Below are 115343 nucleotides of genomic sequence, written 5' to 3' on the forward strand. Positions count from 1 at the left end.
CCCTGGCCCGGCACGGCGTGCTGCCGGAAGTGAGCCGGCACCTGCCCTGGCCGGAGTGTCTGCGGCGGTTCCGGGCGACCGCGGGGCGCGTGAGCGAACGCCAGTTCTCCCTGCTGGCCCGCGACCACTGGTACCGCAGCGACGAGGTCTGGCGGATCGCCGACTGCCCGCCGGGCCCCGGACCGCTGGCCCGTCTGCCCCGGGCCGCGCCCTTCTACCGCGCGCTGCTCACCCCGTAACAGGGCACCCCGTAGCGGGTCACCCGGTGGAGCCGGAAGCGTCCTCCGGCGGCGTGCGCTGTCCGCGTCCCGGCGAGGAGATCCCCGCGAGGGCCAGCCGCCAGACGCGTTCGAGCTGTGCCGTCGCGCTCTCGAACTCCGCGCCGGTGCCCAGCCGGGTCCGCAGATACGCCTCGGCCCCGGCGGTGAGGTGCTCCGCCAGGACCGCGACATCCGCGGGCTCCGCATCGCCCCGCAACTGCCCTTGCGCGTACGCGTGATCGAGCAGGCGGCGTACGGCGGGGACCCACAGGTCCGACCAGAGATCGCTGTCCGGCCGCTCCCGTACGAGCCGCACCGCGGACCGGACGATGGCCTCCTCCTCCACCAGCCGGGTGAGTTCGAGCGTGATGTTCACCGCGGCCTGCAACGCCGGTGCCGGCTGCGCGGTCACCCGCTCAAGGGCGGCCCGGGTCAGCGCGCGCCCCTCGTTCTGCACCGTCTCGGCCAGCTCGTTCTTGGAGGAGAAGTGGAAGGTCAGCGCGCCCATCGAGATGCCCGCCGACTTGCTGATCTTCGCCAGGGACGTGCCGTCGTATCCGTCGCGGTCGAACTCCGTGGCCGCCGCCCGTACCAGGGCCGCCCGTGTGCGCAGTGCTCTCTCCTGCCTGATCATGCAGGCCCCGATCGCGGCCGAGCGGTCCGTTCATTTTTGATCATCTGTGTCTCCGACGTTGTGGGCGTGTGCGGGCTCGCGGTTCGGGCGATATCAAACCGTTGACAAAGCCTTAAAACATGCCTCGGAGTCTGTAAGGGGTCATGTCGGTTCCGCAACGCGGAGTTGGCGAAGATGCGACGACTCTTTCGCCGCGGGAGCCGGGGATCCGCCCGGTGGACGCCGACTTGGCGAAGTCGGCCGGGATCGGGGAGATGCCCTCCAAAAAAAGCGGGTGTTCGTTATTCTTTTCTCGTCCTCGCCGGCTGCCGGCCGGCTTCGAGGGGGAGGAGACACCACATGACGAGGCACGCCACGGCACCGGCCGCATCGGTCGACCAGTTCGCGGAGGAGCTTTTTTCCGCGCTGCCCCGTGCTGACCAGCGCCGTTGGGCCCGTATCTATCTGCGGGGCCTGCTGGCCACACCGGGAAAGAAGTCCCTGCGGCGCATCGCGTCGGCCGTGGCCGCCTCGCCGACCGCCTCGCAGGCCATGCATCAGTTCATCAATGTGAGCCCCTGGGACTGGGAGCCCGTCCGTGACGAACTCGCCCGCTGGATCACCGGCCGTCTGGCGCCGGAGGCGTATGTGATCGACGCCGCGTACATCCCCAAGCGGGGTGACCGCAGTTGTGGTGTGCACACGCGTTTCGTGCCGCAGCTGGGCCGGCACGCGAGCTGTCAGGTCGGTCTCGGTGTCTTCCTCGCCTCGGGGCGGGAGGTGCTGCCGACCCACTGGCGGCTCCATCTGCCCACCCACTGGCTGACCGAGACGGAGCGCCGGCGCACCAGGATCCAGGGCCGGGACCACGCGCGGACCATGGAGCAGGAGGCGACGGACCTCGCCATGTCCCGGGGCCACCGGGTGGGCGGCCGACCGCTGCCGGTGGTCGCCGATCTCACGTCCCACACGGACCCACTGCATCTGGTGCGCGCGCTCTCCCGCCGCGGTCAGCCCTTCGTCGTCCGTGTGCCGCCCCACGCACGGGTCACGACCGCCGACGGGGTGCGGCGCGAGGTACGGTCCGTGACGGACTGTCCGGGACGCTCGGTGACCTTCACCGCGGGCGGCGCCGACCAGCAGGTCGCCTCCTCGGCCCCGGTGTGGATGCCCGGTGGCGCATCGGCGTCCGGCCTCAGCCGCGGCCGGCTGTTCGTCACCGGCCGCGGCGGGGACCGCGCACGCGGCTGGTGGCTGACCAGCCTGGTCGACGAGCGGGTGGACCAACTGCTCGCGCTCACCGAGCTGCTGGACCGGTCCACCCGGTCCGTCGCCGAGATGCGGGAAGGGCTCGGACTCGCCGACTTCGAGGGCCGCTCCTTCCCCGGCTGGCATCACCACATGACCATCAGCTCCGCGGCGTACGCCTGGCGCCGCCTCCAGGGCGGGACGGCACCCGGCCCGGCCCGGGTGTAACCCGCCGCACCGCCCGTGCCGGAACGAAATCCGAGTGGTCACACGGTGAGAGGGTACCTCCGAATGAGCGTTATGACCGATCAGCTGAGCTTCACCCTCACGCAGTTACAGTATTTCGTGGTATCCGCCGAGCTGGGAAACATATCCGAGGCGGCGGAGAGGTTATGCACCTCGCAGTCAACGGTTTCCTCGGCCGTACGGCGGCTGGAACACCATCTCGGCGTACAGCTCCTTCTCCGCCATCACGCACGCGGGGTGAGCCTCACCCCGAGCGGCCGGCAGCTGCTGCAAGAGGCGCACATGCTGCTGGGGCAGGCGAGAAGCCTCAAGGCGCAGAGCGATTCACTGGTGAGTGAGATCTCCGGCACCATCGACGTCGGATTCTTCTTCCCGATCGCCCCGTTCCTCGTTCCGCTGACCTGCCGGCTGGCCAAAAGGCGCCACGCGGCACTTCAGGTGAATGTGCACGAGGAGTCCGCCGACAGAATCCTGGAGTTCCTCCGGACCGGCAGATGCGAACTGGTCGTCACCTACGACTTCCTGTCGGGAGAAGCGGAGTTCCATCCGCTGGTCCGGCTCCCCCTTTACGCCCTTCTGGCCAAGGACGATCCGAGAGCCGTGGAAGGCCGTATTTCGCTGGGGGAACTGGTGGCGCAACCACTTGTCACCCTGAGTTCCCCCTCTGTTGTCCGTCACTTCGAGCAGCTCTGTGTCAGCGCGGGTGCCCCGGTGCCCGAAGTGATCAAGACCACCACCCTGGAGACCATGCGCGGGCTGGTCGCCGCCGGCCTCGGGTTCGCGCTGATGTACCAACGCGCTTCGAGCGTGACCACGCTGGACGGCCGCGAGGTGCGCGCGGTCGAGATCATCGACGACATGAAGCCGTCGTCGATCGGGGTGGCCATTGTGCCCGGAGTCCCGGTGAGCGGCCGGGGCGAAGCCTTTCTGAAAGTGCTGCGGTCAGCGATCTCGATCAGTTACGGCATGACGGCACGTGGCTGATCCGACCGGCGGCCACGGACGTCCTCAACGCTCTGGGAGGCATCATGACCTTCGCCGTTCTCTTCCCCGGACAAGGGGCACAGGCCCGAGGGATGGGAGGGGACGTGTTCGGGAGCTACCCCGGACTCACACGGTTCGCCTGCGATCTCCTGGGCTACGATCTCGTCGCGCTCTGCCGGGACGACCCGGACGGCAGGCTGGCGCGGACGGAGTACACCCAGCCGGCGCTCTTCGTCGTGAACGCCCTGCGCACGTTCGAGAGGGAGCGCCGGGAGGCGCGCCGTGCCGACTACTACCTCGGGCACAGCCTCGGCGAGTACAACGCGCTGCTGGCCGCCGGGGTCTTCGACTTCGAGACCGGCCTCCGGCTGGTCAAGAGGCGCGGTGAACTCATGGCGGCGGCCTCCGCCGGAGGGATGACGGCGGTGCTGGACCTGCCGCCGGAGAGCCTTCTCGGCCTCCTCCAGCAGGACGGGGTCGACGGAATCGACCTGGCGGTCCTCAACACCGGCACCCAGTCCGTCGTCGCCGGCCCCGCCGAAGCCCTGAGCGCCGCGCACGAGGCACTCAAGCGGCGAGGCGTGCGCCATGTCCCCCTGCGGGTCGGCGGGCCGTTCCACTCGCGTTACATGCACCCGGCGCGCACCGAGTTCGAGACATATCTGAGGGAATTCACCTTCGCGGAACCGCATACTCCGGTGGTGGCCAACGCGACCGGACTTCCCTATGTGACGAGCGAGACCGTACGGACACTCTGCGACCAGATTGTCCGGCCCGTACGGTGGTCCGACAGTATCCGCCATCTGCTCGGGCAGGGATCCCCGCTGGAATACGAGGAGTTGGGGGGACGATTCCTCTCGAAAATGGTGAAGGAGATCGCTCTTCCACTCCAGGGCCGGGAAATATCTCATGCGTAACGATCGGACGGAAACGGTGATCTCATTGACAGAACCGCAGAGCGGTCCCATACTTTTCGCCTGCCTCCCGCACTCCGGTCAGCTCAATGCGGTGATCAGCGTCGCCGCCGAGCTGTCCCGGCGCGGGGTTCCCGATCTGTGGTTCGCCTGCGACCCCAGCCGGCGGGACGAAATCGAAGCCGCCGCGACCGGCACTCCCCTCCGGTTCATTCCGTTCGCGTGCGGGCCCACCCGCTCCGAGGTGGACGACTTCATTCTGGAGGAGAAGAAAGTCGGCCCGCGGGATCTGAGCGGACTCGCTCACTGGATATCGCAATTGCGTCACTTCGAGCACAGATACGCCGAGTACCGGGACTTTCTCGGCATCATCGACCGGATCCGTCCCGCTCTCATGGTCGTGGACACCATGACACTGGCCCCCCTCGACGCCGCGATGACCCGGGGGATCCCCTTCGCGGTCACACTCCCGGCCATGCCGAGTTTCGGCTTCACACTGCCATGGCTCTACCCCAGCCCCATCGCCTATCTGCCGAGGCGGATGAACGCCCGTCAGCACCTCTCGAACGCGGTCTTCAAGATGCGGTCGTCGCTCACCCTGCTCACCCGCACGCCCACGGTCGCCTTCGCCGTCAAGCGGAGGATCCTGGGCATCAAGAACGCGTCCGGCAGCCATGATGCCTACTACCGGGCAGCACAGTTGGTGCTCACCTCCTCCGTCTTCGGCCTGGAGTACGCCTTCCCCGTGCCACCCCATACCCATCTGGTCGGGGCGTTCCTGCCGGAAAACCCTCCTGACCGCATCGAGGATCCCGACCTGCTGGAGTGGCTGGACCGCGCCGCATCCGTGGTCTACCTCGGCTTCGGCACACTGAGCCGTCTCTCCCGCGACCAGATCCGCGCGCTGCTGACGGCCGTTCAGCGCCTTGGCCCGGCACACCAGTTCCTGTGGAAGCTGTCGAAGGAGCAGCAGGATCTGCTTCCGCCGCCCGAATCCCGGCCGGGCAACCTGCGCGTCGAAAGCTGGATTCCCTCACAGCTGAGCGTGCTCGCCCATCCCCATGTGCGGGTGTTCGTCACCCACGGCGGCTCCAACGGGTTCCACGAGTCGGTCCATTACGGCAAGCCCGTGCTCGTCCTGCCCGCGTGGCTCGACTGCTACGCCATCGCCCACCGCGCCGTCGACAGCGGCGTCGGGCTGGCCGTCGGCCGGCCCGCCGAGGTCACGGGCGACGAACTGACGGCCAAGCTCACCCGGCTGCTCACCGAGGACAGCTTCCACCGGAGCGCCGGCCACTGGTCCCAGCGCCTGCGCGCGGCGGGCGGGGTGACCCGCGCCGCCGACCTGCTGCTGGAACTGCGCGCCGGGCTGCCCGGCGCGGCATCGGACACCGCGCCGGACAGCCCCTGACCGCGTGCTCCCCGCCGAACGCCTCAGCGGCAGCCCGCCAGGGTGTTTGCGGCGGGCCCGGCCACCGGCGTCAGCCCGTAGAAGATACGCGGCGCGCCGTCCAGGGTGAGGGTCACCCGGCCCCGCACCGGTGCCAGGTCACGGCCGCGGCCGATCGAGTCCAGCTCGTGTACGGCGCTGCCCGCGCTGACCGTGAGCGAGGTCTTGGTCGGCCAGGGGTCGGCCCAGACCTCGGGAGCGGGGAAGTGCCCGACGGTCCGCGTGCCGGAGGTGTTCAGCAGATAGCCGTCGGCCCGGTTCCACAGGACGACCGCGGGTCCTTCGGGGGTGTCGAACCACAGACCGAAGGTCTTCGGGTCGGGGAAGGCCAAGTGGCCCCGGAACGTGGCCCGGTCGAGGGCGCGGGCGGCGGTCGCGTACGCCAGGAGCGACGGCTTCGGGCTGAGGTCGCGGTTCATCAGCCCGTAGTGGTACTCGACGTTGTCCGGGTCGGCGATCTGCGGCATGCCCAGCACACCGTCGTGGAACTGGTACCAGCACACACAGGTGACCCCTTCGGCCTTCGCCAGGGCCAGGGTCAGCAGGACGTTCTCGGCGGCGTGCCGGTAGGTGTCGTGCCACCAGCTGTTCGGCTTGGTCGGCGCGTATGCCTCGGTCAGCCAGATCTCCTTCTCGCCGTGCTGGGCCATCAGCGCCTTGAGCTGCTTCAGGCCGCCGTAGAAGTTCCAGTACGTGCCCTCGGAGCCGGTGCCCCAGCCGCTGCCCGGCGGGATGTAGTCAGGGGTGAAGTTCCCCCGGCCCGGGTGGTAGGCGAACGCGTCGATCAGATCCCAGCCGCCGGCGGCGATGAAGTTCTCCACCCAGGGCTTGTCCATCCCGGCGAGCCCGTTGTTCATCAGTTTGACGGCGGCGCCGGTCGCGGCCCGGCGGTCGAAGACCGGGCGCAGCGCCTTGTCCAGGTATGCCTGGGCGGCCACTCCGGTGTTGAACGGCCGGTTGAGTTCATTGCCGACCTCGAAGTACTCGGCTCCGGCGCCCTGCGCCACGGCCAGTTTGTCGGCCGCCCAGGCCGCGGCCTCCGTGTCGGTCACATCGAGGGACGGTTGCAGCTCGATGTTGTGGCGCATGCCCCGCGCGTCGAACGCCGAGGGCGGCAGGCCCGGCCCGCCGTCGTAGGCGATACGGACCAGGGAGACCCCGGCCCGCTGCCAGAGGTCGAGCACGGCATCGGCGCTGGGCCGTTGCAGCCAGGGGTAGTTGGCGACACCGAACATGCTGTCCGCGCCGGCCCGGTAGGTGAACTCCGGCAGGGTCGCGAGGTTGGTCCGCGCGAACGCCTCGTCGCCCGCGGACCGTACGACGACCTCGGCGAACACGACGCCGGCGGCCGGCGCGGGCACGGTGAAGGTGTGCTGCCAGGTGCCGGCCGCGGCGATACTGCCGCTCACGGTGGTGGCCGCGACCGTCGCACCGTCGAAGTCCCTTACGGACAGCTCCAGTTCCGCCGTACGCGCGGCACCGCCATTGGCCACCAGCGCGGTGAGCCGCATCGGCTCGCCGGGGGCGTCGTAGAGGTTGAAGTCGCTGTCGGTGGTCAGCTCGATGCCGAGTTCCTGTCCGCGGCCGATGGTGGCCGTGGCCGACGGCCTGGTCCCGGTGAAGAAGAAGTCGGCCCGGCTGGTCCACCCGCCGGCCGGGTCGGCCGTTCCCGGGGCGTGGATCCAGGTCGAGTTCGTCCACGCCTGGCGTGAGCGGTTCAGCAGGTACAGCCCGTGCAGAGTGCCCCAGGTCGAGGTGTGGGCGACACCGGCGGCTTCCTCGTACGGGATACCGCCCCCGCTGTCACGCACCCACTCGGCGATCGCGAGGTAGTCGTCGGGCGCGGTCGGGGCCTGGATCGCCCGGCTGAACAGGAAGCCGTCCGGCACCAGGGTGTCCGCGCCGGTGATCCGCCACTCCAGCCGGGCACGGCCGGTGGTCACACTGAACCAGCCGGTGACGGTGACCGCGCCGGCGGCGGCGTCGAAGGCGTAGTCCATCCGGATCGCCGGTGTCCCGTCCGGCAGGGCGGCCAGTACGGGAGTGCCGCCGGTCGACAGATGGATCCCGGTGAGCCGGTCCTTGATCTGGAACTTCGATCCGGCGCTGCGGGTGACCCCGGCCGCGTCACGGATGGCGAGCCGGCCGCCGGCGCTCGCCAGCAGGCTGATCCCGCCGGCGGCCAGGGTGACATCACCGGCCGCCGCGTGGGCCGTCACGGCGGTGGGTTCGGTGATCAGTACGACGCCGGCCGCGAGCACCGCGCCGAGCAGCCCGCGACGGCTGAGACGGGTGGGGTGGGCATCAGAGGGATTCATCGTCTGCTCCTGTCTGGCTGAAAGTCATCGTGATAATGCGTATCTTCAGCGACGTGGCATGGATGGTCTCCAGCGCGTGGGCCGTTGGTCAAGGGGTATTGCGTTTTTGTTTCGGGCGGTTTAACGTCACCGACGTCCGCTGAAGTTACGCATTATCAACGGAGGATCGATGCCAACGAAGCCGCGCCGGGTCACCCAGCGCGAGGTCGCCGAGATCGCAGGGGTCAGTCAGACCACCGTCTCGCTGGTGCTCAACGACCGTGACGGTACGAACGTGCGTATCCCGGAGGAGACCCGGGCCCGGGTCAAGCAGGCGCTGGAGGAGGCGACCTATGTCGCCGACCCGGCGGCCCGCCGGCTGGCCGGTCTGGACAACCAGATCATCGGCGTCTTCACCTACGAGGAAGCCCTCTCGCCCGAGAGCCTCGACTTCTACGGCCCGCTGCTCAACGGCATCGAGCGCACGGCCGAGGAGATCGGCTGGGACCTGCTGCTCTTCACCTCCTCGCCGGTGGAGAACGGCACCCGCAGCCTGTTCCACCGCAAGACACGGCTGCGGCTCACCGACGGCTGTGTCCTGCTCGGCCAGCAGATGGTCGGCTCCGAGCTGGAGCGCCTGGTCGCCGAGCAGTTCCCGTTCGTCGCGGTCGGCCGCCGGGACGAGACGGCCGCGGCCGTACCGTACGTCGGCATCGACTACGTCACCCCCGCGAACGCCCTGATCGACGAGGCAGCCCGGAGCGGACACCGGCAGGCCCTCTATGTGCACCGCGGCCGGGACACCGCCACCGCGCGGGACCGGCGCGGCGCGGTCGAGGCCGCCTCGGCGGCGTCCCGGATGGCGTTCATGCTGGTGGGCGAGGAGCGTGTGGCCGAGCTGCCCCGGCTCGCCCGGGCCACGGACGCCACACTGATCATCGCCGAGGACGCCTTCCTCACCGAGGACGTCATCCTCTCGCTCGTCGCCGCCGGGGTGGACGTGCCCGGCGAGATCTCGGTCGCCGCGTTCGGCGAGGTCCGCGGTCATCGCACCGGCGGCCGGGCGCTGACGGGCTTCCGCGTACCCCGCAGACAGGTCGCCGCCGAAGCGCTCGAACTGCTCCAGCAACTGATCACCACGGAGCCGCGGGAGTGGGCCGGTCTGGACACCCAGCGGCTCCTGGTGGCCGAGGTCGAAGAGGGCGACACCATCGCCGCCCCGGCAGGGGGACTCTCATGAACAGGATCACCACAGAGGTGGCGGTCATCGGCGGCGGACTCGGATCCGTGGCGGCCGCTCTCGCACTGCTCCAGCGCGGCCACCGCGTGGTCATGACCGAGGAGTACCCCTGGCTGGGCGGCCAGCTGACCTCACAGGCGGTGCCACCGGACGAACACATCTGGGTGGAGCAGTTCGGTGTGACCGCCCGCTACCGCACACTGCGCGAGAACATCCGCCGCTACTACCGGGACCACTACCCGCTGTCGGCCGAGGCCCGCGCCGACCGTGAACTCAACCCGGGGCGCGGCCGGGTGAGCCGGCTGTGCCACGAGCCGCGGGTGGCACTCGCGGTCATCGAGGCCCTCCTCGCACCGTACCGGTCGAGCGGCCGGCTGACCGTCCTGCAACCGGCGGTCCCGGTCGCGGCCGAGACCGTGGACGGAGTGGTCCGTACGGTCACGGTCGCCGATCCGCGCACCGGCGCGGAGCATGTGATCACGGCCCGGTTCGTCCTGGACGGCACCGAGACCGGTGACCTGCTGCCGCTGACCGGCACCGAGTACGCCGTCGGAGCCGAGGCGCGGTCCGACACCGGCGAGCCGAGCGCTCCCGACGCCGCCGACCCGGCCAATGTGCAGTCGATCGCGTGGTGCTTCGTCTTCGACCACGTACCCGGGGACCACACCATCGCCCGGCCCGACGACTACGACCACTGGCGCTCGTTCGAACTGCCCTACTGGGGCGCGCCGATGCTGTCGTTCACCGCGCCCAACCCGCGCACCCTGGTGCCGGAGCGGCGCACCATGCTCGTCAACCCGGAGCAGGACGTCTCCGGCGACCCGCGGTTCGACGCCGGGGACCAGGACCTGTGGCAGTTCCGGCGGATCGCCGCCCGGGGGACCTTCACCGAGGGGCTGTACGACAGCGACATCGTGCTGGCCAACTGGCCCCAGCTGGACTACGTCGGCGGCTCGATCATCGACACCGACGACCGCGCGTCCCATCTGGCCGCGGCGAAGGCGCAGTCCCGGGCCTACGTCTACTGGCTCCAGACCGAGGCACCCCGGCCCGACGGCGGCCGGGGCTGGCCGGGACTGCGGCTGCGCGGGGACCTGGTGGGAACGGACGACGGCTTCGCGCAGGCCCCGTACATCCGGGAATCGCGCCGGATCAAGGCGCTCACCACCGTCCGGGAGCAGGACATCTCGGTCGAGTCCCGGGGATCGCGCGGGCCGGCCCGGTTCGACGCGTCCGTCGGGGTGGGGATGTACCGGATCGACCTGCACCCCTCGACCGGCGGCGACAACTACATCGACGTCGAGTGCGCGCCGTTCGAGATCCCGCTGGGCGCCCTGGTCCCGGTCCGTACCCAGAACCTGATCCCCGCCGCCAAGAACATCGGCACCACCCACATCACCAACGGCGCCTACCGGCTCCACCCGGTCGAATGGAACATCGGCGAGTCCGCGGGCGAACTCGCCGCGTTCTGCCTCGACCGCGGAGCGAGCCCGCAGCAGGTCGCCGCCGACCCCGCACTCGTCGAGCGGCTCCAGCACCGGCTCACCGAAGCCGGCGTCGAACTCCACTGGCCCGAGGTCGTCGGCTACTGAGCCGGACCGGACAACCCCGCACGCCGCGAAGGGAACCACCATGATCAGAACCAGCAGGACGCTCAGTGCCGTCGCCCTGACGACGGTCCTCGCACTCGGTGCCGCCGCCTGTGGCGGACCGGCCACCGGCACCTCGGACAAGGCCGTAGAACTGCGGATGACGGTCTGGACCTCGGACAAGGACCAGCTGAAGCTGTTCGACAGCATCGCGGCCGCTTACCGGGCCGACCACCCCGACATCGCCAAGATCACCTTCGAGAGCCTCCCGTTCGCCGACTACAACGCGACACTCACCACCCAGATCGCGGGCGGCAACGCGCCGGACCTCGCCTGGATGGGGGACCTGTCGAAGGACCTCATCGCCTCCGACGCGCTCGTCGGGCTGACCGACACGTTCAAGGCGACCCCCGATTGGAAGTACGACGATCTGCTCGACAGTGTGACCGCGGAGTTCAGCCGTGACGGCACGCTGTACGCCTACCCGTTCTCCAACTCCCCGTACGCCCTCTACGTGAACACCGACCTGCTGGCCAAGGCCGGGCAGAAGATCGATCCGGCCGGCCTGACCTGGGACAAGGTCGCGGCAGCCGCGGCGACCGTCCACACCAAGACCGGCAAGGCCGGCCTCGTCATCCGCGACTTCGACTACAAGGCGTGGAACACACTGGCCACGGTGTGGACCGGCTGGGGCGCCTCCGCGTGGAGCGAGGACGGCAAGACCTGCACCTTCGACAGCCCCGAGATGCAGCAGGCGTTCACCTTCCTGCACGACGCGGCGTTCAAGACCGGGGCGATGCCCGGCCCCGGCACCACCGCCGACTTCTTCGCCGGTGACGCCGCCTTCACAGTCGCGCAGGTCTCCCGCGCCTCGCTGCTCACCGGCTCGTTCGACTTCGGGCTGTACCCGCTGCCCGCCGGCCCCAAGGGCGAGTACTCCGTCCTCGGCCAGGCCGGGATGGGTGTCCTGGCCTCCAGCAAGCACCGGAAGCAGGCGGCCGGCTTCCTCGCCTACCTGACCGACCCGGAGAACGCCGCCAAGCTGGCCCAGTACTTCCCGCCGCCGCGCAAGTCCCTGCTGACCGGCGACAAGCTCGCCGCGAACAACAAGGTCCTCAAGGCCGCCCAGCTCAAGGACGTGGTGGTCGACCAGCTGCCGGGCGCCGTCACCCTGCCCAATCACACCAGCCCGGCGGAGATCGCCCGGAAGGGCAAGACGGCGCTCGACGCGATGTGGCACGCCGACGCCGACATCCCGGCCGTACTGAAGTCGGTGTGCGCCGCGATCAAGCCGATTCTGGCCAAGTGAACGGGACACGGGCCGCCGAGCGGGCGGCCGCGAAGTCCACCGCCGGGTCCGCGGCCCCCTCGGGGACCGGGGGCCCGGCGGGTCCCGCGGTCCCCGCGCGTCCGTCCTTCTGGACGACCCGCCGCCGGGACTTCCTCACCGGCTATCTGTTCATCCTGCCCCAGCTCGTCGGGGTGCTGGTCTTCGTCGTGCTGCCGGTCGGCATGGCGGTCTGGTACAGCCTGAACGACTGGAACGTCCTCTCCGGCAAGCAGACCTTCGTCGGCGGTGACAACTACGCGGCCCTGGCCGACGATCCGCAGCTGCCCCGCGTGCTGCTGGCGACCGTGCTGTTCTCCGGCGGAGTGGTGGTCGTCAACATCGCCCTCGGGCTGCTGATCGCCATCCTTCTCAACCGCAAGTTCCGCGGCGCCACCCTGTTCCGGACGCTGTTCTTCTCGCCGGTGGTGGTCTCCGTGGTCGCCTGGACCCTGGTCTGGGGCTTTCTGCTCCAGGACAACGGCGGCATCAACGGCATGCTGGCCACGGTCGGGATCGACGGGCCGAACTGGCTCCAGGAAGGCGACACCGCGATGGTCTCGGTGGTCATCTCCCAGGTGGTGCGCAGCGTCGGTGTCAACATGGTGCTCTTCCTGGCGGCCCTCCAGGGCGTGCCGCGGGAGCTGTACGAGGCCGCCCGTATGGACGGTGCCAACAGCCGTACGGTCTTCACCCGGATCACCCTGCCGATGATCTCCCCGACGGTGCTGCTGACCGTCATCGTCACGGTGGTCGGAGCGTTGCAGTCCTTCGCCCAGATCGCCGTCCTGACCGGCGGCGGACCGGGGCTGTCCACCACGGTCCTCGTGTACTACGTGTTCCAGCAGGCTTTCGAGTTCAACAACATCGGCTACGGCTCGACGCTGGCCCTGATGCTGCTGTCCTTCGTCATGCTGCTCACCATGCTGCAATGGCAGCTGCGCCGTAAGTGGGTGTTCTATGAGGACTGACAGAGTCCGGCCGGTGCTGCTGGTGATCGCGCTGAGTGTGATGGCGATCCCGTTCGTGGTGCCGACGGTCTGGATGGTCGCCGCGTCGGTGAAACCACTCGCGGAGATTTTCGAGGCCCCGCCGTCGCTGTGGACCGACTCGCCGACCCTGGCCGCGTACCGCGAGGCGTTCACCTTCCAGCCCTTCGCCCGGCAGTACTTCAACAGTGTCTATATCGCCGTACTGGTCACACTGATCACGCTGCTGGTGTCCAGCCTGGCCGGGTACGCCTTCGCCCGGATCCGGTTCCCCGGTGCCAACGCGCTGTTCCTGGTGGTGCTGACCGGGATGCTGGTGCCGAGCGAAGTGACGATCGTGCCGCTGTTCCAGCTGTTCAAGTCCGTCGGCCTGATCAACACCCACTGGCCGCTGATCCTGGTGACCGCGCTGGCCGGGCCGTGTGTGCTGGCCACGTTCATCATGCGGCAGTTCTTCATCGCGCTCCCCGTCGAACTGGAGGAGGCCGGCCGTCTCGACGGTCTCGGCCGTCCCGCGATCTGGTGGCGGATCTGTCTGCCGCTGGCCCGGCCGGCCCTGTCGGCGGTGGCGATCCTGACGTTCCTCGCCTCCTGGAACCTCTATCTGGAACCCACGGTGTACCTCACATCACCGGAACTGTTCACCCTGCCCCAGGCCCTGACCCGGTTCGCCGACTCCTACGGCGGCCCGATGTGGAACACCCAGCTCGCCGCCGCCACGATGACCGTCCTGCCGATGCTGACCGTCTTCGTGCTGGCCCAGCGCCACTTCATCGAAGGACTCTCCCACTCCGGCCTCAAATGAACCTTCTGGTGCCGCTGTGGTGCGGGGTGTGGGGGGTGGTGGCGCTGGCCGGGTTCGGTATGTCCGTGGCCGGGGTGACCAGGGAGCAGCGGACGGTGCGGCTGGTGGGCCGGATTGTGCGGGTGCGGGTGCCTGTGCACGGTGGTTCGCGGGCGGGTGGGGTGTCGGTGGTGGTCTCCTACCGTGATCCGGTCTCGGGCCGGGAGGTGACGGTGACGAACGACGGTGAGCGGGGGGATACGGTCGCGGTGGCGTGGGTGGGCCGGGAGATCGGGGTCGCCCATCTGCGGGGCAGGCCGCACGCGTACCGGTTCACCGGTGTGCCGCTGGAGCCCGGTCGGGGACTGTTCCTGCCGGGGGTCGCGGTCTTCCTCGTCTATGCCGGGCTGGTGGTCCTCGCCGCGGTCGAGTGGGGGTGGCCGTGGGCGCTGGTCGGCCTCGGCGGGCCGTGGGCGGTCTTCGGCACCGCGCATCTGCCCGGGGCGGTCCGCGCGAAGGACCGCCGTGTCGAGCGGCTGGCCGCGATGGACACCGTCCCGGGCAGGGTCGTCGCGGTCCTGAAGGACGTCACCGTCGACCAGGACGACGGCCACACCGCGACCACCCTCACCCCCGTCATCGAATTCACCACCCGCGAGGGCACGGCCGTCACGGCCTACTGCACCACCCACCTGCCGGACCCCGCCCACGCACACGGCCGGGACCTCACCGTCCACTACACCCCCACCGACCCGGCCGACTTCACACTGAACCCCACCGCCGACCAGCACGCGGCACAACGCGAAATGATCTTCGACCTCACCGTATCCGCCACACTCGTGACGGCACTCATCACCGGGGTCACACTGCTGCTCTGAGGCAGTGCCGTTCCGAGGCACTGCTGATCCGGGGCGGCCGGGGCGCTTACCAGCGCCCCGGCCGCCCCCTCGGCGTTCCGGCGCGCTTTCCGTGCGCCGACGTCGTCCGAAACGCCCGCCGTAGTTCATCTCGACGACACCTCTTGACTAGGGACATCCCTGTACCTACGCTCCAGGTTGTTTATAGTTGTCCCCATACAAGGGTGCGGTGTGTCGATGAAGATCGCTGTTGTCGGAAGTTACGGGGCCGGCCTCACCATGCGAGTGCCCAGGGCGCCCGAGGCGGGGGAGACCGTCTCGGGCGGTGTGTTCGATCCCGGCCCGGGCGGCAAGGGCAGCAACCAGGCCATCGGCGCCGCCCGGCTGGGCGCCGAGGTCTCCCTGCTGACCGCCGTGGGCGACGACGACTTCGGGCGGGCCGCCCGCGCGCTCTGGCGGGCCGAGGGGGTCGACGCCACGCACGTACTGACGGCGCGCGCCCCCACCATGGTCGGTTTCATCCTGGTCGAGCCGTCCGGGGAGAACCGGATCGCCATCGCGCCCGGCGCCCTGGACGAGCTGGACGCCGCCGCCGTCGCCCCGTACCGGGCGGAGATCGCCGCGGCCGACATCCTGGTGGTCTCCATGGAGATCCCCGAGGAGGCCGTCGCCGCCGCCCTGCGCGCGGGCCGGCTGGCCGGGACCACGACCCTGCTCAACCCCGCGCCCGCCCGGCCGCTGCCGCCGGACCTCTGGCCGCTCATCGACGTGATCACCCCGAACCAGACCGAGGCCCCCGTCCTGCTCGGCCTCGGCGCGGGACACGGGCTCACGGACGAGGAGCTGGTCCAGGCGCTGCGGGAGCGTACGGGAGGCGCCGCCGTCCTGACCCGGGGCGGCGGGGGAGCACTGGTCGCGCGGCCGGCCGGGGTGACGGCCGTCCCTCCGTACCCCGCCGAGGCCGTCGTCGACACCACCGGCGCCGGGGACTCCTTCACCGCCGCGCTCGCCGTCGCCCTCGCCGAGGGCCACGACCTGGACCGCGCGGTCGGGTTCGCCGCTGCGGCGGGCTCCCACACCGTGACCATCGCCGGGGTCGTTCCCGCCCTGCCCACCAGAGACCAGCTGAACGCCCGGATTGGAAGCACCCGATGACCTCGATCACCACACCGGCGAGGGAACTCCCCCTCCCGCTGCGCAGACTGCTGCACGCCCGCGAGTCCGGGGTCTTCGCGGCCCTCGTCGCGCTCTTCGTCCTGGGTGTGGTGCTCTCCCCGAGCTTCGCCCAGTCCGACAACCTGCTCTCGGTCGGCCAGCAGATCGCCCAGATCGGCATCATGGCCGCCGGTGTGACCTTCGTGATCCTCAACGGCGAGATCGACCTGTCCGTCGGCTCCATCTACGCGCTGTCGGCGATCTCCACCGGGATGCTGATCTCGGACGGCTGGAGCTGGCCCCTGGCGATGCTCGCGGGGCTCGTGGTGGGGGTGCTGGCCGGGCTGCTCAACGGGCTGGCCGTCGTCGTCCTCGGTGTGCCGTCGTTCATCGTCACCCTCGGCACCCTCAGTGTGTTCCGCGGCCTCGCCCTGCTCATCTCCGACGGCGCCCCCATTTCCCTCAGCTCCTCCCAGCCCGGCGTCGCCGAGTTCAACCTGCTGGGGCAGGGCGAGCTGTTCGGCCTGATACCGATGCAGTTCGTCATCTTCGCCGTCGTCGCCGCCATCGGCGTGGTGCTCCTGTCCCGCTCGCGCTTCGGCTTCAACACGTACGCCGTCGGCGGCAATCAGGAAGCCGCCCGTCTCGTCGGTGTCAACGTCAAGCGGGTCAAGCTGACCGCCTTCGTCCTCTCCGGCTTCACCGCCGCCCTCGCGGGAGTGCTCGGCCTCTCCTTCCTCTCCTACGTCCAGGGCGTCACCGGACAGGGCATGGAACTCACCGTGATCTCCGCGGTCATCATCGGCGGCGCGGCCCTCTTCGGCGGCTCCGGCACGATGTGGGGCACCGTCATCGGTGTCGCCTTCATCGGACTGCTCCAGAACATCCTCAACATCAAGGGGATCTCCTCCTTCTGGCAGACCGTCGTCACCGGCCTGGTGATCGTCGCCGCCGTCGCGGCCGACACCTGGCAGCGCCGGCGCAAGACCCGGGCCTGACCGGGCCCGCGCCGCCGCCTCTCCCGCCCCGGCAGCCCTTTCCCCTCAGCCTCGCATCCACGACAAAGGAGTCACGATGTCCCCTCGCACCCTCCTCAGAAGCCTCGTCGCCGCGACCGCCGCGACGGCCGCCCTCGGCCTCACCGCCTGCGGCGCCGTCACCTCCGCCAACGGCGGCGGCGCCTCCGACGACGGATCCTTCAAGCTCGCCTCCTACATCCAGCAGCGGATCGACGACGGCAAGCCGATGCGCATCAAGCTCAGCTACCACGACCCCTCCCTGGCCTTCGCCACCCCGATCGGCGCCGGCATGAAGAAGGCCGGCAAGGAGCTGGGCGCCGAGACCGCCCTCATCGGCCCCACCGGCGGTGACGCCGCCAAGCAGGTGTCGGAGATACAGACACTCATCCAGCAGAAGGCCGTGGACGGGCTCGCCGTCTCCTCCGCGTCCAGCGACGCGCTGAAGCCGGTCATCGCCCAGGCCCACAAGGCGGGCATCCCCCTCATCTCCTTCAACACCGACAACCCCGACTCCCAGCAGATGGGCTTCGTCGGCCAGGACCTCAAGGCATCCGGCGAGGCCCAGGCCACCCGGCTCGTGAAGGAGCTGGGCGCGACCAAGAAGGGCAAGGTCGTCGTCTTCTCCGTGGACACCGGCGCCGGCTGGTCCCACGACCGGTTCGGCGGCTTCAAGAAGGGCCTGGACGGCAGCGGCCTGGAGATCGTCGGCCCGGTGAACGTCGGCAACGAGCCCAGCGCCGCGTACAACACCGTCGAGTCCACCATGTCCGGACAGTCCGGTGTGGTGGCCGTCGCCGGACTCGACTGCTGCTCCACGACCGCCGCGGCCAAGTGGGTCTCCCGCTCCGGCGACAAGGACGCCCTCGTGACGGTCGGCTTCGATCTGCTTCCCCAGACCGCCGAGTACCTGCGCAGCGGCGTCATCGACTTCACGATCAGCCAGAACCCGGCCAAGCAGGGCTACGAGGCGGTCAAGGTGCTCAACGACTTCCTCACCAAGGGCACCGAGATCACCGGTGTGAACACCGGAGCCCAGTTCGTCACCCGCGCCAACCTCGACGAAGCGACGGTGGAGAAGTGACGGCCCCCGCCACGCCCGGAGGCCCCGCGGACACCACCGCGCCGGACGGCACCGCGGCGCGGGCGGACACCACCGCGCCGGCCATCAGCGTCCGCGGTCTGTCCCGCAGCTTCGGCGCGGTGCGCGCCCTCACCGACGTCTCCTTCGACGTACCCGCCGGAGAGGTCACGGCGCTGCTCGGTGAGAACGGCGCCGGCAAGTCGACCCTCCTCAAGATCCTGGCCGGTCTCCAGCCGCCCAGCGCGGGCGGTGTGACCGTCTTCGGCGAGGAGGTCACCTCCTTCGACCCCAGTACGATGCTCGACCGGCACGGCGTCGCGATCGTCCCGCAGGAACTCTCCCTGCTGCCCGACCGCAGTGTGGCGGAGAACGTCCTCAGCGGGGTCGAACCGGGACACCGCTGGTTCCCCTCCCGGCGGCAGATGCTGGAGCGTACCGCCGCGCTCCTCGCCGAACTGGACCTCCGGCTGGACCCGGCGACCCCCGTACGCTCGCTCGACCTCGCCACCCAGCAGCTCGTCGTGGTGGCCCGGTCCGTCGCCCGTGGCTGCCGCGTCCTGATCCTGGACGAGCCGACGGCGATGCTCACCCCGGCCGAGGCCGAGCGGCTGTTCACCCTGATGGGCAGCCTCAAGGCGGCCGGCACGACCATGCTCTACGTCTCGCACCGTATGCCCGAGGTCTTCCAACTGGCCGACCGTATCGAAGTGTTGCGCGACGGTGCGCATGTCGCCTCGTGGCGCAACACGGAGACGACCCCCGAGCGGGCGGTCGCCGCCATGGTCGGCCGCGAGCTGGGACAGTTCACCCGCCGCGCGGCACACCGCGGCGACCCGGCGGTCCGGCCGGCCCTGAGCGTCCGCGAGCTGAGCGGACGCCGGCACCGCGCCATCTCCTTCGACCTCCGGCCCGGTGAGATCCTCGGCGTCGCCGGGCTGCCCGACTCCGGCCGGGTGGAGCTGCTCCACAACATCTTCGGCGGCGAGCGGGGCACCGGCGGCACCGTGGAACTGCTCGGCGAGCCCTACGAACGGCGCGACCCCATCGCCAGTGTCGGGCGCCGGCTGGCGTTCGTCCCCGGCGAGCGCCGCGCCCAGGGGCTGCTGACCACCATGAGCGTCGGCGAGAACGTCGGCGCCCTGACCACCAAGGCGTTCAGCCGCTTCGGACTGCTCCGCCGCGGCGCCTTCGACCGGCGGGCGGCCGAACAGGCGAAGCGGATGCGGGTCAAGACCGCCACCATGGGCCAGCCCATCACCAGCCTCTCCGGCGGCAACCAGCAGAAGGCCGTCCTGGGCCGCTGGCTGGCGATCAACCCCGGTGTGCTGATCCTCGACGAACCCACCCGGGGCGTGGACGTCGGCGCCAAGGCCGAGATCTACGAGCAGCTGTTCGCGCTGGCGGAGAAGGGCCTCGCCATCCTCTGCTCCTCCTCCGACCTCCCCGAACTCCTCACCCTGACCGACCGGATCGCGGTGCTGAGCGAGGGCCGGCTGGCGGGCACGGTCGAGACCGCGGACGCCACCGAGGAATCCGTGATGACCCTGGCGACCGGGGCGGCCCCGGCCGCCTGAGCCCCGCCCGTACCGCCCCCGCGCCCCACCGAAAGGAACCCACCATGAAGCGAACCGGCATCCTCAACGCCGAACTGAGCGGGGCCCTGGCCACACTCGGCCACACCGATCTGCTGCTCGTCGTGGACGCGGGCTTCCCCGTCCCGCGCGACGCCCACCGGATCGATCTGGCCCTCGCCGAGAACCTCCCGGACCTGCGCACCGTGCTCGGTCTGATCGCCGACGAGCTGGTCGTCGAGGGGGTGGTACGCGCCGAGGACGTGCCCACCCACAACCCGAGGCTCGACGCATGGCTGCGCGACCGCTTCGCCGGCGCCGAGTTCACCACCCGCCCGCACGCCGAGGTGCTCGGCGAACTGGCCCGTACGGCCAAGGTCGTTGTCCGCACCGGCGCCTTCGAGCCCTGGGGCAACATCGGTCTGTTCTGCGGGGTGGACGCCCCCCGCTGGTTCGGCGGAGAGGGCGTCGTCGTCCCCGAGCAGTACGCGTCCAAGGTCTGACCGCGCCCCGCCCTCACCCCCATGCGCACCCCCACTTCCCACTCTTCCGTCTCACCCGCTTCCACCACAGGAGATGCTCCCGTGTTCGACACCACCCCCACCGCCACCGAACCGACCCTCAGCCCCGCCGAGTTGGCGCCCTACATTCAGCACACGAGAATCGAACCGAACGCGTCCCGGGACGATATGGTGGCCCACGCCCAGGAAACGATCACTCACGGCTTCAACGCCGCGATGGTCCCGGCCTCCTGGGTGCCCCTCGTGGCGGCCGAGCTGCGCGGGACCGGGATCGGTGTCGCCTCGGCCCTCGACTTCCCCACCGTCGGTGTCATGACCAGCGCCGGCAAGGCGGCCGAGGCCGCCGAGATCGCCCGGCTCGGCGCCACCCAGATCGACATCGGCGTACAGATCGGCTGGCTCAAGAGTGGTATGTACGACGAGTTCCGGGAGGACATCGCCGGGGTGGTCCGCGCCTCGGGCCTGCCCGTCAAGGTCATGCTGGAGCTGCCGCTGCTCACCGACGCGGAGAAGGAGGCGGCCGTCGAACTCGCGATGGAGGCCGGCGCCGCCTACCTGAAGAACGCCAGCAGCGGGCAGATCGAGACGGCGAACCCGACCAGTGTTCGCTACCTTGTTGACCGGGCCCGGGACGGCGTCCTGGTGAAGGCGTCCGGGTCCATCAAGAGCTACGGTCAGGCTCTGGAGCTTCTGCGCGCCGGTGCCGTCCTGCTCGGCACCAGCGCCGGGATATCGATCATCACCGACACCGGCGACGCCTCCACCACCAGTTACTGACCAGTGGACGCCGTGCCCCGGGCACCCTCGCCCCGGGGTACGGCGCGACCGCTTCCCGAGAGGAGCAGCATGACCGCGACGGCCGACGAAGGTGGTCCTGCGGACATCAAACGTGACGTCCCCACGGCGATCCACGTCCAGATCTCGGAGCACATCCGGCTGCGTATCGCGGGCGGTGAGTGGCCGGCCCACTACCGCCTCAAGAGCGAGCCCGAGCTGGCCCAGGAGTTCGGCGTCAGCCGCGGCACGGTACGGCGCGCCCTGGCGACCCTCATCGAGGAAGGGCTGCTGCGGCAGGTACGGGGGCGCGGCACCTACGTCACCTCCACGGTGATCGAGCCCGCCATCGCCCAGAAGCTGAGCACCCTCTCGGAGGACTTCGCCAGCCAGGGCATCGTCACCTCCACCGCCGTACGGGAGTGCTCCCTGATAGCCCCGCCCCGCCCGGTCGCGGCCCTGCTGGACCTGGCCCCCGGCAGCACCCCCGTGCTGCGTCTGGTACGGGTGCGCAGCACGGTGGAGGGACCGGTCGCCCTGCTGTTCAACTTCGTGCGCACCGATCTCGCGCCGGGCATCGAGGACGTCGACTTCAGCACGACGAGCCTCTTCGGAGTCCTGGAGGGCACCTACGGTCTGAAGATCGCCACGGCCCGCCGTACCTTCAGCGCCGAGGCCGCCTCACCCGAGGTCGCGGACGCCCTGACACTGGCGACGGGCCGGCCGGTGCAGTACCTCCAGCAGGTCACCTATCTCGCCGACGGCCGTCCGGTGGAGTACTCCGACGTATGGATCCACAGCGGCCGGCTGCGGATGACCTCGCTTCTGCTGCGCAGATGACCCGTCCGTCTCCCCGGCGTCGCCCGGGGAGACGAGAGGCGCCGCCAACGCGCCCGTACCGGACCGCCGTTGACCGCGCGGTCCGGTACGGGCGCGTTGTGATGCGTCGGGGTGCGTTGCGACGCGTTGAGGGCCGCGCGTGCGGACGGGCCGCGCCCCCCACGTGACCCAGGTCACTCCGGGGTCTTCTTGGCGCAGGCCCCTCTCCCGTGTCACTCTTTCCGCACACCCTCCCTGCCCGGAAACATCCGCGCGGCAGTGGACGGTACGCCGCCCGCCGAAGTCCACAGGCGAGGCCGAGCCCCCTGTGACGTACTCCGGTCGGCCGTGCCGTCCGGGCGACCGACGTTTCTTCCCCTTGACGGACCGGTGCGACTCAGCGCCCTGCCGCAACTCCCTTGCAGTCGCGATTCAGAGGATGTGGATCCCCGCCATGCCGAGGCTATGCAAGCCGGCGATGAATGCGCCTGAACACGTCATCACAGCGGAAGAGACCCTGGAATTCGCCGCCAGAGCCCATGCCGGCAAGCCGCAACTCCCTCTGGCGCTGCGTCTGATCCGCAACACCGGTGTGCAGAAGCGGCACATCGTCCAGCCCATCGAGATGACGCTCCGCCACCCGGGCCTGGAGGAGCGCAACCGTGTCTACGAGGCCGAGTCCAAGAAGCGGACGCCCCGGGTCATCGAAGAGGCCCTGGCCAACGCCGAACTGAGGGCCCGTGACATCGACGCCCTCATCTATGTGTCGTGCACCGGCTTCCTGATGCCGTCGCTGACGGCCTGGCTGATCAACAACCTGGGCTTCCGCTTCGACACCCGGCAGATCCCCATCGCCCAACTCGGCTGCGCCGCCGGGGGAGCGGCGATCAACCGGGCCCACGACTTCTGCACGGCCCACCCCGGCAGCAACGTCCTGATCGTGTCCTGCGAACTGTGCTCGCTCTGCTACCAGCCCGACGCGGACGACATCGGCTCACTGCTCTCGGACGGTCTGTTCGGGGACGCGGTCGCCGCCGCCGTCGTACGGGGCGAGGGAGGCGTCGGCATCGACCTGGAACGCAACGCCTCCTACCTCATCCCGGGCACCGAGGACTGGATCTCCTACGCCGTCAAGGACACCGGATTCCACTTCCGGCTGGACCGCCGGGTGCCCGGAACCATGGAGCCGCTCGCGCCGGTCCTGCGCGAGCTGGCCAAGGACCACAGCTGGGACGTCGGCAAACTCGACTTCTACCTCGTCCACGCCGGCGGTCCACGCATCCTCGACGACCTCGCGAAGTTCCTCGACGTCGACCGCACCGTGTTCCGGCACAGCTGGTCGACCCTGCGCGAGTACGGCAACATCGCCAGCGCCGTCGTACTGGAGGCGGCCCGCAGGCTGTTCGAGGAGCCCCCGGCCCCCGGTGCGACCGGTCTGATCGCGGGCTTCGGCCCCGGAATCACCGCCGAGATGGCGCTCGGCACCTGGGCGGCCGACGACGTTCCCGGGACCTTCGCCTGAACACCCGCGCGAGCAAAGGAAGCGGAGCCATGAGCGACCTCATCATCCCGGCGGGCGCCGGGAGAAAGCTGGTCACCCCGGCACAGCAGGTCACCTTCAAGGCCACCGGGGAGATGGGATCCTCCATCTCGGTCTTCGAGGTGGTCGTCCCGCCCGGATTCGATGTGGGGGCGCATGTCCACACCCGTTCGCAGGAGTTCTTCTACGTCCTGGAAGGGGAGCTGGACCTGTTGTGCTTCGAGCCGGCCGAGCGAACGGCGGACACCTGGCACCACTGGGAGTCCGCCAAGGGCGACCGGGTCGTGCGCGCCGGTGAGGGCAGCTGCATGTTCGTACCCCCCGGCACCCCGCACGCGTTCCGCAACGCCACGGACCAGCCCGTGAAGATGCTCTTCCAGAGCTATCCCTCGCCCGAACACGAGTCGTACTTCGAGGAGATCGCCGAGATCTGGTCGCGCGGCACCGCCGTGGACCCCGCGGCCGTGGCGGCGATGCGCCGACGGTACGACGTCTCCCAGATCACACCACTGCGCTTCGCACCGCCGCCGGACACCGCCACCGCGTCCCCCGGCCCGGACACGAACGCGCCGAGGAGCGGAAGGTGACCGCCGTGGAACCCGTACCCCTGGTCCACGCGAGCCTCGGACAGCGGGAACTGGCCGCCGTCGCCGAGGTGTTCGCGTCCGGCTGGCCCGCCGGGCAGGGCCCGAGGGGCAAGGCCCTGGAGGCGCTGCTGCGGAAGCGGTACGGAGCCGGTGACGCCGTCGCGATGTGCAACGCCGGCGCCGCCCTCCATGTGTCCCTGCTCGCGCTCGGCGTCCGGCCGGGGGACGAGGTGATCGTCGCCGACTACGGCTTCCCCGCCCCCGCACACGCCGTGCGGTACCTGGACGCGGTCCCCGTCTGCGCCGATGTGCGCGCCGACACCGGAACCGTCGACCCACGGGCGGTGGCCGACCTGATAACCCCGCGTACCGTCGGTGTGATCGCCGTGGACACGGTCGGTATGCCCGCCGACTACACGGAACTCCGGGCGATCACCGACCGCCACGGCCTGTTCCTCGTCGAGGACGCCGCCTGCGCCGTCGGCGCGACCTACCGGGGGCGCGAGGCGGGCACGCTCGCCGAGGTGGCCGTCCTCTCCTTCCACGGGCGCAAGGGAGCCACCAGCGGCGAGGGCGGCGCGCTGCTCGCCACCGATCCCAGGATCGGCGCCGACGCGCGGCTGTACAGCTCCTTCGGCATCGGCAGCATCTTCGACATGGGCGAGGTCGTCGGCCTGCCCATCCCCGAGTTCACCCGGATCGGCCACAACTACAAGCTGTCCGACATCGCCGCGGCGATCCTCCAGGTACAGCTGGACCGTACGGAGGAGCTGCTCGCGCGCCGCACCGCCGTCGCCGGGCAGTACGCCGGACTCCTCGGCGACGAGGAACTGCTGACGGTGCCGTACGTGCCGGACGACCGTACCCACGCCTGGCAGACGTACATGGTGACACTCGGTCCCGGGGTGGACCGCGCGGCCGTCGCGACCGAACTGCGCGCCCAGGGCATCGGCTGCGGACACGGCACCTTCGCGACCCACCTCCAGCCCGTGTTCGAGTCGAAGCACCCCTGCCCGGTCTCGGCGGAGCTGTTCCGGCGCCATCTCGCCCTGCCGATGCACGCGGAGCTGACCACCGGCCAGGTCGAACGGGTCGTGGACGCGCTGCGCCGCGCGGTCCGCGCCCACGCGGGAACCACCCGGAGCCCAGGAGGGCCGGCATGACGAGCGACCAGCCTTCCCCGGACCACGTACTGCGGCTGATCAACGGCTACTGGGCCACCGGTGTCGTCGGCGCCGCGGCCGGGCACGCGCTCTTCACCCACCTGGAGAACGGCGCGGAGACGGCCGCGGAGCTGGCCGAGCGCGCGCGGATCGCGCCGCGGGGCGCACAGACCCTGCTCGACGGCCTCGTCAGTGTGGGTCTGGTCGAGCTGCGCGAGGGCCGGTACCACAACACCCCCGAGGCATCCCTCTACCTCGTCGACGGCAAGGCCACCTGCCTGAGCGGCTTCGCCCGGCTGAAGCTGAAGCACATGGGCGGCCTGGCCGCCCTGCCCGACGTCGTACGGGCCGGGGGACCGGTCCGGGACGCGACGACCGAAGTGGCGGAGAACCCGCACTGGGAGGAGATCGTTCCGGCCATCGCCGCCCAGTCCGTTCCCGCCGCCCGGATCGCCGCGGAGGTGCTCGGGCTGGCCGATGCCGGCGCGGTCTCCATCCTCGACGTGGGCGGTGGTTCGGGCATCTACTCGGCCATCTGGCTGGCCGCCAATCCACGGGCCCGCGCCACCCAGCTCGACTGGGAGCCCATCAACGCGATCGCCCGCCGGCTGCTGGCGGAACGCGGGCTGGCCGACCGGTTCACCACCGTCCCCGGGGACTTCCACACCACCGACTTCGGCGTCGACCGGTACGACATCGCGCTGTACTCCCACATCGCCCACCAGGAGGCACCGGAGGACAACATCGCCGTCCTCTCCCGGCTGCGCGAGGCGCTCAGGCCCGGCGGCTCCGTGGTGATCTGCGACTACGTCGTCGACGACGACCGCGGCGGACCCGCGCTCCCGCTCATCTTCGCCGCGGAAATGCTGCTCAAGAGCAAACGCGGCGGCACCTGGCGGCGGTCCGACTACCACGACTGGCTCGTCAAGGCCGGCTTCACCACTGTCTCGTTCCACTCCGCGCCGCCCGCGACCCTGGTCATCGCCCGGTGAGCGGGCGTCCTCCCCCGCAAAGGAGAGCCGAATGAACGGCTCAGTGGCTTATCGGACGATACAGAAGCGCGGTCTGCACATCGGTCTGCTGCCGGCCATGGCCGCCGCCGTCAACGGGACCACGACGATCACTCTCGATCACGATCTGGACGTCCTCCCCGAGGCGGGCAGACAGCTGACGGTCTCCCGGCTCGCCGACCTGGTCGACGACCTGGCGGCCCGGCTGTGGGCCGCCGGTGTGCGGCCCGACGCACACGTCGTCGTCTACAAGAAGGCGAACGCCGACGTGTGGATGCTGGCCTGCGCGGCGTCCCGGATCGGCGCGGTGCCCGTACTGCTCTCGCCCAGCCTCGACGCGGGGACGGTCGCCGCGCTGCTCCGCCGGCTCGACCGGCCGGACCTGCTCATCGACCGGCACAAGCTCGGCGTACTGGCCGAACTGCCCTTGCCGGAACTCACCCGCCGGCTGATCACCGTGTCCGGCGGAGCGCCCCGGGCCGTGGCACTGGACACACTCGCCGGGGCGCCGCGCGTCGAACCCGTCGTACGGCCCATGGACGAGGCCGCCGTGATCACCCATACCTCCGGCACCACCGGGGTGCCCAAACTGGTCGTGCACACGCCCCGCACCCAGGGACTGCGGCTCAAGCCGCAGTGGCGGCTGCTCTCCCTCCCGCGGAAACGGGAGAAGGCCGCGATCCACATCCCCTTCGTGCACTCGCGGAACGTCGCGGCGATGGCCCTGGCCCTCCTCAAGGAGATGCCGCTGCTCCTGATGAACGAGTCGGCCCCGGACACGGTCGCCGAGCTGCTTCTCACCCACCGGCCCGGCCTCATCGAGGCGCTGCCCAACTCGCTGATGGCGTGGGAGGGCCTGGCCGACGACCCGCGTGCGCCCTTCGCGTCGGTGAAGTACTTCAGCAGCACCTTCGACGCGATCCACCCCGGGACGATGAGCCGGCTCCTGAAGTCGTCCCGGCGCCGGGGCGCCCTGTTCTTCCAGATCTACGGGCAGAGCGAGGTCGGACCCGCCGTCGGCCGCGCCTACCTCCGCCGCTCCGCCCACCGGGCCAACGGCCGCTGCGTCGGCTGGCGGATGCCGTGGGGCGCGGCGAGGGTCCGCGTGGTCAGCCGCGACGGACGGCGGCCCACGGCCCAGAACCCCGGCCGTATCCAGGTCGCCTGGCCGGCGCTGGCCAAGACGTACTTCGGCGAGCAGGAGCGTTACGACAGCAACCGGGACGGCGCCTGGTGGGGCACCGGGGACGTCGGCTACTTCACCGCGCTCGGCTGCCTGCACATGCTCGACCGCGAGGTCGACATGATCCACGGCGTACGCAGCTCCCTGGAGATCGAGGACACGGTCCTCGCCCGGCTGCCGGAGCTGAGCGAGCTGGCCGTGGTGCACGGTGCCGGCTCCGAGGCCGTTCCGGTGGTGTGTGCCCACGGCGACCGTCCGCTGGACCTGGCGCGCTGGCGCGCCGCCGTCGCCGACTTCCCGCAGCTGGCGGCCCCGGTCCAGATCCCCGAGGCCGAACTGCCGCGCACCGGCACCCTCAAGGTGCAGCGCCTCGCGCTCGCCGACCGGCTCCGGGACGAGCGCGAGGACCGCCGATGACCTCTGACCGGCCGGCCGCCACGGCGGTGGGAAACCCTCTATCCGAAAGAGACGAGCCCATGACGTCGGACGCCACGCTGGCCCGGTTCCGTGAGTACATGGTGGGCCCCTCGCGGTTCATGACCCTGCTGTCCTGCTTCGAACTCGGTCTCGTCGACCGGATCCGGGAGCACCCGGGCCTGACCGCCGCCGAGCTGGGCGAGGCGGTCGGCGCCACGCCGGACGCCGTGGAGCAGCTGCTTCTTCTGCTGGTCAAGGAGCGGTTCGTGACGTACGACGAGGAGTCGGGCGGCTACGCTCCCGACGCTCTCGCCGCCGTCGACGAGAAGGACCTCAAGCGCGCGCTGGCCTATATGAACATGATCAAGGTGGTGGCGCTGCGGCAGCTCTTCCATCTCACCGAGAGCGCCCGGACCGGCACACTCGTCGGGCTGCGGGAGCTGTACGGGGTGACCGGAGGCACCCTGTACGGCGCGGTGGCTGAGCACCCGGACCTGCGTGACGCCTGGGCGAACCTGATGAACACGGTCACCGCCCACATCGATCCCTGGTTCTTCGGCAACGTGGGCATCCCCGCCGGCGCCCGGGTGCTCGACCTGGCAGGCAACACCGGTCTCGGCGCGATCCACACCGTCACGCACAAGGCGTCCCCCGGGCTGCGGGTCACCACCTTCGACCTGCCGGAGAAGGAGGCGGAGGCCCTGGCGAACTTCCGGTCCCACGGGGTGGCCGAGCAGTGCTCCTTCCTCGGCGGGGATGTCTTCGACGGAGTGCCGCGGGGCTTCGACACCGTCCTGATCAAGCACTTCCTGGACATGTTCGACAAGGGCGACGTGGTGCGGATCCTCCGGGGCGTCAACGAGGCCCTGGAGACAGGCGGTCAGGTCCACATCATGGTGCCGGTGTACCCCGAGGACATCACGGACACCGACAACTACAACGTCGACTTCTTCCCGGCCTTCTTCATCGGCTGCACCATGGGCCAGGGCGGCCCGCAGAAGCTGTCGGTCTATCAGAGCTGGCTGGAGGAGTGCGGGTTCAAGGTGACGAAGACGCTCACCAAGAGCGCCGCCGAGGTTCCGCCGGACGTCATCCCGGTCCAGGCCATCCTGTCCGCGACCAAGGTCGCCCGACCCGGACCTCTGGGGAGTCATTGATGCCGGACACAGCCGAAGTCCCTGTCGATGTGGAAAGTGTCTGCTCAGCGATCGAGAAGTCGGCCGGCCTACTGGACGTGACCGCCTCGCGCGAGGTCGTCCGGCCCGTCCTGGCCGCTTTCGAGGACGCGCTGCCGCGGGCCGTGATCGCCTTCAGGGTCGCCACGAACGCGCGGTACGAAGGAGATTTCGACGCCCGTTTCACCCTTCCCAAGGACATCGATCCGTACGCCGTGGCCCTGGCCGAGGGACTGATCGCGCAGACGGACCATCCCGTCGGCGGTCTCCTTCCCGACCTCCGGCGGCTCTGTCCCATCGACAGCTACGGCGTCGATCTCGGAGTCGTCTCCGGATTCAAGAAGATCTGGGTGTACTTTCCGGCGGGGGAGCACGAGACACTGGACCGGCTGACCGGTCTGCCGTCGATGCCGCGGAGTCTGGCGGGGAACGCCGGCTTCTTCCACCGGTACGGTCTGGCCGACAAGGCCGATGTCATCGGGATCGACTATCGCAGCCGGACGATGAACGTCTACTTCTCGGCGCCCGCGGAATGCTTCGAGAGGGACACCGTCCTGGCGATGCACCGGGATATCGGGCTGCCGACCCCGAGCGAGCGCATGTTCACCTTCTGCGCGCGTTCGTTCGGCCTCTACACCACGCTGAACTGGGATTCCATGGAGATCGAGCGGATCTCCTACGGGGTGAAGACGGACGATCCGATGGACTTCTTCGCCCGGCTGGGAACGAAGGTCGCGCACTTCGTGAAGAACGTTCCGTACGGAGTCGGCGACCCGAAAATGGTCTATGCCGCCGTGACATCCGGCGGCGAGGAGTACTACAAACTCCAGTCGTACTACCGCTGGCGTCCCGTCAGCCGCTTGAACGCCGCTTATATCGCAGCTCGCGACAAGGAGCCGGTAGAATGAGTCGGGCCAGCTCGGCCAGTTTACATCCGGGTGTTCCTGGTGATTCCGGTGTTTCCGGCACTCCGGATATTCCTGAGTTCCGGTTCAGTCGGATGGAGAGCCTCCTGCGCGGACGCGCACTCCGTCCCCTGACGGTGGACGGCGTCGACGCGGTGTTCGTCAGGGATCCGGTCCTCGTCCGCGACATACTGGTGGGCGAGAGCAAGAACTACGGAAAAGGCGAACTGTTCCGCAAGGCCAGAAATCTCAGCCGGGTGGGCATGCTCTCGGAGGACGAGACCATGCACCGCCACTATCGGCGCCTGGCGAATCCCTATGTACGGTCGGCGAAAGTCGAGGAATACGTTCCCGACATGCACGGGATCGCGCACAGATTCGTGTCCTCGTGGCGCGACGGTGAAACGGTCGACATCCAGTCCGAGATGTGCCGCATCACCTGCGCGATCGTGGTGGGAACGATCATCACCGGATTACCGCCCGGGACGACGGACACGGTGAGCGAGCGCCTTTCCCGGCTGGCCTGGGAAATGATCAGGAAACCGCTGTACGGGAAGGCCGCGGCCCGAGCGGCCCGGCCGGGTGCCGCGAAGCGCCTGTCCCGGGCCCGCGCGGAACTGCGGGACATCCTCGATGTCTGTATCGCCGACCTTCTCAATTCCCCCGGTACGACGGCCGGTTATCTCTCGGAACTCCTGGCGGACTCCGACGGGCAGGGAAACCGTCTCCTGACGGCGGAGCAGGTGTGCGAGGAGGCGGTCATGATGCTGACCGCCGCCACGGTCACCACGGCCTCCGTCATGTCATGGGCGCTGTACGCGCTCTCCGAGAACCCCTCGATGGAGGAGCCGCTCCGCAAGGAACTGGCGCGCGGAGGCGGCGGATTCGACGCCCAGGAACAGGAACAGGAGCGGGAGCAGGAGCCGGGCCAGGGCTCCTCCGGATACACCCGGCGCTTTCTGATGGAGGTGCTGCGGCTCTATCCACCGGTCTGGATCTCGTGCCGCAAAGCCCTCACGGACGTCATGCTCGGTGACCACCCGCTCCCCGCGGGCACGAATGTGGTGTTCAGCTCGTATCTGCTGCACCGCGACCCCGAACGCTATCCGGATCCGGGCAGATTCGATCCCGACCGGTGGCTCTCCCTGCGCCCCGGCCAGGCCGACGCCTCCTACATTCCCTTCGGGATCGGATCGAAGGGATGCGTCGGAGAGCCGTTCGCCTGGCGGCAGCTCGAAGTCATCCTCGACGTGGTGACACGGGAATGGACGCTGAACACCGGCCCCGGCCACCGCGTCCGTACCGCGCCGGAGACCACCCTTCACCCCCGCCGGCTGCTCATGACCCCCCGGCCGAGGTGACCGGTGCGCCCGACGACGAAGCCCCGTGCCGCCGCGACCGGTCACGCCCACGCCAAAGTCATCCTGCTCGGGGAACACGCCGTCGTGTACGGGGCGCCGGCGCTCGTCTTCCCCGTACCGCGGCTGACGGTCACGGCCGGCGCCCGCTGGTCCCGCCGCGGGACCGGCGCACCCGACGAGGTGTCCTTCACGGCCCCCCATGCCCCCCTGCCATCGATGACGGGGCAGGCGTCCGACGGACTGCGCCGGCTGACCACCGAGTTCAGGGCGGCCTTCGGTGTGGACGACGGCCGGCCCGTCGACGTGCGTATCGACGCCGCGATCCCGTCCGCGCGCGGGCTCGGCTCCAGCGCCGCCTGCGCGCGGGCGGTCGTCCACGCCCTCGCCGGACTGTACGGCCATGACCTCACGGAGAGCGAGACGTTCGACCTGGTGCAGACGGCCGAGAACGTGGCGCACGGCCGCTCCAGCGGGGTCGACGCTCGGGGCGTCGGCGCGTCCTCCCCGCTGCTGTTCCTCCGGGGCGGCACCCGGGAGCTGACCATCGGCTGCCACGGCCTGCTCGTCATCGCGGACAGCGGCGTCGTGGGCCGCACCAAGGACGCGGTCGACCTGCTGCGCGAGGGATTCCAGCACCACGAAGGCGCGCGGGAGAGATTCGTGGACCGCGCGACCCGGCTGACCGAAGAGGCCCGGTCCGCCCTCGCCGAGGGGGGACCGGAGGCGCTCGGCGAGCGGCTGACGGACTACCACGACCTGCTGAGGGCGGCCGGGCTCAGCACCAAGCGCGTCGACGCCCTCGTCGAGGCGGCCCTCACCGCCGGCGCCCTCGGCGCCAAGATCACCGGCGGCGGCCTCGGCGGCTGCGTCGTCGCCCTGACCCGGCCGGAGCGGGCCGGCGAGGTCATCCGGCAGCTGCGCGCGAGCGGCGCCACGCGGACCTGGACCGTACCGCTGAGAGGGTGTGCCGGCCATGCGTGAACACCCGGCCGCCCAGCTGCGGGAGCGGGGCACCGGCCCGGTCGCCACCGCCGTCGCGCACCCGAACATCGCACTGATCAAGTACTGGGGCAAGCGCGACGAACACCTGGTCCTGCCCCGTACCGACAGCCTGTCGATGACCCTGGACATCCTTCCGACGACCACCCGTGTCCACCGCGACCCCGAGGCCGCGCACGACACGGTGACCCTCAACGGCCGGCCCGCCGAGGGCGAGGCACTGCGCCGGGTCATCGCCTTCCTCGACCTCGTGCGGGACCGGTCCGGACTCCCGCACGGTTCCGTCGTGGCCAGCGAGAACACCGTCGCCACCGGCGCCGGCCTCGCCTCGTCCGCGAGCGGGTTCGCCGCCCTCGCCGTCGCCGCGGCGGCCTCGTACGGGCTCGCCCTCGATGCCACCGCCCTGTCGCGGCTGGCCCGGCGCGGCTCCGGGTCGGCCTGCCGCTCGGTCTTCGGCGGGTTCGCGGTGTGGCACGCGGGCCCGGACTCCGGCACCGGAGCGGAAGCCGACCTCCACTCCTACGCCGAGCCCGTACCCGTGGGAGACCTCGATCCGGCGCTGGTCGTCGCCGTCGTCGACGCGGGCCCCAAAGCCGTCTCCAGCCGGGCGGCCATGCGCCGGACCGTCCACACCTCCCCGCTGTACGAGCCGTGGGCCGTCTCCAGCCGGGGCGATCTGACCGAGATGCGCGCGGCGCTGCTCGCCGGTGACATCGAGACGGTCGGGGACATCGCGGAGCGCAACGCCCTCGGCATGCACGCGACCATGCTCGCGGCCCGCCCGGCCGTACGCTATCTCGCCCCGGCCACCCTCACCGTCCTCGACCGGGTGCTCGGCCTCCGGCGGGACGGCACACCGGCCTACGCCACCATGGACGCCGGTCCCAACGTCAAGGTGCTGTGCCGCCGGACGGACGCCGACCGGGTCGCCGAGGCGGTGCGGGACGCCGTCCCGGGCTGCACCACCCGCGTCGCCGTACCGGGCCCGGGCGCCCGCCTGGTGGACGGGGCCGGCCGATGACCCGCCGGCGGACCGTCGTCCGCCGCGCGCCGGGCAAGCTGTTCGTCGTGGGGGAGTACGCGGTGATCGAGCCCGGTCACCCGGCGATCCTCGTCGCGGTCGACCGCCATGTCACCGTCACCGTGACCGGCACCGCCGGGACGGACGTCGAGATCACCTCCGACCTGGCTCCGCACGGCGCGCGCCTGCGCCGGCGGCACGGCCGGCTCGTCCCGTACGGCGAGGACGGGGCAGGAGACGTCCGTACGGGACTCGCCCATGTGCTGTCCGCGATCGAGACGGTGGCCGGGCTGATGGCCGAACGCGGCTCACCCGTACCGGGGTTGAGCCTGACGGTCGAGAGCGGTCTGCACGACAACGGCGTCAAGTACGGGCTGGGTTCCAGCGGCGCGGTGACCGTGGCGACCGTCTCGGCCGTCGCCGCGTTCTGCGGCCTCGCGCTCCGCGACGAGGAGCGCTTCCGGCTGGCCCTGCTCGCCTCCGCCGAGATCGACCCCAAGGGCTCGGGCGGGGACCTCGCCGCCGCCACCTGGGGCGGCTGGCTCGCCTACCGGGCGCCCGACCGGACCGCCGTACGGGACCTCGCCCGCGACCGCGGCGCGGAGAAGGCGCTGCGCGCGCCCTGGCCCGGCTTCGGGGTACGCCGGCTGCCGCCGCCCGAGGGGCTCTCGCTCCAGGTCGGCTGGACCGGCGAACCCGCCTCGACCACCGCCCTGGTCGCCGGCCTGCACCGGCGGCCCTGGCGGGGCACCGCCGCCCACCACAGATTCGTCCGTACCACCACCGACTGTGTCCGTACGGCCGCCGCCGCGCTGGAGCGGAGGGACGGCCCGGCGCTGCTGGACCAGATCCGGCGGGCCCGCCGGGAGTTGCTCCGGCTCGACGACGAGGCCGCCCTGGGGGTTTTCACCCCCCGGCTGACAGCGCTGTGCGACATCGCGGAATCCGTCGGAGGCGCGGCCAAGCCCTCCGGGGCGGGCGGCGGCGACTGCGGTATCGCGCTGCTGGACGCCGAAGTCCCGCGCGACATCGCCCGATTGCGCGAACGCTGGGCCGCGGCCGGGGTCGTCCCCCTGCCCGTCCGTCCCACCGCCGCCGAAGGGAACGAGGAATGACCGCCCAACGCAAGGACGACCACGTCCGGCTCGCCGTCGAGCAGCAGCGCCGGCCCGGCGGACACAACCAGTTCGACGACGTGCGGTTCGTCCACCACGCCCTGGCCGGACTCGACCGGGCGGACGTCTCCCTGGCCACCGCCTTCGCCGGACTCTCCTGGCCGGTACCGCTCTACATCAACGCGATGACCGGCGGCAGCGAGATGACCGGCGCCATCAACCGGGACCTGGCCATCGCGGCCCGCGAGACCGGGGTGCCCCTCGCGTCCGGGTCCATGAGCGCCTACTTCAAGGATCCGGGCTGCGCCGGTACGTTCAGTGTGCTGCGCACGGAGAACCCGGCCGGGTTCGTCCTCGCCAACGTCAACGCGACGGCCTCCGTCGACCAGGCGCGCAGAGCCGTCGACCTGATCCGGGCCGATGCCCTCCAGATCCATGTCAACACCGTGCAGGAGACGGTGATGCCGGAGGGCGACCGGTCGTTCTCGTCCTGGGTTCCGGGGATCGGGAAGATCGCGGCCGGTGTCGAGGTCCCCGTCATCGTCAAGGAGGTCGGCTTCGGGCTGAGCCGCGAGACCGTCCTCCTGCTGGAGAGCCTGGGGGTGCGGGCGGCCGACCTCGGCGGCCGGGGCGGCACCGACTTCGGCCGGATCGAGAACGGCCGGCGCGAACACGCCGACTACGGCTACCTCACCGGCTGGGGACAGTCCACCGCCGCCTGTCTCCTCGACACCCAGGACGCGCCGATTCCCGTCCTCGCCTCCGGCGGTGTGCGCACCCCGCTCGACGTGGCCCGCGCACTGGCGCTCGGCGCGTCCGGTGCCGGTGTCTCCGGCACCTTCCTGCGCACCCTGCTCGACGACGGGGTGACCGCGCTGATCGCGCGGATCACGACCTGGCTCGACCAGCTGGCCGCACTCCTCACCCTGCTCGGCGCGCGCACCCCCGCCGCCCTGACGCACCGCGATCTGCTGATCCACGGCGAGCTGCGGGACTTCTGCGTCGACCGGGGGATCGACACCCGGCCGTTCGCCCGCCGCTCCGCCGGCCCCCAACACAGGACGGGACACACACGATGAGCGACGACACGAGCGCCGGGGTTCCGATGAGATGGGTGGGCCCCCTGCGTATCTCGGGAAACGTGGCCGTCACCGAGACCCCGGTCCCGCTCGCCACCTACGAGTCGCCGCTGTGGCCCTCCGTCGGCCGGGGCGCGAAGGTCTCCATGCTCGCCGAGCGGGGCATCGTCGCCACCCTCGTGGACGAGCGGATGACCCGGTCGGTGCTCGTGGAGGCGGCCGACGCGCAGACCGCGCTGACGGCCGCGCGGACCATCGACGCCCGCGCCGGCGAACTGCGCGAGGTGGTCCGCACCTGTAGCCGGTACGCCGAACTGATCGGCATCCGCCACGAGATCAACGCCCATCTGCTGTTCGTCCGCTTCGAGTTCAGCACCGGCGACGCCTCCGGACACAACATGGCCACACTCGCCTCCGACGTCCTGCTCGGACATCTCCTGAAGACGATCCCGGGCATCTCCTACGGATCGATCTCCGGCAACTACTGCACGGACAAGAAGGCGACCGCGATCAACGGCATCCTCGGCCGGGGCAAGAACGTGGTCACCGAACTGACCGTGCCGCGTGATGTGGTCGAAGGCGTCCTGCACACCACGGCCGCCCGGATCGTCCAGCTGAACCTCCGCAAGAACATGCTCGGGACCCTCCTCGCCGGCGGAATCCGCTCGGCCAACGCCCACTTCGCCAATATGCTGCTCGGCTTCTACCTGGCCACCGGCCAGGACGCGGCCAACATCGTCGAGGGCTCCCAGGGCATCGTCATGGCCGAGGACCGGGACGGCGAACTCTACTTCGCGTGCACCCTGCCCAATCTGATCGTGGGCACCGTAGGCAACGGCAAGGGACTCGGCTTCGTCGAGTCGAACCTGACCAGGCTCGGCTGCCGCGCCGAGCGCGCTCCCGGCGAGAACGCCCGCCGGCTCGCCGTGATCGCGGCGGCGACCGTGCTCTGCGGTGAACTCTCCCTCCTCGCCGCCCAGACCAACCCGGGGGAACTCATGCGGGCCCACGTCCAGTTGGAACGCGACCACACCACAGCGAAGGCCGGTGTCTGAGGAAATGGCCCACGATCCCGCCATCGGCATTCATGACCTGTCGTTCGCGACCACCGAGCTGGTCCTGCCGCACACGGTCCTCGCCGCACACAACGGCACCGACATCGGCAAGTACCACCGGGGCATCGGCCAGCGGTCGATGAGTGTGCCCGCCGCCGACGAGGACATCGTGACCATGGGCGCGACCGCCGCCGCGCCCGTCGTCGCACGGCACGGCACCGACGGGATCCGTACGGTCATCCTCGCCACGGAGTCCTCCGTCGACCAGGCGAAATCCGCCGGAGTCTACGTCCACTCGCTGCTCGGACTGCCCTCGGCCACCCGGGTCGTCGAACTCAAACAGGCGTGTTACGGAGGGACCGCGGCCCTCCAGTTCGCCATCGGCCTGGTCCGCCGCGACCCGGCACAACGCGTCCTCGTGGTGGCCTCCGACATCTCCAAGTACGAACTGGACAGCCCGGGCGAGGCCACCCAGGGCGCCGCCGCCGTGGCCATGCTGGTCGGCGCCGATCCCGCGCTGGTGCGGATCGAGGAACCGTCGGGCGTGTTCACCGCCGACGTCATGGACTTCTGGCGGCCCAACTACCGTGACACCGCGCTGGTGGACGGACAGGAGTCCATCGGCGCGTATCTGCTGGCGGTGGAGGGAAGCTGGAAGGACTACACGGAGCGGGGCGGCCGGACGCTCGACGAGTTCGCCGCGTTCTGCTACCACCAGCCGTTCACGAGAATGGCCCACAAGGCCCACCGCCACCTGCTGAACCACTGCGGCTACGACGTGGACGAGGACCGGATCACCCGGGACCTCGCACTGACCACCGCCTACAACAACGTCATCGGCAACAGCTACACCGCCTCGGTGTACCTGGCCCTCGCCGCGCTGCTCGACCAGGCCGACGACCTGACCGGCCGGGCCATCGGCTTCCTCAGCTACGGCTCCGGCAGCGTCGCCGAGTTCTTCGCGGGCGGCGTCGTCCCCGGCTACCGGGAACACCTGCGCACCAAGGCACACCGCGAGGCCATCGACCGGCGCCGGCCCGTCGGCCACGCCCGCTACCGGGAGCTGCACGGACACTCCTTCCCGGCCGACGGCGGGGACCACCGCACCCCGGCCGAGACCACGGGCCCCTACCGGCTGGCGGCCCTGCGCGGACACCAGCGCGTCTACGAGTCACTCCAGTGCCGCGGTTGACCGACCGGATCGGCAGAAACAGGAAGCATGACAACGAGACAATGCACCGTGGGCCTCATCGGCAGCGGCCCGCGCGGGCTCTCGGTGCTGGAACGGCTCTGCGCCAACGCCCGCACGCGGCCCGGCGACGGCACGGTCCACGTCCATGTGATCGACCCCTACCCGCCCGGCGCCGGCCAGGTGTGGCGCACCGACCAGCCCCGCCACCTGCTCATGAACACCGTGGCCGGGCAGATCTCGGTGTTCACCGACGCCACCGTGACCCTGCGGGGCCCGCTGGAACCCGGGCCGAGCCTGTACGAGTGGGCCGCGGCACTCGTCAACGGCCGGACCGGTGACGACCGTACGGCAGACAGCCGGCCGGCCCATGTCATCGAGGAGGCCCGCGCGCTGGGACCGGACACCTACCCGACCCGCGCCTTCTACGGCCACTACCTGCGGTGGGCGTACCGCCGTGTGGTCGAGGGCGCGCCCGGGTGGCTGACGGTCACCGCGCACGCCTGCCGCGCGGTCGCCCTCGACGACGACCCGGACACCGGGGACGGATCCCTCCAGCGGGTGATGCTCGACAACGGGACCGTACTGACGGGCCTGCACGCCGTGATCCTGTGCCAAGGACACCTGCCCGCCCGCGCCCCCGCCCCCGAGCGGGCCTTCGCCGCCAGGGCCCGGGACGCCGGCGCCGTACGGATCGCACCGGCCAACCCGGCGGACGTCGACCTGGACGTGCTGGCTCCGGGCACCAGGGTGCTGCTGCGCGGACTCGGACTGAACTTCTTCGACTACATGGCGGGACTCACCGCCGGCCGCGGCGGCACCTACTCACGCGCCGCCGGCCGGCTCGTCTACCACCCCTGCGGCCGGGAACCACGCCTCTACGCGGGGTCCCGGCGGGGCGTCCCGTACCAGGCCCGGGGAGACAACGAGAAGGGCCCGCACGGCCGCCACGAGCCGCTGCTGCTCACCGCCGGCCGCGTCGCGGAGCTGCGCCGTACCCACGAGCGCACGGGCCTCGACTTCAGGACGGACCTGTGGCCGCTGATCTCCCGGGAGGTCGAGACCGTCTACTACCGGACGCTGCTCACCTCACGGGGGCACGGCGCCGGCGCGGAGCGGTTCCAGGGCGACTACCTGGCGGCCGGACCGGCCCGGCGGGACACGGACACCGTCCTCGCGGCGTACGGCATCAGCGAGAAGCACCGCTGGGACTGGGAGCTGATCGCACGCCCTTACGGAGACCGGGAGTTCACCGGCCCGGGGGACTTCACCGAGTGGCTCCTCGACCACTTGCGCACGGATGTCTCGGAAGCCCGGCGCGGCAATGTCGGCGGCCCGCTCAAGGCCGCCCTCGACGTCCTGCGGGACCTGCGCAACGAGGTCCGGCTCGCCGTCGACCACGGGGGGCTGCACGGCGATTCGTACCGTACGGACCTGGACGGCTGGTACACCCCGCTCAACGCGTTCCTGTCGATCGGGCCGCCCGCACAACGCGTCGAGGAGATGACCGCCCTGATCGACGCCGGTGTGCTGACGGTGATCGGACCGGGCCTGCGGGTGGCGGTCGACGGCGGTGGCTACACCGCCCGGTCGCCGCTCGTGCCCGGCTCCGAGATCCACGCGGACGCGCTGGTCGAGGCGCGTCTGCCCGACATCACACTGAGGCGCACGGACGATCCGCTGCTGCGCCGTCTGCTGGCCGGCGGGCAGTGTGCCCCCTACCGCGTCCGCACCCGCTCAGGAGGCACGTACGAGAGCGACGGACTGGCCGTCACCGGGTCACCGTTCCATCTGATCGACGCGGCGGGGCGGGCGCGCCGTAACCGCTTCGCGTTCGGTGTGCCCACGGAGACCGTGCACTGGGTGACGGCCGCGGGCATCCGCCCCGGCGTCAACTCGCTCACGCTCACCCACGCGGACGCCCTCGCCCGCGCGGCCCTCGCCTGTGGCGGTGGCGGCGGGCGGGCCGGGAGCGGACAGCGGGCTCACGAAGGACGAGGAGTCACCTATGCCCACTGACACCGGCTTCACGACGGCAGACCCGGCTACGGATACGGGCGCGGGCGCGGTGGCGCGTACGGACGAGGGAGCCGGCCCGGGGTCGGCGGACGGGGACCTGGGCCTGCTGTCCCCGGTCTGGGCGGCCACTCCCGTCGCCGCCGCGGTCTCCGACCGGGCATGGCTCCAGGCGATGCTGGACGCCGAGGCGGCGCTGAGCCGGGCGCAGGCCCGGCTGGGCACGGTGCCCGCGAGCGCCGCGCGGGTCATCACCGAGGCCGCGCGGGCCGACCGGATCGACCTGGCCGCCCTGGCCCGGCAGGCGCGCGAGTCCGCCAACCCGGTGGTGCCGCTGGTACGGGAGTTCACCGCGCTGGTGGCGGCCCGGGACCCGGCCGCGGCCCCGTACGTGCACCGGGGTTCGACCAGCCAGGACATCCTCGACACGGCGACCGTCCTGGTCGTCGGCCGGGCCCTGCGGCTGATCCGCGCCGACCTCGAACGGGTCGAGGAGGCGCTCGCCGCACTCGCCCGGGAACACCGGGACACCCTGATCGCGGGCCGGACCCTGGCCCTGCACGCGGTGCCCACGACCTTCGGTCTCAAAGCGGCGGGCTGGCGCCATCTCGTCCTGGACGCGGTGGGAAGACTCGACGCGCTGAGCGCCGACGGGCTTCCCGTCCAACTCGGCGGCGCGGCGGGCACCTTGGCCGGATATCTGGTCAACGCGCCGGACGCCGACCCGGCGGGCTACGCGGTGGAGCTGACGGACGCGTTCGCGGAGGAACTGGGGCTGTCGGCGCCCCTCGTGCCGTGGCACACGCTCCGTACGCCCGTGGTGGACGCGGCCACGGCCGCCGCCTTCCTGTGCGGAGCCCTCGGCAAGATCGCCGTCGATGTGCTCTCCCTGACCCGTACCGAGGTCGCGGAGGTCCACGAGCCGGCGACCGGCGCGCGGGGTGTGTCCTCGGCGATGCCGCACAAGCGCAATCCGGTGCTGGCGACGGCGATCCGGTCCGCCGCGCTCCAGGCGCCGCAGCTCGCCGCGACGGTGCTGGGCTGTCTGCTGAGCGAGGACGAACGGTCCGCCGGGGCGTGGCACGCCGAATGGGAGCCGCTGCGCGCCCTGCTGCGGCTGGCCGGAGGCGCGGCGCACCAGGCGGGTCCGCTCGTCTCCCAGCTGTCGCTGGATCCGGGGCGGATGCGCGCCAACGCCCGGATCACCGGAGGGCGGATCGTCTCGGAGCGGATCGCCGCGGTGCTCGCCCCGCTGCTGGGCAAGGCCCGGGCGCGCGACCTGCTGAACGAGGCGTCCGCCCGATCCGCGCGTACCGGCGAACCGCTGGCCGATGTCCTGCGACAGGACAGCCGGGTGGCCGGACTCCTCGCCGCCGGGCCGGCCGACCTGTTCGAGCCGGCGGCCTACACCGGGGCCGCGGGGCCACTCACGGACCGCGCGCTGACCCGGCGGCTGCCTGCCGCCGGCGGGAGGTGAGCGCTCAGCTCCGTCGGCGCATCACGATCTCGGTGAGTTCGTCCAAGTCGAACTCGGCCCGGCCGGGGGTCCCGTAGCGGGTGATCTTCCCGCGGCTCACCCACTTGCGGATCGTCGCCTCGGACACTCCCGCGGCGAGTGCGGCCACACGGGTGGGCAGCAGCCGGTGGCGTGGCGGCCTGCTCATACGTCAGCCCCCTTCCCACGGCGCTCGATGAGGGGGCGCAGCGTGATCCATTCGCGCACGTCCCAGGTGTGTCCCGACGAGCACCGGATGCTGTTTGCGGTTCCGGTTCCGGTCCCGGTGGTGATTTCTCCGGTGCAGCCGGCCACCACGCAGTCCCGGGTGAGTGCGGGGGATTCGCCGGGTTCCGGGTCGATGGTGCGCAGGAGTTCCCGCCGGAGGGCGCTGATCTCGTCGGCGAATTCAGCCGCGGGCGGCTGTTCGGCGAGCCATTCCAGATGGCGCAGCAGAAAACCGACCAGATGCGGAACCGAGCGTGTGGGGGCTTTTCCGCCGGCCTTTTCGGCGACGAGGCCGGCCCATGACTCAAGAATGGTGAGGATGTTGTGCCGGGCGTCGAGCGCGGTCATGCTCAGATGATCCGTGCTCCGGCTCCCGGACACTCGGGTGAGGTGCATACGTCCGGAGGTGCGCGCGACGTGGTGCAGGCTGTCCCGGTAGAGATCGGGCAGCGCGAGCAGATCGCCCCGTACTTCCCGGAGGCGCGAGGCGCTGAGCACGGATGCGGTCGCCCCGCCGGTCTCCCGTGGAGGAGCTTCGGGGCAGGTGGGTAATTCCATGCGGTCTCCTGGGTCCGAGGGGGAATTCAGGGCGCCCGTCATCGACGGCGTGATCCGTCGAGGTGAATGCGCTGTCGCCGTCGATTCGATTCGACGCGATGCGGTGATCGGCCATCGACGGGAAGGAAAGAGGGTGGGGGAGGGGGTGGGGGATGGCGAGGGGGGACACCGAGGGGGGACACCGAGGGCGCGGTGTGTACGTTCCGTACCTCCGGCGCCGGTCGTGTGCTTCCGCCCCGCGCACAAGGAGGCTTCCACGGGGTGGTTCGGGGTGTCAACGCTCACTGTTCGCTGTCGATCGTCCCTAGAGGAGAACTCCAGACCGCCTCGGGCGGATCCGCCCGCACGACGTCGCGGCTCTCCCGCGCACCTGCCCCTCCCGTACGTACCCGAGGAGACTCCCGTCGTCCCCGCCCTCAGGGAGTACGGCGAGGCGGTGGGGGAGGCGTGCCAGCTCCGGGACGACCTGCTGGACGCCTTCGCCGACGCCCCCGTCGACGACGTGTGGCGTGGCGAACTGGCGGACATGGCCGGGCGGGTCGCCTACCGCGACGCCCGATCCGTACCCCCCTTCACATCTCCCCAGCCGCGCCGGAGTCACACTCCACCGGCGCTCCAGTGGCGCCGTCGATACTGGGCGCGGGGAGCACCGGTCCGCGTCCGGAACGTCGATCCGAGAGGATATCCGTGTCCAATTCCGAAGCCGTACTCGCCCGGATGCGCGAGTACATGGTGGGGCCCACGAGATTCATGAACCTGTACGCCTGCTTCGAACTCGGCATCGTCGACGCGCTGCGCAAGGAGGCCGGTCTGACCGCGGCCGAACTCGGCGCGCTCGTGGGCGCGAAGCCCGACGCCGTGGAGCAGCTGCTGTATCTGCTGGAGAAGGAGCGCTTCGTCGCCCGGGACGCGGCCACCGGCGGCTACACCCTCGACCGGCTCGCGGAGGTCCCCGAGGCGGACCTCCAGCGCGCCCTGACCTTCATGGGCATGATCAAGACGGGCATGCTGCGGCAGCTGTACTACCTCGCCGACAGTGTGACGACCGGCAGTGTGGTGGGTCTGAAGGAGTTCTACGGTTTCGACGGCACGATGTTCGAGGCGGCGGCCCAGGTCGCGGAGGTGCGCGCCGCGTGGGGGCCGCTGGCGCGGAACGAGACCGCGAGTGTGTATCCCTGGTTCTTCCGCAGCTTCGACATCCCGGCCGGGGCGCGGGTGCTCGATGTGCTGGGCGGTACCGGGCTCGGGGCGGTCATGACCTGTCAGCTCAAGGGGTCGCCCGGTCTGCGGGTGACCACCTTCGACCGGCCCGCGCTGGAGGCCGAGTGTCTGCGGACCTTCGAGGCACACGGTCTGACGGACGACTGCTCCTTCGTGGGCGGCCAGGTCCTGGAGTCCCTCCCGGAGGGCTACGACGTACTGCTGCTCAAACACTTCGTGGACATGTACGACAAGGACGACGTCCTCACCATCCTCAGGAACGCGCACCGGGCGTTGCTGCCCGGCGGTCGGATCGTCGTCCTCGCCGCCGTGTATCCGGAGGACATCGGGGACGCCGGTGACTACCAGGCCGACTTCTTCCCGGCCTACATCCTCGGCTGTGTCATGGGGCGCGGCGGGCTTCAGACGGTGTCCACGTACCGGAGCTGGCTGGAGGAGTGCGGGTTCGAGGTCACGGAGGTGAGCGCGAAGGAGCCGGCCGAGATTCCGGCGGACGCCATCATCAACCGTGTTGTCATCAGCGCGACAAGGCGGAGCTGAGCCGTCCGGCACACCACGCGGCACACCACGCGGCACACTGCCCGGCACACCGCGCGGCCGGCTCCGCGATTCCCGGCGGCGGCGTCGTACGGCACCGGTGCGGTGCCCCGGCCGACGCCGCCGGCGGTCGGGACCGTCTCAGGCGGCGTAGAGGTCGAACGTCGAGACGGGCCGCGGTCCGGCGATGACGCCCAGCCGGGGGTCGACGACCAGCATCGCCTGATGCAGCCGCTGCATCTGCGGCGAGGGCTCGACGCCCAGCTCCTCGATCAGCCGGACGCGCAGACCGCGGTAGACATCGAGGGCCGACGCCTGCCGCCCCGACCGGTACAGCGCCACCATGGCCTGCGAGTGCAGCCCCTCGTGCTGCGGGTGCCGCGCGGTCAGCTCCGTCAGCTCCGGAATGAGTTCGGTGTGCCGGCCCAGCCGCAGATCGGCGTCGATCCGCCGCTCGACGGTGCCCAGACGGCTCTCCTCCAGGCGCATCACCTCGATCCGCAGGACCGGACCGACCCGTACGTCGACCAGCGCGGGCCCCCGCCACAGCGCGAGCGCCTGCTGAAAACGGTCGGCCGCGACGGTGTCGTCACCGGCCTCGAAGGCCGAGCGGCCCTCCGCGACCTTGAGGTCGTAGGTGTGCAGGTCGACACAGTCGGCCGGCACCTCCATCACATAGCCGTTGTGCCGGGTGGCGAGCACCTCCTTGGCCGTGCGGGCGGCCCCGGGCCCCATGGCGCCGCCGAGGTGCCGGCGCAGCTGGAGGATGTAGGTCTGGAGGGTGGCGAGCCCGCTCTGCGGCGGTTTGGCGGCCCACAGCTCCTCCATGAGCGTGGTGACGGGCACCACCTGCCCGGGACGGAGGGCGAGCAGGGCCAGGATCTGCCGCGGTTTGCCGGCCGTCGGTACGATCGACCGCCCGTTGACCGCCGCTCCGAATGTGCCCAGAACCTGAATCTTCACTTTTCCCCCGTACGGTGGCCAGTCCCTCTCCGCTGCTGACAGCGCTGACACGCGCGTCACGCTCCCCCATGCTGTACGTGGCGTCGGCCCGGCCGGCCGGGCCGTGTGGTGAGGCGTAGGTCCATCAGTGTGGCGCACGGGACTTGAGCGGGACTGTTCACCGGCTTGGCGTCGGCTTGGTGCCGGCCCGCCGGCCTCCCGCGGCCGGGCTCACCAGCGCGGACGGTGCGGGTCCGCGGCACGGACCCGCCGCAGCAGATGGACCCGGCGCAGCCGCCCCATGGTCTGGAACAGCACCTCGGCGGTCAGGGCATGGGTGAAGGAGTACCAGCCCAGCCGCTGCGGCTCCTCCTCTATCAGCCCCGCCGCGACGACGGTGTCGACGACCTTCAGCGCCTCACCGATCTCGATCGAGCACGCCTCGGCGACCACATCGATGGCGAAGGTGAGACCGACGGTGGAGGCAACCGACAACAACTCGACCGCCGTCGGGCCGAGTTGTCCGACACGTAGCAGCACCACCTCACGTACGGGCGGCGGCAGCGGTGCCGCGCGCGCCGGGCTCGGGCGTCCTTCGCAGTCCAGGATCTTGATCAGTTCGCGCAGATAGAACGGATTGCCCCCGGTACGGAGGCGCAGTTCGTCGGCGGCGGCCCCGCTCACCTCCCGGCGGAGCATCGCGCCCGCCAGCGCGCGGGTCTCCGCCACGTTCAGACCGCTCAGCTCCACCCGGGTCATCTCCGCCCGGGCCAGCGCGGCCCTTGTCTCGGCCAGGGGGGTCGCCCGGTCGGAGCGGTAGGAGACCGCCACCAGCAGACGGCTCGTCCGTACCGACTCGGCCAGATGGGCCAGCAGCCGCAGCGAGCCCGGGTCCGCCTGGTGCAGATGATCGAGGACGATCACCAGCGGCGCGGTCCGGGACACACCGGTCAGGTAGTGAACGATCGCGTCGAACCGCCGCAAGGTGGTGGCGTCCGGGTCCGTACCGTCCGGCGGGTGTCCCGTGTCCCCGTGGATCACCTCGGACACGGCCTCCGGAACAGGACGCCCCGGGGCGTGGACGCCCGCCATGCCCAGCACCTGCCGCCAGGGCCACAACGGCGGTGTGGCCACATGGCTGGGACACACTCCCCACAACACCGGCACCCCCTCGGTCAGTTCGGCGAACCGCCGCAGCAGACCGGTCTTGCCGATGCCCGGTTCACCGGACACCGCCACCACCCGCCCCCGGCCGGCCGCCGCCGCGGCGGAGACCGTGGCCAGCTGCCGGAGCGCCGCCTCGCGGCCGACGAAGTGCTCCTCACCCGCGGTCGGTCCGGACCGCGCGGGGGTGGGCGCCCGGACCTGTGGTGCGACCTCGCCGCCGCCCCGCGCCGGCACGATCGGGTCGGCGCGGGGCGGCCGCCAGTCCAGGGCGGGGGCGTGGCGCAGGATCTCGCGTTCGAGGTGTTGCAGGGCCGGCCGGGGGTCGATGCCCAGCTCCTCGCCCAGCCGCCTCTGGTTGGTCCGCAGTACGGCCAGGGCGTCGGCCTGCCGCCCGGCCCGGTACAGCGCCAGGCTCAGCAGCTCACAGCCGTACTCGCGCAACGGGTGCGCCCGTACGAAGACTTCCAGCTCGGCGACCGCCACCTCGTGGGCCCCCACGGCCAGCAGCGCCGCGCAGCGCCCCTCGACGACCGACAGCCGCAGCCCCTCCAGCCGGGCCGCCTCGGCCGCCACATGAACCGAGTGGGACACCTCCGTGTACGCCTCGCCGCGCCACAGGGCCAGTCCCGCCTCGAACTCGACCAGCGCCTCGTGGGGCTGGTGCCGGTTCCATGCCGTCCACCCCGCCTTGGCGCGTACCTCGAACGCGTGGACGTCCACCTCGACGAAGCCGATGTCGAGCAGATAGCGCCGGTCGTTGGTGTGCAGCACCTTCGTCGGTGTGCGCGGGGCCCGGCCCGGCTCCAGCGCCCTGCGGAGGTTGGCCACATAGGCGTGGAGCGAGGTCACCGCCGAGGGCGGTGGGGACTCTCCCCACAGGGTCTCCAGCATCACGTCCACCGGCACCGGCCGGCCGACCCGGCTGACGAGGAGGGTGAGCAGCTTGCGCTGTTTGGGCGCGCCCAGCTCCACCGGCCGTCCGGCGGCCAGCGCCTCCAGCGGGCCCAGCGCCCGGAGTTCCACCGGGGGAGGCGCGGGACTCTGTTTTATGGGTAACCGTTCTTCTCTCCATTGCAAGAGTTCCGGAGATTCCTGGAATATCTTTGTGGCGAATTTCGCGTTACCCATATCGGTTGTCCTTCCGGAGCGCGGGGGGAGAAGGCGGTGACGATGCGCGCCGATAATGCTGATGTACGGGCGCTGTTCGCCATCACCGTGCAAGGCGCGGCCCCGATATGTGGTCCGCGATATCCTGGGGCGGGAGAAAGGGGGGCGCGATGACAACTCCGGTCCGGTCACCTGTCATTGCCCGTACCCCCATCAAGTTTGAATACTCACCGGATGCGGAACACCATGAAGTGCTGCCGTACCCCACGCGCTTGATTACGTGAGTATGTTTATTGAGTTGATCGCTGTCAAGGACACGCTTCCGCACGCCGGGATCGCATACATTTCCTGGCGGAATGGTGTCGGAGAGAGGTTCGCGGGCGTCGAACCACCCGGGGGCAGATCCGGGAAAGCGCTGGGGGGAAGGGCCGGGGAGGGCCCCGGGGACGGTCCCCCAAAGGGCCGGGGCGCCGGCCGGCGGTCCGGAAGCGGAGTCGGCCGGCGCCCGTCGGTCGTCAGCCGGTAGTGCCGTCGGCCGCGCGGTCGGTCGTGCCGTGGATGGTGCCGTCGGTTGTGCTGTCGGTCGTGCCGTCGGGCAGTGCGGGCGTGGACCGGCCGGTCCGCCAGGGCCGGAGCTTGTCCGGGTTGAGCACCGCCCAGATCCGCTCGATCCGGCTGCCCTTGACCTCGAAGGCCAGCACCGACACGGAGACGCCGTCCAGTTGGGCGACCAGACCGGGCTGGCCGTTGACCGTACGCTCCAGGAGTGTCACACCGGCCACCGCGTCCATGCGGCCGGCGAAGAAGCGCGCGACGTGCTCGGCGCCTTCGACCGGGTGGAGCGCGGCCGGTACGAGCCCGCCGCCGTCGCCGGTCGCGGTGGCGTCGGGGGCCAGCAGGGTGAGGAGGGCGTCGATGTCCTTGGCCTCCCACGCCTGCTTGAAGGCCCGGACGACATCGGCGGGCGGGGCCGCCGGGGCGGTCGCCGGCCGCGAGGTGCGGATCCGGCGCCGGGCCGACGACGCCAGCTGCCGGCAGGCCGTCGGCGTGCGGCCGACGATCGAGGCCACTTCGCTGAAGGAGTAGCGGAAGACGTCGTGCAGGATGAACGCGACGCGCTCGGCCGGGGTCATCAGATCGAGCACGACGAGGAAGGCCATGTTGATCGACTCGTCGAGGGTTACCCGGTCGGCGGGGTCGGCCGGGTCGGCGGAGGCGCCGCCGCCCTCTCGTCCGCCGATCCACTCCATGCCCCCGGGCAGCGGCTCCGGGACCCATGAGCCCACGTACCGCTCCCGCCTGGCCCGTGCCGAGCCCAGCAGGTCGAGACAGATACGGCTGGCGACGGTCGTCAGCCAGCCACCGGGGGACTCGACGGCCTCGCGCTGCTTCGCGGACATGGCGTACCAGCGGGTGTAGGTCTCCTGCACGACGTCCTCGGCCTCGGTCAGGGAGCCGAGGAGCCGGTACGAGAGGTTGATCAGCTGGCTCCGCTCGCTGATGATCGCGCTCAGGCCCGGATCGGGCCGGTCGTGCTCGGGGCCGGATGCGTTGCTCATGGTCCTGCGGACTCCCTCGGTCGCTGTGTCCCCGCTCGTACGACGAGACACCGCGGTGAAGTGTGAGGCGGACGCGGCACCTCACATCTCGGAGGGCTGCTTCGTCGTACCCGATGAAGCGACACTATCCACGTGCTGAAGGAAGACTCCGATGTCGGAATCCGTGAACGTCACGATCATTTACTACAGCTCGACGGGCACCGTGCACGCCCTGGCGCAGGCCGCCGCCGAGGCGGCGGAGAAGGCCGGGGCGCAGGTGCGGCTGCGCAAGGTGGCGGAGACGGTGCCGCCGGAGGTGATCAACACCAGGCCGGAGTGGGCCCAGCACGTGGCGGACACCGCCGACATCCCCCAGGCGGTCCTGGACGATGTGGAGTGGGCCGACGCGGTGCTCCTCGGCACCCCCACCCGCTTCGGCAACCCGGCCAGCCAGCTGCGGGCGTTCGTGGAGACCACCGGTCCGCTGTGGTTCCAGGGCAAGCTCGCGGGCAAGGTGTACTCGGCCTTCACCGCCTCCAGCACCCCGCACGGGGGCCAGGAATCCACCATCCTGGCGCTGGCGAACACCTTCTACCACTGGGGTGGCGTCATCGTGCCCCCCGGCTACACCAACCCCGTCCAGGCCCAGCAGGGCAATCCGTACGGCACTTCCCACGTGGCCGGTACCGGCGCACCCGGTGAGGAGTCCCTCGGGGCGGCCCGCCACCAGGCCACCCGCGTCGTCGAGATCGCGACCGCCCTCAAGGCCGGTCGCGTCGCCTGACCCGGCAGCGGCACGCCGCATTCCCGTACGGCAAGGCTGACGGACGCTGACAGTCCGCTGACCGCTGAGGAGTTCGCCACCGCCGGCCGCCACCGCCGGCGGTGGCCACGCGTGGGAATGCCCGGAGCCGCCACCACCCGGAAGAAAAGGCCCGCGACGCGGTCGGCACGACTGCCGGGCATATTCGCCATGGATGGCGGCGGCATCACGGGCCGCTTCCGTATGCCTCCTTCGCCCACGCGCCGTCAACTGCGCTTTCCTTTACGGCCATTCGCCGGCGAGGACAGAAAGGCGACGGCCGGAAAGGGAGGGGGAATGGCCTCACCGTTCTCCGTGAAATCCCCTGACGGAACGGCGCCGTACGCGAGGTCGTCAGATCAGGGAATCCGGTGCTGCCCCGTCCCCGCCGGGCCTCAGGCCGCGGAAGGTACGGCGCAGATCGCCCACCCATGCCTCCGGGTTCTCCCAGGGGATGAAGTGGCCGCCGTGGTCATGGGCGTTGACATTGACATGGTTGAACCAGGCGGCCTGCGGGCCGGACGTGAACGCCCGGACGCGCTCCTCGGCGCTGTGGATGCCGGGCGGGTTCTCGTAGGTGACGAAGGTGAGGCCGACCGGGGCCTGGACGACCGGGGTGCGGTCGTGGGCGGGCGCCCAGGGGTAGCGGTTGGCGTTGGCGTAGTAACGGATCGACGTGGCGATGGAGTTGTTCACCCAGTAGATCGTGGCGTGGGTGAGCAGGTCGTCCTTGCTGAAGACGGACTCGACGTCGCCCCCGTTGTCGCTCCAGGCGTTCCAGCGCTCCAGCAGCCACGCGAGCAGTCCGGCGGGCGAGTCGCTCAGCCCGTGGGCCAGGGTGGCGCCGTCGAGCATATGGACGTTGAGGTGGGACGCCGAGCGGTGGTCCAGCTCGATGACACGGGCGCGGACATCGGCGGGCTGCTCGTCGGTGAGGGGCCGGTTCCGGGCGAAGTCCCAGGCGCGGGGGCCGGAGAAGAAGTCGAGCGGCAGCCCGGAGCCGATGTGGATGCCGTACAGCTCGTCGGCGTACTTGTGGCCGAGCTGGCTGGAGACGATCCCGCCGATGTCGCAGCCCCCGGCGGCGTACTTCTCATACCCCAGGGTCTCGGTCATCAGGGTGTGCCAGAGGTCGGAGACCTTCCAGAAGTTGACGTCCGGAAAGCCGGTGAGCGGGCCGGGGAAGCCGAAGCCGGGCAGGGACGGCACGATGACGTCGAACGCGTCGGCGGGGTCACCGCCGAACGCGGCCGGGTCGGCGAGCGGGCCGATCACCTTCGACCAGTGCCAGAACGTCCACGGCCAGCCGTGGGTGAGGATCAGCGGGATCGGGCGGGGGCCGCGGCCCGGTTTGCGCAGGAAGTGCACCGGAACACCCGAGACGTCCACCCGGTAGTGCTCGTACGCGTTGATGGCGGCCTCGGCCGCGCGCCAGTCGTAGCCGTCCCGCCAGTAGGCAACCAGCTCACCGAGGTAGTCGGCCGGGACGCCGTAGGACCAGTCCCCGTTCCCCTCGTCCAGCGGCGGACGGGTCTGCGCGAGACGGGCGCGCAGATCGTCGAGGACCTCGTCGGACACATGGATGGGGGTGGGCTCCAGGGGAAAGGGGTGCGAGGCGGTCAAGGGGGTGGCTCCTTAACTGGGCGGGCTTCCCGTCTCCGGGCCCGGAGCGCCGGCGGAGAACTGACTGATCGCGGTCGCACGACGCCGTGCGCGTCCGAGGAGGTGACGGTCGCAGGACATGGCGCATCGTATGCCTCCCCGCCGGACGAAGGCGACCAAGGGGGAGCGAACCCCGTGGCGGGACGCTTTTCCGCAGGCCAGGTACTTGCGGTAGAAGTTAGGTAAGCCTTACCGTTGCGACCTGCACCACTCAGGGCCTCGGCCGTCACACCGGTCCGCCCGCGGCGAGCGCTTCACCGACGCAGCCTGGCCGTCCGCTGCCGGAACCCGCTCACAGGACCCGCACTTGAATCAGCTTCCTTTCGGTCTGTACGACCCTGCCCTCGACCACAGCGACTGCGGCGTCGGCTTCCTCACCCGCCTCGACGGGACGCCGAGCCACGACGTCATCCGCCGGGGTGACGAAGCGCTCCGCGCCATCCCGCACCGCGGCGGAAAATCCGCCGAGGGGGTCGGTGACGGCGCCGGCGTGAGCGTCGACCTGTCGGTCGAGTTCTTCGCCGCGCTCACCGGCGAGGAGCTGCGCGCCGGGCACTTCGGTGTCGCGAACTGCTTCGTGCCGGCCGGCGCCGGGCGCCGTGACGCGGCGGTGGACCTCGTCCGCCGGAGCATCGCCGAACAGGGCTTCGAGGTGCTGCTCGTACGCGACGTACCCGTGGACCACTCCGTCGCCAGGCCCGCCGCCGAGCAGTACCAGCTGCCCATCGTGCAGTGGGTGTTCCGGGCCCCGGAGGAGTGGGCACGCCCCGCCGTCGACGCCGCCGCGAACCGCGCCCTGCTCGCCGTCGAGGCCGTCGCCTACGCCGACGACACCTACGCCGGGCTGTATCCGCTCTCGCTCGGCGCGCGGACCCAGGTGCTCAAGGGGCGGCTCAACTCCGGTGAGATCGTCGGGTACTTCCGTGACCTCCGCGATCCGCGGCACTCCGTCCGGTCGCTGTACTTCCACACCCGCTTCTCCACGAACACCGAGCCGCACCCGACCATGGCGCAGCCGTTCCGCCTCATGGCGCACAACGGCGAGCTGAACACCGACCGCAAGAACCGGCTCTCCGACGACGCCCTCGCCCGCGCCCGCACCCGCAGCATCGTGCGCCCGCCCGGGCAGTCCGACTCCAGCCGGCTCGACCAGACCCTCCAGAGCCGGGTGTTCGACGACGGCCTGGACATCGTCGAGGCCGTCGTGTCGCTGATGCCGCCCGCCTGGGAGAACGACCGCACCCTGCCCGCCGCCGTCCGGGACATGCTGGAGTACTTCTCGCTGTACGAGGAGAAGAACGACGGCCCGGCCGCCGTGATCTTCAGCGACGGGGATGTCATCGGCGCCCGGCTCGACCGGCTCGGCCTGCGCCCGCTGCGCACCGTCGAGACCGCCGAGTACCTCATGGTGTCCTCGGAGGCCGGACAGGTCGCGTTCCCCGACGCCGAGGTCGTGCACCGGGGCCGGATCGAGGCCGGCGGCATGCTCGTGGTCGACCACCGCACCGGCCGCCGGATGCGGACCCGCGAGGTGCTCGACTCCCTCGCCGCGCGCCGCCCGTACAGCGAACTGCTCGACGCGACACGGGTACGGCTCGACGACCTGCCCGCGCCCGACTACTACCGCGGCACGACGACACTCGGCTACGACGGCGACCTCACCCTCGCCGGCCGGTACGTGGCGTACGCGCTGAACCAGGAGAGCTTCCGGTTCCTGCTCGACCCGATGCTCGACAACGGGTCGGAGCGGATCTCGGCGATGGGGTACGGCAACGCCATCAACGCGCTCAGCGACACCGAGGGCGGCATGGCGAAATACTTCTCGCAGCGCTTCGCCCAGGTGACGAACCCGCCGCTCGACAGCATCCGCGAGGCCGACGGCATGAGCATGCGGGTCGCCCTGGGCCCGAAGCCCGACGGCACCGGCAGCATCGGCGGCCGGCAGCTCGTCGTCTCCTCGCCCGTGCTCGGCCATCTCGACATGGTCCGGCTGCGCGACCAGCGGATCGTGCCGCTGGAGCGCTTCCCCATGCTGTACGAACCGGTACCGGGCGACGAGACCGCCAACGCCGACGCGCTGCGCGCCGCGCTGGAGCGGCTCTGCGACGGCGTCGAGCGCTTCGCCGCGCGGAGCGGCGGCATCGCGGTCCTCACCGACCGGGCCATCTCGTCGGCACGCGCCCCGCTGCCGGTGATCCTCGCCGTCGCCGCCGTGAACCAGCGCCTCATCGAGGCCGGACTGCGGCTGCGCGTCTCGGTCGTCGTGGAGAGCGGCCAGCTGCCCTCCTCCCACCATGTCGCGACCGCGCTCGGCTTCGGCGCCTCGGCGGTCTACAGCCTCAGCGCACGGCTGCGGGCCGAGGAGCGGCACCCGAGCGCACCGGCGCCCGCGGGCGAGGTCACCGGGACCGACCGGGCGCTGGCGCGATTCCGCAAGGCGGCCGAGAAGTCCCTCGCGAAGACCATGGGCCGCGTCGGACTGTGCACCGCCGAGAGCTACATCGGCGGCGAGTTCTTCGAGCCGAACTACCTCGACACCCGCGACGACGTGTTCGCCCGGGCCTTCCCGCACATGGAGGCCCCGGTCGGCGGTGTCGGGTTCGCCCGGATCGCGCAGGCCGCCACCGACTGGCACGAGCGCGCCCGTACGGTGGAGACCGAGGAGCAGATCCCGCTGCTCGGCCTGTTCAAGGAGCGGTCGGACGGCGCCGGGCACTCGTTCGGCATCACGGCCGTACGCGGCTTCGGCGGGATGACCGAGGAGCGGCCGGACCTCGGCCGACAGAGCGCGAGCGGCGACCCGGACGCGCTGCGCCTGCTCACCCTCGGCCAGCTCGACGACGCCTTCGGCATCACCGACGCCGCGTACCGGAACACCGGGTACGACGCGCTCAGCGACGCCGAGATCGACGCCTTCCGGATCACCCCCGGCTACCGCGCCTTCCTCCGGACCACGCACGAGGAGCGCTCGCGCCGCCCCTCCGCGCTCCGCGACGTGCTCGCGCTGCCCGCGGACGTCACGGAGCTGCGCACCGCCGAGGACTTCGCCCGCGAACTGGGCCGGTTCTCGACGAGCGGCAACGCGAGCGTCACCGTCCGGGGAGTGACCGCGTCCGTCGTGGACCGGTCCACCGACGCGGTGACCGTACGGCTGCGCCTCGGCGCACCGGGGCCCGACGGCGTCGAGCGCCACACCGCCCTCGCCGAGGGCCTCGCGCTCGCGCACCCCGGCGAGGTCGGCACACTCGACGTGGCCGCCGACGGCGTCCTGGTCACCGCCACCGGCACCGCCGCCGGCCTGCTCACCCTCCTGCGCGCCGCCCCCGGCAGCGTCCCGCTCTCCGAGGTACAGCCCGCGCACGGGATCACCCCCGCGCTCGCCTCCGGAGCGATGAGCCACGGCGCGCTGGTGGCGACCGCGCACGAGGCCGTCGCCCACGGCACCAACATGGTCGGCGCCCTGTCGAACAGCGGCGAGGGCGGCGAACACCACACCCGCTACGGCACCCTGCGCGGCTCCCGCATCAAGCAGTTCGCGTCCGGCCGCTTCGGCATCTGGGCGGGCTACCTCGCCGACCCGATGCTCCAGGAGCTGGAGATCAAGATCGGCCAGGGCGCGAAGCCGGGCGAGGGCGGCCAGCTGCCCGCGCGGAAGGTCACCGTCGACATCGCCGCCGCCCGCGGCGGGACCCCCGGCATCGAGCTGATCTCACCGCCGCCGCACCACGACACGTACTCGATCGAGGACCTCGCGCAGCTCATCCACGACTGCAAGGCCGCCCGCGTACGGGTCGTCGTGAAGCTCGTGTCCTCGGAGGGCATCGGCACCATCGCGGTCGGCGTCGCGAAGGCCGGCGCGGATGTGATCAACGTCGCCGGGAACACCGGCGGCACCGGCGCCGCGGCCGTCACCAGCCTCAAGTACGCCGGACGGTCGGCGGAGATCGGCGTCGCCGAGGTGCACCAGGCGCTCGTCGCCAACGGGCTCCGGCAGAAGGTCGTCCTGCGCTGCTCCGGCGCCCACCAGACCGGCGGCGACGTCGTCACCTCGGCGCTGCTCGGCGGCGACAGCTTCGAGTTCGGCACGACCGCGCTCATGATGCTCGGCTGTGTCATGGCGAAGAACTGCAACGTGAAGTGTCCCGCCGGACTCACCACCAACGCCGAGACCTTCGAGGGCGACCCGCGCGCCCTGGCGCAGTACCTGCTCAACATCGCGCACGACGTCCGGCAGATCCTCGCCCGCCTCGGTCTGCGGTCCCTGCGCGAGGCCCGGGGCCGCACCGACCTGCTGCAACTCCTCGACCACCCCGCGAGCGTCGGGCGCCTGGACGTCCGGCGCCTGCTCGCGCGCGTACCCGAGAAGACCGTGGCGGACCCCGAGTACCTGGAGAAGGACTTCACCACCGACGACGCCCTCATCGAGCGCGTCCGCGCCGCACTCGTCGAGCGGCGCGAGCCGGCCCTGCTGGTCGAGGGCATCCGCCTCGGCAACAGCGACAAGTCGGTCGGCGGCCAGCTCGGCATCGACGTCGAGCGGCTGCTCAACCACGAGCTGACCGCCGGGGACACCGCCGGCGCCCCCGCGGTCACCACCGACGACCGGGGCCGCCGCCGCCTCGTGGACGGCGCGGTCCGTATCCGTACCACCGGCTCCGCCGGACAGTCGTACGGCGTCTTCTGCAACGACGGCATCACCCTGGAACACACCGGCACCGCGAACGACGGCGTCGGCAAGAGCCAGAGCGGCGGCCGGATCGTCGTCCGCGCCCCGGGCGGCGGCAGCGCCGAGCCCGGCGGCAACGTACTCATCGGGAACTTCGCGCTGTTCGGCGCGACCGGCGGCCGGACCTTCGTCCAGGGCGAGGCCGGTGACCGGTTCGCCGTGCGGAACTCCGGCGCGACCGCGGTGGTCGAGGGCCTCGGCGACTTCGGCTGCGAATACATGACCGGCGGTACGGTCCTCAACCTCGGCGGCTTCGGCAAGGGCCTCGGCAACGGCATGAGCGGCGGGTTCCTCTACCAGTACGACCCGTCGGGCGAACTGAACGGCCGGGTGAGCGCCGACTCGCTGCTGGTGTTCCCGGTGACCGACACCGCGCACGGCGCCTTCCACGAGGAGGCCGTACGGCTGCTCCTGACCTGGCACCTGGAGGCCACCGGATCCGCGCTCGCCGCCCGGCTGCTCCACGACTGGGAGGCCGAACGGAAGCACGTGTACTGCGGGATGCCCCGGGCGCTGCTGCTCTACCAGGACGCCGGCGACATCCTCGCCGCCGCCACCCGCGCCGAACTCCTCGACGAACTGGCCACCTCCATCGCGACGGACAAACTCCGCGCGTTCAAGGTCGACTACCGCGACCGCCGCACCGTGCTCGGCGGCCGTGCCCCGGCCTTCGGCGACCAGGGCGGCGACGACATGTTCTCGCTGCTGTCGTCCTACACGGTGCTCGGCGTCGCGCAGGAACTCGCGCTCAAGCGGGTGCCCGGCGCGAGCGGCCCGGACGACCCCCGGGTCGCCGAGGCCGTACGGAACCTCGTGCTCACCGAGGACTTCTTCGTCAAGCAGCGCGTCGTGAAGTATCTGCGCGGCACACTGGAGCGGTTCGGCGACGACGAACTGGCCACACTGATCGCCATCCAGCGCCTCGACACCTACAAGCGCGCGCTGAAGCAGCGCAACAACCTCAGTGTGGACGCCCCCGGCACCTACGGCTGGATCATCCACCAGACCACGAAGAACGCCGGACGTGTCCGGGCCGCCCGGTTCGACGAGCTGCTCGCCAACGCGGCGCTGGACGATCTCGCCGGCCTCGCCGCCCGCCACCACCGGATCCCGCAGCCCCCTACCGAGACGGTGACCGCGTGACCCCCCTGCCCCCGACCGGGTCCCTCATCCCCGTCGACGCGCCGTTCTCCGCGAGCCAGGAAGCCTGGCTCGCCGGATTCATCGCCGGAATCGCCGCCGCGGGACGCCGGGACACCGCCGCGGCCGACGCGCCCGCGGCGACGGTCGACGTCCTGTTCGGCACCCAGACCGGGAACGCCGGCTTCCTCGCCGACCAGGCCGTCGCCGGGGCCCGCGCCCACGGCCTCGGCGGGAGCGCCACCGCGCTCGACGCCGTCACGCCCGAGCGCCTCGCCACGATGTCCCACCTGCTCGTCGTCGTCTCGACGTACGGCGAGGGCGAGATGCCCGACAACGCCGGACTGTTCTGGGAGGCGCTCCAGGCCGGCACCGCGCCACGCCTCGACGGTCTGCGGTACGCGGTCCTCGGGCTCGGCGACAAGGGGTACGACGACTTCTGCCAGGCCGCGAAGCTCCTCGACACCCGGCTTGAGCAGCTCGGCGCCACCCGGCTGCACGACCGCGTCGACTGCGACATCGACTTCGAGGAGCCCGCGGCGGTGTGGACGGCGGCGGTCCTGGAGCGGATCGCCGCCGAGACCGGCGCCTCCGCGGCAGCCGGTCAGGGTGGTCCCGACGGTCAAAGTGGTCCGGGCGGTCCGGGCGCTGCCGCCCCGGCCCCCCGTACCCTCTCGCCCTGGAACAAGCGCACCCCCTACCGCTCCCGGCTCGCCGTGAACCGGCTGCTGTCCGCGCCGCACGGCGCGAAGGAGATCCGGCACTACGAGTTCGACCTCGGCGACAGCGGCATCACGTACGAGGCCGGTGACGCCCTCGCCGTCGTACCGCGGAACGACGACGCGCTCGTCGGCGCGCTCCTGACCCACCTCGGCGCGCGCGGTGACGAGGAGGCGGACGGACGCCCGCTCGCCGAAGTACTGCGCGCGGAACGCGAGATCCGCACCCCGTCGAAGGAGCTGATCGCCGAACTGGCGGAGCGCGCGCCGTCGAGCGGCCTCGCCTCCGTCGTCGCCCACGGCGACCGCTCCGACCTCGCCTCCTGGCTCTGGGGCCGGGATGTGCTCGACCTGCTCCGCGACGCCGGGGCCGCCGCACCGGGTCTCGCCGAACTGCTGCCGCTCCTGCGGCCGTTGCAGGCGCGCCAGTACTCGATCTCGTCGAGTCCGCTGGCCCACCCGGACCGTATCCACCTCACCGTCGCCTCCGTCCGCCACGGCACCGGGCAGCGGACGTACGGCGGCGTCGCGTCGACCTATCTGGCCGACCGGACGGGCGAGGACCCGCACGCGGGCGTCTACCTCCAGCCGAACGCCTCCTTCGGCGTCCCGGCGGACGACGACGCCCCCATGATCATGATCGGCCCCGGTACGGGCATCGCGCCGTTCCGCGGCTTCCTCCACGAGCGCGCCGCGAAGGGCGCCGCCGGGCGGAACTGGCTCTTCTTCGGCGACCGGAACCGCGCGACCGACTTCGTGTACGAGGACGAGCTGATCCAGCTGCGGGAGAGCGGCGTGCTCACCGAACTGGACCTCGCGTTCTCGCGCGACCAGGCCGAGAAGATCTATGTGCAGACGCGGATGCGCGAGCGCTCCCGCGAGCTGTACGGCTGGCTGGAGGACGGCGCGCACCTCTATGTGTGCGGCGACGCCTCCCGCATGGCGAAGGACGTCGAGGCGGCGCTGCTGGGCGTCATCGCGGAGCAGCGCGGACGCGGCGACGACGACGCGGCGGAGTACCTCGCGAGCCTGCGCCGGACGAAGCGCTACGTACGGGACGTGTACTGAGCATGACGGATCATGACCCCGGACCATATGGGGCCTGCGCGTTCGACTGCTGCGGCCGGCGGCACAGCAGCACCCGGCTGATCGACCCGCGGATGCCGGAACTGGCACGCTGCCTGACGCTCTTCCAGTACGTCCAGGCGGTCACCGGAGGACCGGTCGCCCGGATCGACCAGGCCGGGAACTACGCCTTCCCGAGCCTGCGCGGCGACGCGTTCGCCGTCCACCCCGGCTCGATCGCGCTGCGTCTCGACAGCGGCGGTGTCGCCTCGGCCGTGGTCGCGCGGGACGAGAGCAGCGGCACGGTCGCCCTCCATCTGTACGACGCGGCCGGCCGGACCGTGCACCAGGGGCGCCTGCTCTCCGAGGGCGACCGGCTGCTGGCCGGACTCGCCGGCACGGTCGACGCCGGGGCCCCGGCCGCCGGACCGGCCGCGGCCCCCGAGGTGCCGGCCTGGGAGAACGGCGACCAGCTCGCGCAGCTCGACACCGTCCTCGTGGACGGCGGTATCGCCCGGCGGGCCGCTTTCGACCGGTACCGGGGCGAGCACCGGGCGATCGACGCCGGTGTCGTGCCCGACGTTCTCGACCATGTCTGCTCCGTCGGGCTGCCGATCGGCGTCGCGGTGTTCGCCCCGGCGGCCATGCAGGCGTGCGGCGGGCGGGTGCATGTCACCGACAGGACCATCGGTGGCCGGGTGTTCGCGGCCGTCGCGGAGAGTTCCGTGGAGATCGACCTCAAGGGCGTCCGCGCCTGCCACCTCGTCCGGTCCCCGGCGGCGCACGGCCCGACCTCGGCGATCGAACTCGACGACGAGGACGGACGCTGTGTCGCGGTCATCACGCAGTTCGGGATGGTCGGGGAGGAGGTGCACGCCGCGTGGGAGCACCTCGCGGCGTCACTGCCCGACGCCTGAGAAGTGTGGCGCGGGGCCGCTGCGGTACGCGAAAAAATAATTGATCGCACGGAGAACCGACCGGGGTCGCTGACCGTCTTATCGCCCGAAGTTCACCAAGAACCGGGATCCACGCCAACTGCGCTTGCTGGCAAGAGAGTTGCTTGCGCCGTGCGCTGCGCGGGTCCCGGTGGTGGGCGCAATCCGAGGTGTGTCCGAGGGGGACGCACAGCGCCTCGGGAGTCTTGTTCGGGTCAGTGCTTCAACAGTTGGGGAAGTGTTGCGTACTCACAGAAGAAGAGCGGGCGCGGCCATGGTGGCCGCCCTGCTCACCGCCGGGCTGGTATCGGGTGCCACCGCGCACACCGCCACCGCGTCCGTCACCGACGACGGCGGGGCGGCCGGAGTGGCGGGACCGCGGGCCGGGGCCGGCGGTACCGTCACCCTGATCACCGGTGACCAGGTCCATCTGGACACCCAGGGCCGGGTGACACGGGTGGAGCCCGGCCAGGGCCGCGAGGGCACGCGGATGAACATCAGGACCGTCGGGGACGAGGTGCATGTCCTGCCGGCCGACGCCGCCCGGCTGGTGGCCGAGGGCAAGCTGGACCAGCGGCTGTTCAATGTGACGGCGCTGCGGAAGGCCGGGTACGGCGACGAGCGGCGGGCCTCGCTCCCGCTGATCGTCTCGTACGGGAAGAACGCGGCCCGCAAGGCGGAGGCCAGGACAGCCATCGCGGAGGCGGATGTCGCGGTACGCCGTTCGCTCCCGGCGATCGACGGCGAGGCGCTCACCGCGCCGAAGGAGGAGGCGGCCGAGGTCTGGGACGCGCTGACCGAGCCCATCGACGTGCCGAACGAGGACCGCGAGACCGCCCCCGGTATCGAGCGGGTGTGGCTGGACGGGAAGCGCACGGCGCTGCTGGACAAGAGCGGCGCGCAGATCGGCACAGGGAGCGCCTATCAGGCCGGCTACACCGGTGTGGGCGTGAAGGTCGCCGTCCTGGACACCGGTGTCGACCAGACGCACCCCGATCTCGCGGGTGTCTCGATCGCCCGCAAGGACTTCTCGGGCTCGGGCAACACCGTCGACCACCACGGCCACGGTACGCATGTCGCGTCGACCATCGCCGGTTCGGGTGCCAAGTCCGGCTGGAAGTACTTCGGGGTCGCGCCCGGCGCGAAGATCATCGACGCCAAGGTCATCGACGACAGCGGCGAAGGCTCCGAGTCCGGCATCATCGCGGGCATGCAGTGGGCCGTCGACCAGGGCGCCAAGATAGCCAACATGAGCATCGGCGGTGTGGACACCCCGGGGACCGACCCGCTGGAGGCGGCGGTCAAGAAGCTGTCCGCCGAGCACGACATCCTCTTCGTCGTCGCCGCCGGCAACGAGGGTCCGGACGCGAACACGATTTCCTCTCCCGGCAGTTCCACCTCCGCGCTCACGGTGGGCGCGGTGGACGGCAAGGACCGGATCGCCGGCTTCTCCAGTGTGGGCCCGACGAGCAACGGCTCGCTGAAGCCGGACATCACCGCGCCGGGCGTGGACATCGTCGCCGCGAAGGCCGCGAAGGGTATGGACGGCAGCCCGGCCGCCGACGGTTACGTGGCCATGTCCGGTACGTCGATGGCGACCCCGCATGTCGCGGGCGCCGCGGCGCTCCTCGCGCAGCAGCACCCGGACTGGAGCGGCCAGCGCATCAAGAAGGCGCTGGTCTCCTCGGCCAGGCCCGGCGCGGGACAGAGTGTGTTCCAGCAGGGCGCGGGCCGTGCCGACCTGACGAAGGCGATCACGCAGACCGTCCTGAGCGAGCAGGTCGGACTGAACTTCGGCATCGCGCCGTGGCCGCACACCTACGACCTGCCCGTCACGAAGCAGATCACGTACAACAACACCGGGACGGCGCCCGTCACGCTCGATGTGTCGCTGGAGACGACCGGTCCCGGCGGCAAGCCGGTCGCGGACGGCTTCTTCGTCCTCAGCGCCACCAAGGTCACCGTCCCCGCGGGCGGCAGGACGAGCATCGACCTCCGGGCGAACACCAACATCGGCGGCACGGACGGTGTCTTCACCGGTACGGTCGTCGCCAGGTCCACCGACGGCAGCCAGAACGTCCGCACGACCTTCGCGGTCGAGCGTGAGGCCGAGTCGTACGACGTCACGCTGAAGTTCATCGACAACAACGGCAAGCCCTCCAAGTCGTCGGCCTGGGTGTTCAGCCACGACGGCCCTTACTCGGAGGACGTGACGGCCGGCAGCGACGGCTCTGTCAGGATCAGGCTTCCGAAGGGCCCGTACACGCTCAGCTCCATGGTGGAGACCGGCAGAGACTGGGCCTGGCTGGTCCAGCCGAAGCTGAACCTCGTCGAGGAGTCCACCGTCACCTTCGACGCCCGCACGGCGAAGCCGGTCAGCATCACCGCGCCGGACTCCGCCAAGCTTGTCCTGGGATATGTGGGCTTCGGTGTGAAGGCGGGTGGCGAGGTTCGGTCCAGTCACTGGAACCTGTTCAGTATGGGCGACATACGCGTCGGCCATGTCGGCCCGCAGGTCCCGACGGCGCTGATGAACGCGCAGGTGGGTGGGCTCTGGCAGAAGGGCAGCACCAGCTACAACCTGCTCTACAACCGCACCGGTTCGTTCTACACGGGGTTCACCCACACGGCCGACATGAGCGAACTGGCCCTGATGAACGCGAGGTTCGGCTCCTCGACCAAGAACCGTATAGGCTCTCTCGCGCCGGGCTGGACCGATACGACAGGGCCGTCGCGGTACGGCTTCGGCCTGCTGACCGAGCCGCTCGCCCTGCCCACCACGGCCAAGACCTACTTCACCATGCCCAAGTACCTGACCTGGGAACTCGGCGCCGTTCAGTACGGCGTGGAGAACGGTATCGAGCTGCTGTCCGCGGAACCCAGGACCTTCGAGGCGGGGAAGACGTACTCGGAGACCTTCAACGTCGGTGTGTTCAGCCCGAAGGAGGGGGCAGGGGGCAGCGAGCGGTCCCGCGACGGCATGGACGTCTGCGTGAACGAGTTCACCGACGGGGTCGGCCACCGCGGCAACTCCGAGGTCACCACCCAGCGCACCACGGTCACGGTCGACGGCAAGACCGTCCCCAGCTACCAGCTCGGGCCGTGCAGGCTCGTAGACGACCTTCCCGACGGGTCCGCCACGTACAAGGTGAGCACGGAGGCGACGCGCCCCACAGAGATCGCGAGTGTCACGAGCCGGCTGGTGGCGGCCTGGACGTTCACCTCGAAGGCCCCCGAGGGCGACACGGTCGAGAGCCTGCCCATCAACATCGTCCGCTTCACGCCGAGTCTGGATCTGACCAGCACGGCGAAGGCCGGCGAGACGGTCACGTTCCCGCTCCATGTACGGGGACCGGCGCAGCACAACCTCGGGTCGCTCACCGTCCAGGTCTCCTACGACGGCGGCAAGGCGTGGACCAACACGCCCGTCACCTACGGCACGGGCACCGACGGCAGGCACCACATCACCCTGACCCACCCGACGGCCGCCACCTCGGTCTCCCTCAAGGCGAAAGTCACCGACACCAGCGGCAACGCCTACGAGGTCACGATCGAGAAGGCGTACCTGCTCAGCCAGTGATCCCGTAGTAATCCAGAGATGGAAGGGAGTGTTCCGCCGCCCCGGCGAGACCGGAGCGGCGGAACACTCCCCTATACGCTTATTGAGATATTTACCGGACGCGTCGAGGGTGGTCGTTCCGCCGTCCGGGGCGGTCGCCAGCGGCCGTAGAACCCTTGTTCGTCACCCGCTTTGTTCTTCTGCACTGCCCTGCGGCTAGTTTGTGTCCAGGACAGATACGCAAGGCCCGTGGTGACAGAGGTGCACGGGGGACGAAAGGTCGGGAAAAGTGTCGCTGCGGGGAGGTGATCCAGCCGAGATCGGCGGTTATCCGCTGGAGGCGCGGCTCGGCTCGGGGGGCATGGGCACGGTCTTCCTGGCCCGTACCAGCTCGGGGCGGCCTGTCGCGATCAAGCTGATCCATCAGCATTTCGCGGGGGACGAGGAGTTCCGTATCCGCTTCCGGCAGGAGGTGGCGGCGGCGCGGCGGGTGAGCGGCGCGTTCACGGCCGCCGTGGTCGACGCCGCCCCCGAGGCCGAGCAGCCCTGGATGGCGACGACCTATATCGAGGGGCCCACGCTCGCCCAGCTCATCGCGGCGAAGGGCCCGTTGAACGGGGTGGAGCTGAGGAAGCTCGGCATCGGGCTGGCGGAGGCGTTGCGCGACATCCACCGGGTGGGCGTCGTCCACCGTGATCTGAAGCCCTCGAACGTGGTGCTCTCGCCCGAGGGCCCGCGCGTCATCGACTTCGGCATCTCGCGCGCCGCGGACCAGCAGACACTGACGATGACGGGACGGGTCATCGGTACGCCGCCCTTCATGTCGCCGGAGCAGTTGCAGGCGCCGCGTGGGGTGGGGCCCCGGTCCGATGTCTTCTCGCTGGGCACCCTGCTGGTGTATGCGGCGACGGGGCGCGGGCCCTTCGACGCGGACAGCCCGTATCTGACGGCCTATCAGGTGGTGCACGAGGAGCCGTCGCTGGGTCCGGTGCCCGAGGTGCTGCGCGCGGTCGTCGAGTCGTGTCTCGCCAAGGAGCCCGAGGGGCGCCCCTCGGCGGACGAACTTCTCGTGCTGCTAAGGGACTTGCCGGCCGACCTCGGGGTGACCGGCGCGAACGGGCTGGGCGCCGGACACACCCGCGACATCGCCACCCAGCATCACCTGGCGGCGCGGGACACCCCGGCGCCGACCTCCACCGCGGAGACCGCCCCCGGCACCGCCCGCGACGCCACCCCCGCGGCTGCCCAGGACACCGCGGTGACCGCCGCCCCGGACACCGCGTCGGACACCGCCCCGGCCGGTGCCGATGCGGGAAGCTCCGGCACCCCCATCGGCCGCAGGCTGCGGCGCCGTTGGCGTCCCGTCCTCGCGGCCGCGGTCGCGGTGGCCGCGATCGGCGGGGGAGCGGCCGTGTTGCAGGCGGGCGGGGCCGACGGGGACAGCGTCGGCAAGGCCAACGGCGCCCGCGACAAGGGCAACAGCGTCGCGGCGCCGGGGGGCGTGCTGCCGGACGGCTTCCGGTCGTGGAACAGGACGGTGCTGGGAGGCCGCGAGGACATACCCGACGAGCTGCGCTGCGTCGTGAGCGGCGAGGCGCTGTTCTGCGGGGGCGGCGGAGTCGTCGCCACCCGTATCCGGCTCGTGGACGGCTCGCAGGTGTGGACGGTCAAGAGTCCGGGCGTACCCGCCCAGGGCATGCACCTGGTGGGGGCCACCCACGACACGGTGCTCGGTTACCGCTTCGCCGCCGAGGGCGCCGCGCAGGACTTCGCCGCCGAGGTGGTGGCCGTCGACGCGGACAGCGGCCGGGAGCTGTGGTCCGCGGCGTCCGGCGCCCAGTCGACGGCCGTCACGGGCCGGACCCAGGACGCCGTCGTGGTCGGCTCCCTCGTGGTGACGGTCGACGCCGCCAACTCCCGCTTCGAGGCCAGGGACGCGCACAGCGGCAAGCTCGCCTGGGAGTCGCCGTTCCCCGTGGGCACCCAGTGCGCTCCCGTCCTGGCGGGCTCGCGGCTCGTCGCGATGTGCGCGACCGTCGCGGAGCTGAACGCCTTCGAGGTGCGCCACCCCACCCTGCGTACCGTGGACCGCGCCTCGGGGACCCTGGGCCGGCCCATCGCGGTGGACGGCCCCGCCGTGCCGATGGGCGCCGCCGACGGCGCGCTCGTGCTCCTCCAGGAGCACAGGGAGGGAGTGGAACCGACCGGCTACGACGGGGTGGCGCGGGTCCACCTGGTCTCGCGGAAGGTCACGTACTCCCGGCTGGCCAAGACCTACCCCGGGACGCCCGGTATGACGGACGGCACCCTCTACGTGAGCCGGCAGAGCGGTCTCGTCACCGCGCTCGAACCCGCCACCGGCAGGGAGAAGTGGTCCCGGCAGACGGGCGTGGAGGGCGCGTCGGGTCCCGCGGCGGAGGCCGACGCCCGGTACTTCAGCTCGGCCACCGGCCGGGTGGTCGCGCTGGCGCCGGACGACGGCAGGATCCTGTGGACCACGGATCCGCGGACCGACGGCCTGACGGGCGAACAGGGCGCGAGCCCGCGGGTGGCCGTCGCGGGGCGCGCGGTGGTCGTCGTCGCGTCCAGCAACACCCTCTTCGCCTTCGACGCGCGGAAGCCCCCGAAGTCGGACTGACAGAGCGCCGTGCCAGGCGCGGCTATGCGGGTTTGACGGAGGCGAGCTGTACGAGCAGCACGATCAGCCGGTAGGCGTCGGCGAAGCCGTCGGTGGTGAAGGCGACCGTACGGCCGTTCCCGGCGCGTGACACGCCGGGAACGAGGGTCGCCAGATCCACCATGTGCGGCCCGGCGAGGTCGACTTCGACATCGACCGGCCCGGCCAGCTCCAGCGGCGCGACCCGGCCCCGCCCCGAGACCGCCCCGGCCGCCGCACGGCGCAGACGCTCCCGCGCCCAGCTCCCGCACCTCCTCGCAGGCGGCGTCGTCCCCGCCCGCGGCTTGCCGCGGACCAGCCGGGCACGCCGGTCGAGCGCCTCCGGCAGGAGGTTCCGGTACGTTCCGTGCGCGTCCGCGACCCACACCACGTTCATGGCCCGGAGTGTACGCGCGCGTACGACATGCGGTACCGCGACTTATTCGAGCCTTAATAAAAACTATGTAGCACACTGCTCCGGTGTTGCTAGTTTTTACTTAGTTATCGAGGAGGAGGAGTGCGGTAATGCGCCCAGTGTCAACGACGGCTGTGACCATGTCCGCGACGGAACTCGACGCCGCTCTGCGGGCCGGTGCGAAGGTCGTCGTCCTTGAGGTCGGCCGGGAGACAGGAGAGCACACCGAGGCACGGCGCTCCTATCTGGCGGGGCATCTGCCCGGCGCCTACTTCGTGCCGTTCGAAGAGGACCTGATCGGCCCGCCGGAGGCGGGGGCCGGTGCCGGTCCGCTGCCCCGGGCCGAGGATCTGCGGGAGCGGCTGCGGGTGTGGGGTGTGGACGACGACAGCACGGTCGTCGTCCACACGCGGCAGAGCCCCGCCGTCGCCACCCGCGCCTGGTGGGTCCTGCGCTGGGCCGGGGTGGCGGATGTGCGCTATCTGAACGGGGGTCTGTCCGCCTGGCGGCGGATCGGCGGCGCGCTCGACACCGGGGTGCCCCCGCCGGGCGCGGGCACGGCCGTCGTACGGACCGGGTCGCTGCCGCTGCTGACCGCCGAGGAGGCCGGCCGGCTCGCCGCCGCCGGGCATCTCCTCGACGCGCGCGCCACGGAGGCATACGTGGGCGACCCGCACCGTACGGGAACCGGCCACATCCCCGGCGCGCACACCGTCCCCGGCTCGCACAACTTCGCCGACGGCGAGCTGGCCGGCCCCGCCACACTGAGCGCCCTGTACGCCGCGCACCTGGACGGACGCGCGGTGGGCGCGTACTGCGGCAGCGGGGTGTCCGCGACGACGACCGTGCTGGCACTCGCCTCCCTGGGCATCGAGGCGGCGCTGTACCCCGGCTCGTGGTCCGCCTGGATCACCGATCCCGCGCGGCCGGCCGCGACCGGGGCCCGGCCGGGCGGCGCCCACCCACCGCCGGCACGGTGACCCCGGGAGGAGCCGGGGCGCCGTGCCCCCGGCAACGCCCCGGGGGCACCGCGCCCCAGCTCCTCAGCCCCGGTCGACCACACCGGGGCCGCCCGACAGATCGCCGGTGAACAGGCCCCGCAGCTCCGCCTCCTCCTCGGCCGTCGGGGTCCACCGGGAGGCCAGGACGTTCTCGTCGAGCTGCGCCGGACCGGTCACCCCCGCGATCACACTGGTGACCGTGGGCTGGGCCAGCAGCCAGCCCAGCGCCGCCGTCCCGGGGCTGATGTCCCGGTCACGGGCGAACTGTTCGAACTTCGCCAGCGCCTCCCAGGGCGCCGATCCCAGCAGATAGCGCTTGAGATTGGTGATCTTGGCGTCGTCCGGCGCGTGCCCCGCCGAGTACTTGCCGGTGAGCAGCCCGTTCTGCAACGGGAAGTACGGGATGAAGCCCAGCCCGTGGTGGCGCAGCGCCGGGATCAGCTCCTCCTCCGGCTTGCGCCACAGCAGGCTGTACTCGTCGGTCGTCGACACGAACCGGCTGAACCCCCGCGCCCGCGCGATGTGTTCCGCGTCGACGAGCTGCCACGCCCTGAAGTTCGACGCGCCGATGTACCGCACCTTCCCCGCCCGCACCAGCGAGTCGAGCGCCGACAGGGTCTCCTCGACCGGGGTGAACGGGTCGGGGAAGTGGATCTGGTACAGGTCGATGTAGTCGGTACGCAGCCGCCGCAGCGACTCCTCGACCGCGGCGACGATGTACTTGCGGGACCCGGGCCGCGCATAGGCGGCGCCGCGTTCGCGGTAGAGGTTCAGCCCGAACTTGGTGCCGATGACGACCTGTTCGCGGCGGGCACCGAGCGCGGCGGCGAACAGCTCCTCGCTCAGGCCCGGCCGGTCGCCGTACCCCTCCGCGAGGTCGAAGTAGGTGACACCGAGCCCGATCGCCCGGTCGACGATCGCGGTGACCGCCTCCTGGCCGCTCGCGCGCATGCCCGACCGGCCGAAGGTGCTGGCACCGATACCGATCTCGGACAGAACGAGGCCCGAGGTGCCGAGTTGGCGATGGCCTTCGGGGAGTCGGTAAATGGGGGACACTGCTCTCCTTCCTCAGAAATCGTCGGTGTCCAGCAGACCTTGCAGGGTCGAGGACTCGTACGCGGTCCGGAAGATGCCGCGGCGCCGCAGCTCCGGGACGACGAGGTCGACGAAGAGATCGGCCGGACCGCGGTGGTACGGGGGGAACAGCTGGACCCCGTCGAGGACTTCCTCCTCCAGGTTCTCCTCCAGCCAGTCGGCGATGGCCTTCGCGTCACCGACCACGGCCGGCTGCTGTTCGTGCCGGGACCGCTGCACGTAGTGGTACAGCTCGCGCAGGCTCGCGTCCTCACCGATCTGGGTGGTGAGGATCTGCCGCAGCAGCTCCCGGTCGTTGGCCGTGTCCCGGGCGCGGTCGCTGATCAGCGGCCGCAGCGCGTCGTCCGCGATCGCCTCGATGTCGACCACGTCGAGGACGCGCTCGCTGTCGCGGACCCGCGACAGATCGATACCGAGAGCCCGGGAGAACGCGGCCGGCAGCGCCTGTTCCAGCTGAAAGGCGTTGATCTCGTTGAACTTCGCACGCGCCTCCCGGGCGGTGCCGGCGAGATGGAAGGTGATCCCCGGGATGATCTTGAACTTGTCGGGGTCGCGCCCGTTGGCCGCGACCCGCTCCTTGAGCCTGCGGTACTCCTCCTTGCCCCGGCTGATCCCGAAGTACGGCGAGAACCGCACCTGCGCGAAGTCGGCGCCGTACCGCAGGGACTCCTCGGAGAGCCCCACCTGGACGACCGGGATGTGGCGCTGCACCGGCGGCGGGACGTTCAGCGGGCCCCGGACGTCGAAGTGCTCGCCGTGAAAGTCCGTTTGATGCCAGGACCCGGGCCTGATCAGGGTGCCGCCGGCCCGGTCGTCCAGAAGGAAGTCGTCGTCCCAGCTCTCGTACAGCAACCGGTTGACGACGGTGGTGAACTCCCGGGCGCGCGCGTACTTCGTCTCCTCCGTCGGCACCGGGTTCTTGCCGTAGTTGCCGGCCGGGTCGCCGTCGCGGTCGATGCCGAAGACGACGTTCAGCGCGGTGCGTCCCCGGTTGAAGTGGTCCAGGGTCGCCAACTGCCGTGCCACGGCGTACGGATGCTCGAAGGAGGAGTTCACCGACATGACGAACCCGAGGTTCCGCGTGATCGCCGCGGCGTGACCGGCGTAGACGAAGTTGTCCCAGCGGTAGATCCGGTTGAGCCGGTCCGGCTCGCTGCCCAGGGCGCTGCCGGCGAAGACATAGTCCAGTGTGCCGCGCTCGGCGGTCCGGGCGATGTCCAGGATCACACCGGGGTCGCGCAGACCGGAGTTGGTCGCCTCCGGCAGCCGCCAGGCGTCCAGGTCCCAGCCCGTACCGTACGCCGCCAGACCGAGGCGGAGCTTGCGACGGCCGCTCATACCGGTCGTTCCTCCTGATCCGTCGTGGTGAAGCTGTTCGGGGGGATGTCCAGCCCGAAGTGGCCCCGGAAGGTGTCGCTCGTGTACTCCGTGCGGTACACACCGCGCTCCTGGAGGATCGGGACCACCTCGCCCGTGAAGCGCTCCAACTGCTCCCACAGGAAAGGCGTGCTCACGTTGAACCCCTCGGCGGCGCCCTGGTCGAACCAGTAGATCAGGGTGTCCGCGACCTGCCCGGCCGTACCGATCACCAGGGGGAAGTTCCCGGCGATCGACGCCGCCAGCACATCCCTGACCCGGACGCCCCCGTTGTCCACGGTGCGGCCGGTACGCTCCGCCACGAGCGTCAGCAGCCTGCGGCCGTAGGCGTTGAGGTCCGCGGCGGTGTCCGGCTTGACGGCGCCGTCGATGCCGGCCGGCCGCAGATCGGCGCCGACCCGCTCCGACAGGGAACGCACACTGCGGAACCCCTTGGGCAGCGGGAACGGGGACGCGCTGATCCGGGCCCCCTCGGGACCCGACCAGAACGCCTCGTCCTGGTCGCCCTCGACGATGTCGTCGTCGTACGGCAGCAGCGCGTTCAGCTCCTCGTACAGCTCGACCGCCGCCGCCCGGGTGTCACCGATCAGCGGGGTGATCCCCGGCAGGAAGAAGATCGGGTCCACGCGTCCCCGCAGGCGCTCGGCCCGCTGCCGTACATCGGTGTTGAACGCGAGCGACTCCGCCGGTGTGGCGGGTCCGGTGAAGTTGATGTCGGCCCACTTCGCGGTCAGTTCGCGGGACTGCTCGGAGGCCCCCGCGTACAGCAGCGGGACATGGCCCTGCGGCGGACGCTCCAGCGGCAGTGTGCCGGCCACCTGGAAGTGGGTGCCCTGCCAGTCGAGCCGGTGGATCCTGCTCTCGTCGACGTAGCGCCCGGTCCGCTTGTCCTGGAGATAGGCGCCGTTCTCGACGCTGTCCCACAGCCGCCGGACGACATGGATGAACTCGTCCGCCCGCTCGTACCGGGCCGTGCCGCCCAGGTCCGGCAGGCTGAAGTTGCGCGCGGCGAGGTCGGAGGCGCCCAGCACCACGTTCCACGCGAGCCGTCCGCCGCTGAGGTGATCGAGGGAGGCCGTCAGCCGCGCCAGGATGTACGGCTCGTAGAACGTCGGGTGCGCCGTCACGACGAGCCCGATCCTCGATGACTGGAGGGCGAGTTGGGAGGCCAGGGTGAAGGGTTCCAGACGTCCGGTGTTGTGTGTGGTGATCCACTGTTCCGCGGCGAGGTCACCGGGCAGTGTGTCCCCGAGGAAGAAGAAGTCGAACTTCGCGTCCTCGGTGAGCCGCAGCGCCTTCGTCGCGTACTCCAGCTCGAAGGCGTGCGCGGTGGGCGCGTCCGGATGCCGCCAGCCGCCCCAGTGTGTGCCGTTGAGCCAGTGCATATAGCCCAGATGGAGCTGTCGCTCGGGCATGGTGCGTGTTCCTTCCAGTTGCGGTTCTCTACGAGGACAGCGCCGCGCCGGCCGTGGCGGCACCGGGGATCGATGCCAGCAGCCGCTTGACGTAGTCGGTCCGTGGCGCGGTGAGGACGTCCAGGGCGGTGCCGTGCTCGACGACATGTCCGTGGCGCAGGACGAGGATCTCGTCGGAGACCTCGGCGATCACCCCGAGGTCGTGCGAGACAAAGACGTAGGTCAGCGCCAGTTCGCGCTGGAGTGTGCCGAGCAGGTCGAGGATCTGGCGCCGTACGGTCACATCGAGGGCGGAGACCGGCTCGTCCAGGATGACGACGTCCGGCCGGGGCGCCAGCGCGCGGGCGATGGCCACCCGCTGCCGCTGGCCGCCGGAGAGTTCGGCCGTGTACCGGTCGGCGACGGACGCGGGCAGACCGGTGACGTCCAGCAGCTCGGTGATTCTGCCGGCACGTTCCCGCGCCGTCCCGTACCGGTGGCCGGTGAGCGGTTCGCCGAGGATCGCGCGGACCGTGGACCTCGGATTCAGGGAGGCGTACGGGTCCTGGTAGACCATCTGCACCGTGCGGTAGAGACCGGCCTGGCCGGCTCCCCGCCGGTGGTGGACGACCGGTTCGCCGTCGATCTCGGCCGAGCCCGTGTCCGCCGGGGTCAGACCGGCGAGGATCCGTACCAAGGTCGTCTTGCCGGAACCCGATTCACCGACGATCCCCAGGGTGGTCCCCTTGCGCACCCGGAACGAGGCACCGGCCAGCGCGGTGACCGGCTCCGCGCCCCGGCGGGCGGTGAAGGTCCTGCCGATCTCCTTCGCCTCGACGGTGACCGGGGCGTCCGCGGGCACGGTACGTGAGTACTCCAGCCGGGCCTCCGCGGTCCGGGAACCGGAGAACCCGAGGGAGGACGAGCGCAGGAGACGCTCCGTGTACGGGTCGCCCGGCGCGGCGACGACCTCGTCGGTCGGCCCGCCGCGCACGATCCGCCCGTCCTTCACCACGGCGATACCGTCGGCCCGTTCGGCTGCGACCCCCAGATCGTGGGTGATCAGCAGGATCCCGAGCCCCTCGGTCTCCACCAGGCTCGACAGCAGATCGAGGATGGTCCTCTGCACCGTGACATCGAGCGCGGTCGTCGGTTCGTCGGCGATCAGCAGCCGGGGCCGGGTGCTCATCGCGGCGGCGATCAGTACCCGCTGGCACATTCCGCCCGACAGCTCGTGCGGACGGCGGTCGTACAGCCGGGCGGGATCGCGGAGTCCCACCTTCGCGAAGAGGTCGATGACCCGCTCGCGGCGCTCCGCGCGGGACGCCAGTTTGTGGGCGCGCAGCGGCTCCCCGGCCTGGACGCCGACGGGCAGCAGGGGGTTCAGGCCGAGCAGCGCGTCCTGGGGGATGTAGCCGATCTCCTTGCCGCGTACGGCCCGGTACTGCCGTTCGGACAGGCCGGTGAGCGCCCGGCCGCCGAGGACGACCTCGCCCGCGGTGATCCGCCCGTTCCCGGCGAGGGTCCCGGTGATGACCCGGCCGAGGGTCGACTTGCCCGACCCGGACTCGCCGACGACGGCCCGGATTGACCCCTCGGGGACGTCCAGACTCACCTTGTCGAGCACGGGGGTGGCGGCGCGGCCGGGCAGCGCGAACTCGACACTCACCCCGCGCAGCCGCAGCAGCGGTGTGCTCTCGCGGTCAGGCGACGGCACTGGTCCTCCCTCGGTTGAACGATCTGCCGACGCGGTAGACGGCGAGTACGGTCAGCACGATCACCAGGCCGGGCAGCAGGCTCAGCCACCACTGGACGCCGATGAAGGTGCGGCCCTCGGCCACCAGCAGGCCCCACTCGGGGGTCGGCGGGGGCGCGCCCAGTCCCAGGAAGCTCAGCGCGGCGACGGTCAGGACCGCCGTGCCGATGTCCATCGTCGCCGCGGCCAGCACCGAGCGGGACGCGTTGGGCACCACATGCGAGAACAGCCTGCGCACATAGCCGTGTCCGGCGAAGACCGAAGCCTCGACGTACGTGGCGTTGCTGACCCTGAGCACCTCGGACCGCATCAGCCGGGCGAATCCCGCCGTGCTGTTGATGCCGATGGCGATGGCGATGTTGAGGGTCCCGCGGCCCAGGGCGGAGATGATCGCGAGGGAGACGATCAGGCTGGGCACCGCGAGCATGATGTCGATGATCCGCATCAGCACGCTGTCGGTCCTGCCGCGCAGCGCGCCGGCCACGAGACCGATCAGCGAGCCGCTCACCAGCCCGATGGCGACGGCGATCAGGGCCGCCTGGAGCGACAGCCTCGTGCCCCACACGGTGCGGGTGAACTGGTCACGGCCGAAGTCGTCGGTGCCGAAGAGGTGGTCGAGGCTCGGCGCGAGCAGCATCCGCGCCCCGTCCTGCCGCAGCGGGTCGTCCGGCGCGAACAGGCCCGGGTGGATCGCGGCGGCGAGGATCACGGCGATCCACACGTACGCCAGGAGGAGTCCGGGCGAGCGGAGCAGCCGGGCCGGCCGTCCGCCGAGCACCGACGAGCGCCGGGCCGGCTGTCCGGACGGCTGCCCGGCCGGTGGCTCGGACGGCTTCACTTCGAGGGCCGCCATGTCATCCCTCCCATCGGATGCGCTTGTCGAGCAGGGGGTAGAGCGCGTCCACGACGAAGTTCACGACGACGAAGATCACCGCGCTGATGGTCACCGCGACCAGGACGACGGGCATGTCACGGCCGTTCACGGCGTCCACCACGAGCCGGCCCACCCCGAGCCGGGAGAACACCGTCTCCGTCAGCACCGTCCCGCCGACCATCACACCGACGGTGGTGCCCAGCGAGGTGATGACCGGCAGCGCGGCGTTCCGCAGGGCGTGCCGGACGACGATGTCGAACCGGCTGAGCCCCCAGTTGCGGGCCGTCTCGATGTACGGGGAGGTGAGCGCGGAGCGGAGGTTGGCCGTGAGCAGCTGGGACACACTGCCGCCCCCGGCGACCGCGAGGGCCACCGAGGCGATGAGCAGTCCGCCGAACCCCTGGTCGCCGACCGCCTTGATCCAGTGCAGCTGAAAGGCGAACACCTGGAGCAGCAGGAGCCCGACCAGGAAGGGGGGCAGTGACACCGCGACCGGCGGCAGCGAGATCAGCAGCTCGCGCGCCCACTTCCAGTCGGTCAGCTCGATGACCACCGACAGTGTCACGCCCAGCACAACGGCGAGGAGCAGCCCGAGAAAGGCCAGTTGGAGCGTCTGCGGGAAGGACTCGAAGTACACCTCCACCGCCGGCCTGCGCTGGTAGACGCTCTGGCCGAAGTCCCCGCCGAGGGCGCCGCTCAGCGCGTCCCAGTACTGCACATGGACCGGGCGGTCCAGACCGAGCAGCTCGCGCTGCTCGGCCAGGAGCTGCTTGACATCGGCACCGTCGGCGCCGGCCGTGAGACCGCCCGCCGCGTCGCCGGGCACGACGTACAGCAGGAAGAACGCTCCGGTGAAGGCGCCCCACACCACGATCACGCCGTACAGGAGCCGCAGACCGTATCGTGCCACGGGGCTACTTCTTCGCCAGCCAGGCATTGATCAGATACTGGTCGAGACCGACGGGCTTGATGTCGTGCAGCCGCGGCGAGTACGCCCAGATGTCGATGTCGTTCGACACCGGTATCTCGTACGCCTGCTCCACGAGGATGTGCGATGCCTGGTCGACCAGCTTCTGCCGCTCGGCCTGGTCGATCGTCTGGTTCTGCTCCTGGAGGAGCCGGTCGAGCTTCTTGCCCGTCTTGTCGTCGTCCGCGATGAAGCTGCGGTTGGACCCGGTGGTCTTGCCGTAGTTGGCGCGCAGGACGTCCGGGTCGGGCGACGAGGCGTACCAGTAGGCGATGTCGTACTCGCCGCTGAGCAGCTTCTCGTTGGCCTCGGCGGGCAGCGGCGGGTCGAGGACGAGTTCGATACCGAGCTTCTTCCACTGGTCCTGGAGCACCTGCCAGCCCGCGTCGTCCGCCGGCACCCGCAGCGACAGCCGCTCACCGGCGGCGTTGACCCGGATGCCGTCCTTGCCGGTCTTCGTCCAGCCGGCCTGCTTCAGCAGCGACTTGGAGCGCTCGGGGTCGTACTTCAGCAGCGCGCTCTGGTCGGAGTGGTAGGGGTTGTCCTTGCTCAGCGGGCCGGTCGCGGGCTCGTCGATACCACCCGAGTCGATCTTCACGAACGCGTCCCGGTCGACCCCGGACTGGAGGGCCTGGCGTACCCGTACGTCCTTGAGGAACGTGGACGAAGTGTTCACCGGGAGTTCGGTGCCGGTCGCCGGGTTGAGCGTCTTCGAGATGGTCAGCCCGGCGCTCTCGAACTGCGGGAGGTACTTCGCGTTCACCCAGTAGATGAACTGGAGTTCGTCGCCGCCGATGACCGCGCCGTTGCGGACCGAGTCCTCCGGGATGATCTTGTAGACGACCTCGTCGAGATAGGCCGGCCCGTCGTGGTCGAAGTACTTCGGCGCCCAGTCGTAGTCGGCGCGCTTCTTCAGGACGATGCGCTGGTTGGGGACGTACTCCTCCAGGTAGAACGGGCCCGAGCCGTCCAGCCAGTTCTGCCGCTTCTCCACCGGGAGCCGGGCCGTCTTCTCCGAGACGATGCCGCCGTACGCCCGCGAGAGCGAGACCAGGAAGGCCGCGTTGGGCTCCGCGAACTCGACGGTGACCTTGTGCTCCGAAGGCGTTTTGATCGTGCGGATGCCCTGCACGACGGTCTTCGCGCTGGAGTGGATGCCCGGCCGGTTCAAGCTCTCCAGATTGGCCTTGACGACCTTCGCGGTGAGCTTGGTGCCGTCGTGGAAGGTGACGTCGTCACGCAGCTCGAACGAGTACACCCGCGCGTCGTCACTCACCGTCCAGCTCGTCGCGAGCCACGGCTCGACCCGCTTGGTCTCGGGGTTGTAGAACACCAGGGAGTCCGCCAGCGCGCGGGCGACCGTACGCCACACCTGGTTGACGACGGCGGCGTCGACACCACCGGGGTCGGCGCCGAGACCGATGTTGAGTGTGCCTCCGGAGCGGTCCTTCTTGGCCACCTGGGCTCCGGTGTCACTGCGCTCACCCTGTTCGCCGCCACCGCTGGAGCATGCGGCGGTGGCGAGGAGCGACAGTGTGGCGACCGCTGCGGCGAACTGACGCCGCGGGCGTGAAATGGACACGGCCTGTGGTTTCCTCTCGATCGGCCGGGGCGAGCGACCACTTCCGTGTCGCACATGACGGCAGACGCGCACAACACCGCGCGGCCGGCCCCGTCGCTGGCTCCGCCCCGGTTCCAACGGCTATATGTCGCAGCCGGGATGGTGGTTCGGAGATGTAAAAAAGCTAGTAGCTGGGTACGAGTTCTTCGTAGCCGATATGTTGACACGGAAGTTTCTGAAGTATCGTGACAACAATGTTGCAGTCTCCTGAACGGGGAAGCCGGCGTGGTGTTCGACAGGAAATACAGCGACGGGGTACGGCAGCGCGCGGTCGAGCGCGTGCTGCAACGGCGCCGTGACGAGCCGGAGAACCGCTCGATCGTCCGCGAGGTGGCCGAGGAGTTCGAGGTCGGCCCGCAGTCCCTGCGCAAGTGGCTCGCGCGGTACGACGACGGAAGTTACGAGTACGACTCCGCGGACGGCCACGCCGACGCCTGGGAGCCGGCCCGTACCGCCTCCACCGCCCCCGGCGGCCGTCAGCGCGGCTCCGGCCGGCGCGAACTGCTCGCCAGGATCGAGGAGCTGGAACAGCTGATCGCCGTCCTGCGGGAGGACAACCGCTCGCTCACCCGCGTGGTGTCGCTGCTGGCCGACCAGTTGCGGACGGCGACCACGGGCGGTGTCCCGACCCCGGACTCCGCGACCGGTCACACACCCCACGCATCCCACTCGCCTCACGCACCCCACTCACCGCGGTCCTAGCACCGGGAGCGGAGCTGGCTAGAATCCCATGATGAGCGACAGAGTGACCGTGATCAGCAATCTGCACGGCCGGACCACCGACATACGCGGCCGCTACCTCATCGGCGGCCCCGGGTTCGAGATCGTGTCGGACGGCTCGGTGCGCAGCGGCGGACCGGGCGAGGAGGCCGGCTCGCTCGACCTGCTCGTCGCCTCCCTCGTCTCCTGCGCGCTCAACGCCTTCCGGTACGACTTCGTGGAGAGCGGACAGCCGGAGCGCCAGGTCGAGATCTTCGCCCGTATCGAGCGCAAGGCCGAGGGGGACTACCTGGGCACGCTCATCATGGAGTGCTTCATCGACGGCGTCGACAATGTCACGGCCGAGGAACTCGTCGCCGAGTACAAGAAGCGGTGCCGTATCTACAACGCCCTCAAGGAGAGCCTCCCGGTGACCTTCGTGCCCCACGCGTCGGGATCCCAGGAATGACGACGACCGCGCGCGCCGCTCTCGTCGACGCCCGGACGGCGTACGCCGAGCGGTCCCGGTGCGTGTTCGTCGAGGTGGCGCCCTGGCGGTCGATGGCGCAGGGCCCGGATCCGGTCTCCGGCAGCGTCCCCGGGGCGCGCCGGGCCCGGGTCCGGTCCGACTTCGCCGGCCTCCCGACCGCCACCAGCGGCCATCTCCCGCTGCCCGCGCCCGGCGCCGTGCGCGACACCCTCGCCGCGCACGGCGCCGGGCCCGCCGACGACCTCGTGCTCTACACCCGCCGGACCGAGGAGCTGTCGAGTGCCACCCGCGCGTGGTACGTCCTCACCTGGGCGGGCTTCCGTTCCGTACGCGTCCTGGACGGCGGCCTGCCCGCCTGGGTCCGCGCGGGAGGTCCGACAACCCCGCTCCAGGACATCCGGACGACCGGCCCGGTGACCGGCCCGTCCGAGCCGGTGCCGCCGGCCGCCGGTGGCCGGCGCGTTCTCGACGCGGCGGACGTCCTGGACATCTCGCGCTACGGCACACTGCTCGACTCAAGGCCCGCGCACGCCTACCACGGCGCCCTGGACGATCCGGGGACCGGCCACATCCCGCACGCGGTCCACGCCCACTCCGCCGAACTGGTCGCTCCCGACGGGCTGCTCCGACCGCCCGTGGAACTGCGCAAATGGTTCCTGTCACGCGGGGCGATCGGCGGCCACGAGGTCGGCGCCTACTGCGGCGGCGGTGTGTCCAGCTCCCTGCTGGTGTTCGTCGGAGCCCTCCTCGGGCAGCAGGTGGGCCTCTACGTCGACTCCTGGTCCGGCTGGACGCGCGATGCCTCGCGCCCCGTCGAGCGGGGTTCCGCCCTCACCCGCTCCGCCGCCGTCGACACGGACTGCGTATAGGCCGAGCGGCCGGGGCCGTCCCTCCGGAGGTCACAGCCCGAGCGTGCTGAGGCGGTCCTCGTAGCGGACGGCGAGATCCTCGGGCTCATCGGTCGGGTTGTCCCACATGCTCTCCAGCTCGAACCGTACGTCGGTCGGCAGCGCCTCGTAGCGCCGGGTCCAGGAGTCGCCGTCCGGCATCCAGTAGCCGACCACCTTGAAGCGCTCGGCGGGCAGCTTCAGCTCCTTGCGCAGATAGCGGCGTACGGCACGCAGGGCGTCCGTCTGGCCGGCGACCCAGATGTAGCCGCCCGTCAGGTCCGTGTGCGGCGGGATCGCGGCGCCGACCAGTTCCGCCAGCCGGCTGGGGCCGTGACCGTTGCCACCGTACGCCCAGGTCGCCCGGACACCGGGCCGCTCCGGGAGCGGCTGGACGCAGGACGGGTCGGGGACTTCGAGGACGGCCCTGGTCGTGACCCGGTCCGGGGTGTTCTCGATGAGACGTCCCACGGCGGGCAGCCCGCTCAGGTCGGAGACCAGGAGCTGCCAGCTCAGATCGGCCGGAGGAGCGTACAGGCCGGTGGGGGAGTTGAGCCCGATCACATCGCCGGGACGGGCGGCGGCGGCCCAGCCGGACGCCGTCCCGTGACCGTGCAGCACGAAGTCGATGTCGATCTCGCCGGCCTCCGGACGGACCGACCGGACGGTGTACGTGCGTACGGGAGCCTCGGGCCGCCCCTCGGGGGTCCGCCGGCCGCCGTTGTCCGTCGCGTCGGGCAGGGAGACATCCGTACGGTCGGGACCGTGCGGGAAGAACAGCCGGACGTACTCGTCGCCGACACCCGTGGAGGTGAACGCGGCGAGTCCCTCGCCGTGGAACGTGACGCGGGCCATGGTCGTGGTGAGCGGCCGGACGCGGGCCACCACGGCGCGGTGGATGGTCATGAGTGCTGCTCCTTCGTGTGCGTGTGCGTGTGCGTGTGCGGAGTGGGGACGGGGATCGGGTGTGGGTTCTCGCGCGGGCCGGTGCCGGTGGTGGTGCCGGTGTACGCCTGCCAGAGGCCGGCGTACTCGCCCGCAAGGGCGAGCAGTTCGCCGTGTGTGCCTCGCTCGGCGACCTCGCCGCGCCGGAGGAGGACGATGTGGTCCGCGTCGCGGGCCTGTTCCAGGTGGTGTGCCACGATCACACTGGTGCGTCCGCGGGTGACGCGTTGGAGCGCGGTCCGCAGCAGCGCGCGGGTCCGCGGCCCCGACTGCGCGGTGGCCTCGTCCAGGACGACGATGTCCGGGTCGGCGAGCAGCGCGCGGGCCAGCGCGAGGTGCTGGACCGCTCCGTCGTCGAGCGGGGTGCCGCCGGGGCCGAGGACGGTGTCGAGCCCCCGCTCCTGCTCCAGCGCCCAGTCCGCCCCGGCCTCGCGCAGCGCCCGGCGGAGTTCGTCGTCGGTGGCGGTGGGCCGGGCGATCCGCAGATTGTCCGCCAGGGTGCCGCCGAACAGATGGATCTCCTGGGTGACCAGATACCGGGACGGGCTCCGGGCGGCCCCCGGCTCCCCGGCGGTGATCTCCCCGTGGTCCGGCTCGCCCAGACCCGCGATCAGCTGGGCCAGCGTGCTCTTGCCGGAGCCGCTGGCGCCGACGAGCGCGAGGCTCGTACCGGCGGGTATACGGAGCGAGACCTCGCGCAGGGCCTGGCGGGTGCCGTCGTACGAGAACGAGACGCCCTTCACGTCGACGGCCGAACCGCCGGAGCTGCCGGAGCCGTTGACGCCGACCTCTCCGGAGCCGCCGGAAGCGCTGCCTCCGGAGCCGCCGTCACGGCCAAGGTCGGTGATCCCCACCAGCCGTGACAGCCCCGCCGTCGCCCGCTGGATGTCGTCCAGGCTGCCCAACAGCGCCCCGACCGGCCCGAAGAGCCGGTGGAAGTAGAGGGCCGCCGCCGTGGCGGTGCCCACCGAGACGGCCCCGGAGCCGAGCAGCGCGAAGCCCGTGACCAGTACGGCGGCGAGGCCGAGGAACTCCGCCGCGTTGAGCAGTCCGGTGAAGCGGTTGCGCAGCCGTGCCCCGTCGCGCTGCCGTGCGACGGCCCGTTCGCTGTGGTCCGCCAGCCTGCCGAGGTGGTGGTCCTGCGTCCGGTACGCGCGGATCGTCTCGGCGCCGTGCACCGCCTCGATGACGGACTGGCCGCGGGCGGACTCCAGCCGGCGGATGTCCCCGTACACGGGGTGCGAGCGGGCGAGGAACTGCCGGGTGGCGAGGATGTGGACGGGCAGACAGACCAGGCCGGCGAGCGCGAGGCGGATGTCGAGGAGCGCGAGGCCCACCAGGCTCAGCCCGATCGTGAAGCTCGCGCCGGTGATGTCGGGCAGCACATCGGAGGCGGCCTCGGAGACCGCCTCGACATCGCGGGTCACCCGGGAGACGACATCGGAGCTGTCCGAGGACTCCAGGGTGCTCGCCGGAAGGTGGACCGCCGTCTCGAACACGTCCTCGCGCAGGGCGGCGAGCACCCCCTGGACGAGGACGACCAGCATCCGGCCGCCGGCGTGGGCGAGCGCGGCTCCGGCGACGGCGACGAGGACGAGGGCGGCGCCGAGCACCGCGACCCGGCTCCGCGCGCCCCCGTCTGCGACGGTGTCCACGACGGCGCCGAGGAGCGGAGGCGTGGCGAGGGTGACGGCCGTACCGGCGAGCAGGGTGAGCATCGAGACGGCGAGCCGGCCGCGGTGCGCGCCGAGCCGGCGGACGAACTCCTGACGGGTACGGCGGGGGTCGGCGACGGGCAGGGGGCCTTGCGCGGGGGTCACCTGGTGGTTCCGTTCGGTTCGGGGAGGACGCCGGCCGGGTGGGCATCGCCGTGACCGGAGCCGTCGAGAACGGCGCCGCCGAGGTCGACGACCCGGTCGCAGGCGGAGAGCAGGATCCGGCTGGAGGTGATCAGCAGCGTGGTGGCGGGCAGGGCGCGCAGCCCTTCGGCGATGCGCTGTTCGGTCACCGGGTCGACCGCGGTGGTGGGTTCGTCGAGGACGACGACCTCGGCGTCGCTGTGCAGCGCGCGGGCGAGCAGCAGGCGCTGACGCTGGCCGCCGGAGAGCCGGCGGCCGTGCTCGCCGACCTCGGCCCGGTCGCCCCCGACCAGGTCGAGTACGTCGTCGAGCATCGCGGCCCCGAGCACGGCCGGGTCGCTCTCGCGCCCCTCGCCGACGAGATTGGAGCGCAGTGTGCCGGAGAACACCGCGCCGTGGTGGGGCGGGGCCGCGATCCTGGCCCGCACCGCATCCGGGCCGAGGTCGACGGCGTCGACACCGCCGACCAGGAGTTCGCCGCGGCGGAGCGGGACGCGGTAGCCGAGCCGGTCGCTCAGCTCCCGGGCGTGCCCGGAGTGGCGCGGGACGACACCGAGGAGTTCACCGGGCCGCAGATCGAGCGGCTCGCCGTGCTCGGGCGGATGCCACCGCAGCGCGCGGCCGGAAACATCGGTGGCGGTGGCGCCGGTGGTGGCCTCGGCGGGGCCGATCAGCGGCGGTTCGTCCAGCAGCTCGCCCAGCCGTCTGGCGGAGGCGCGCTTGTGCGTCCAGTTGGAGGCGAACGTACCGACATGGGCCAGCGAGCCCTGGAGGAACTGGGCGAGTCCGAGGACGGTGACAAGCTGGCCGACCGTGAGGGCGCCGCCCAGAGCGAGATACCCCGACGCCGTCGAGAGCGCGGCGAGGAACACCCCCGACAGCAGCAGGCTGAGACTGCCGTACGCCAGGACCGAGCGCGAGGTGGCCACGGCGCCGCGCCGCGACTCCTCGCTCGCCGCGCGGTAGCGGCGGGCGGCCTCCGCCCGGGCGTTCATGCCGATGACCACCCGGAGCCCGGTGATCATGTCGGTCGCCACCTCGCCGGCCCGCGCCGCCGAACCCTGCTCGGCCAGCCCCCGCGCCTCCAGGGGCAGCGAGATCCGGCGCATCACGACGAGCACGAGCACCGTACTGGCGATGACGCCCAGGCCCAGGGGCACGGAGATGACCAGCAGCGCCGTCGACGCCGTGAGGATCGCGGTGATGGTCGAGACCTGCTGGACGACGCTCCAGGAGACCCCGGCGACCCGGTAGGTGTCGGACGAGACCAGGGAGAGCGCCTCGCCCGGGCCGGGCCGGCGGCGCAGGGAGCGCGGGTCCAGCAGCCGGGCCATCACCCGCTGCCGCAGCGCGTGCTCACCGTAGCCGTAGACGTCCACCATGGCCCTCGACGCCCGCTGGTACGAGAGGGACAGCGCGACGAAGACCGCGCCGAGCACACCGAGCCACCAGAGCAGGGCGGTACGGTCCGAAGGGGCCAGCGCCCGGTCGATGATCACACCGATGAGGACCGGGACCAGCGCCTCGCACATCTGATGGACCATGAACGCGAGGGTGACGAGGGCGAGCCGGCGTCCGCGCCCGTCGCGCAGCAGCGCGAGACGGAACAGCGCCGGGACGGAGTTCGGCCCGGGAACGCCGCCGCGCGCACCGGGACCGCGCCCGCCGGTACGGTCCGCGCCGGTCCGCTTCACCGGGCCTCCCGCTGCCGGGCCAGGGGGACGACCATGGGCGTGCCGGTGACCGGGTCGGGGACGACCCGGCAGGGCAGATCGAACACCTCCGCCACGAGGGCGGCGGTCACGACCTCCTCCGGCGGGCCCTCGGCGACGACCCGGCCGTCGCGCATGGCGATGAGATGGGTCGCGTAACGGGCCGCGTGGTTCAGGTCGTGGAGTACGGCGACGAGGGTGTGCCCGGCGCGGTGCAGATCGGTGAACAGCTCCATGAGATCGATCTGGTGGGCGATGTCGAGGAAGGTGGTCGGTTCGTCCAGCAGCAGGATCGGGGTCCGCTGGGCGAGGACCATCGCCACCCAGACGCGCTGGCGCTGGCCGCCGGAGAGTTCGTCCACCGGTCTGCCGGACAGCTCGGTGACGGAGGTGGCCGCCATGGCGTCCCGTACGGCCTTCTCGTCCTCCTCGGTCCACTGGCGCATCAGCTTCTGGTGCGGATGGCGTCCCCGGGCGACCAGATCGGCGACGGTGATCCCGTCGGGTGCCAGGGAGGTCTGCGGCAGCAGTCCGAGCGTCCGCGCCACCTCCTTGGAGCCGTACCGCGCGATGGATCGGCCGTCGAGGACGACCTCTCCGGCGCTGGGCCGGAGCAGCCGGGACATGGCGCGCAACAGGGTCGACTTGCCGCAGGCGTTGGGGCCGATGACGACGGTGAACGACTGGTCCGGGATCCGTACGTCCAGATGGGCCGAGAGGGGCCGCCGGCCGTAGCCGAGGGACGCGTCGAGCACCTCCAGCCGGGCCGGGACCGGGGTCCGGGTGCGCGGTGCCGGCTGCGTCGGCTGTGTCGTGGTGGTCACGGGTACTCCTGGCGGGTGGGCGGCGGGGGCGGCGGTCGCCTGTGGGGCGGGCGGGCGCAGTACGGCGGTCATCCGCGGCGCCCCGCGTACTGGCGGGCGAGCAGCCAGGCCAGATAGGCCCCGCCGACGCACACGGTGACGACCCCCACGGGCAGGTCGACGCGCTGGGCGATGAAGTCGGCGCCGACCAGGACCGCGGCGCCGGTCAGCGCCGCCGGGACGATCCGTACCGTGGTGGAGGCGCGGGTCAGCCGCTGGGCGATCTGCGGCGCGGCGAGCGCGATGAAGGAGATCGGGCCGACCGCCGCGGTCACCAGCGCGGTGAGCGCGACCCCGACGAGCGTGGCCGCGAGCCGTGCGCGCTGCGCGCCGACCCCGAGGGCCACGGCCGCGTCGTCGCCCAGCTCCAGATGGACCAGGGGCCGTGACACGAACGCCGAGCAGAGCAGCAGTACGGCGAAGACGACCGCCGCCGGCCGCAGCTGCTCGAAGCCGAGCCCGCTGAGGGAACCGGCTCCCCAGGTCGCGGCGAGCATCGCCTGCTGAGGGCTGACGGAGAGAAGCAGCATCGAGGTGAAGGAGCTGAGGAACGCGCCGACGGCGATCCCGACGATGATGAGCCGGAAGGGGGCCAGCCCGTTCCGGTAGGCGAGCAGATACACCAGCAGCGCGGTGAGCGCCCCGCCGATCAGCGAACCCGAGGCGACCGCCAGGTAGTTGGCGGAGCCGAGCAGCAGCATCACCACACTCGCGCCCGCGTACGACCCGGAGGCGAAGCCGATCACGTCGGGCGACCCCAGCGGGTTCCTGGTGAGGGACTGGAAGAGCGCGCCGCTGATGGCGAGCGCCGCTCCGCAGATGACCGCGAACAGCAGCCGGGGCAGCCGCCACTCCACGACGACCAGCCGGGTACGGGAGTCGGCGTCCGGGTCGAAGAGGGCGGACAACACCTGCGCCGGGGTGAGCGAGATGGACCCGGTGGCCAGGGTGAGGATGCCGAGGGCGGCCACGGTGGCGGCCAGGACGGCGCAGACGAGGACGGACCGCCGGTCGACGCGCAGGGCCATGCCGGCCCGCCGCCAGGTCCAGACGGGCCGCCCGAAGTCGACCCGGTCCGGTGCGGGCCGCTTCGTCGTTACGGTCGTCACAGCGCGCTCACCTTCCGGCGCCGGACGAGCGCGACGAGTACGGGTGCGCCGACGAGCGAGGTGACGAGCCCGACCCGCATCTCGCCGGAGGGCAGGATCACCCGTCCGATGATGTCGGCGGCCAGCAGGAACGCGGGCGCGACGACGACCGTGACGGCCAGGATCCAGCGCTGGTCGGGTCCCACGAACCAGCGGACGATGTGCGGCACCATCAGCCCGACGAACGAGATCGGACCGGCGACGGCGACCGCGGTCCCGGCCAGCAGGGTGACGGCGAGGACCAGCACCACCCGGGTCAGGGCGAGCCGGGTGCCCAGCGACCTGGCGAGATCGTCGCCCAGCGCCAGGGCGTTGAGCGAGCCCGCGCTGCACAGCCCGAGGACCAGCCCGGCGCCGATCAGGGGCAGGGCGACGGGGAGGATGTCGAGCGAGCGGCCGCCGATGGAGCCGACTCCCCAGAACCGCATGACGTCGAAGGTGGTCGTGTTCTTGAGCGCCATGGCGGAGGTGAAGCCGCCGCACACGGCCGTGAACGCGACGCCCGCGAGAGTGAGTTTCACCGGGCTGCCCCGGTCGGCGCCGATCGAGCCGAGCGTGTAGACGAGCACGGTGAGCCCGAAGGCCCCCGCCAGCGCGAACCAGATGAACTGGCCGGCGCCGGTGTACCCGAGCACGGCGACGGCGAACGTCACCGCCAGGCTCGCCCCCGCGTTCACCCCGAGAATGCCCGGATCGGCCAGGGGGTTACGGGTGAACGCCTGGATCAGCGCGCCGCTGAGGCCCAGGGCCGCGCCGACGATCAGCCCGATCACCGTGCGCGGCACCCGCAGTTCGCGCACCATCACATGCTCGTCGGAGTCGTCGAAGCGCAGCAGCGCGTCCCACACCGTGCCGGGAGCGATGGCGCGGGCGCCGACCATCACACTGAGGACGGCGACGACGAGCAGCAGCCCGATCGCGGCCAGCAGGATCAGCGGGCGCCGCCGGCCGGGCCGGGCCGGTCCCGCGCCGCGGCGCGGGACCGGCACATCGTGCTCCGTACCGGTGGTGAGGTCACCCGTGGGTGGGGCGGTCGTCATGGTTGTCCTTGGGAGAGGGCGTCACCTGGGGGAGCGGCGGACGGCGTTCAGGAGCCCGCGCCGGTGCTGCCCTTGCCCGCGACGGCGTCGGCGAGCATCGGGACGTAGCGCTCCAGCGCCCAGGGGATGGAGAGCACCGAAGGCCCGCTGGTGGCCATGCCCAGCGTCGCGTCCGGCACGAACGCGTAGTTCTTCCCGGCGATCGGCTTCCAGCGCGAGAACAGCGGGTCCTTGAGGGAGTACGAGACCTCCTCGGCGCCGTTGGCCCAGCCGACGAAGATATCGGCGTCGATCGTGTCGAGCTTCTCCAGACTGACCCCGCCGTACCAGTTGGTGCCCTTGGCGGTGGACGCGATCGTCTTCATCGACGGGGTGTTCTTGAAGCCCATCTCGGTCAGCAGCCGGACGCGGGCGTCGTAGTTGAGATACAGACCCAGCTCCGTCGATCCCTTGGAGAGGGCGAGCCCGTAGGTGAAGGTCTTGTCCTTGAACTCCGGGTGGTCCTCGGTCACCGAGGCCAGTTGGCCCTCGACGTCGGTGACGAGGCTCTCGGCCTTCTCCGTCTCACCCAGCGCCGTGCCGATCGTGCGGGTCATCTCCTGCCAGGTCCCCCCGTCCCAGGGCTTGTTCAGATACGGGATGGTGGGCGCGATCTCGGTGAGACGCTTGTAGTCGACATCGGAGATGCCGGAGTACAGGCCGACGATCAGGTCCGGCTCCAGCGAGAGGATCTGCTCGAAGTCGATCTCGCCCGCGTCACCGTAGTTCAGCGTCTCGGGCAGCGGCCCGCCGAGCTTCTCGACCGTGCTGCGGAACCAGGGGGTGTAGCCCTGCTTGTCGCCGCCCCACTGCTCGTCGACGCCGACCGGGACCGTGCCCAGCGCCGCGACCACGTCCAGCGACATCCAGCTGACGGCGACGACGCGCCGGGGCTTCTTCTCGATCGTCGTCGTCCCGTGGCCGTGCTTGATGCTCACGGGGAACGCGCCCGGAGCGGCACTGGCCTTCTCCTTCGCCTTCGCCGCGCCCGCCGGTTCGGACGAGCCGCTTCCGCAGCCCGCCAGTACGACGACGGCCGCGACCGCCAGCGCCACGAGACGCGCCACGGCGCCCGGTCCGCGTCCGGCCGGGATGGATATGGACATGCTTCTCCTCGGATCGTGCGCACACCGCGAGGGCGCGGCGGCGGCTGGGGCGGCGGGGCGACCGGGGCGGGGCCGATACGTACACGCTCGACCCACGCTCAACTTAGGTAACCCTCACCTGAATGAACGCTAAGGAACCGGGCCCTCGCCGGGGGATGCGTACGGGCCACGATGTGTCGAGATCTGGCCACACCCCGGAGCGCTGGCGCTGTGTGCTGCGGGTATCAGCGGCCGGCGGGCGCCGGCACCGTCTGTTCGCGCAGGTACTCGGTCGGGCTGACGCCGGTCACCCGGCGGAAGGCGGCGGAGAACGCGCTCGTCGTGGAGTAGCCGCAGCGGTGCGCGATCAGATTGACCGGACACCCCTGCGCCAGCAGCGTCGTCGCCGCCGACATCCGTACGAGCGCGCGCCACCGCGCGAAGGACATACCGACATCGCGGCCGAACGCCCGGGTGACGGTCCGTACGCTCAGCGCGTGCCGCGCCGCCCACGCCTCCAGCGAGAGATCGCTCTCCGGATCGCGCATCACATCATCGGCCAGCGACCGGATCCGCCCGTCCTCGGGTACGGGCACATCGATGGCGGGATGCGGATCCTCCTCCAGCAGCTCGATGACAACGCGCTGGGTCCGCAGCCGCAGATCGTCGGGCATGGCGGTGGAGTCGAGGTGGAGCAGCATCTCCTGGAGCGCGCGCCGCACCCGCAGCGGACGCGGGGTGGACCAGTGCGGTGGAATCGCCGCCCTGGTCACATAGGTGTAGCAGCTCACACTCCCCGGATCGGACGACGCGTCGTGCGGAGTGCCGGGCGGCAGCCAGATCCCCTGCCCGGGGACGAGCCGGCGCACGGTGTGACGGGTGTGCAGCGTCAGTGAACCGTGGTGCGGCCAGACCAGGAGACCGTCGGAGTGGGTGTGCACACCGGTGGTGACGGGCACCGCGGGCGGGGCGTAGACGGCGGTGGTGAGCAGATAGGGGGCGGACACCTCGGCGCCGCCCGCCGACGGCTCGTCCCATCGGAGCGCGCCCGCCGCGGGTACCTCGCCGTAGGTGCGTTCCGGGACTGTGGCCAGCATGAAATTAGGTTACCCTAACCTCCCGTCCGGCCCCGGAGCGGCGGCGTCCCGCTCGCGGACGGGGAACTGTTCCGCGAAGCCCCGGAGCACTGCGCCGAAGGGCTCACAGCCCGAGATAGATCCGGCGCACCCGGACATCCCGGCTGAGTTCCCCGGAGGTTCCGGTCATGGCGACGGCGCCGTTCTCCATCACCAGACAGTGACTCGTCGCGCCGAAGGTGAGTGTGGCGTTCTGCTCCACGAGGAGCAGGCTCATCCCCTCCTCCCGCAGCCGCGTCAGCGCGCTCAGGATCTCGCCGACCAGCTTGGGGGAGAGCCCCATCGAGGGTTCGTCGAGCAGCAGGATGCGCGGCCGGGACATCAGGGCGCGGCCGATGGAGAGCATCTGCTGCTGCCCGCCGGACAGCGCGCCGGCCAGCCGCTGCCCCATCTCGCCCAGCACCGGGAAGAGCTGGTGCACCTCGGCCAGCGTGGCGCGGGTCCCGGCGTCCCAGCGGCGGGCGTACGCGCCGAGCAGCAGGTTCTTCTCCACGGTCAGACCGGGGAACACATGCCGGCCCTCCGGTACGTAGCCGATGCCGTGCCGCACCATGTCGCGGGCCCGCACCCGGGTCAGGTCGAGCCCGCCCAGTGTGATGCTTCCGCCGCCGCGCGGTACCAGCCCCATCAGCGCTTTGAGGGTGGACGTCTTGCCCGCGCCGTTGGCGCCGATGATGCCCACGGACTCCCCGGGCCCCACGCTGAAGCTGATCGAACCGACCGCGCGGACCCCGCCGTAGCGCACGGACAGATCGTCGACGGTGAGGGTGGCCGCGGAGCCGGGGGTGGCGGCGGGAGCGGCCGGTCGCCGGAAGGGAAACGTCCTCGTCGTTCTCACCGGGTTGTCTCCTTCGGAGTGGGTGCCCCGGCCGGGGGAGCGGGCTGGGGCGCGGGCGGGGCCGGTTCCGGCCGCGGGACGTCGGCCGGCGCGGCGTCCCCGAGATACGCCTCGATCACCTCGGGCGCGGCGACCACCTCCGCCGGTGTGCCCTCCGCGATGACCACACCGCCGGAGAGCACCGTGACACGCTCGCACAGCGACATGACCAGGCCCATGTTGTGCTCGATCAGTACGACGGTGGTGCCGCCGTCCCGGATGGAGCGCACGATGCGGGCGAGTTCCTGGACCTCCTCGCCGTTCAGCCCGGCGGCCGGTTCGTCGAGGAGCAGCAGCCGGGGCCGGGAGGCCATGGCGCGGGCGATCTCGATGCGCCGCTGGATGCCGTACGGCAGGGAGCCCGGCGCGGCCTCCGCGAAGTCGGCGAGCCCGAACCGCTCCAGGAGTTCCTGGGCCTCCCGGCGCAGCGACCGCTCCCGGCGTACGACACCGGGCTGCCACACCGCGTACTGCCAGAGGGAGTGGGTCCGGGTGCGGTCGAGCGCGACGAGGATGTTCTCCCGGACGGTCAGCCGGCCGAACAGCCGCAGGTTCTGGAAGGTGCGGGCCATGCCGAGGAGGGAGAGCGTGTACGGACGGGCGGTGGTGGTGGCCCGGCCGCCGAACCGCACCTGACCCGAGGTGGCCCGGTAGAAGCCGCTGATCACGTTGAACAGGGTGGTCTTGCCGGAGCCGTTGGGCCCGACGATGCCGCGGATCTCGCCGGGGCGGACCGTGAGGGAGACCTCGTCCAGGGCGCGCAGCCCGCGGAAGTCCTGGGTGACGGACCGGATGTCGAGGAGCGGACCGTGCCCGTCGTCGGGCGCCTTGACCACGTCGTACGGCCGGAAGGGACGCAGCCGGGCACGGTCCTCGGCGTCGCCGCGTCGCCTCCGGCGCGTGAACTCCCTTACGCGGGAGGGGATTCCGGCGAGACCGGTCGGCGCGAAGACGACCATGAGGACGACCACCACGCCGTAACCGAGCTGTGCGTACGTCGAGAAGTCGGAGAGCCACTCGCGGATCAGTGTCAGTCCCACCGCGCCGACCACACAGCCGACGAGGGAGCGCCGGCCGCCGATGATGACCATGGCGAGCAGGAGGAACATATTGCCGATGGAGAAGGTCTCCGGGGCGACATAGCGGATGAGGCCCGCGTACAGCACTCCGGCCAGGCCCCCGTACAGGCTGGCGAGCAGGAACGCGGTCATGCGCAGCAGCGGGATCTCCGCGCCCATCGCGCCCGCGGCCAGCGAGTCGTCGCGCATCGCGCGCAGCCGCCGCCCGAGCGAGGTGCGGACGACGAAGAGCCCGAAGCCGAGGCCGACCGCGCAGACCGTCAACTCCAGGTAGTAGTAGAGGTATTCGCTGGAGAGATCGACGCCGGGCAGGCTGGGCAGCGGGATTCCGGAGATACCGTCGGCGCCCCCGGTGACCGAGGCGTTGGTGATCCAGTTGATGAAGCCCAGCGCCAGCCCGAGTGTGACGATCCCCAGGTAGTGGGACTGCATACGCAGGGCCGGTATGCCGACGAACAGGCCGGTCACCAGGGTCGCGAGCAGCGCCAGCGCGGCTGCCGTCCAGAACCCGTGTCCGTAGCCGGTGGTCAGGATGGCGAGGGTGTACGCGCCGACGCCGAAGAACGCGACCTGGGCGAGATTGATCTGCCCGGAGATCCCCATGGCCAGGCCCATGCCCATGGCCAGCAGGGCATATATGAGTGCGATGTTGACGACATGGATGGCGTAGCCGCCCAGGCCGTACGGCAGCAGCCAGGCGGCCACCGCCAGGACCCCGATTCCTCCGGCACGGAACGTCACGCGCGGCTCACCGTCCTCTCCCCGAAGACGCCCGTCGGGCGGATCATGATGGCGGCGGTGAAGACCAGGAAGGTCACGAGCACCGAGTAGCCCTGGAAGTGGCCGGCGGCGTAGGAGTCGAGGACACCGATCGCGAGCCCGCCGACGACCGCTCCGGGGATCGACCCGAAGCCGCCGAGCATCGCGGCGGCGAAGCCCTTGATACCGAGCGCGCCGCCGAGCGACGCGTCGACGTACAGCATCGGTCCGACGAGACCGCCGGCCAGGGCGGCGAGGCCCGCGCCGATCGAGAAGGCGAGGGCGTTGCTGCGGCCGACGTCGATACCGACGGCGGTGGCCGCCTCGTGGTCCATGGCGACGGCCTGCATGGCCGCGCCGCGCTTGGTGCGGGCGAGGAACCAGGCGAGGCCGAGCACGGCGAGGGCCGCGACGGCCATCACCAGCAGGTCGTACGTACGCACGCGGATCCCGAACAGATCCAACGGGGCGGACGGGACGGGCGAGCGGACCGCCCGGCCGGTGGTGCCCCAGATCAGGATGGCGACAGCCTGGAGGACGATGCCGAAGCCGATCGTGCCGATCAGCATCAGATCGAAGTCCTTGTTCTCCAGAGGCCGCAGTACCCGCTCGATGACCAGGCCGATCGCGGCGGTGACCGCGATGGCGACCACCATCGCGACGGCGAAGGGCAGCTTGGAGGTGAGATAGAAGGTGGAGGCCGCGTAGGCGCCGATCATGGCGATGTCGGCGTGGGCGAAGTTGACCAGGCCCATGGTGCGGTAGACCAGCGAGAACCCCATGGCGACCAGGGCGTAGACCGCCCCGAGGCTCAGGCCCCCGACAAGTGTTTGCAGTGTCTCTTGCACGTCGGCGCTCCTCGGGCCTACTGCTGCGGGACGAGCTTGCCGTCGCGGATGACACCGATGGTGGTCCTGGTGATGCCGACTCCCGTCCCGTCGAACCGGAAGTCACCCAGCAGGCCCTGGTAGCGGGTGGCGCGGATGGCGTCCGCGAGTTCCTCGCCGACCGCGCCCTTGCTGGTCTCCAGCGCGCTCAGCAGGATGTTCGCCCCGTCGTACGCCTTGGCACCGTGCATCTCCGCCTCCTCGCCGTAGGCGGCCAGGTACGCGGCGGCGAACTTCTTCGAGGCGTCACTGACGTCATTGCTGAGATAGGGGGAGCTGACGATGGTGCCCTCGGCGGCTTCCTTGCCCGCCGTGTCGATGAAGACGGGGGTGCCCTGCGGCGCGGCGCCCGCGAAGGGCGCGGTGATGCCCAGGTCCCGGGCCTGCTTGACGATCAGCCCGGCCTCGACCTCCTCCGAGCCGATGAAGATGACCTCGGGCTTCGTCGAGCGGATCTTCGTCAGCGCGGCGCTGAACTCCTTCTGGTCGGTGGTGACCACCTGGTCGGTGGCCGGGGTCACCCCGAGCCCCTTGACGGAGGTGAGGAACGCGTCGTGCTCGCCCTTCCCGAAGGAGCCGTTGTTCGTGATCATGGCGATCTTCCGGTACCCCTTGTCCGTCACCAGGTGCTGGGCGAGCGTGGTGTCGTAGGTGGTGCTGGTCGGCCCGTTGAGGAAGAGGTACGGGCTCTTCAGCGCGACCAGGCCGTCGGACTGGCCGGAGGTGATGTTGGGGATCTTCGCCTGCTGGAGCACCGGCCCCATGGCGATGGTCACCGCGCTCTCCGCCGTGCCGATCATGGCGACGTACTTCTCGCTGACCAGCCTGCGGGCGATATTGGTCCCGGTGGTCGGGTCGCCCTGGTCGTCGAAGAGCTTCAGCTGGACGGTGCGGCCGTCGATGCCGCCCTTCTTGTTCCACTCGTCGACGGCGAGCCTGGCACCCTTGTACTCCCAGTCGCCCAGTGAACTGAGCTGTCCGCTCTGCGCGTTGACGACGGCGACCTTGATGGGACCGGACGACGCCCCGGTGTTGTCGGCCGATTCGCCGGGCGCGCCGCACGCGGTGAGGGCGGCGGCCAGCACGGCGGCGGCGCACACGGCGGCCCGGGTGGTGGTGGGTGGTCGTGGGGTGCTGCTGCGGGTCATGAGGTCACCTCGTTGTGAGCGGGACGGGAAGCTGCGGGGGAGCGGGTCAGTCGGCGAAGGACCCGCGGAAGATGTCCTTGATGTTCCAGTGGCCCGGTGTCGGCACGGGTTCGTTGACCATCGGTACGTCGATGACGGCGGGCCTGCGCCGCGCGATCGCGTCGGTGAGCGCCTTGGCGAGGCCGGCGGGCGCGGTGACGGAGTGTCCGTCGGCGCCGCAGGACCGGCCGAGGAGTGCGAAGTCCGGGCTGTAGGGCCGTCCTTCGGCATCCGTGAACGCGCAGCCGTAGGACCGGCCGAACGACGAGAGCTGGAGGTCGGCGATGGTGCCGTGGGCCCGGTTGTTCATCACCACGAAGATGACGGGCAGACCCTGTTCGACGGCCATCGGCACCGCGGGCAGCTGTGCGCTCATCCCGCCGTCGCCGATCAGCGCGACCACCACGCGGTCCGGCCGGGCCAGCTGTACGCCCACCGCGGCGGCGGGTCCGAAGCCCATGGTCGAGGCCCCGCCGGGGGTGATTAAGCGCCCGCCGTCGGGGAGTTCGTAGCACTGGGCGACACCGTTCTTGTTCCAGCCGACGTCCGTGACGAGCACCGCGTCGTCGGGCAGCGCGGCCCGCAGATCGGCGAGGATGCGCTGGGGCCGCAGCGGGAAGTCGTCGCCGCGGCCGTCCTCGCGGGCGGTGTCGAAGACGGCCCGCCGGGCGGTGGCGATGGTGTCGCGCAGCCCGGCCCGGCGCAGCGGCTCCGGCCTGGCGGCCCGTACGGCCTCGCCGATGGCCCGTACCGCGTCCCCGGCATCCGCGACGGCACCGATCGCGACCGGGTAGTTGCGGCCGATCTCCGCCGGATCGATGTCGATCTGGATCAGCTCGCTGGGCGGGCTGTGCCGGTCACCGAAGGTCCAGGTGTACGCCGGGTCCCACGAGCTGGCGTCGGTCTCCGCGAACCGGGTGGCCAGCGCGAGGACCACGTCGGCGCCCCTGGTGTGGGCGTGGGTGGTCTCCAGGCCCCAGAAGCCGGGCATGCCGAGCAGCAGGGGGTGGCTGTCGGGCAGGGTGCCCTTGCCCATCAGCGAGTGCGCGAGCGGGATGTCGAGGTGCTCGGCGAGCGCCGACAGGGCCTGGCGGGCGGCCGGTTCACGCAGTCCGCCGCCGAAGTAGATCAGCGGGCGTTCGGCGGTCAGCAGCGACTGGGCGATGCGCTCGGCCGTGTCCCGGTCGAGCCCCGGGAGCGCGGCGCCGCCGGGCAGCGGGTACGCGTCGGCGTACTCCTCCACCTGCCGGTTGAACAGGTCCATCGGGACGTTGACGAGCACCGCCCCCGGCCGCCCCGAGGTCGCGGTCCAGAACGCGCGTTCCGTCGTACGGGCCAGATCCTGGACGCGGTGGACATTCCAGGCCCTCTTGGTGAACGGCCGGTAGATGGCGGTCTGGTCGGCGTCCGCGTGGAGATTGACCTCCTGGTGCGGGTGGCGGCCGGCGTAGTAGGAGGGGATGTCGCCGGAGATGACGATCAGCGGGATGGAGTCGAGGGCGGCGGTGGCCACTCCGGTGACCGCGTTCATCATGCCGGGGCCGACATGGGTGAGCAGGACACCGGGCTTTCCGGAGGCGCGGGCGTAGCCGTCGGCGGCGTGCGCGGCGGTCTGCTCGTGGCGGGCGATCACGAACTCGATCGGGCTGGGGCCGAGCGCGTCCAGCAGGGCGATGTTGGTGTGGCCGCAGGTGCCGAAGACGTACTCGACGCCGTACGACTCCAGCTGGCCGACCAGGGCCTCGGCGGCGGTCACGGTCATACGTCGGTCTCCCGGTCGGTGAGGGGTGCGTTGACGGCGGTGGTGTCGAGGGCGGTGGTGTCGCCCCAGACGGACAGGCCGCGCAGTAGGAGGGTCTTGACGACCGTGTAGTCGTCGATCATCGAGCGGGGGGTCTCCCGGCCGAAGCCGGAGTCCTTCACCCCGCCGAACGGCACATGGTCGAGGCGGTAGTTGGAGCTGCCGCCGGCGATCAGCGCGCCGGTATCCAGTTCGCGCCAGGCGGTGATGATCCGGCCCATGTCACGGGTGAACAGCCCGGCCTGCAGCCCGTAGGGACTGGAGTTGCAGGTGTCGATGACCGCGGCGAAGTCGTCGTACGGAAGCACCGCGACCAGCGCTCCGAAAACCTCGTGGACCACGACCGAGGCGTCCGGCGGGGGCTCCGCCACGACGGTGGGCCGTGCGGTGGCGCCGTCCCGGGTGCCGCCGCGCAGGACGCGGGCGCCGGCGGCGGCGGCCTCGGCCGACCAGCGGACCACACGTTCGGCGGCCTCCTCGTCGACCATCGCGCCCACATCGGTGGCCGGGTCGAGCGGGTCGCCGACCTTCAGGGTGTCGACGGCGGCGGTGAACGCGTCGAGGAAGGCGCCGTAGCGGGAGCGGTGGACATAGACGCGCTGGACGGAGACACAGCTCTGGCCGGAATTGCTGTATCCGGTGCGGGCACACTCCCTCGCGGCCTGCCCGATATCGGCGTCCTCGCAGACGATCGTGGCGGCGTTGCCGCCCAGTTCGAGGACCAGGCGCTTGGCCCCGGCGGCACGCGCGACGGCCCGGCCGGTCGCGGCGCTGCCGGTGAAGCTGATGACGGCCACTTCGTCGGCCGCGCACAGCAGCGCACCCACCTCGGCGCCGCCGTGCAGCAACTGCACCGCCTGCGGGGGCATGCCCGACTCCAGGAGCAGCGCCACGATCGCGGCTGTGGCGGCCGGTGCCTGCGGCGGAGCCTTGACGAGTGTGGTGTTGCCCGCGGCGAAAGAGGCGCCGAGCTTGTGCGCGAGCAGGTTCGCGGGCGCGTTGAAGGGGGTGATGGCGAGGGCCACCCCGGCCGGTGCGCGATAGGTGAAGGCGGTGTTGCCGACGCCGCGTGCCCAGCCCGCGACGGGCAGGGTCTCGCCGCCGATGTGGCGCGCCTCCGACGCGCACACCGCGAAGGTGTCCGCGACCCGGTCGATCTCGCCGAGTCCGTCCTTGGCCGGTTTGCCCAGCTCCAGGGCGAGAAGGCGGGCCAGCCCCTCGCGGTGGGCCGTCGCGGCGCGGGACGCCCGCTCCAGGATGTCGGCGCGCAGGGCGGGCGCGAGACCGCCCACCGTACGGGCCGAGGAGCGGGCGTAGGCGAGGGCGCGGGCCATCTCCTCGCCGGTCGCGGTGGACGTCCGGCTGACACCTCGCCGGAGATACGGGCCGGTACGGATCACCGCCGGGCCGTCGCCACCCCACTGGCCGGCGATATGAGGAGGCGCTTCGGCCACGGTCGCGTCCAGGCCGGCCTTGAGAAGGGAATCGAGCATCAGATCTCCCAGAAAACCGCTCAGTGGTACTGGTGGACTGCTCTGTGGGTCGGCGTGTAACGTACGGGCGCCAACTCGCGGTGACAAGAGGGCTGTTCGAGGAAGTTACGAAACGGATGGAGAAGGCACGTGAGCGACACCGACCATGAGCGGGCGGCCGAGCCGGCCGGGGTGCGCAGTGTGCGCAGGGCTCTGGACATCCTGGGACTGCTGACCGAGGACCGGCCGACGGTCACCCTGAGGGAGATCGTCGATGCCACCGGCCTGGCCAAGACCACGGTGGTCCGGCTGGTGCAGACCCTGGAACAGAGCGGTCTGCTCTGGGACACCCCGGCCGGCTACACCGCGGGGCCCGGTCTGTGGCGCTGGGCCCATCTCGCGCACACCAGCTGGGAACTGCCCCGTGAGACACGCAAGTTGATGCGCGAGCTGGCGGAGGAGCAGCGGGAGACGGTCAACCTCTTCATGCTGCGCGGTCTGTCCCGCGTCTGTGTGGCCCAGCAGGAGAGCCCGCAGCCGCTGCGGCATGTCGTCCGGGTCGGCGACGAACTCCCGCTGTGGGCGGGCGCCTCGTCCAAGATCCTGCTGCGTACGGCATCGGACGGCCTGCTGCACCGGATCGCCGCGGGCTCCCCGCACGGCGAGGGGCATGCCCGGCAGCTGCGGGTGTGGGCGGACCTGGCGGCGGAGCGCGGTGTCGCGGTCAGCCGGGGCGAACGCGACGAGGGCCTCACAGCCGTCGCGGTCCCCGTCGTCGGCCGCGGCGGAGCCGTCGTCGCCTCGCTCTCGCTCAGCGGACCCAGCCACCGCTTCCCCGAGCCCACCGTCGAGCGGTTCGCCGCCGCGCTCACCGAAGTCGCCCGCCAGATGTCCGAGCAGGGTTTCGACCACCCGCTCAGCCCGTCGAGATGACCGCGCGTCGGAAGACACCGCGACATCCGCACAGACCGCACGAACGCCCAGGAAGCACGGAAGCCGTTGGAACCGCCAGAAGGAGCCGGTGCATGCCCGAACGACCGCTCTCAGGAATCCGCGTACTCGACCTCACCAATGTGCTCGCGGGACCGTACTGCAGTTACCACCTCATGCTCCTCGGCGCCGAGGTCGTCAAGGTCGAACAGCCGGGCAGAGGCGATCTCGCGCGGAGTCTCGGCCCTGATCCGGAGCTGAACAAGGCCGGTGTCGGCGCGTCGTTCCTCGCCCAGAACGCCGGCAAGAAATCACTCGTACTCGACCTCAAGGACCCCGGCGACCGGGCCGCCTTCGAGGAACTGGTGCGCGGCGCGGACGTCCTGCTGGAGAACTTCCGGGCCGGGGTGCTGGCCCGGATGGGATACGGCGACGACCGGCTGGGCGAGCTGAACCCGGGCCTGGTCAGCTGTGCGATCACCGGCTTCGGGCAGTCGGGGCCGATGAGCGCCGCACCCGCCTACGACCAGATCATCCAGGGTCTCTCGGGGATGATGAGCATCACCGGCACCACCGACACCGCCCCGCTGCGGGTGGGCTTCCCCGTGTGCGACTCGCTCGGCGGCCTCGGCGCGGCCCTCGCGATCAGCGCGGCCCTGCTGGGACGGGAGAGGACCGGCCACGGGGCCCGGCTGGACGTCTCCATGCTGGAGGTCTCCCTCTCCGCGATGGGCTGGGCCGTCTCCAACTACCTGGTCAGCGGGGTCGGTCCGGAACCGATGGGCGACCAGAACGCCACCGCCGCCCCGTCCGGGACCTTCGAGACCGCCGACGGGGGACTGAACATCGCGGCCAACCGGCAGGAGCAGTTCCGCACGCTCTGCCGTGTCGCCGGGCTGCCCCAGCTGATCGACGACCCGCGCTTCGCCGAACGCGAGGCCCGCAAACGGCACCGCGCGGAACTCAACACCGCGCTCAACGCGGCGCTGCGCCGGCGGACCGCCCTGGAGTGGGAGACCACACTGTCCGCGGCCGGGGTCCCGGCGGCCCGCGTCCTGACGGTCCCCGAGGCCGTGGAACTGGAGCAGCTGGCGCACCGCGGATTCTTCACCGACCTGCCCTATCCGGACGGCTCCGGTCGCACCCTGAGGGTCAGCGGCAACGGCGTCCTGGTCAACGGCGAACCCCTCCCGCCGCAGGCCCCGCCGCCGCTGCTCGACCAGCACGGCGGGGAACGGGACCGGCTGATCGCACGCTGGCGGGCACACCGCCGTTCCACCGAGGCCCAGGCATCATGACGGCCGGGCCCCAGGACGGACTGGTGGCGCAGTGGTGGGCGACCGCCGTCAGCCGGATCGAACCCGGCGTCATCGAACTGCGCGAACACCCGGTGCAGGACCTGATCGGCCGCGCGACCTTCGTCGAGACGATCTGGCTGCTGCTCCGGGGCGAACTGCCCCGCCCCGAACAGGCGGGGCTCCTGGAAGCCGCGCTGGTGGCCGGCGTCGACCACGGACCGCAGGCGCCCTCGATCGCCGCCGCCCGGATGGCCGCCACCTGCGGGGTGGGGCTCAACAGCGCCGTGGCCACCGGGGTGAACATGCTCGGTGATGTGCACGGCGGGGCAGGCCAGCAGTGTGTGCACCTGCTGAGCGAGATCACCGAACGGCACCGAAGCGGAAGGGAGTTCGACCTCGCCGTCGCGGAGGTGGTCGGCGAGTGGCGGGACCGCTCGCGCTATCTGCCCGGCTTCGGCCACCGCTTCCACCCCCGCGACCCGCGCCGGGACCCGCTGCTCGCCCTGGTGGACCGGGCGGTGGCGGACGGCCTGGTGGAGGGCGCCCATCTGCGGGCGGCCCGCGCCGTGGAGACACGGCTCAACCGGGGGCGCGAGGGCAGGAAGCCCGTGCCCATGAACATCGACGGCGCCACCGCCGTCATCTACGCCGAACTGGGCTTCGCCGCGCCGCTGGCCCGCGGTCTCTTCGTACTGAGCCGCAGTGTCGGAATCCTGGCACACGCGTGGGAGGAGACCGGACAGGGGCGCCGTAACAAGAGCCCCATGCCGCCTTCCATGGTGCCGGTCCACCTGGTGGCCCCGGCAACGCGTCCGTAGCGCCCGCTTGACCCGGACCGCCCGCTCGACCCGTACCGCCCGGAAATCCTCTGCCGCGTGTCTTGTCATGGACGCACCGCCGTCCCTAACGTGACCTCACCTCACACCAACCCATTCTGCGGATCGCTCAACCCATCCAGCGGACCTTGATCGAATCGAGGCGACTGAACGATGGAAAGACGCTCCTTTCTCCTGACAGCCGCGGCGGGCAGCGCCGCCACCGTCTCCTCCCTGGCCTCCACCGCCGAAGCGGCCTCGAAGGGCGCCCCCGACGCGCCCTCGGGCCTCGCGCTCCCGGTGCCCCCGCAGTCCGCCGCACTCGGCACCACCGGCGCCAACTGGCCCAAAGTGGGCGGGAACTACGGCAACCAGAACTACTCCACACTCCGGGGCATCACCCCGCGGAACATCAAGAGGCTGGGCGGCGCCTGGCACATCAACCTGGAGGGCGGCTCCACCGGCGCGTACCAGCAGTGCACCATCGTCGTCCAGGACGGTGTGCTGTACGTCGAGACCACCCAGCAGAACGTCTTCGCCGTCGACGGCAGGACCGGCGAGGTGCTCTGGCGGACGAAACTCGGCAACGAGACCACCAACATGCGCGGCGTCGCCGTCGCGGAGGGCAAGGTCTTCACCATCTCGGGCGCCAACATCGTCTACGCCCTCGACCGGCGGACCGGCGCGATCGTCTGGCGGAAGCCGCTGATCGTCGAGGACAACGGCGGCGACGGCGGCTGCGACAACGACAGCGGCCAGTGCGGCGGCAACAGCGGCGGCCTGGCCGGCGCGGTCGTGCACTGGGACGGCCTGCTCTACATCGGCACCGAGGGCTCGACGGCCGGCGCGCGCGGCCGCGGATACGCGCTCGACGCCAGGACCGGCGAGGTGGTGTGGACCTTCTGGGGCCCGCCGGGACCCGGGGAGTTCGGACACGGCACCTGGGAGGGCGACTCCTGGAAGACCGGCGGCGCGGTCCCCTGGATCCATCCGGCCGTCGACCCCGAACTCGGCCTGGTCTACTGGACGTTCGGCAACCCGTACCCCCGCACCGACGGCTCCTCGCGCGGCGGCGACAATCTCTTCGCCAACGCGATCGTCGCCATCGACGCCAGGACCGGCAAGCGGCGCTGGCACTTCCAGTCGGTCCACCACGACATCTGGGACGCCGACAACGTCATGGCGCCGGTGCTCGCCGACCTCCTCATCGACGGCAGGAAGCGCAAGGTCGTCGTCTACGGCTCGAAGACCTGCTGGTACTACATCCTCGACCGGCGGACCGGCGAGGCGATCCACGGCATGGAGGAGCGCCAGGTCCCCCAGCACGCCCTCCAGAAGACCTCTCCCACGCAGCCCTTCCCCGGCGGCGAGCCGTTCGTCTCCCCGTATCCGGAACTCGACAGCACGACCCGCCCCGTGCCCTTCTATCCGACCGGCGGTCTGTACGAGGTCTTCTGGGACCGGGCCACCATCATCTTCCCGGGCGCGGGCGGCGGAGCCGACTGGGGCTTCCCCTCCTTCAGCCCGAGTACCGGATACGTCTACGTCGGCTACGGCCTGGTCAACTCCTCCTACTCCAACACCCGCGGCGGACGTGTCAACACGGCCCGGCCCCTCGGTGAGCTGTTCGGCGGCGGCCTCGTCGCGATGGACCCCCGCACCAACACGGTCGGCTGGCGGAAGGAGGGCCCCTGGTCACTGGCCCACGGCAACGGCATCCTCACCACCGCGGGCCGTGTCCTCCTCCAGGGCCGCCCGGACGGTGTGCTCGAAGCGATGGACGACACCGACGGCAGGACCCTGTGGACCTGGCAGTGCGGCGCCGGGGTCAACACCATCCCCGTGTCGTACGAGATCGACGGCGAGCAGTACATCGCCGTGCTCGCCGGGGGCAACGGACTCCCCTTCCCCGACATCCCGCGCGGCGACCACCTCTGGGCGTTCAAGCTCGGCGGCGAGGTCGGGCAGGCCCCCGCGCCCACCGCCCCGTCCCGGCGCAACCAGATCCGTACCGCCGCCGTCACCGGTGCGACGGCACAGAACACCGTCACCCTCGGCCGTGTCTGGAGCACCGCCACGGGCGCCCCCGGCACCACCGAGAACACGGTCGCCCAGAACGCCATGGCGCCCCAGCACCTGACGGTCCCGGCCGGCACCACCGTCACCTTCACCAACCCCGCCGGCAACCGGCAGGCACACGGCGCGGCGGCCTTCTTCGACGCGGAGTTCGACACCGGGCTGCTGATGCCGGGCCAGTCGTACACGCACACCTTCGGCAAGCCCGGCGAGTACTTCTACAACGACCCGGTCTTCCCCCAGTCCACCGGCAAGATCGTCGTCCAGTGAGAGGACCGGCCGCCATGACGTCCAGACCACGCCCCGCACGTACGACACTGTCCGTAGTGGCCGCGGTCGGTGCCACGTTCCTGATCGCCCTGGCCGGCGTCCTCGGCCTCCGGGCGTCCGCGCGGGGGGCCGGGGAACCCACCGGAACCGGAACCGCGGCCGGAGCCGCAGCCGGAGCCCAGGAACTCGGCGCCCCCGACTACGGGGTCTGCCGCGGCACCAACGCCAGGTGCTACCACGACTGGGGCAACTTCTCCCCGGCCACCCACGGCTACCGGGTGCTCCTCTACACACGGACCGCGGGCCCCCGCCACGCGAACCTCGGCCCCGCACTCGGCACCGGCCTCAACCCCACGCTCACCCCCGCCAACGTCGTACACAACGCGCTGGTCACGATGGGCACGGAGAACGGCTTCACCGTCGACTGGACCGAAGACGTCACCCAACTCGCCACTCCCGCCCGGCTCTTCCGGTACAACGCGGTGGTCTTCTACTCCACGAGCCGCGACGCGCTCGACGACGCCGCGCAGACCTCCCTGCGCCAGTACCTCCGCGGCGGCGGAGGCTTCGTCGGGATCCACAACGCCTTCGGTACGGAGTACAACTGGCCCTGGTACGAGGGCCTGCTGGGCGGCGCCAACTTTTACGACCACGGCCCGGCCCAGCGCGGCACGGTCCTCGTGCACAACCCCCGCGACTCCTCCACCGCGGATCTCCCGGCCCGCTGGGACTTCACCGACGAGTGGTACAACCTCGTCCCCGCCCCCTCGAAGGTCCGCGTCCTGGCCTCCGTGGACGAGTCCACCCTCGCCAACGGCGCCACGGGCAACCAGGGCCACCCCGGACACGGCCGCCACCACCCCGTCGCCTGGTGCCAGTACTACGACGGCGGACGCGCCTGGCTTACCACTCTGGGCCATGACGCCAAGGCATTCACCACCGACGGCACCTTCCCCGGCGCCGACCGGTTCCAGGCCCTGATCCTCGGCGGCATCGAGTCCACCATGGGCAAATCCCCGTTCTGCCAAAAAACCTGACCCACCCCACCACGTAGTTCCCCGCCCGGCCCCGCACCGGGGCGTGTGCCGCCGGAGCACCTGCACTCGACGGGTTGCGCAAGGAGGAGCCGGGCGAGGCCGCGGTGGCCGACGGCACAGACACCGGCCGGGTCAGGTCTTGACCACGCTGGATTTGAGCTGCATGGGGCCGAACCCGTCGATCCTGCAGTCGATGTCGTGTCCGTCCACACCGTCCACCAGACGGATGCCGCGCACCTTTGTGCCGGCCTTGATGCCGGACGGGCTGCACTTGACCTTCAGGGTCTTGGTCGTTGCTGCGTATCACTTGCAGCGGGTGTCATCGCGGGGACCGCGGCGAGTTCAGGCGCTGCCACCCCGGGCCAGGACGGGGGGTATAGCGCCGGTTGACGGGTCATCGGCTGCTGCCTCGGTTTTCACAGGGGAAGTGTGATCCAGCGGCGACAGCGCGGCGGCGTGCTGGACTCTGTTGGCCACCAGCTCGGGGAGGGGATGGTCATCGGGAAGCCTCTTCGGTGGCGGCAGGAACGGCGGCAGGGGCGGTGGGCCAGAGTCCGGCCCGGTGGAGGTGGGCGCGGGCCCCGGCGATGGCCTCCGGTGTGGTCGCGTACTCGCGGCCCTCCCGCCGGAGCAGATCCAGAGCGCCGACCGATTCCAGGGCGCGCCGCTGTCCGGGGCGTATCCCGGAGGTCATCACGGCGATGTCGCGCCGGTTGAGTTTCTCCACCGCGTCCTTGAGGACCAGGGCGCCGGTGGCGTCGATCGTCGATACCCGCGACATGCGCAGGATCACCACGCGGACGTCGGCGACCTCGGAGAGTTCCAGGAGGAAGCGGTGGGCGCCGGCGAAGAACAGTGGCCCGTCGATCCGGTACGCGACGATGTGCTCGGCCAGCAGCGCGTGTTCCTCCTCGCTGTGCCCGCCGGGCAGATCCGCAGTGAAGTCGACCTGATCCAGCCGGGCCTGGCCGGCGACCGCCCGCAGCGCCAGCGCGCCCGCCACGACCAGACCGATGATCACCGCGTACACCAGGTCGAGAGCGAGCGTGGCGACGGCGGTCAGCGTCAGCACGATCGCGTCCGAAGGGGTCGCACGGGCCATCGCCCGCAGTGTGCCGACCTCCACCATCCGGATCGCGGTCGCCAGCAGCACCCCGGCCAGCGCGGCCAGCGGGATCCTGGAGACGAGCGGGGCCGCGGCGAACACGATGACGGCCAGAACGGCGGCGTGGGTGAGGGCGGCGAGCCGCGACCGGGCGCCGGTACGGACATTGACAGCGGTCCGGGCGATCGCCGCGGTGGCGGGGACCCCGCCGAACAACGGGGCCGCCAGGTTCGCGATGCCCTGCCCGAACAGCTCTCTGTCCGGGTCGTGCCGCTGCCCCACCGTCATCCCGTCCGCGACGGTCGCCGACAGCAGCGACTCCAGCGCGGCCAGCGCCGCGACCGCGACCGCCGGGGCGAGCAGCGACCCCAGCGCGGACGGATCAAGGAATCCCAGCGAGGGCGCGGGCAGTCCGGAGGGCAGGTCACCGATCGGAGCGGCGCCGTCCAGGTGTAAGAGCTGAGCCATGAGGGTGGCGGCGATCACGGCGACGATCGAGAACGGTACGGCGGGGCGCCACCGCGCACCCAGCAGCATCACGGCCGCCACGCCCACCGTGAGGGCGGCGGCGGTCCAGTTCGGGTCCCGTACGAACTCCTCGACCGCCCGCAGGGCCACCACCAGGACCTTGTCACCCTCCGGTGTGGCCACTCCCAGGGCGTTCGGCACCTGCTGAAGACCGATGACGCACGCGATGCCGAGCGTGAAGCCCTCCACCACCGGCGCCGGAATGTAGCGCATGTACCGGCCGGCCCTCAGCAGCGCGAGCACGAGCAGCAGGACACCCGCCATCAGCCCGACCGTCAGCACCCCGCCCGGCCCGTACCGGGCCACGATCGGCACCAGTACCACCGTCATCGCCCCGGTCGGCCCGGACACCTGGAGGTTGGAGCCGCCGAACACCGCCGCCAGCGCCCCGGCCACCACAGCGGTCGCCAGACCGGCTTCGGCACCGAGCCCGGAGGAGACACCGAAGCCCAGCGCGAGCGGCAACGCCACGATCGCGACCGTCAGACCGGCGAGCAGATCACGACGCGGATCACGGCCCATGACAACGAAATCGGCACGGGCCGGCAGCAGCGACCGCACCCGGCCCCAGCAGCGGGCCAGCAACGCGCTCACCGGACGGAGACCTCGGTTTCCCGCAACGCGGTCAGCAACTCGTGCCGCCCGGACGGCAGTTCGGTCAAGATCCGCAGCGCGGCCCGTATCAACTCCGCCACGTCCCCACCCACCGGCGCGTACACCACTGTCAAGCCCTGACGCAGCGAAACCGGCACGCCCCTCGGACTCCCTCGCTGCCCACTGCCCCGACATCGCGGAGACGCCACGGCGTCCTCCGATGCCCCGCCCGAGCTACCCGCGGGCAGGCCAACACAGCATGTAGCTAATTGCAGATTTTTGCAATTCATTGATTCATGAAGAGGCTCCGGCCCGCGGAGGGACGTCGCGCGCGGCGAGGCGGGCCGGCGCAGCGTTTCCATGCGACTGGATGCCGGCGGGTGGGGGCCACGGCCTGCCGGGCAGGGGCAGGGCCGTGGCCGCCGTGAGCGGGAGCTTGGTGAAGGTCAGTCCTTGAAGGAGCGGATCGAGTAGTTCCCCTCCAGGTTGCCGCGCGTTCCGGCCTTGGAGGAGCCGATCTTGTTCTTGTAGTTCGTGTTCTTGTAGAACTTGATCGTTTTGCCTGTCTCATTCGCGACTGACTTCACCACCGCACCCCGCTGGATGAAGGGACAGCCGCTGGCGGTGTTCGGCTGGTCAGGTACCCACTGACAGCTGCTTCCGCCGCCGTCCCAGCCGCTGTAGATGCAGAACTTCCCGTGTACGCAGGTCATCCAGGCGGCGGCGGACGGGGCGCTGCCCGCGGCTGTCGCGGTGGAGCCGACACCGAGGGCCCCTGTCAGGAGGATCGTGGCGGCGGCGAACGCGGTGATGCGTTTCATTGCGGGAATTCCCTTTGTCGTCGTAGTGGGGGGAAGCCTGGCCGCGAGCCGTATCCCGGCGGCCGACTCCTTGATCGTCAGCCTGGCAGGACGACAGCACGAGTGGGCAGAGGCGCGAGAGGGGCGCGCGAGGCTCGTCCACACCCACTCAACACCCGCCCGCCCCCAGGTCGATCCGCGCGCCGCCGTTCTCCCGGGTTCATCCGGCCTGCCCCTCCCTGGCGGCCCGTCCGAATCTCGGTGCCGCACCGATGCGCGAGTGGGCAGGCGAATCCGAGAGCGCCCGACCAGCGCTGTTGTGACCAGGTAGAACGAAGATCGCACTCACTCTGACTGGGGCCTTGGCCCGTATATGGTCCGGATCTTGGTCTTGATCGGTTGCGCGGGCGTGAGGTGGGTGCTGAACCTGCCGCCCGAGGTGGCGAGTCCGCCTGTGCGAGGGTCGCTCGCACCGGGCGCCGGGTGAGCGTGTCCGCGTATGACTCCCCCTATGTGTGGTTGTGTCGACGGCCTGAACGGCTTCCTCGGCGCGTGCCGCGGTCGTGAGGCGTCACCCGGCGGTGGAGCGGCCCGGCGGCGCCGCGAGCGCCCCGAGGCCGAGAAGCGCGCATGTGACGGTATCGGCAAGGCTCTCCCCGCTGTCATCCGCGGCCCAGCAGGTCAGTGACTCCGTGATCGCGGTCTGAACAGCGGCACCTGCGGCGCGAGCGCTGACGTCGTGGACGGAGGCGCCTGTTCGCCGGGCGATGAACGCGATGGTCTCGTCGCGCCATCCGTGATACGTCTCCGGACGGGTGGACCGCAGGTCCGGGGTCGTGGCGATGATGCGCAGTCGGGCGCGGCTGAGGGATGGCTCGTCGGTGTCCTCGGAGAAGACGCCGACGACGGCCACGATGATCGCCTCAAGGATCGGGAGATCTGCATCGGTCTCGTCGAGATGGCGACGCAGCAGGTCCAGGGCGGCCTCGGTCCCGCCCCACACGATGTCTGCCTTCGTCGGGAAGTACCGGTGCAGGGTACGCACGCTCAAACCGACTTCGTCGGCGAGGCGCGCCATGCTGACGTTCGGATAGCCGTCGCGAAGCAGGATTCCGATCGCGCGCTCGCGCAGCAGTCCGACGTCCGCCAGCGGTGGGCGTCCGCGCTGCGGTTTCTGTCCAGGCATCCACTCAGCGTAGTCGTCGCCCCGGCACCATTAATGGCATACTCTGTCATTAATAATGTCCGCGGATGCTGGAGGCCCCCATGTCGTTCCCATTCCCTGATGTCTCGAATGCTCCGATATCGGAACTTATCTCCCTTCGTGGTCGCTGTGCCGTGATCACGGGCGGTGCGCAAGGCCTCGGCAAGGCGATTGCGGCGCGCTTCGCGGAGGCCGGGGCCGACCTGCTCCTTCTCGATCTCGACGAGGAACGCGCACATGCCGCCGCCGAGCAGCTCGCCACGCGTTACGGAGTCAAGGGCCTCGGCGCGCGGGCGGACATCAGCGACACCGAGGCGGTGGCCACCGCCGCCGACCTGGCAGTAGCGGAACTCGGTGGGATCGATATCTGGGTCAACAACGCCGGGCTGTTCCCGAACGCGCCCGCGCTGGAGATGCCCGACGTGATGTGGGATCAGGTCTTCGCCGTCAACTCTCGCGGAGTCTTCCTCGGTTCGCGCGAGGCCGCGCGCCGCATGTCTGCTGGCGGCAAGGGCGGAGTCATCGTAAACACGATCTCCACCGCCGGCTTCCAGGTCGCGTTCCCGGGCATGGCCGCGTACGTCGCTTCCAAGCACGCGGCGCGGGGGCTGACCAAGTCGCTCGCCGTCGACCTCGCCCCGCTCGGCATCCGGGTGCTGGGCGTGGCGCCCAGCTACGTGCCGACCGAGGGCAACATCGCCGCCGCGCGCGAGGCGGCCGAGGCCGCGGCCCTGGCCGGTGTGGAGATCCCGCCGGTCGACGTCATGACCCAGAGCCGGATCGGCCGACTGGGAACGCCGGACGACATCGCACGGGTCGTACTGTTCGCCGCAAGCGACCTCTCGCTCATCATGACCGGAAGCACGCTCCTCGCGGACGCCGGAGAGACACTCTGACACCTGTGTGAAGGAAGGTGATCCGGGAGCTGGCGTTTTCGTTGCCACGGCACTGCGACGACCTCTTGGTTCGGGTCTGCCGGACTGCCGTATCGCATCGACGATGCGCCCGATCTTCCGCACGGACATGTCGTCCACGAATTCCTGTGTACCCAGGCCGACGCGCCGCTCGGTGTGGAGGCTTGCGATGGCCATTCGGACGGGCCCAGTCCTGGAGGGCGACCGGGGGAGCCGGAGATGGCGGCCAGCCCGTGGGGCGCCCATCAGGACCTTGCCGAGCTTGGCGTCGTCGGGGGTGCGGTTCGCCCGGACGAGCGCCCGGCGGGCGACGTACCCGAAGTTACCTGACTGGCCGGCGTGATGTGGCGGGCGGGCGCAATCTGGTCAGCGGCGGCGTTGGGCAGCAGGATCAGGCCGACGGCTCCGTCGACAGGTGAGGCCGGGCGATGACCAGGCCGCCCGCGATCCGCACCAGCGCTGATGGTCCGTCAGCAGGGCATGGTCATGCTGCTCGATGTATACCTGCTCGCGCCGGGGTGCGCGATCTGCGCTCTCCCCGCGTTCTCCGCCCTCCCTTCCGCGCCCGTCATACGGCAAGAGCGGAACCGGGGGAAGCCCGGCCGTGTGCCGACCGCGACTGCGGGCCGGAGTGTGTATCGCTGAGGCCCCGGGGCATTGCGTTCCGGCCCGGGTTGTTCATAAGCTTTCCACCTATGGGGCATTGAAACGTTTCAACGTATCGGTTGCCCCTGTAGCCGCCCTGCGCGCAGCCGCGGGAGTCCAGGCTTTCCGGGGGAGTGACACCCCCGTCCAGCACGGTTATGAAAGGAATTTGAGCCGTGGCCGAGGAGAACAGAAGTGCGTTGAGCCGCCGGCACATGCTCGGCATCATGACGGCGGCGGCAGCTGGGGCCTCCCTCCCGCTCGCCGCCGCGCCGAACGCCACAGCGGCGAACGGGACGGTAGCCGGCCGGCATGGATCCGCTCCTGTGAGGTTGCAGGTGAACTCGCGGGTCAAGCCACTGGGCACGGAAACCTCGCCGACGTTTTCCTGGGTGCCCCCGGTGGCCAGGCAGACCGCGTACGAGATTCAGGTCGGAACCGGGCCCGGCAAGGCGGACGTCTGGCGCAGCGGCAAGGTGGCGGGCACCAACAGCACCGAAGTGAGCTACGGCGGTGGCGCGCTGAGGTCCGAGAAGGCGTACTCCTGGCGGGTGCGGACCTGGGACGAGAAGGGCACCCCCGGAGCCTGGAGCAAGCCCGCGGTGTGGGAGACCGGCCTGCTGAAGGGGGAGAAGGACTGGTCGGGTGCCCACTGGATCGGAGGACGCGAGGAGCGGGACCACGACTGGAAGGACCTGACCGCGACCGTCGTCTTCCGCGGTGGCTCCGACGCCGCCGCCGGACTGTCCCTGCTGATGCGCGCCGAACCCATCGGCAAGTCCTGGGGTGAGGGGCTCGACTGGACTGTCCGGCAGACCGGCGACGGTATGCAGTTGGTGATGGCGACCCGCCACTACGCCGGAAACACCTGGGTGGACGACGGCACTTCACAGCCCAACTGGGGCGTCAACCATTACGACCCGCAGAGCGAGACCAACCCCACCGCTTCGGGTACCCGCAGCGTCCCGGTCGGCACGGTCACACTCCCCGCCGCGGCCGGACTGACCAAGGACACCTGGGCCACTCGTGACCACACGGTGGTGGTCGCGGTCCGCGGGCTGGCCGTGACCACCACCGTCAACGGTGTCAAAGTGGACAGCCGCACAATCACCGGAGACCAGATCCGCCGCCACGGAAGCTTCGGCTTCGGCGGCGGCACATCGGCCGTCATCCGCAGTGTCAAGGTGACGGGCACCGGTGCCCCCGACTTCTCCGCCGACCTCACCACCGGCGCCAACCCGTTCGAGGCCGGCACCGGCACCCTCGACGGCCTGACCTTCCCGCCCAAGAACCCCTACATCCCCGCCAAGAACACCATGCTGCCCATCGCCGGCCCGGCTCCGGTACTGCGCCGTGCGTTCACACTGCCCCGAGGGCGACGCATCGACAGGGCCCGTCTGCATCTGAGCGCCGCGGGCAGTGTTACTTTCACCGTCAACGGCGACCCGATCACCGTCGACGGCAAGCAGGCGAACCGTCACCGGACCAATGTGCCCCGTCTGCTCACCGACCAGAGTGCTTACGACCGTACGGTGCTCTACGACACCTTCGACATCACTGCGCTCTTGCGGACCGGCCGGGAGAACGTCGTCGCCGCCGAACTCGGACGCGGCTGGTACGGCCTGACCACACCCCAGGAGTGGTACTGGCAGCTCGCCCCCTACGCCGGCCAGCCCCGTCTGCGTGTGAAACTGGTCGTGTCCTACACCGACGGCTCCACCACCACGCTCGTCACGGACAAGAACTGGCTCAGCACGGACGGCCCGACGACGTTCGATTCTGTGTACTCGGGCGAGAAATACGATGCCCGCAGGGCCGAGCAGCTGGGCGACTGGACCTCGGCCGGCTACCGCACCGGCCGCGACTGGAGTCCGGCCACCGTGCTGATCCCGCCGGGCAGTTGTGCGGGCCCCTCGCCGAAGTACCACGGGAGGCTTCCGGCCACAACGACTCCCGAGGGCTTCCGGCCGGCGGTCGTCCGGGCCCACGAGGCGGAGCCGGTACTGGTGAACCAGACGCTGCGCCCGATCTCGTTCACCGAGACGGCACCCCGCTCGGGGGTCTGGATCCTGGACTACGGTCAGATCCTGACGGGCCTCGTCCGTATCTCGCTCACCGATGTGCGTTCCGGCAGGGAGGGCCTCACCCTGCGGATCCGCGGGGGCAACCGGATCACCGGCGGCGACGGAACAACGGCCGCCCCGTTCTCCGTCGAGGAGGAGAACTTCCAGCACGACGCCAACCTCCAGACCCACTACTACACCGTCGGTAGACGGTCCACGCAGAGCTGGGAACAGCAGTTCAGCCACTTCGGCTTCCGCTACCTGGAGGTCCACAACCTTGAGGCCGTCCTTGGACGGGCCCCCAGCCAGAAGCGGGACGCGGATCTGCTCACCGTCGGCGTTGCCCGTACGGGCTTCGCCCGCACCGGTACCTTCACCACGGGCAACGCCCTGATCAACCGCCTCCAGCGCAATCTGGAGTGGTCCGAGCAGAACAACCTGGTGCAGAAGCCCACCGACACCCCCTCACGGGAGAAGAACGGCTGGACCGGCGACGCCATGGCCAGCTCGGAGTCGCAGTCCCTCACCTGGGACGTCAACGGTGTCTTCACCAACTACCTGCGCCATTACCCCGACGCACAGATCTCCACCGGCCAGCTGCCCATGTTCGTCCCCATCGCCAAGGGCGGCTACGGCTACGACCACACCCCCGGCTGGGACGCGGCGTGGAAGGCGGTGCCGGCCTGGGACTCGGCGTTCTTCGTCATGCCCCGGGAGCTGTACACGTATTACGGCAACAGCAGCTTGTTCGCCGAGCTGTACGACCACCAGGACACCCTCCTGAAGTACTACGAGACGCTGTTCACCGCGGAGAACGACTACAAGTTCGAAGCCTCCCTGGGCGCCTACTCCGGCGCCGAGAGCCCAGGCAGCAACGCCGTTATCAGTCTCGCCTTCTACATTCACTTCTGCGACTACATGGACGAGGTGGGACGCGGGCTCGGCCGCACCGGCCGCGCCTCGTACTACGCGAAGCTGGCGCGCACCCTGCGCAAGGCGTTCGTCGCCAACTACTGGGACGCCGGACAGGGCCACTTCACCCAGGGCAGCATCTCCAGCGAGAACGCGCTGGCCATCGCCTTCGATCTGGTGCCCGGATCGGACCTGAGCCCCGGCGACCCCCGCTACCTGGCAGGCACGAAGACGGTTGAGGAGAACAAGAAGGCCCTCGCCAAGCTGCTCGCCGACCGGATCGTGGCCGCGGACCAGCACATCCAGAACGACATGTACGGCTCGCGCTACGAGTTCAACATCCTCAGCGAGTACGGCTACACGGACATCGCTCTCAAAGCTGTCACCCAGACCGGCCTGCCCGGCTACGTCTACCAGATCGCCAAGGGCGCCACTTCTCTGTGGGAGCAGTGGACCGACCGGCTCTCGGTCAACCACCACTACCGCTCCAATGTGGCCACCTGGTTCTACCAGAGCCTGGCAGGCATCAAGCCGACCTCGACCGCATACGAATCGCTGCGTATCCGCCCGTACATACCTGTCGCCGCGGTCAACAGCCGTATCCCGAAGAACACGGAGGACATCGATCTGGCGCCCGCGACCCTTGACCATGTCAGCGCCTCGATCGACACCGTGCGCGGCAAGGTGTCCTCGGAGTGGCGCCGGCGCCCGGACGGCAGGATCGACCTGGCGGTCACCGTTCCGTACAACACCGAGGCTGAAATCTGGGTCCCCACCCAGAACAAGCCCGTTACCGCGCCCGGGGGAGTCACCCACCTGCGCGACGACACCTCCGGTGGTGCCTCCTACAAGGTGTACCGGGCCCGAGCGGGTTCGTACCGCTTCAACGCTCGCTGACACACCGACCTCACTTCGTGGAACACCGCACCGTGCCCAGGCGCCGGCCTCGGCACGGTGCGGCTCCGGTTGGTTCTCGTGGCGGGCAGGCGTCCCAGCGGTGGCGCGGCGGACGCGCGTGTGGAGCGCGTCAGGCGGCGGGAACCGCCTGCGGACAGAGCACGCTAGGGTCGGCGGACAGGGCCGCCTTGAGCTGGACGGAGTTGTTGTCGGCGAGGATCTCCACCTTCCCGGCCTCGATACCGTCGAGGGCGGCGCGCACGACATCGGCGGGGTCGTTCTTCTCCACGTCCCATCTGCCTCTTCGCGGCCTCCAGGGTGGGCACGAGCAGCGGGGAGTCATGACGGTTGGCCCCCGGCCGAGGCGAGACCGATCGGGGCGCTGCGGGCTCTTCGGCGGTCACTGAGTGCTTCAGGGCGTCCGGAGCCGTGCGTCAGGGCGGCGGCGACGCGCTCGCAGACAATCCGGTCACAGAGCCATTCGCCACACCTGCCGCCGGGCTCCCGTAGCACGAGGAGCGGAAGCCAACGGGTTTCGGCCCGTCGGGGCGTCGTCCCCGCGGCTACGCGACGGCCCCGGCGTCCGGCATGCCTGTCACCAGTACGACTTCGAACATGCGCGGGCCATGCACTCCCTCCACTCGGTCCAGCTCGATGTCACTGGTTGCCGATGGGCCGGAGATCCAGGTCAACGGGAGTGCCGGGTTCAGGCAGCTGAGGGCCTGCGGAATGGAAGAGACGACCTGGTCGGGGACCCGTACGACGCAGATGTGGTGGTCCGGGACGAGTGTGATGCGCCGGCGCCCCTGCTCGGGGCCGCCGTCCAGCACTATCGTTCCGGTCTCGGCCACGGCGACCGCGCAGCCCGTGACCACACTGTCGATCCGGTCCAGTTCATGCGGGGTGGTGTCGGCGTGGTCCGGCAGCTGCTCCGCCCCGGTCGCCGCGAGCCAGCCGAGGTCCAGGCCCGGTGGGACGAGTACCGTCCTTGCACCCCGGGCGGACAGCAGCCCGGCGATCGTCGCTGCCAGGTCGTCGGCCGTGCAGCGGTGCACGATCGCCCGGTAGTCCGCGAGGTTCTCCGCCAGGAGATCAGCCGCCTGCTCCGGGCTCCGGGCGTCGTGCTCCTGCAAGTAGCCGCGTGCGATGGCGTCCTCGTACGGTGTGTCGTCCTGCGGTACGTCGGCCAGCGCGCGCCGCACCCGGCCCAGAATCCTTTCCCTGCTGCTCACTTCTCGTCGCCCTCTCCGCCGTGCACACGCTGCCACCAGTCGCGGAACGGTTCGTCGGGCAGGGCGGGCAGATCCCGGGTGCCGCTCCATGCCTTGCCGGGGCCGGGCAGTGTACGAGGGTGAAGGCGCCGGGTGCGCGAGGCCAGCCGCTGCCCGGTGCGCAGGACGCCGGGGCGGCCGAGCGCCCAGCGCGCAGCCCGCATCGCCGTACGCTCGGCGGCATGCCCCTTGGCCGGCCGCAGTACCACTTTGGTGCCCTCCCGTGTCACCGGCCCGCCCTCGACGACGCGTTCGCGCAGATGGACCAGGACCTCGGGGATGTCGATGGCGACGGGACACACTTCGTAGCAGGCCCCGCAGAGCGAGGACGCGTACGGCAGCGAGGCGTCGATCTCGCTCTGCGTGCCGCGGAGCTGGGGGCTGAGGATGGCCCCGATCGGCCCCGGGTAGACCGATCCGTACGCGTGTCCGCCGGCCCGTTCGTAGACCGGGCAGACGTTGAGACAGGCCGAGCAGCGGATACACCGCAGCGCCTGCCGGCCGACCTCGTCGGCGAGGGTGTCGGTGCGGCCGTTGTCCAGCAGCACCAGATGGAAGGTCTTCGGTCCGTCCTCGTCCGTTGTGCCGGTCCAGGTCGAGGTGTACGGGTTCATCCGCTCGGCTGTCGAGGAGCGCGGCAGGGTCTGGAGGAAGACTTCCAGGTCGCGCCAGCTCGGTACGACCTTCTCGATGCCCACCACGGAGATCAGGGTCTCGGGCAGGGTGAGGCACATCCGCCCGTTGCCCTCCGACTCGACGACGACCAGGGTGCCGGTCTCCGCGACCATGAAGTTGGCCCCGGACACACCGACCTTGGCGCGCAGGAACTTCTCGCGCAGATGGAGCCGGGCGGCCTCGGCGAGTTCGGCCGAGGTATCGGCCAGGCCCTCGGGGGCAGGGCGGCCCCACTCGCTCATCTCGCGCGCGAAGATGTCGCGGATCTCGCCCCGGTTGCGGTGGATCGCCGGGACGAGGATGTGCGAGGGCCGGTCCTCGCCGAGCTGCACGATGAGTTCGGCGAGATCCGTCTCGTACGCCGCGATGCCCTCCGCCGCCAGGGCCTCGTTGAGCCCGATCTCCTGGGTGGCCATCGACTTGACCTTGAGGACTTCCGACTCACCGGTCTCCTTGACGAGCCCGGCCACGATCCGGTTGGCCTCGTCGGCGTCGGAGGCCCAGTGGACCGTGCCACCCGCCGCGGTGACCGACTCCTCCAACTGCACCAGATAGCGGTCGAGATGACGGAGGGCGTGGTCCTTGATCTGTTTTCCGGCCTCGCGCAGGGCCGTCCAGTCGGACAGCTCCGCCACAGCCTTCTCCCGCTTCCCACGGATGGTCTGTGTCGCATGACGCAGATTGCCGCGCAGGGTCGGGTTGTTGACCGCGTCGTGCGCGGCCTTCGGGAACGCCGGCATCCCGACGAATGTTCCGCTCATACGGCCGGTTCCTCTTCCGTGCTCGCCAGGATCTCCGCGATGTGCACCGGCCGGATCCCTGTCCTCAGCCGGGTCATGGTCCCGCCGATGTGCATCAGACAGGAGTTGTCTGCGGCGCACAGCACCTCGGCACCGGTGGCCTCGGCGTTGCGGACCTTGTCGGCACCCATCGCCGCCGAGACGTCGGAGTTCTTCAGCGCGAAGGTCCCGCCGAAGCCACAGCACTCGTCCGCTCCCGGAAGCTCCACCAGCTCCATCCCCTTGACAGCCCGGAGCAGGCGCAGGGGCCGGTCTCCGAGCCCCAGGCTCCGCATCCCGTGACAGGTCGGGTGATAGGTCACCGTATGCGGGTAGTAGGCGCCGACATCTGTTACTCCGAGTACGTCCACCAGGAACTCGGTGAACTCGTACGTCTTGGGGACGACCGGCTCCAGGGCGGCAGCGAGTGTGTTCCCGCGTCCTTCGGCGCGGGC

General features: G+C 70.9%; 90 protein-coding genes and 1 pseudogene (2 of these 91 only partly in view). 52 read left to right on the forward strand and 39 right to left on the reverse strand.

Annotated features, from left to right (window positions below):
* Positions 1-239: the final stretch of an NAD-dependent epimerase/dehydratase family protein gene (locus tag DVK44_RS34205; RefSeq protein ID WP_114664492.1), read on the forward strand. It extends 721 nt beyond the left edge of the window; only the last 239 of its 960 coding nucleotides appear in the window; the start codon falls outside the window, past its left edge; its stop codon occupies positions 237-239.
* Positions 240-258: 19 nt separating this feature from the next.
* Here DVK44_RS34205 and DVK44_RS34210 read toward each other — a convergent pair whose 3' ends face one another.
* A complete protein-coding gene (locus DVK44_RS34210) occupies positions 259-894 on the reverse strand; it encodes a TetR/AcrR family transcriptional regulator (protein WP_181957587.1) in 636 nt (211 codons plus the stop codon).
* A gap of 339 nt (positions 895-1233) precedes the next feature.
* Here DVK44_RS34210 and DVK44_RS34215 point away from each other — a divergent pair, with 339 nt between their 5' ends.
* From DVK44_RS34215 to DVK44_RS34230, 4 genes are all read left to right on the forward strand, one after another.
* Positions 1234-2349: an IS701 family transposase gene (locus DVK44_RS34215; protein WP_114664493.1), complete on the forward strand. Its 1116-nt coding sequence runs from the start codon at positions 1234-1236 to the stop codon at positions 2347-2349.
* Positions 2350-2421: 72 nt separating this feature from the next.
* On the forward strand, positions 2422-3351 hold the full coding sequence (locus DVK44_RS34220) for a LysR family transcriptional regulator (RefSeq protein WP_114664494.1): 930 nt from the start codon (positions 2422-2424) through the stop codon (positions 3349-3351).
* Between the two features lie 44 nt (positions 3352-3395).
* Positions 3396-4268, forward strand: a complete 873-nt coding sequence (locus DVK44_RS34225) for an acyltransferase domain-containing protein (RefSeq protein WP_114664495.1) — start codon at positions 3396-3398, stop codon at positions 4266-4268.
* Between the two features lie 91 nt (positions 4269-4359).
* Positions 4360-5676 carry a glycosyltransferase gene (locus DVK44_RS34230; RefSeq protein WP_162794212.1) on the forward strand — a complete coding sequence of 439 codons (1317 nt, stop codon included), beginning with the start codon at positions 4360-4362 and terminating at the stop codon, positions 5674-5676.
* Between the two features lie 23 nt (positions 5677-5699).
* On the opposite strand, the gene DVK44_RS34235 is transcribed toward DVK44_RS34230, so the two are convergent.
* Positions 5700-8033 (reverse strand): hypothetical protein, encoded by a 2334-nt coding sequence (locus DVK44_RS34235; RefSeq protein WP_114664497.1) that lies wholly within the window; start codon positions 8031-8033, stop codon positions 5700-5702.
* A gap of 169 nt (positions 8034-8202) precedes the next feature.
* Here DVK44_RS34235 and DVK44_RS34240 point away from each other — a divergent pair, with 169 nt between their 5' ends.
* The 29 genes from DVK44_RS34240 (at position 8203) to pcaB (ending at position 41030) form a co-directional block, all read left to right on the forward strand.
* Positions 8203-9252: a LacI family DNA-binding transcriptional regulator gene (locus tag DVK44_RS34240; protein ID WP_114664498.1), complete on the forward strand. Its 1050-nt coding sequence runs from the start codon at positions 8203-8205 to the stop codon at positions 9250-9252.
* Positions 9249-10844 carry an FAD-dependent oxidoreductase gene (locus DVK44_RS34245; protein ID WP_181957588.1) on the forward strand — a complete coding sequence of 532 codons (1596 nt, stop codon included), beginning with the start codon at positions 9249-9251 and terminating at the stop codon, positions 10842-10844. The genes DVK44_RS34240 and DVK44_RS34245 overlap by 4 nt, the downstream gene beginning before the upstream one ends.
* 40 nt (positions 10845-10884) lie before the next feature.
* Complete coding sequence (locus DVK44_RS34250; RefSeq protein ID WP_114664499.1) at positions 10885-12150, forward strand: ABC transporter substrate-binding protein; 1266 nt, start codon at positions 10885-10887, stop codon at positions 12148-12150.
* On the forward strand, positions 12147-13139 hold the full coding sequence (locus DVK44_RS34255; RefSeq protein ID WP_114664500.1) for a carbohydrate ABC transporter permease: 993 nt from the start codon (positions 12147-12149) through the stop codon (positions 13137-13139). The genes DVK44_RS34250 and DVK44_RS34255 overlap by 4 nt, the downstream gene beginning before the upstream one ends.
* Positions 13129-13962: a carbohydrate ABC transporter permease gene (locus DVK44_RS34260; RefSeq protein WP_181957589.1), complete on the forward strand. Its 834-nt coding sequence runs from the start codon at positions 13129-13131 to the stop codon at positions 13960-13962. The genes DVK44_RS34255 and DVK44_RS34260 overlap by 11 nt, the downstream gene beginning before the upstream one ends.
* Positions 13959-14819, forward strand: coding sequence for a DUF3592 domain-containing protein (locus DVK44_RS34265; protein ID WP_114664501.1), 861 nt, complete (start codon positions 13959-13961; stop codon positions 14817-14819). The genes DVK44_RS34260 and DVK44_RS34265 overlap by 4 nt, the downstream gene beginning before the upstream one ends.
* Positions 14820-15035: 216 nt before the next feature.
* Positions 15036-15953, forward strand: coding sequence for a ribokinase (locus tag DVK44_RS34270; protein WP_114664502.1), 918 nt, complete (start codon positions 15036-15038; stop codon positions 15951-15953).
* Positions 15950-16951 carry an ABC transporter permease gene (locus DVK44_RS34275; RefSeq protein WP_114664503.1) on the forward strand — a complete coding sequence of 334 codons (1002 nt, stop codon included), beginning with the start codon at positions 15950-15952 and terminating at the stop codon, positions 16949-16951. The genes DVK44_RS34270 and DVK44_RS34275 overlap by 4 nt, the downstream gene beginning before the upstream one ends.
* A gap of 76 nt (positions 16952-17027) precedes the next feature.
* Positions 17028-18053 (forward strand): sugar ABC transporter substrate-binding protein, encoded by a 1026-nt coding sequence (locus DVK44_RS34280; RefSeq protein WP_114664504.1) that lies wholly within the window; start codon positions 17028-17030, stop codon positions 18051-18053.
* Complete coding sequence (locus DVK44_RS34285) at positions 18050-19627, forward strand: sugar ABC transporter ATP-binding protein (RefSeq protein ID WP_114664505.1); 1578 nt, start codon at positions 18050-18052, stop codon at positions 19625-19627. The genes DVK44_RS34280 and DVK44_RS34285 overlap by 4 nt, the downstream gene beginning before the upstream one ends.
* Positions 19628-19671: 44 nt before the next feature.
* Positions 19672-20127 carry a D-ribose pyranase gene (gene rbsD, locus DVK44_RS34290; RefSeq protein ID WP_114664506.1) on the forward strand — a complete coding sequence of 152 codons (456 nt, stop codon included), beginning with the start codon at positions 19672-19674 and terminating at the stop codon, positions 20125-20127.
* 81 nt (positions 20128-20208) lie between these two features.
* Positions 20209-20922 (forward strand): deoxyribose-phosphate aldolase, encoded by a 714-nt coding sequence (deoC, locus tag DVK44_RS34295; protein WP_228447489.1) that lies wholly within the window; start codon positions 20209-20211, stop codon positions 20920-20922.
* Positions 20923-20991: 69 nt separating this feature from the next.
* A complete protein-coding gene (locus DVK44_RS34300) occupies positions 20992-21759 on the forward strand; it encodes a GntR family transcriptional regulator (protein ID WP_114664508.1) in 768 nt (255 codons plus the stop codon).
* Between the two features lie 433 nt (positions 21760-22192).
* The gene (locus DVK44_RS34305; RefSeq protein ID WP_114664509.1) at positions 22193-23260 is read left to right on the forward strand and encodes a type III polyketide synthase; all 1068 of its coding nucleotides are present in this window, start codon (positions 22193-22195) and stop codon (positions 23258-23260) included.
* A gap of 29 nt (positions 23261-23289) precedes the next feature.
* Positions 23290-23865, forward strand: coding sequence for a cupin domain-containing protein (locus DVK44_RS34310; protein WP_114664510.1), 576 nt, complete (start codon positions 23290-23292; stop codon positions 23863-23865).
* A gap of 5 nt (positions 23866-23870) precedes the next feature.
* Positions 23871-25028, forward strand: a complete 1158-nt coding sequence (locus tag DVK44_RS34315; protein ID WP_114665622.1) for a DegT/DnrJ/EryC1/StrS family aminotransferase — start codon at positions 23871-23873, stop codon at positions 25026-25028.
* Positions 25025-26020, forward strand: coding sequence for a methyltransferase (locus DVK44_RS34320; RefSeq protein WP_114664511.1), 996 nt, complete (start codon positions 25025-25027; stop codon positions 26018-26020). Before DVK44_RS34315 ends, DVK44_RS34320 begins: the two co-directional genes overlap by 4 nt.
* A gap of 31 nt (positions 26021-26051) precedes the next feature.
* Positions 26052-27638 carry a class I adenylate-forming enzyme family protein gene (locus tag DVK44_RS34325; protein WP_114664512.1) on the forward strand — a complete coding sequence of 529 codons (1587 nt, stop codon included), beginning with the start codon at positions 26052-26054 and terminating at the stop codon, positions 27636-27638.
* Between the two features lie 59 nt (positions 27639-27697).
* Positions 27698-28795, forward strand: a complete 1098-nt coding sequence (locus tag DVK44_RS34330; RefSeq protein WP_228447490.1) for an acetylserotonin O-methyltransferase — start codon at positions 27698-27700, stop codon at positions 28793-28795.
* Entirely contained in the window at positions 28795-29721 is a 927-nt protein-coding gene (locus tag DVK44_RS34335) for an aromatic prenyltransferase (RefSeq protein WP_114664513.1), read from the forward strand. Before DVK44_RS34330 ends, DVK44_RS34335 begins: the two co-directional genes overlap by 1 nt.
* 92 nt (positions 29722-29813) lie before the next feature.
* Complete coding sequence (locus DVK44_RS34340) at positions 29814-31079, forward strand: cytochrome P450 (protein ID WP_162794214.1); 1266 nt, start codon at positions 29814-29816, stop codon at positions 31077-31079.
* 3 nt (positions 31080-31082) lie between these two features.
* Positions 31083-32060, forward strand: coding sequence for a mevalonate kinase (gene mvk / locus DVK44_RS34345; RefSeq protein WP_181957590.1), 978 nt, complete (start codon positions 31083-31085; stop codon positions 32058-32060).
* Positions 32053-33099, forward strand: coding sequence for a diphosphomevalonate decarboxylase (mvaD, locus tag DVK44_RS34350; protein WP_114665625.1), 1047 nt, complete (start codon positions 32053-32055; stop codon positions 33097-33099). The genes mvk and mvaD overlap by 8 nt, the downstream gene beginning before the upstream one ends.
* The gene (locus DVK44_RS34355; protein ID WP_114664515.1) at positions 33096-34214 is read left to right on the forward strand and encodes a phosphomevalonate kinase; all 1119 of its coding nucleotides are present in this window, start codon (positions 33096-33098) and stop codon (positions 34212-34214) included. Before mvaD ends, DVK44_RS34355 begins: the two co-directional genes overlap by 4 nt.
* Complete coding sequence (fni, locus tag DVK44_RS34360) at positions 34211-35293, forward strand: type 2 isopentenyl-diphosphate Delta-isomerase (RefSeq protein ID WP_114664516.1); 1083 nt, start codon at positions 34211-34213, stop codon at positions 35291-35293. Before DVK44_RS34355 ends, fni begins: the two co-directional genes overlap by 4 nt.
* Positions 35290-36348 (forward strand): hydroxymethylglutaryl-CoA reductase, encoded by a 1059-nt coding sequence (locus DVK44_RS34365; RefSeq protein ID WP_114664517.1) that lies wholly within the window; start codon positions 35290-35292, stop codon positions 36346-36348. Before fni ends, DVK44_RS34365 begins: the two co-directional genes overlap by 4 nt.
* 4 nt (positions 36349-36352) lie before the next feature.
* Positions 36353-37540 carry a hydroxymethylglutaryl-CoA synthase gene (locus DVK44_RS34370; protein ID WP_114664518.1) on the forward strand — a complete coding sequence of 396 codons (1188 nt, stop codon included), beginning with the start codon at positions 36353-36355 and terminating at the stop codon, positions 37538-37540.
* A 27-nt stretch (positions 37541-37567) separates the two neighbouring features.
* Entirely contained in the window at positions 37568-39556 is a 1989-nt protein-coding gene (locus DVK44_RS34375) for an FAD/NAD(P)-binding protein (RefSeq protein ID WP_114664519.1), read from the forward strand.
* Positions 39546-41030, forward strand: coding sequence for a 3-carboxy-cis,cis-muconate cycloisomerase (gene pcaB, locus DVK44_RS34380; protein ID WP_114664520.1), 1485 nt, complete (start codon positions 39546-39548; stop codon positions 41028-41030). The genes DVK44_RS34375 and pcaB overlap by 11 nt, the downstream gene beginning before the upstream one ends.
* A 4-nt stretch (positions 41031-41034) precedes the next feature.
* Here pcaB and DVK44_RS34385 read toward each other — a convergent pair whose 3' ends face one another.
* Both DVK44_RS34385 and DVK44_RS34390 read right to left on the reverse strand, forming a co-directional pair.
* The gene (locus DVK44_RS34385) at positions 41035-41217 is read right to left on the reverse strand and encodes a hypothetical protein (protein ID WP_114664521.1); all 183 of its coding nucleotides are present in this window, start codon (positions 41215-41217) and stop codon (positions 41035-41037) included.
* The gene (locus DVK44_RS34390) at positions 41214-41624 is read right to left on the reverse strand and encodes a hypothetical protein (protein WP_228447491.1); all 411 of its coding nucleotides are present in this window, start codon (positions 41622-41624) and stop codon (positions 41214-41216) included. The genes DVK44_RS34385 and DVK44_RS34390 overlap by 4 nt, the downstream gene beginning before the upstream one ends.
* A gap of 897 nt (positions 41625-42521) precedes the next feature.
* Between DVK44_RS34390 and DVK44_RS34395 the strand changes: the two genes are divergently transcribed.
* The gene (locus DVK44_RS34395) at positions 42522-43595 is read left to right on the forward strand and encodes an acetylserotonin O-methyltransferase (RefSeq protein ID WP_228447492.1); all 1074 of its coding nucleotides are present in this window, start codon (positions 42522-42524) and stop codon (positions 43593-43595) included.
* Positions 43596-43733: 138 nt separating this feature from the next.
* Here DVK44_RS34395 and DVK44_RS34400 read toward each other — a convergent pair whose 3' ends face one another.
* The 3 genes from DVK44_RS34400 to sigJ all read right to left on the reverse strand — a co-directional run bounded on the left by DVK44_RS34400 (position 43734) and on the right by sigJ (position 48367).
* Positions 43734-44555: an AfsR/SARP family transcriptional regulator gene (locus tag DVK44_RS34400; protein WP_114664523.1), complete on the reverse strand. Its 822-nt coding sequence runs from the start codon at positions 44553-44555 to the stop codon at positions 43734-43736.
* Between the two features lie 210 nt (positions 44556-44765).
* Positions 44766-46724: an AfsR/SARP family transcriptional regulator gene (locus DVK44_RS34405; RefSeq protein ID WP_228447493.1), complete on the reverse strand. Its 1959-nt coding sequence runs from the start codon at positions 46722-46724 to the stop codon at positions 44766-44768.
* A 599-nt stretch (positions 46725-47323) separates the two neighbouring features.
* On the reverse strand, positions 47324-48367 hold the full coding sequence (sigJ, locus tag DVK44_RS34410) for an RNA polymerase sigma factor SigJ (protein WP_114664525.1): 1044 nt from the start codon (positions 48365-48367) through the stop codon (positions 47324-47326).
* A gap of 151 nt (positions 48368-48518) precedes the next feature.
* On the opposite strand from sigJ, the gene wrbA reads away from it, so the two are divergent.
* Positions 48519-49130: an NAD(P)H:quinone oxidoreductase gene (gene wrbA, locus DVK44_RS34415; protein WP_114664526.1), complete on the forward strand. Its 612-nt coding sequence runs from the start codon at positions 48519-48521 to the stop codon at positions 49128-49130.
* Positions 49131-49502: 372 nt separating this feature from the next.
* Here wrbA and DVK44_RS34420 read toward each other — a convergent pair whose 3' ends face one another.
* On the reverse strand, positions 49503-50771 hold the full coding sequence (locus tag DVK44_RS34420; RefSeq protein WP_114664527.1) for an epoxide hydrolase family protein: 1269 nt from the start codon (positions 50769-50771) through the stop codon (positions 49503-49505).
* Positions 50772-51117: 346 nt separating this feature from the next.
* On the opposite strand from DVK44_RS34420, the gene DVK44_RS34425 reads away from it, so the two are divergent.
* The 5 genes from DVK44_RS34425 (at position 51118) to DVK44_RS34445 (ending at position 65592) form a co-directional block, all read left to right on the forward strand.
* A complete protein-coding gene (locus DVK44_RS34425; RefSeq protein WP_114664528.1) occupies positions 51118-56679 on the forward strand; it encodes a glutamate synthase-related protein in 5562 nt (1853 codons plus the stop codon).
* A complete protein-coding gene (locus DVK44_RS34430) occupies positions 56676-58463 on the forward strand; it encodes a diflavin oxidoreductase (protein ID WP_181957591.1) in 1788 nt (595 codons plus the stop codon). The genes DVK44_RS34425 and DVK44_RS34430 overlap by 4 nt, the downstream gene beginning before the upstream one ends.
* A 2-nt stretch (positions 58464-58465) precedes the next feature.
* Entirely contained in the window at positions 58466-59377 is a 912-nt protein-coding gene (locus DVK44_RS34435) for a hypothetical protein (RefSeq protein ID WP_114664529.1), read from the forward strand.
* Positions 59378-59633: 256 nt separating this feature from the next.
* The gene (locus DVK44_RS34440; RefSeq protein ID WP_228447494.1) at positions 59634-62975 is read left to right on the forward strand and encodes a S8 family peptidase; all 3342 of its coding nucleotides are present in this window, start codon (positions 59634-59636) and stop codon (positions 62973-62975) included.
* Positions 62976-63243: 268 nt separating this feature from the next.
* On the forward strand, positions 63244-65592 hold the full coding sequence (locus DVK44_RS34445; protein WP_114664531.1) for a protein kinase domain-containing protein: 2349 nt from the start codon (positions 63244-63246) through the stop codon (positions 65590-65592).
* A gap of 22 nt (positions 65593-65614) precedes the next feature.
* Here the strand turns inward: DVK44_RS34445 and DVK44_RS34450 are convergent, their stop codons facing one another.
* Complete coding sequence (locus DVK44_RS34450) at positions 65615-66007, reverse strand: M55 family metallopeptidase (protein WP_114664532.1); 393 nt, start codon at positions 66005-66007, stop codon at positions 65615-65617.
* A gap of 158 nt (positions 66008-66165) precedes the next feature.
* On the opposite strand from DVK44_RS34450, the gene DVK44_RS34455 reads away from it, so the two are divergent.
* The gene (locus tag DVK44_RS34455) at positions 66166-67005 is read left to right on the forward strand and encodes a sulfurtransferase (RefSeq protein WP_114665628.1); all 840 of its coding nucleotides are present in this window, start codon (positions 66166-66168) and stop codon (positions 67003-67005) included.
* A 63-nt stretch (positions 67006-67068) separates the two neighbouring features.
* Here DVK44_RS34455 and DVK44_RS34460 read toward each other — a convergent pair whose 3' ends face one another.
* Genes DVK44_RS34460 through DVK44_RS34490 form a run of 7 tightly spaced genes read right to left on the reverse strand, consistent with a single transcriptional unit; the run spans position 67069 to position 76071 of the window.
* Positions 67069-68082 (reverse strand): aldo/keto reductase, encoded by a 1014-nt coding sequence (locus DVK44_RS34460; RefSeq protein ID WP_114664533.1) that lies wholly within the window; start codon positions 68080-68082, stop codon positions 67069-67071.
* Between the two features lie 12 nt (positions 68083-68094).
* Positions 68095-69459 (reverse strand): NtaA/DmoA family FMN-dependent monooxygenase, encoded by a 1365-nt coding sequence (locus DVK44_RS34465; protein WP_114664534.1) that lies wholly within the window; start codon positions 69457-69459, stop codon positions 68095-68097.
* Complete coding sequence (locus tag DVK44_RS34470) at positions 69456-70913, reverse strand: LLM class flavin-dependent oxidoreductase (RefSeq protein WP_162794216.1); 1458 nt, start codon at positions 70911-70913, stop codon at positions 69456-69458. The genes DVK44_RS34465 and DVK44_RS34470 overlap by 4 nt, the downstream gene beginning before the upstream one ends.
* A 28-nt stretch (positions 70914-70941) precedes the next feature.
* Positions 70942-72609: a dipeptide ABC transporter ATP-binding protein gene (locus tag DVK44_RS34475; protein WP_228447495.1), complete on the reverse strand. Its 1668-nt coding sequence runs from the start codon at positions 72607-72609 to the stop codon at positions 70942-70944.
* Complete coding sequence (locus DVK44_RS34480) at positions 72596-73501, reverse strand: ABC transporter permease (RefSeq protein ID WP_114664536.1); 906 nt, start codon at positions 73499-73501, stop codon at positions 72596-72598. The genes DVK44_RS34475 and DVK44_RS34480 overlap by 14 nt, the downstream gene beginning before the upstream one ends.
* Before the next feature lies 1 nt (position 73502).
* Complete coding sequence (locus DVK44_RS34485) at positions 73503-74432, reverse strand: ABC transporter permease (RefSeq protein WP_162794217.1); 930 nt, start codon at positions 74430-74432, stop codon at positions 73503-73505.
* Between the two features lie 4 nt (positions 74433-74436).
* Entirely contained in the window at positions 74437-76071 is a 1635-nt protein-coding gene (locus tag DVK44_RS34490) for an ABC transporter substrate-binding protein (protein WP_162794219.1), read from the reverse strand.
* 267 nt (positions 76072-76338) lie between these two features.
* Between DVK44_RS34490 and DVK44_RS34495 the strand changes: the two genes are divergently transcribed.
* From DVK44_RS34495 to DVK44_RS34505, 3 genes are read left to right on the forward strand one after another with little or no spacing between them, the layout of a single operon-like run.
* The gene (locus DVK44_RS34495) at positions 76339-76812 is read left to right on the forward strand and encodes a hypothetical protein (RefSeq protein ID WP_162794221.1); all 474 of its coding nucleotides are present in this window, start codon (positions 76339-76341) and stop codon (positions 76810-76812) included.
* Between the two features lie 31 nt (positions 76813-76843).
* Positions 76844-77278, forward strand: coding sequence for an OsmC family protein (locus DVK44_RS34500; RefSeq protein WP_162794223.1), 435 nt, complete (start codon positions 76844-76846; stop codon positions 77276-77278).
* Positions 77275-78168, forward strand: coding sequence for a sulfurtransferase (locus tag DVK44_RS34505; protein WP_114664541.1), 894 nt, complete (start codon positions 77275-77277; stop codon positions 78166-78168). The genes DVK44_RS34500 and DVK44_RS34505 overlap by 4 nt, the downstream gene beginning before the upstream one ends.
* Positions 78169-78198: 30 nt before the next feature.
* Here DVK44_RS34505 and DVK44_RS34510 read toward each other — a convergent pair whose 3' ends face one another.
* The 14 genes from DVK44_RS34510 to DVK44_RS34575 all read right to left on the reverse strand — a co-directional run bounded on the left by DVK44_RS34510 (position 78199) and on the right by DVK44_RS34575 (position 96096).
* Positions 78199-79092 (reverse strand): siderophore-interacting protein, encoded by an 894-nt coding sequence (locus tag DVK44_RS34510; RefSeq protein WP_114664542.1) that lies wholly within the window; start codon positions 79090-79092, stop codon positions 78199-78201.
* Positions 79089-80951: an ABC transporter ATP-binding protein gene (locus tag DVK44_RS34515; protein WP_228447496.1), complete on the reverse strand. Its 1863-nt coding sequence runs from the start codon at positions 80949-80951 to the stop codon at positions 79089-79091. The genes DVK44_RS34510 and DVK44_RS34515 overlap by 4 nt, the downstream gene beginning before the upstream one ends.
* Entirely contained in the window at positions 80948-82684 is a 1737-nt protein-coding gene (locus tag DVK44_RS34520) for an ABC transporter transmembrane domain-containing protein (protein WP_114664543.1), read from the reverse strand. Before DVK44_RS34520 ends, DVK44_RS34515 begins: the two co-directional genes overlap by 4 nt.
* Positions 82681-83526: an ABC transporter ATP-binding protein gene (locus tag DVK44_RS34525; RefSeq protein ID WP_228447497.1), complete on the reverse strand. Its 846-nt coding sequence runs from the start codon at positions 83524-83526 to the stop codon at positions 82681-82683. Before DVK44_RS34525 ends, DVK44_RS34520 begins: the two co-directional genes overlap by 4 nt.
* A 68-nt stretch (positions 83527-83594) precedes the next feature.
* On the reverse strand, positions 83595-84593 hold the full coding sequence (locus DVK44_RS34530) for a FecCD family ABC transporter permease (RefSeq protein WP_114665631.1): 999 nt from the start codon (positions 84591-84593) through the stop codon (positions 83595-83597).
* 77 nt (positions 84594-84670) lie between these two features.
* The gene (locus tag DVK44_RS34535; protein WP_114664545.1) at positions 84671-85753 is read right to left on the reverse strand and encodes a FecCD family ABC transporter permease; all 1083 of its coding nucleotides are present in this window, start codon (positions 85751-85753) and stop codon (positions 84671-84673) included.
* Positions 85754-85800: 47 nt separating this feature from the next.
* A complete protein-coding gene (locus DVK44_RS34540; protein WP_114664546.1) occupies positions 85801-86898 on the reverse strand; it encodes an iron-siderophore ABC transporter substrate-binding protein in 1098 nt (365 codons plus the stop codon).
* Between the two features lie 224 nt (positions 86899-87122).
* Positions 87123-87974, reverse strand: coding sequence for a helix-turn-helix domain-containing protein (locus DVK44_RS34545; protein WP_114664547.1), 852 nt, complete (start codon positions 87972-87974; stop codon positions 87123-87125).
* Positions 87975-88077: 103 nt separating this feature from the next.
* Entirely contained in the window at positions 88078-88851 is a 774-nt protein-coding gene (locus DVK44_RS34550; protein WP_114664548.1) for an ABC transporter ATP-binding protein, read from the reverse strand.
* On the reverse strand, positions 88848-90710 hold the full coding sequence (locus tag DVK44_RS34555) for a branched-chain amino acid ABC transporter ATP-binding protein/permease (RefSeq protein WP_114664549.1): 1863 nt from the start codon (positions 90708-90710) through the stop codon (positions 88848-88850). Before DVK44_RS34555 ends, DVK44_RS34550 begins: the two co-directional genes overlap by 4 nt.
* Positions 90707-91576, reverse strand: coding sequence for a branched-chain amino acid ABC transporter permease (locus tag DVK44_RS34560; protein ID WP_114664550.1), 870 nt, complete (start codon positions 91574-91576; stop codon positions 90707-90709). The genes DVK44_RS34555 and DVK44_RS34560 overlap by 4 nt, the downstream gene beginning before the upstream one ends.
* A gap of 17 nt (positions 91577-91593) precedes the next feature.
* The gene (locus tag DVK44_RS34565) at positions 91594-92763 is read right to left on the reverse strand and encodes an ABC transporter substrate-binding protein (RefSeq protein ID WP_114664551.1); all 1170 of its coding nucleotides are present in this window, start codon (positions 92761-92763) and stop codon (positions 91594-91596) included.
* A 46-nt stretch (positions 92764-92809) separates the two neighbouring features.
* Positions 92810-94564: a thiamine pyrophosphate-binding protein gene (locus DVK44_RS34570; protein ID WP_114664552.1), complete on the reverse strand. Its 1755-nt coding sequence runs from the start codon at positions 94562-94564 to the stop codon at positions 92810-92812.
* Positions 94561-96096 carry an aldehyde dehydrogenase family protein gene (locus DVK44_RS34575; RefSeq protein WP_114664553.1) on the reverse strand — a complete coding sequence of 512 codons (1536 nt, stop codon included), beginning with the start codon at positions 96094-96096 and terminating at the stop codon, positions 94561-94563. The genes DVK44_RS34570 and DVK44_RS34575 overlap by 4 nt, the downstream gene beginning before the upstream one ends.
* Before the next feature lie 129 nt (positions 96097-96225).
* On the opposite strand from DVK44_RS34575, the gene DVK44_RS34580 reads away from it, so the two are divergent.
* The 5 genes from DVK44_RS34580 to DVK44_RS34600 all read left to right on the forward strand — a co-directional run bounded on the left by DVK44_RS34580 (position 96226) and on the right by DVK44_RS34600 (position 102501).
* Positions 96226-97008 (forward strand): IclR family transcriptional regulator, encoded by a 783-nt coding sequence (locus DVK44_RS34580; RefSeq protein WP_228447498.1) that lies wholly within the window; start codon positions 96226-96228, stop codon positions 97006-97008.
* Positions 97009-97100: 92 nt separating this feature from the next.
* On the forward strand, positions 97101-98303 hold the full coding sequence (locus DVK44_RS34585) for a CaiB/BaiF CoA transferase family protein (RefSeq protein ID WP_114664554.1): 1203 nt from the start codon (positions 97101-97103) through the stop codon (positions 98301-98303).
* Positions 98300-99121 carry a citryl-CoA lyase gene (locus tag DVK44_RS34590; protein WP_114664555.1) on the forward strand — a complete coding sequence of 274 codons (822 nt, stop codon included), beginning with the start codon at positions 98300-98302 and terminating at the stop codon, positions 99119-99121. Before DVK44_RS34585 ends, DVK44_RS34590 begins: the two co-directional genes overlap by 4 nt.
* Before the next feature lie 171 nt (positions 99122-99292).
* Positions 99293-101464, forward strand: coding sequence for an outer membrane protein assembly factor BamB family protein (locus DVK44_RS34595; protein WP_114664556.1), 2172 nt, complete (start codon positions 99293-99295; stop codon positions 101462-101464).
* A 14-nt stretch (positions 101465-101478) separates the two neighbouring features.
* Positions 101479-102501: a ThuA domain-containing protein gene (locus DVK44_RS34600; RefSeq protein WP_114664557.1), complete on the forward strand. Its 1023-nt coding sequence runs from the start codon at positions 101479-101481 to the stop codon at positions 102499-102501.
* Positions 102502-102633: 132 nt separating this feature from the next.
* Here the strand turns inward: DVK44_RS34600 and DVK44_RS34605 are convergent.
* The 5 genes and pseudogenes from DVK44_RS34605 to DVK44_RS34620 form a co-directional block, all read right to left on the reverse strand.
* Positions 102634-102789: pseudogene (locus DVK44_RS34605) on the reverse strand (PhnA domain-containing protein); the annotation flags it as partial.
* A 208-nt stretch (positions 102790-102997) separates the two neighbouring features.
* Positions 102998-104728 carry a SulP family inorganic anion transporter gene (locus DVK44_RS34610; RefSeq protein ID WP_114664558.1) on the reverse strand — a complete coding sequence of 577 codons (1731 nt, stop codon included), beginning with the start codon at positions 104726-104728 and terminating at the stop codon, positions 102998-103000.
* Complete coding sequence (locus tag DVK44_RS36585) at positions 104725-104886, reverse strand: hypothetical protein (RefSeq protein WP_162794225.1); 162 nt, start codon at positions 104884-104886, stop codon at positions 104725-104727. Before DVK44_RS36585 ends, DVK44_RS34610 begins: the two co-directional genes overlap by 4 nt.
* A 288-nt stretch (positions 104887-105174) precedes the next feature.
* Positions 105175-105549 (reverse strand): peptidase inhibitor family I36 protein, encoded by a 375-nt coding sequence (locus DVK44_RS34615; RefSeq protein WP_114664559.1) that lies wholly within the window; start codon positions 105547-105549, stop codon positions 105175-105177.
* Between the two features lie 550 nt (positions 105550-106099).
* Entirely contained in the window at positions 106100-106714 is a 615-nt protein-coding gene (locus DVK44_RS34620) for an acyl-CoA-like ligand-binding transcription factor (protein WP_114664560.1), read from the reverse strand.
* Between the two features lie 65 nt (positions 106715-106779).
* Between DVK44_RS34620 and DVK44_RS34625 the strand changes: the two genes are divergently transcribed.
* Both DVK44_RS34625 and DVK44_RS34635 read left to right on the forward strand, forming a co-directional pair.
* A complete protein-coding gene (locus DVK44_RS34625) occupies positions 106780-107628 on the forward strand; it encodes an SDR family NAD(P)-dependent oxidoreductase (protein WP_228447499.1) in 849 nt (282 codons plus the stop codon).
* A gap of 890 nt (positions 107629-108518) precedes the next feature.
* Positions 108519-112163, forward strand: coding sequence for a family 78 glycoside hydrolase catalytic domain (locus DVK44_RS34635; RefSeq protein WP_456243366.1), 3645 nt, complete (start codon positions 108519-108521; stop codon positions 112161-112163).
* Between the two features lie 130 nt (positions 112164-112293).
* Here DVK44_RS34635 and DVK44_RS34640 read toward each other — a convergent pair whose 3' ends face one another.
* The 4 genes from DVK44_RS34640 to DVK44_RS34655 all read right to left on the reverse strand — a co-directional run.
* Positions 112294-112452, reverse strand: a complete 159-nt coding sequence (locus DVK44_RS34640) for a Rossmann-fold NAD(P)-binding domain-containing protein (RefSeq protein WP_181957592.1) — start codon at positions 112450-112452, stop codon at positions 112294-112296.
* Positions 112453-112726: 274 nt separating this feature from the next.
* The gene (locus DVK44_RS34645; RefSeq protein ID WP_114664564.1) at positions 112727-113395 is read right to left on the reverse strand and encodes a LutC/YkgG family protein; all 669 of its coding nucleotides are present in this window, start codon (positions 113393-113395) and stop codon (positions 112727-112729) included.
* On the reverse strand, positions 113392-114870 hold the full coding sequence (locus DVK44_RS34650) for a LutB/LldF family L-lactate oxidation iron-sulfur protein (protein ID WP_114664565.1): 1479 nt from the start codon (positions 114868-114870) through the stop codon (positions 113392-113394). The genes DVK44_RS34645 and DVK44_RS34650 overlap by 4 nt, the downstream gene beginning before the upstream one ends.
* Positions 114867-115343, reverse strand: partial view of a (Fe-S)-binding protein gene (locus tag DVK44_RS34655; RefSeq protein ID WP_114664566.1) — the 3' portion only. Its footprint extends 279 nt past the window's final position; only the last 477 of its 756 coding nucleotides appear in the window; its start codon lies beyond the right edge, outside the window; the stop codon is at positions 114867-114869. Before DVK44_RS34655 ends, DVK44_RS34650 begins: the two co-directional genes overlap by 4 nt.

It is taken from the genome of Streptomyces paludis (genome assembly GCF_003344965.1).
Taxonomy (GTDB): Bacteria; Actinomycetota; Actinomycetes; order Streptomycetales; family Streptomycetaceae; genus Streptomyces; species Streptomyces paludis.

Bases quoted from the DNA above. Each gene is read 5' to 3' on its own strand.
- DVK44_RS34275 (WP_114664503.1), top strand. From the start codon at position 15,950: ATGACCTCGATCACCACACCGGCGAGGGAACTCCCCCTCCCGCTGCGC.
- DVK44_RS34305 (WP_114664509.1), top strand. From the start codon at position 22,193: ATGCCGAGGCTATGCAAGCCGGCGATGAATGCGCCTGAACACGTCATC.
- DVK44_RS34370 (WP_114664518.1), top strand. From the start codon at position 36,353: ATGGCCCACGATCCCGCCATCGGCATTCATGACCTGTCGTTCGCGACC.
- DVK44_RS34600 (WP_114664557.1), top strand. From the start codon at position 101,479: ATGACGTCCAGACCACGCCCCGCACGTACGACACTGTCCGTAGTGGCC.
- DVK44_RS34250 (WP_114664499.1), top strand. From the start codon at position 10,885: ATGATCAGAACCAGCAGGACGCTCAGTGCCGTCGCCCTGACGACGGTC.
- DVK44_RS34240 (WP_114664498.1), top strand. From the start codon at position 8,203: ATGCCAACGAAGCCGCGCCGGGTCACCCAGCGCGAGGTCGCCGAGATC.
- sigJ (WP_114664525.1), bottom strand. From the start codon at position 48,367: ATGAGCAACGCATCCGGCCCCGAGCACGACCGGCCCGATCCGGGCCTG.
- fni (WP_114664516.1), top strand. From the start codon at position 34,211: ATGACCGCCCAACGCAAGGACGACCACGTCCGGCTCGCCGTCGAGCAG.
- DVK44_RS34235 (WP_114664497.1), bottom strand. From the start codon at position 8,033: ATGAATCCCTCTGATGCCCACCCCACCCGTCTCAGCCGTCGCGGGCTG.
- DVK44_RS34585 (WP_114664554.1), top strand. From the start codon at position 97,101: ATGCCCGAACGACCGCTCTCAGGAATCCGCGTACTCGACCTCACCAAT.
- wrbA (WP_114664526.1), top strand. From the start codon at position 48,519: ATGTCGGAATCCGTGAACGTCACGATCATTTACTACAGCTCGACGGGC.
- DVK44_RS34375 (WP_114664519.1), top strand. From the start codon at position 37,568: ATGACAACGAGACAATGCACCGTGGGCCTCATCGGCAGCGGCCCGCGC.
- DVK44_RS34530 (WP_114665631.1), bottom strand. From the start codon at position 84,593: ATGGCCCTGCGCGTCGACCGGCGGTCCGTCCTCGTCTGCGCCGTCCTG.
- DVK44_RS34620 (WP_114664560.1), bottom strand. From the start codon at position 106,714: ATGCCTGGACAGAAACCGCAGCGCGGACGCCCACCGCTGGCGGACGTC.
- DVK44_RS34590 (WP_114664555.1), top strand. From the start codon at position 98,300: ATGACGGCCGGGCCCCAGGACGGACTGGTGGCGCAGTGGTGGGCGACC.
- DVK44_RS34470 (WP_162794216.1), bottom strand. From the start codon at position 70,913: ATGCCCGAGCGACAGCTCCATCTGGGCTATATGCACTGGCTCAACGGC.
- DVK44_RS34565 (WP_114664551.1), bottom strand. From the start codon at position 92,763: ATGACCCGCAGCAGCACCCCACGACCACCCACCACCACCCGGGCCGCC.
- DVK44_RS34465 (WP_114664534.1), bottom strand. From the start codon at position 69,459: ATGAGCGGCCGTCGCAAGCTCCGCCTCGGTCTGGCGGCGTACGGTACG.
- DVK44_RS34330 (WP_228447490.1), top strand. From the start codon at position 27,698: ATGACGTCGGACGCCACGCTGGCCCGGTTCCGTGAGTACATGGTGGGC.
- mvaD (WP_114665625.1), top strand. From the start codon at position 32,053: ATGCGTGAACACCCGGCCGCCCAGCTGCGGGAGCGGGGCACCGGCCCG.
- DVK44_RS34570 (WP_114664552.1), bottom strand. From the start codon at position 94,564: ATGACCGTGACCGCCGCCGAGGCCCTGGTCGGCCAGCTGGAGTCGTAC.
- DVK44_RS34615 (WP_114664559.1), bottom strand. From the start codon at position 105,549: ATGAAACGCATCACCGCGTTCGCCGCCGCCACGATCCTCCTGACAGGG.
- DVK44_RS34260 (WP_181957589.1), top strand. From the start codon at position 13,129: ATGAGGACTGACAGAGTCCGGCCGGTGCTGCTGGTGATCGCGCTGAGT.
- DVK44_RS34280 (WP_114664504.1), top strand. From the start codon at position 17,028: ATGTCCCCTCGCACCCTCCTCAGAAGCCTCGTCGCCGCGACCGCCGCG.
- DVK44_RS34300 (WP_114664508.1), top strand. From the start codon at position 20,992: ATGACCGCGACGGCCGACGAAGGTGGTCCTGCGGACATCAAACGTGAC.
- DVK44_RS34215 (WP_114664493.1), top strand. From the start codon at position 1,234: ATGACGAGGCACGCCACGGCACCGGCCGCATCGGTCGACCAGTTCGCG.
- DVK44_RS34595 (WP_114664556.1), top strand. From the start codon at position 99,293: ATGGAAAGACGCTCCTTTCTCCTGACAGCCGCGGCGGGCAGCGCCGCC.
- DVK44_RS34480 (WP_114664536.1), bottom strand. From the start codon at position 73,501: ATGGCGGCCCTCGAAGTGAAGCCGTCCGAGCCACCGGCCGGGCAGCCG.
- DVK44_RS34535 (WP_114664545.1), bottom strand. From the start codon at position 85,753: ATGACGACCGCCCCACCCACGGGTGACCTCACCACCGGTACGGAGCAC.
- DVK44_RS34245 (WP_181957588.1), top strand. From the start codon at position 9,249: ATGAACAGGATCACCACAGAGGTGGCGGTCATCGGCGGCGGACTCGGA.
- DVK44_RS34365 (WP_114664517.1), top strand. From the start codon at position 35,290: ATGAGCGACGACACGAGCGCCGGGGTTCCGATGAGATGGGTGGGCCCC.
- DVK44_RS34500 (WP_162794223.1), top strand. From the start codon at position 76,844: ATGAGCGACAGAGTGACCGTGATCAGCAATCTGCACGGCCGGACCACC.
- rbsD (WP_114664506.1), top strand. From the start codon at position 19,672: ATGAAGCGAACCGGCATCCTCAACGCCGAACTGAGCGGGGCCCTGGCC.
- pcaB (WP_114664520.1), top strand. From the start codon at position 39,546: ATGCCCACTGACACCGGCTTCACGACGGCAGACCCGGCTACGGATACG.
- DVK44_RS34210 (WP_181957587.1), bottom strand. From the start codon at position 894: ATGATCAGGCAGGAGAGAGCACTGCGCACACGGGCGGCCCTGGTACGG.
- DVK44_RS34575 (WP_114664553.1), bottom strand. From the start codon at position 96,096: ATGCTCGATTCCCTTCTCAAGGCCGGCCTGGACGCGACCGTGGCCGAA.
- DVK44_RS34545 (WP_114664547.1), bottom strand. From the start codon at position 87,974: ATGCTGGCCACAGTCCCGGAACGCACCTACGGCGAGGTACCCGCGGCG.
- DVK44_RS34310 (WP_114664510.1), top strand. From the start codon at position 23,290: ATGAGCGACCTCATCATCCCGGCGGGCGCCGGGAGAAAGCTGGTCACC.
- DVK44_RS34220 (WP_114664494.1), top strand. From the start codon at position 2,422: ATGACCGATCAGCTGAGCTTCACCCTCACGCAGTTACAGTATTTCGTG.
- DVK44_RS34385 (WP_114664521.1), bottom strand. From the start codon at position 41,217: ATGAGCAGGCCGCCACGCCACCGGCTGCTGCCCACCCGTGTGGCCGCA.
- DVK44_RS34625 (WP_228447499.1), top strand. From the start codon at position 106,780: ATGCTGGAGGCCCCCATGTCGTTCCCATTCCCTGATGTCTCGAATGCT.
- DVK44_RS34450 (WP_114664532.1), bottom strand. From the start codon at position 66,007: ATGAACGTGGTGTGGGTCGCGGACGCGCACGGAACGTACCGGAACCTC.
- DVK44_RS34540 (WP_114664546.1), bottom strand. From the start codon at position 86,898: ATGTCCATATCCATCCCGGCCGGACGCGGACCGGGCGCCGTGGCGCGT.
- DVK44_RS34270 (WP_114664502.1), top strand. From the start codon at position 15,036: ATGAAGATCGCTGTTGTCGGAAGTTACGGGGCCGGCCTCACCATGCGA.
- DVK44_RS34455 (WP_114665628.1), top strand. From the start codon at position 66,166: ATGTCCGCGACGGAACTCGACGCCGCTCTGCGGGCCGGTGCGAAGGTC.
- DVK44_RS34505 (WP_114664541.1), top strand. From the start codon at position 77,275: ATGACGACGACCGCGCGCGCCGCTCTCGTCGACGCCCGGACGGCGTAC.
- DVK44_RS34320 (WP_114664511.1), top strand. From the start codon at position 25,025: ATGACGAGCGACCAGCCTTCCCCGGACCACGTACTGCGGCTGATCAAC.
- DVK44_RS34355 (WP_114664515.1), top strand. From the start codon at position 33,096: ATGACCCGCCGGCGGACCGTCGTCCGCCGCGCGCCGGGCAAGCTGTTC.
- DVK44_RS34335 (WP_114664513.1), top strand. From the start codon at position 28,795: ATGCCGGACACAGCCGAAGTCCCTGTCGATGTGGAAAGTGTCTGCTCA.
- DVK44_RS34225 (WP_114664495.1), top strand. From the start codon at position 3,396: ATGACCTTCGCCGTTCTCTTCCCCGGACAAGGGGCACAGGCCCGAGGG.
- DVK44_RS34435 (WP_114664529.1), top strand. From the start codon at position 58,466: ATGACGGATCATGACCCCGGACCATATGGGGCCTGCGCGTTCGACTGC.
- DVK44_RS34650 (WP_114664565.1), bottom strand. From the start codon at position 114,870: ATGAGCGGAACATTCGTCGGGATGCCGGCGTTCCCGAAGGCCGCGCAC.
- DVK44_RS34510 (WP_114664542.1), bottom strand. From the start codon at position 79,092: ATGACCATCCACCGCGCCGTGGTGGCCCGCGTCCGGCCGCTCACCACG.
- DVK44_RS34390 (WP_228447491.1), bottom strand. From the start codon at position 41,624: ATGACCGCGCTCGACGCCCGGCACAACATCCTCACCATTCTTGAGTCA.
- DVK44_RS34340 (WP_162794214.1), top strand. From the start codon at position 29,814: ATGGAGAGCCTCCTGCGCGGACGCGCACTCCGTCCCCTGACGGTGGAC.
- DVK44_RS34325 (WP_114664512.1), top strand. From the start codon at position 26,052: ATGAACGGCTCAGTGGCTTATCGGACGATACAGAAGCGCGGTCTGCAC.
- DVK44_RS34265 (WP_114664501.1), top strand. From the start codon at position 13,959: ATGAACCTTCTGGTGCCGCTGTGGTGCGGGGTGTGGGGGGTGGTGGCG.
- DVK44_RS34635 (WP_456243366.1), top strand. From the start codon at position 108,519: ATGACGGCGGCGGCAGCTGGGGCCTCCCTCCCGCTCGCCGCCGCGCCG.